This window comes from Flavobacterium sp. LMO8, from assembly GCF_009495755.1.
In the GTDB taxonomy this organism is placed as follows: domain Bacteria; phylum Bacteroidota; class Bacteroidia; order Flavobacteriales; family Flavobacteriaceae; genus Flavobacterium.
Genome location: NZ_WIBJ01000028.1, coordinates 194,601 through 294,226, shown reverse-complemented (window position 1 = coordinate 294,226; position 99,626 = coordinate 194,601). Strand labels below are relative to the sequence as shown.

The 99,626-nt window shown below is 32.6% G+C and carries 83 protein-coding genes and 1 riboswitch (1 of these 84 only partly in view); of the genes, 32 read left to right on the top strand and 51 right to left on the bottom strand.

Features of this window, described 5'->3' with window-relative positions; all coding sequences use genetic code 11:
* On the bottom strand, positions 1-1,825 hold a 1,825-nt coding region (locus GFJ94_RS06175; protein WP_203228650.1), incomplete at its 3' end, for a LamG-like jellyroll fold domain-containing protein.
* A gap of 184 nt (positions 1,826-2,009) precedes the next feature.
* On the opposite strand from GFJ94_RS06175, the gene GFJ94_RS06170 reads away from it, so the two are divergent.
* Both GFJ94_RS06170 and GFJ94_RS06165 read left to right on the top strand, forming a co-directional pair.
* Entirely contained in the window at positions 2,010-4,889 is a 2,880-nt protein-coding gene (locus GFJ94_RS06170) for a histidine kinase (protein WP_153200694.1), read from the top strand.
* 1 nt (position 4,890) lies between these two features.
* A complete protein-coding gene (locus GFJ94_RS06165) occupies positions 4,891-5,637 on the top strand; it encodes a LytTR family DNA-binding domain-containing protein (protein ID WP_153200693.1) in 747 nt (248 codons plus the stop codon).
* A gap of 1 nt (position 5,638) precedes the next feature.
* Here the strand turns inward: GFJ94_RS06165 and aroA (GFJ94_RS06160) are convergent, their stop codons facing one another.
* The 7 genes from aroA (GFJ94_RS06160) to GFJ94_RS06130 all read right to left on the bottom strand — a co-directional run bounded on the left by aroA (GFJ94_RS06160) (position 5,639) and on the right by GFJ94_RS06130 (position 11,133).
* Complete coding sequence (gene aroA, locus GFJ94_RS06160) at positions 5,639-6,889, bottom strand: 3-phosphoshikimate 1-carboxyvinyltransferase (protein WP_153200692.1); 1,251 nt, start codon at positions 6,887-6,889, stop codon at positions 5,639-5,641.
* Positions 6,889-7,215 (bottom strand): multidrug efflux SMR transporter, encoded by a 327-nt coding sequence (locus GFJ94_RS06155; RefSeq protein ID WP_153200691.1) that lies wholly within the window; start codon positions 7,213-7,215, stop codon positions 6,889-6,891. Before GFJ94_RS06155 ends, aroA (GFJ94_RS06160) begins: the two co-directional genes overlap by 1 nt.
* Positions 7,216-7,310: 95 nt before the next feature.
* Positions 7,311-7,637: a nucleotide pyrophosphohydrolase gene (locus GFJ94_RS06150; protein ID WP_133610418.1), complete on the bottom strand. Its 327-nt coding sequence runs from the start codon at positions 7,635-7,637 to the stop codon at positions 7,311-7,313.
* A complete protein-coding gene (dtd, locus tag GFJ94_RS06145) occupies positions 7,638-8,090 on the bottom strand; it encodes a D-aminoacyl-tRNA deacylase (RefSeq protein ID WP_162523805.1) in 453 nt (150 codons plus the stop codon).
* 24 nt (positions 8,091-8,114) lie between these two features.
* The gene (gene rsgA, locus GFJ94_RS06140; protein ID WP_153200690.1) at positions 8,115-9,092 is read right to left on the bottom strand and encodes a ribosome small subunit-dependent GTPase A; all 978 of its coding nucleotides are present in this window, start codon (positions 9,090-9,092) and stop codon (positions 8,115-8,117) included.
* Between the two features lie 88 nt (positions 9,093-9,180).
* Positions 9,181-10,263, bottom strand: a complete 1,083-nt coding sequence (locus GFJ94_RS06135) for a bifunctional 3-deoxy-7-phosphoheptulonate synthase/chorismate mutase type II (RefSeq protein ID WP_153200689.1) — start codon at positions 10,261-10,263, stop codon at positions 9,181-9,183.
* A gap of 42 nt (positions 10,264-10,305) precedes the next feature.
* Positions 10,306-11,133 (bottom strand): prephenate dehydratase, encoded by an 828-nt coding sequence (locus tag GFJ94_RS06130; protein ID WP_153200688.1) that lies wholly within the window; start codon positions 11,131-11,133, stop codon positions 10,306-10,308.
* A gap of 265 nt (positions 11,134-11,398) precedes the next feature.
* On the opposite strand from GFJ94_RS06130, the gene gldA (GFJ94_RS06125) reads away from it, so the two are divergent.
* The gene (gldA, locus tag GFJ94_RS06125) at positions 11,399-12,304 is read left to right on the top strand and encodes a gliding motility-associated ABC transporter ATP-binding subunit GldA (protein WP_153200687.1); all 906 of its coding nucleotides are present in this window, start codon (positions 11,399-11,401) and stop codon (positions 12,302-12,304) included.
* Between the two features lie 60 nt (positions 12,305-12,364).
* Here the strand turns inward: gldA (GFJ94_RS06125) and GFJ94_RS06120 are convergent, their stop codons facing one another.
* The 6 genes from GFJ94_RS06120 to rsgA (GFJ94_RS06095) all read right to left on the bottom strand — a co-directional run bounded on the left by GFJ94_RS06120 (position 12,365) and on the right by rsgA (GFJ94_RS06095) (position 19,749).
* Positions 12,365-12,754: a hypothetical protein gene (locus tag GFJ94_RS06120; RefSeq protein ID WP_153200686.1), complete on the bottom strand. Its 390-nt coding sequence runs from the start codon at positions 12,752-12,754 to the stop codon at positions 12,365-12,367.
* Between the two features lie 283 nt (positions 12,755-13,037).
* Entirely contained in the window at positions 13,038-16,508 is a 3,471-nt protein-coding gene (locus tag GFJ94_RS06115) for a hypothetical protein (RefSeq protein WP_153200685.1), read from the bottom strand.
* Positions 16,509-16,715: 207 nt separating this feature from the next.
* Positions 16,716-17,984 carry a 3-phosphoshikimate 1-carboxyvinyltransferase gene (gene aroA / locus GFJ94_RS06110; RefSeq protein ID WP_162523804.1) on the bottom strand — a complete coding sequence of 423 codons (1,269 nt, stop codon included), beginning with the start codon at positions 17,982-17,984 and terminating at the stop codon, positions 16,716-16,718.
* Position 17,985: 1 nt separating this feature from the next.
* Positions 17,986-18,312, bottom strand: coding sequence for a nucleotide pyrophosphohydrolase (locus GFJ94_RS06105; protein WP_153200684.1), 327 nt, complete (start codon positions 18,310-18,312; stop codon positions 17,986-17,988).
* Positions 18,313-18,765, bottom strand: a complete 453-nt coding sequence (gene dtd, locus GFJ94_RS06100; RefSeq protein ID WP_153200683.1) for a D-aminoacyl-tRNA deacylase — start codon at positions 18,763-18,765, stop codon at positions 18,313-18,315.
* Between the two features lie 3 nt (positions 18,766-18,768).
* Entirely contained in the window at positions 18,769-19,749 is a 981-nt protein-coding gene (rsgA, locus tag GFJ94_RS06095; protein WP_153200682.1) for a ribosome small subunit-dependent GTPase A, read from the bottom strand.
* Positions 19,750-19,814: 65 nt separating this feature from the next.
* On the opposite strand from rsgA (GFJ94_RS06095), the gene GFJ94_RS06090 reads away from it, so the two are divergent.
* Positions 19,815-20,261: a hypothetical protein gene (locus GFJ94_RS06090; RefSeq protein WP_153200681.1), complete on the top strand. Its 447-nt coding sequence runs from the start codon at positions 19,815-19,817 to the stop codon at positions 20,259-20,261.
* 54 nt (positions 20,262-20,315) lie between these two features.
* Here the strand turns inward: GFJ94_RS06090 and GFJ94_RS06085 are convergent, their stop codons facing one another.
* Entirely contained in the window at positions 20,316-21,395 is a 1,080-nt protein-coding gene (locus GFJ94_RS06085) for a bifunctional 3-deoxy-7-phosphoheptulonate synthase/chorismate mutase type II (protein ID WP_153200680.1), read from the bottom strand.
* Positions 21,396-21,423: 28 nt separating this feature from the next.
* Positions 21,424-22,251 carry a prephenate dehydratase gene (locus GFJ94_RS06080; RefSeq protein ID WP_153200679.1) on the bottom strand — a complete coding sequence of 276 codons (828 nt, stop codon included), beginning with the start codon at positions 22,249-22,251 and terminating at the stop codon, positions 21,424-21,426.
* 267 nt (positions 22,252-22,518) lie between these two features.
* On the opposite strand from GFJ94_RS06080, the gene gldA (GFJ94_RS06075) reads away from it, so the two are divergent.
* On the top strand, positions 22,519-23,418 hold the full coding sequence (gldA, locus tag GFJ94_RS06075; RefSeq protein WP_153200678.1) for a gliding motility-associated ABC transporter ATP-binding subunit GldA: 900 nt from the start codon (positions 22,519-22,521) through the stop codon (positions 23,416-23,418).
* 53 nt (positions 23,419-23,471) lie between these two features.
* On the opposite strand, the gene GFJ94_RS06070 is transcribed toward gldA (GFJ94_RS06075), so the two are convergent.
* From GFJ94_RS06070 to GFJ94_RS05985, 18 genes are all read right to left on the bottom strand, one after another.
* Positions 23,472-23,861: a hypothetical protein gene (locus GFJ94_RS06070; RefSeq protein ID WP_153200677.1), complete on the bottom strand. Its 390-nt coding sequence runs from the start codon at positions 23,859-23,861 to the stop codon at positions 23,472-23,474.
* Positions 23,862-24,076: 215 nt separating this feature from the next.
* Positions 24,077-25,033 carry a methylenetetrahydrofolate reductase [NAD(P)H] gene (metF, locus tag GFJ94_RS06065; protein ID WP_153200676.1) on the bottom strand — a complete coding sequence of 319 codons (957 nt, stop codon included), beginning with the start codon at positions 25,031-25,033 and terminating at the stop codon, positions 24,077-24,079.
* A 57-nt stretch (positions 25,034-25,090) separates the two neighbouring features.
* Entirely contained in the window at positions 25,091-27,766 is a 2,676-nt protein-coding gene (gene metH, locus GFJ94_RS06060; protein WP_153200675.1) for a methionine synthase, read from the bottom strand.
* The gene (locus GFJ94_RS06055) at positions 27,766-28,755 is read right to left on the bottom strand and encodes a homocysteine S-methyltransferase family protein (RefSeq protein WP_153200674.1); all 990 of its coding nucleotides are present in this window, start codon (positions 28,753-28,755) and stop codon (positions 27,766-27,768) included. Before GFJ94_RS06055 ends, metH begins: the two co-directional genes overlap by 1 nt.
* A 95-nt stretch (positions 28,756-28,850) precedes the next feature.
* Positions 28,851-28,955: riboswitch (SAM riboswitch) on the bottom strand.
* Between the two features lie 152 nt (positions 28,956-29,107).
* Positions 29,108-30,280, bottom strand: a complete 1,173-nt coding sequence (locus GFJ94_RS06050) for a PLP-dependent aspartate aminotransferase family protein (RefSeq protein WP_153200673.1) — start codon at positions 30,278-30,280, stop codon at positions 29,108-29,110.
* A gap of 89 nt (positions 30,281-30,369) precedes the next feature.
* Positions 30,370-32,784, bottom strand: a complete 2,415-nt coding sequence (gene thrA / locus GFJ94_RS06045) for a bifunctional aspartate kinase/homoserine dehydrogenase I (RefSeq protein ID WP_153200672.1) — start codon at positions 32,782-32,784, stop codon at positions 30,370-30,372.
* A 7-nt stretch (positions 32,785-32,791) separates the two neighbouring features.
* Positions 32,792-33,757, bottom strand: coding sequence for an alpha/beta fold hydrolase (locus tag GFJ94_RS06040; RefSeq protein ID WP_153200671.1), 966 nt, complete (start codon positions 33,755-33,757; stop codon positions 32,792-32,794).
* A 64-nt stretch (positions 33,758-33,821) separates the two neighbouring features.
* Positions 33,822-35,114: an O-acetylhomoserine aminocarboxypropyltransferase/cysteine synthase family protein gene (locus GFJ94_RS06035; protein ID WP_153200670.1), complete on the bottom strand. Its 1,293-nt coding sequence runs from the start codon at positions 35,112-35,114 to the stop codon at positions 33,822-33,824.
* Positions 35,115-35,537: 423 nt separating this feature from the next.
* Complete coding sequence (locus tag GFJ94_RS06030) at positions 35,538-36,980, bottom strand: TSUP family transporter (protein WP_153200669.1); 1,443 nt, start codon at positions 36,978-36,980, stop codon at positions 35,538-35,540.
* 12 nt (positions 36,981-36,992) lie between these two features.
* Positions 36,993-37,769 carry a DUF2490 domain-containing protein gene (locus GFJ94_RS06025; protein ID WP_153200668.1) on the bottom strand — a complete coding sequence of 259 codons (777 nt, stop codon included), beginning with the start codon at positions 37,767-37,769 and terminating at the stop codon, positions 36,993-36,995.
* Positions 37,723-39,369: an NADPH-dependent assimilatory sulfite reductase hemoprotein subunit gene (locus GFJ94_RS06020; protein ID WP_153200667.1), complete on the bottom strand. Its 1,647-nt coding sequence runs from the start codon at positions 39,367-39,369 to the stop codon at positions 37,723-37,725. Before GFJ94_RS06020 ends, GFJ94_RS06025 begins: the two co-directional genes overlap by 47 nt.
* 27 nt (positions 39,370-39,396) lie before the next feature.
* On the bottom strand, positions 39,397-41,058 hold the full coding sequence (locus GFJ94_RS06015) for a sulfite reductase flavoprotein subunit alpha (RefSeq protein WP_162523803.1): 1,662 nt from the start codon (positions 41,056-41,058) through the stop codon (positions 39,397-39,399).
* The gene (cobA, locus tag GFJ94_RS06010) at positions 41,048-41,866 is read right to left on the bottom strand and encodes a uroporphyrinogen-III C-methyltransferase (protein ID WP_153200665.1); all 819 of its coding nucleotides are present in this window, start codon (positions 41,864-41,866) and stop codon (positions 41,048-41,050) included. The genes GFJ94_RS06015 and cobA overlap by 11 nt, the downstream gene beginning before the upstream one ends.
* An 82-nt stretch (positions 41,867-41,948) precedes the next feature.
* Entirely contained in the window at positions 41,949-42,860 is a 912-nt protein-coding gene (cysK, locus tag GFJ94_RS06005) for a cysteine synthase A (RefSeq protein ID WP_153200664.1), read from the bottom strand.
* 19 nt (positions 42,861-42,879) lie between these two features.
* Positions 42,880-43,707 carry a serine O-acetyltransferase EpsC gene (epsC, locus tag GFJ94_RS06000; RefSeq protein ID WP_153200663.1) on the bottom strand — a complete coding sequence of 276 codons (828 nt, stop codon included), beginning with the start codon at positions 43,705-43,707 and terminating at the stop codon, positions 42,880-42,882.
* A gap of 6 nt (positions 43,708-43,713) precedes the next feature.
* Positions 43,714-44,952, bottom strand: coding sequence for a sulfate adenylyltransferase subunit 1 (locus tag GFJ94_RS05995; protein WP_153200662.1), 1,239 nt, complete (start codon positions 44,950-44,952; stop codon positions 43,714-43,716).
* A gap of 18 nt (positions 44,953-44,970) precedes the next feature.
* Complete coding sequence (gene cysD / locus GFJ94_RS05990; protein ID WP_153200661.1) at positions 44,971-45,876, bottom strand: sulfate adenylyltransferase subunit CysD; 906 nt, start codon at positions 45,874-45,876, stop codon at positions 44,971-44,973.
* Positions 45,877-45,899: 23 nt separating this feature from the next.
* Positions 45,900-46,595, bottom strand: coding sequence for a phosphoadenylyl-sulfate reductase (locus tag GFJ94_RS05985; protein WP_153200660.1), 696 nt, complete (start codon positions 46,593-46,595; stop codon positions 45,900-45,902).
* A gap of 514 nt (positions 46,596-47,109) precedes the next feature.
* Between GFJ94_RS05985 and metK the strand changes: the two genes are divergently transcribed.
* Positions 47,110-48,360, top strand: coding sequence for a methionine adenosyltransferase (gene metK / locus GFJ94_RS05980; RefSeq protein WP_153200659.1), 1,251 nt, complete (start codon positions 47,110-47,112; stop codon positions 48,358-48,360).
* A gap of 68 nt (positions 48,361-48,428) precedes the next feature.
* Here metK and GFJ94_RS05975 read toward each other — a convergent pair whose 3' ends face one another.
* Both GFJ94_RS05975 and GFJ94_RS05970 read right to left on the bottom strand, forming a co-directional pair.
* Positions 48,429-51,197, bottom strand: coding sequence for a carboxypeptidase-like regulatory domain-containing protein (locus GFJ94_RS05975; protein WP_162523802.1), 2,769 nt, complete (start codon positions 51,195-51,197; stop codon positions 48,429-48,431).
* Positions 51,198-51,213: 16 nt separating this feature from the next.
* The gene (locus GFJ94_RS05970) at positions 51,214-52,122 is read right to left on the bottom strand and encodes a GLPGLI family protein (RefSeq protein ID WP_153200658.1); all 909 of its coding nucleotides are present in this window, start codon (positions 52,120-52,122) and stop codon (positions 51,214-51,216) included.
* Between the two features lie 123 nt (positions 52,123-52,245).
* Between GFJ94_RS05970 and GFJ94_RS05965 the strand changes: the two genes are divergently transcribed.
* The 3 genes from GFJ94_RS05965 to GFJ94_RS05955 are packed head-to-tail and all read left to right on the top strand — an operon-like array spanning position 52,246 to position 54,254.
* A complete protein-coding gene (locus GFJ94_RS05965; RefSeq protein WP_153200657.1) occupies positions 52,246-53,043 on the top strand; it encodes a hypothetical protein in 798 nt (265 codons plus the stop codon).
* On the top strand, positions 53,043-53,657 hold the full coding sequence (locus tag GFJ94_RS05960) for a deoxynucleoside kinase (protein WP_153200656.1): 615 nt from the start codon (positions 53,043-53,045) through the stop codon (positions 53,655-53,657). The genes GFJ94_RS05965 and GFJ94_RS05960 overlap by 1 nt, the downstream gene beginning before the upstream one ends.
* A 6-nt stretch (positions 53,658-53,663) precedes the next feature.
* Complete coding sequence (locus tag GFJ94_RS05955) at positions 53,664-54,254, top strand: carboxymuconolactone decarboxylase family protein (RefSeq protein ID WP_153200655.1); 591 nt, start codon at positions 53,664-53,666, stop codon at positions 54,252-54,254.
* A gap of 43 nt (positions 54,255-54,297) precedes the next feature.
* On the opposite strand, the gene GFJ94_RS05950 is transcribed toward GFJ94_RS05955, so the two are convergent.
* From GFJ94_RS05950 to GFJ94_RS05910, 9 genes are all read right to left on the bottom strand, one after another.
* Positions 54,298-56,772 carry a glycoside hydrolase family 2 protein gene (locus GFJ94_RS05950; RefSeq protein WP_238989443.1) on the bottom strand — a complete coding sequence of 825 codons (2,475 nt, stop codon included), beginning with the start codon at positions 56,770-56,772 and terminating at the stop codon, positions 54,298-54,300.
* A gap of 139 nt (positions 56,773-56,911) precedes the next feature.
* Positions 56,912-57,589: a copper homeostasis protein CutC gene (locus GFJ94_RS05945; RefSeq protein ID WP_153200654.1), complete on the bottom strand. Its 678-nt coding sequence runs from the start codon at positions 57,587-57,589 to the stop codon at positions 56,912-56,914.
* 143 nt (positions 57,590-57,732) lie between these two features.
* Positions 57,733-58,734: an isoaspartyl peptidase/L-asparaginase gene (locus tag GFJ94_RS05940; protein WP_153200653.1), complete on the bottom strand. Its 1,002-nt coding sequence runs from the start codon at positions 58,732-58,734 to the stop codon at positions 57,733-57,735.
* Positions 58,734-61,031: a glycoside hydrolase family 20 protein gene (locus GFJ94_RS05935; RefSeq protein WP_153200652.1), complete on the bottom strand. Its 2,298-nt coding sequence runs from the start codon at positions 61,029-61,031 to the stop codon at positions 58,734-58,736. Before GFJ94_RS05935 ends, GFJ94_RS05940 begins: the two co-directional genes overlap by 1 nt.
* Before the next feature lie 81 nt (positions 61,032-61,112).
* Entirely contained in the window at positions 61,113-63,692 is a 2,580-nt protein-coding gene (locus GFJ94_RS05930) for a sodium-translocating pyrophosphatase (RefSeq protein WP_153200651.1), read from the bottom strand.
* Between the two features lie 112 nt (positions 63,693-63,804).
* Positions 63,805-64,335, bottom strand: a complete 531-nt coding sequence (locus tag GFJ94_RS05925; RefSeq protein WP_153200650.1) for an inorganic diphosphatase — start codon at positions 64,333-64,335, stop codon at positions 63,805-63,807.
* Positions 64,336-64,429: 94 nt separating this feature from the next.
* Entirely contained in the window at positions 64,430-65,032 is a 603-nt protein-coding gene (locus tag GFJ94_RS05920; RefSeq protein WP_153200649.1) for a DNA-3-methyladenine glycosylase, read from the bottom strand.
* Positions 65,032-67,515, bottom strand: coding sequence for a DUF5686 and carboxypeptidase-like regulatory domain-containing protein (locus GFJ94_RS05915; RefSeq protein ID WP_153200648.1), 2,484 nt, complete (start codon positions 67,513-67,515; stop codon positions 65,032-65,034). The genes GFJ94_RS05920 and GFJ94_RS05915 overlap by 1 nt, the downstream gene beginning before the upstream one ends.
* A gap of 60 nt (positions 67,516-67,575) precedes the next feature.
* Positions 67,576-68,553 carry a pyruvate dehydrogenase complex E1 component subunit beta gene (locus tag GFJ94_RS05910; protein ID WP_153200647.1) on the bottom strand — a complete coding sequence of 326 codons (978 nt, stop codon included), beginning with the start codon at positions 68,551-68,553 and terminating at the stop codon, positions 67,576-67,578.
* Positions 68,554-68,827: 274 nt separating this feature from the next.
* On the opposite strand from GFJ94_RS05910, the gene GFJ94_RS05905 reads away from it, so the two are divergent.
* The 10 genes from GFJ94_RS05905 (at position 68,828) to GFJ94_RS05860 (ending at position 76,974) form a co-directional block, all read left to right on the top strand.
* Positions 68,828-69,574: an electron transfer flavoprotein subunit beta/FixA family protein gene (locus tag GFJ94_RS05905; protein WP_153200646.1), complete on the top strand. Its 747-nt coding sequence runs from the start codon at positions 68,828-68,830 to the stop codon at positions 69,572-69,574.
* Between the two features lie 25 nt (positions 69,575-69,599).
* Entirely contained in the window at positions 69,600-70,568 is a 969-nt protein-coding gene (locus GFJ94_RS05900) for an electron transfer flavoprotein subunit alpha/FixB family protein (RefSeq protein WP_153200645.1), read from the top strand.
* Positions 70,569-70,772: 204 nt separating this feature from the next.
* On the top strand, positions 70,773-71,396 hold the full coding sequence (locus GFJ94_RS05895; protein ID WP_153200644.1) for a bifunctional nuclease family protein: 624 nt from the start codon (positions 70,773-70,775) through the stop codon (positions 71,394-71,396).
* A gap of 12 nt (positions 71,397-71,408) precedes the next feature.
* The gene (locus GFJ94_RS05890) at positions 71,409-72,725 is read left to right on the top strand and encodes a nucleoside permease (protein ID WP_153200643.1); all 1,317 of its coding nucleotides are present in this window, start codon (positions 71,409-71,411) and stop codon (positions 72,723-72,725) included.
* Positions 72,726-72,776: 51 nt separating this feature from the next.
* The gene (locus GFJ94_RS05885; RefSeq protein WP_153200642.1) at positions 72,777-73,601 is read left to right on the top strand and encodes a thymidylate synthase; all 825 of its coding nucleotides are present in this window, start codon (positions 72,777-72,779) and stop codon (positions 73,599-73,601) included.
* Positions 73,602-73,724: 123 nt separating this feature from the next.
* Complete coding sequence (locus GFJ94_RS05880; RefSeq protein ID WP_162523801.1) at positions 73,725-74,402, top strand: EndoU domain-containing protein; 678 nt, start codon at positions 73,725-73,727, stop codon at positions 74,400-74,402.
* A gap of 95 nt (positions 74,403-74,497) precedes the next feature.
* Positions 74,498-74,893, top strand: a complete 396-nt coding sequence (locus tag GFJ94_RS05875) for a hypothetical protein (protein WP_153200640.1) — start codon at positions 74,498-74,500, stop codon at positions 74,891-74,893.
* A gap of 1 nt (position 74,894) precedes the next feature.
* Positions 74,895-75,380 carry a dihydrofolate reductase gene (locus GFJ94_RS05870; RefSeq protein WP_153200639.1) on the top strand — a complete coding sequence of 162 codons (486 nt, stop codon included), beginning with the start codon at positions 74,895-74,897 and terminating at the stop codon, positions 75,378-75,380.
* Positions 75,381-75,548: 168 nt separating this feature from the next.
* Complete coding sequence (gene ubiE, locus GFJ94_RS05865) at positions 75,549-76,280, top strand: bifunctional demethylmenaquinone methyltransferase/2-methoxy-6-polyprenyl-1,4-benzoquinol methylase UbiE (RefSeq protein WP_153200638.1); 732 nt, start codon at positions 75,549-75,551, stop codon at positions 76,278-76,280.
* Position 76,281: 1 nt separating this feature from the next.
* Positions 76,282-76,974 carry a porin family protein gene (locus GFJ94_RS05860; RefSeq protein WP_153200637.1) on the top strand — a complete coding sequence of 231 codons (693 nt, stop codon included), beginning with the start codon at positions 76,282-76,284 and terminating at the stop codon, positions 76,972-76,974.
* Positions 76,975-76,977: 3 nt separating this feature from the next.
* On the opposite strand, the gene GFJ94_RS05855 is transcribed toward GFJ94_RS05860, so the two are convergent.
* The gene (locus GFJ94_RS05855; protein WP_153200636.1) at positions 76,978-77,703 is read right to left on the bottom strand and encodes an RNA methyltransferase; all 726 of its coding nucleotides are present in this window, start codon (positions 77,701-77,703) and stop codon (positions 76,978-76,980) included.
* Positions 77,704-77,739: 36 nt separating this feature from the next.
* Between GFJ94_RS05855 and GFJ94_RS05850 the strand changes: the two genes are divergently transcribed.
* The 3 genes from GFJ94_RS05850 (at position 77,740) to accD (ending at position 82,332) form a co-directional block, all read left to right on the top strand.
* A complete protein-coding gene (locus GFJ94_RS05850) occupies positions 77,740-80,289 on the top strand; it encodes a BamA/TamA family outer membrane protein (RefSeq protein WP_153200635.1) in 2,550 nt (849 codons plus the stop codon).
* Positions 80,290-80,336: 47 nt separating this feature from the next.
* Positions 80,337-81,404: a class II fructose-bisphosphate aldolase gene (fbaA, locus tag GFJ94_RS05845; protein ID WP_153200634.1), complete on the top strand. Its 1,068-nt coding sequence runs from the start codon at positions 80,337-80,339 to the stop codon at positions 81,402-81,404.
* Between the two features lie 73 nt (positions 81,405-81,477).
* Entirely contained in the window at positions 81,478-82,332 is an 855-nt protein-coding gene (gene accD / locus GFJ94_RS05840) for an acetyl-CoA carboxylase, carboxyltransferase subunit beta (RefSeq protein WP_153200633.1), read from the top strand.
* 39 nt (positions 82,333-82,371) lie between these two features.
* On the opposite strand, the gene GFJ94_RS05835 is transcribed toward accD, so the two are convergent.
* Genes GFJ94_RS05835 through GFJ94_RS05825 form a run of 3 tightly spaced genes read right to left on the bottom strand, consistent with a single transcriptional unit; the run spans position 82,372 to position 86,652 of the window.
* Positions 82,372-84,780, bottom strand: a complete 2,409-nt coding sequence (locus tag GFJ94_RS05835) for a TonB-dependent receptor (protein WP_153200632.1) — start codon at positions 84,778-84,780, stop codon at positions 82,372-82,374.
* A gap of 39 nt (positions 84,781-84,819) precedes the next feature.
* Positions 84,820-85,359, bottom strand: coding sequence for a hypothetical protein (locus tag GFJ94_RS05830; RefSeq protein ID WP_153200631.1), 540 nt, complete (start codon positions 85,357-85,359; stop codon positions 84,820-84,822).
* Positions 85,360-85,401: 42 nt separating this feature from the next.
* The gene (locus GFJ94_RS05825) at positions 85,402-86,652 is read right to left on the bottom strand and encodes an ABC transporter permease (RefSeq protein ID WP_153200630.1); all 1,251 of its coding nucleotides are present in this window, start codon (positions 86,650-86,652) and stop codon (positions 85,402-85,404) included.
* A 170-nt stretch (positions 86,653-86,822) separates the two neighbouring features.
* On the opposite strand from GFJ94_RS05825, the gene GFJ94_RS05820 reads away from it, so the two are divergent.
* The 8 genes from GFJ94_RS05820 to rodA all read left to right on the top strand — a co-directional run bounded on the left by GFJ94_RS05820 (position 86,823) and on the right by rodA (position 95,185).
* On the top strand, positions 86,823-87,092 hold the full coding sequence (locus GFJ94_RS05820; RefSeq protein WP_153200629.1) for a hypothetical protein: 270 nt from the start codon (positions 86,823-86,825) through the stop codon (positions 87,090-87,092).
* A 61-nt stretch (positions 87,093-87,153) separates the two neighbouring features.
* Positions 87,154-87,702, top strand: a complete 549-nt coding sequence (locus tag GFJ94_RS05815) for a transposase (RefSeq protein WP_153200628.1) — start codon at positions 87,154-87,156, stop codon at positions 87,700-87,702.
* A gap of 242 nt (positions 87,703-87,944) precedes the next feature.
* Positions 87,945-89,477 (top strand): bifunctional phosphoribosylaminoimidazolecarboxamide formyltransferase/IMP cyclohydrolase, encoded by a 1,533-nt coding sequence (gene purH / locus GFJ94_RS05810; RefSeq protein WP_153200627.1) that lies wholly within the window; start codon positions 87,945-87,947, stop codon positions 89,475-89,477.
* Between the two features lie 144 nt (positions 89,478-89,621).
* Entirely contained in the window at positions 89,622-90,650 is a 1,029-nt protein-coding gene (locus GFJ94_RS05805; protein WP_026725280.1) for a rod shape-determining protein, read from the top strand.
* A gap of 10 nt (positions 90,651-90,660) precedes the next feature.
* Positions 90,661-91,491: a rod shape-determining protein MreC gene (mreC, locus tag GFJ94_RS05800; protein WP_153200626.1), complete on the top strand. Its 831-nt coding sequence runs from the start codon at positions 90,661-90,663 to the stop codon at positions 91,489-91,491.
* 173 nt (positions 91,492-91,664) lie between these two features.
* Complete coding sequence (locus tag GFJ94_RS05795) at positions 91,665-91,997, top strand: rod shape-determining protein MreD (RefSeq protein ID WP_370513799.1); 333 nt, start codon at positions 91,665-91,667, stop codon at positions 91,995-91,997.
* On the top strand, positions 91,994-93,928 hold the full coding sequence (gene mrdA / locus GFJ94_RS05790; RefSeq protein WP_153200625.1) for a penicillin-binding protein 2: 1,935 nt from the start codon (positions 91,994-91,996) through the stop codon (positions 93,926-93,928). Before GFJ94_RS05795 ends, mrdA begins: the two co-directional genes overlap by 4 nt.
* Entirely contained in the window at positions 93,929-95,185 is a 1,257-nt protein-coding gene (gene rodA, locus GFJ94_RS05785; protein WP_153200624.1) for a rod shape-determining protein RodA, read from the top strand. It abuts the gene before it with no gap.
* A gap of 2 nt (positions 95,186-95,187) precedes the next feature.
* Here the strand turns inward: rodA and GFJ94_RS05780 are convergent, their stop codons facing one another.
* Both GFJ94_RS05780 and GFJ94_RS05775 read right to left on the bottom strand, forming a co-directional pair.
* On the bottom strand, positions 95,188-95,967 hold the full coding sequence (locus GFJ94_RS05780) for a DNA/RNA non-specific endonuclease (protein ID WP_153200623.1): 780 nt from the start codon (positions 95,965-95,967) through the stop codon (positions 95,188-95,190).
* A 61-nt stretch (positions 95,968-96,028) separates the two neighbouring features.
* Positions 96,029-98,182, bottom strand: coding sequence for a carboxy terminal-processing peptidase (locus GFJ94_RS05775; RefSeq protein WP_153200622.1), 2,154 nt, complete (start codon positions 98,180-98,182; stop codon positions 96,029-96,031).
* A 143-nt stretch (positions 98,183-98,325) separates the two neighbouring features.
* Here GFJ94_RS05775 and surE point away from each other — a divergent pair, with 143 nt between their 5' ends.
* A complete protein-coding gene (gene surE / locus GFJ94_RS05770; RefSeq protein ID WP_153200621.1) occupies positions 98,326-99,093 on the top strand; it encodes a 5'/3'-nucleotidase SurE in 768 nt (255 codons plus the stop codon).
* A 105-nt stretch (positions 99,094-99,198) separates the two neighbouring features.
* Positions 99,199-99,626 carry the 5' portion of a lipid-A-disaccharide synthase gene (lpxB, locus tag GFJ94_RS05765; RefSeq protein ID WP_153200620.1) on the top strand. It continues 688 nt past the right edge of the window, so 428 of the gene's 1,116 nt are visible here — the first part of the coding sequence; its start codon is at positions 99,199-99,201; its stop codon lies off the right edge, out of view.

Here is a 99,626-nt window from a genome sequence, read left to right as displayed (position 1 = left end):
TTACACCTGAACTAAATAAAACACCATTTTTATATACTTTCGCTGTTGTTCCATCATAAGTACAAACATAATGTATCCAAGTATTGTTTGTATTTGTATCTGCTGTTTCTAAATTAGCTCCTGCATTAGCAAAGTAAAGTGTTGTTGTTGGTCTAAAAGCTAGTCCGTTGCCATTTGCTGAATTTCCATAATGAAACACATAATTAATTGTAGCATTCAATACATTTGTTTTTGCCCAAACAGAAATTGTTCTACTTGTAGAGTTGTAAGGTAGTCCTAGAATAGTTGCAAATGTTCCTTGATTATTTATATTAAGTGCTCCTGATATATTTCCATGTCTGTCTGTTGTAAATGAAGTTCCTGCATTTGCTTGAAATGGATTAGTCCCTAAAATATTATTATATGTATTATCAAAATTATATTCTGCAATCACCACTGATGCCGTTGTTGTAAAACTACCTATTGCACTTGTCGTTGTACCAGCAGAATTTGAAGCTTCTATTTGATAGTAGTAAGTTGTACTTGATGATAATCCTTGAATTTGTGCAGAGCCAGACGTTGCCAATGAACCATTTGCAGAAAAACCAGTTACTTGACTTGATAAATTTCCACTTGTTAAACCGTACTTTACAATTGAAGTTGTAGCGCCATTATTAGCATTTAAACTATAATTTACAGTTGCTTCATTTGTTAAAATTGTAGGGACTGAAATTAAAGAAATTGTTGGCGCCGTTATTGTCAATGAATTGTTTGTATATAAACTAGTTACATCTGCTTGACTTAATGCATAATTATAAATTTTCAGATCATCTATGGCACCATTAAAATAATTTACCCCACCCGATTCGGTCAATCCAAGTCTAAAGGTATTTGAATTATTTATTATGTTCCATGCTAGAGCACTGTCAGAAAGCAAAACTCCGTCTTTGTAAACTTTCGCTGTAGTGCCGTCATATGTACAAACATAATGTGCCCAAGGTGCACTTATGCTTGAAGCTGCCGTTAAATTTCCTCCTGAACCAGCAAAAAAAAGTGTTTCAGCCGTTCTGAAAGCAAGTCCATTACCACCAGCGGTATTACCATAATGAAAAACATAGTTAATAGTAGGGTTTATAACATTAGCTTTTGCCCAAACAGATATTGATTTACTGCTTGCACCATAAGGAAGTCCTGGAAAATTAGCCGTAGTTCCTGTATTATTTATATTAATAGCACCATTTGCATTTCCAAATCGATCTGTAGCGAAAGAAGTTCCTGCATTTGATAAAAATGGATTGCGACCTATAGTATTGTTGTAAGTACTATCAAAATTATACTCGGCAATAGCGTGAGGTAAACTTTCTTGTACTGAAAAATTATCCATAAAAAAAGTAAATGTGCCGCTTGTGCAATACAAATTTACTTTAAAAACTACATTAGTTCCTGCTGGGATAGTTCCTGCTGGAATTATAGCTGCAAGTCCAAAACAAGTTGGTGACATTACATTACTTGTAAGATCAATCCAGCTATTGGTAGCGAAATTATAATATTGAAGGTGTATAACTGCATCCCCAACATGATTACTTTTCTTGTAGTCACAAGAAAATGTTATTGTTCCTCCAGTTGAAACATAGGTTGGAGTGGAAATTGAGGCACCTGAACCGAGTCCAGAAGTGTTGAAAAAAGAAGAATAAGAACCTGAACAGGAAGATGTATTGGAAACATTGAAACCATTGTTGCCCCAACCAGCAGGAATAGTTCCAGATTCAAATCCTTCAGTTACGTTAACTTGCGCATTTCCAAACGAGAAAGCAAATAATAAAAATAAAAGTAATCTTGTTTTCATGATAATATAGTTTTTTAAAGTTTGATTCAAAAGTACTTGAGTAAAATCATCTTTATAATAATGGGTTTACCAAACCCTATTTTCAGTTTACGAAATAAAATTTCGTTAATCCATAACTAGGTTTGGTAAACTCGTTTGTAATATTAAACGTGTATTTCATACATTTGTTTAAAATCATTTCCATTTGCGAATTTTATTACTTTCACTATTTTTGTTATTGTCGAATTTAGGCTTTTGCCAAAATCCGTATCACATAACTATTGACAAAACTTCTGGATTGCCTTCTAATAGTGTGTTTGATATTTTTCAAGACAGCAAAGGCTTTATGTGGTTTGCGACAGGGAAAGGATTGTGCCGTTATGATGGAAATGATTTCAAAATATTTACTGCCGATTTTCAAACTTCTAAATCGGGTTCTTGTATTGCAGAAGATAAATACGGACGCATTTGGTATGAAAATTTTGATGGCTTTTTATATTATGTAGAAAAAGGTTGTTTAAAAGCATTGCCACAAGAAACTTCTCTTGGTTATTTTAGATTTGGAGTTGTTAATAACGAATTATTTTTAATCCAGCCAGATGCTATTTTGGTCTATGATTTAAAATCTTTAAAAGTAAAAGCAAAACATGCTCTTGGAGACAAAGAAATTCGTTTTTGTTATGCAACTAAAGATAAATTCTATGTTTTAGGTAATAACTTATATGAATTAGACCATAAAAATGAAATTAAAAAACATAGTCTACCTGAGAATTTTTATGCAGAAATTATTACTCCAATTATTAATACTTGGGAAGAAAAATTAATTATTAATTCAAAATCATCCGCTAACTATTATAGTTTTGAAAAAGGAAAATTTCATAAATATAAACTTAATAATCCGGCTGAATTTACTCAAAACACGGCAATAACAGATGATGCCATATGGATTTGCACTCCAAATGGTGTTTATAAAAATGATTTAGAATCAAACCAAAATAAAACCTATTTTACGGATCAAAACATATCTTTTGTATTCAAAGACAAACATAAAAATTATTGGGTTTCCACGCTAAATAAAGGGGTTTTATATATTCAAGATTTTTCAAACAATTATATCGATTTAAACCCGAGACCCAACTCTTTAGCAATGGGTAAAAACAAAATTTTTATAGGCGCCGAAAAAGATTTAGTCTACAAACTCGATTGCAACTCTTTACAAGTAGAAAAAATTTTTGAAACAGAAAGCAATCATTCCATCAGTCAAATATTTGCCGATACTATTAACGAAAATGTATTTTTTAATTCATTTAAATTTCACATTTTAGACAAAAATAACAACATCAAAAAAGAATATTCTATTGCTGTTAAAGATATTAAAAAAGTAGACGACAAATATTTTTCGTTTGCTGCAAGTGGCATTGTTGGGATTTTCTATATTGACAAAAATTTAAAAAGTAGTTGGGATGTAATCTTCGATAAAAACAAAGACAAAGGTGTTTCTGGATTCAATCAAGTTGCATTATTAATAAATACAAACGGAAAATCGACAGAGTACAACGAAATAAACAACACTATTTATTACGCTACCAATAATGGTTTAATTGCCATTACTAACGACGGGAAAAACAAAGAAATAAAATACAAAAATGAAACTTTATTTTTAATTCGTATTCAAAAATATAAGGATAACATAATTGGATTATCAACTGCAGAAAAATTATATACTATAAATTCAAAAAATGAGGTTTCTCTTTTTAAACTTCCCAATTTTATTGCAAAAGAAAAGTTTAATCGATTTTTTATTAGAAATAACTATTGCTATTTATTTACGGCAAACAGCATTTATGAGTATGATTTTAAAACGCATAACGCACAAAAAGTAATGTCTTTAAGCAATGATATCGAAGTTACTGATGTAGTGTTAAAAAATAATCAGCTTTTATTTGCTACTTCAAAAGGAATTGTAATTAAAAAAAGACAAGAAATTGCTTGTTTTCCAAAGCCTAAACTTATCATTAATGAAATTTTAGTGAACGGGAAACGTAAAGAAATAGACCAATTAAACGAACTAAATCCGGATGAAAATGATATAGCAATTCAATTTTCTACTTTATCTTTTGTTCCTAATGAAAATTACAGCGTTTCCTATAAAATAAATGATTCCAAATGGAAAACCTTAGATTATAAAGATAAAAACTTAAAGCTTTCTTCTTTATCTTCAGGAAATTACAAAATTCAGTTAATTATAAATTACAATACTACTAAAATTGATTTACAAACGATTCAATTTGAAATCAAAAAACCATTTTGGCTAAACACCTTCTTTTTAATTGGAATTGGAATACTGTTTTTAGTCTTAATTAATAGTTTTTACAAATGGCAAATTCGTAAAATAGAATACAAAAATAAGTTGCAATTAGAAAAAATAAATCTGGAAAAAAACTTAAATCAGTCAAAATTAAAAGCCATAAAATCACAGATGAATCCGCATTTTTTCTATAATGCATTAAATACAATTCAGTCTTTTATTTTATCAAACGACAAAAAACAAGCCGTAAATTATTTATCTAAATTTTCAAATTTAACGCGTACCATTTTAGAAATGACGGAAAAAGAAACAATTTCTATTGCCGAGGAAATAAAAACACTGAGTTTATATTTAGATATTGAAAAAGCACGTTTTGAAGAAGATTTTAGTTATCAAATTTTAATTGATAAACATATTGATTCAGAAAACATTAAAATCCCAACCATGCTTTTACAGCCTTATGTAGAAAATGCAGTTAAGCACGGTCTTTTACATAAACAAGGAGAAAAATTAGTTACCATTCAATTTGAAAAAGAAGCGGAACACATAAAAGTGTCTATAGATGATAATGGTATTGGACGTCAAAAAAGTACTGAATTAAATGCTATAAAAAACAAAAATCATAATTCGTTTGCTACAGAAGCTATGCAAAACAGAGTAGATTTACTTAATCAATACAATCAAAAAAATATTTCCATTTACTATATTGACAAAACAAACTTGAGCAACCAATCTATTGGTACAAAAGTTGTTTTTGAAATACCAATTACGTATTAAAATGAAGGCAATTATTATAGATGACGAAAAAAGAGCTCGAGTTTCATTAAACCTACTCATTCAGGAATATTGTCCCAATGTGAAAATAGTAGCCGAATGTGAAAATTTACCCGAAGGCGTAAAAGCCATTAGAAAACACAATCCAGATTTAGTGTTATTAGACATAGAAATGCCAGGTCATAGTGGTTTAGAATTATTAGATTTTTTTGATGAAAACGATGTGAATTTTTCTATAATCTTCACAACCGCTTATAACGAATATGCTTTGCAAGCTTTTAAGTTTTCTGCCATTGATTATTTATTAAAACCGATTAATCCTGAACAATTAGCTGATGCAATTACTCGATTAGAAAAACAAAAACAAAAGTTCGAAAATTTCAAAATATTAAAAGAAAATATTCAGCAAGATAATTTAACAAAAATTGCAGTGCCTTCTGGCAATACATTAATTTTTATTGATACAACAAAAATCTCATACATTAAAGGCGAAGGTGCCTATTCTGAAGTTTTTTGCACAACTGGCGCAAAAAATTTAGTAAGCAGAAACTTAAAAAATTTTGAAGACATTTTATGTTTAGACAAGCGTTTCATGCGTGTTCACAAATCGTACATTATTAATTTTGAACAAGTTATAGCTTACAACAAATCGGATGGTGGTAGTTTAGAATTAAGCACAGGAGTTCATGTACCGGTTTCACCCGATAGAGTACAACTTATTTTAGAACAAATTCAAATGGTAAAACGCTAATTTATTTCTGATTTAACCTAAAACCAACTTTTTCTAAATCTTCCCAAAAACTCGGATACGATTTTGAAACCACTTCTGCATCTTCAATTATAATAGGAATTTTTAGTGCCAGTGGAGCAAAAGCCATAGCCATTCTGTGGTCTTGATAAGTTGAGATTAAAATGTTTTCCTTAATTTTAGTAGAGGATTTTAAATGTAAAGAATCATTAGTTACTGAAACTGTCGCTCCTAATTTTGTTAGTTCCGTTTTTAAAGCTTCAAGTCTATCGGTTTCTTTGATTTTTAAAGTATGTAATCCCGATAAATCACAACCCATTCCCAATCCGAAACAAGTTACGGCAATGGTTTGAGCAATGTCTGGTGAAGATTGAAGATTAACGATTAACGATTTTTGATTTTTGAAGTTAACTTTTGAAATTGTTATTGAATTATGAGTATTAAAAGTAGTTTCAACACCAAAATCTTGATATATGTTTACCAAAGCACTATCGCCTTGCAAACTATCTTCTTTATAACTTGAAAGTGTAATTTGTGTACCAATTTCAGATAAAGCAACAATAGAAAACCAGTATGAAGCAGATGACCAATCGGATTCAACTGTAATTGATTTAAAAACCATCTCGACTTCGCTCGACTTGACAACAATTAAGTTATTTTCAAATGAAGTCTTTACTCCTATTTCATTCAATAAAGCCAAAGTCATTTTGATGTATGGAATTGAGGTTATTTCGCCTTCAAGTGTTAATTCTAAACCATTTTCTAATTTTGGAGCAATTAGTAACAATGCCGAAATATATTGACTACTTACATCTGCAGGAAGTGAAACTTTACTTTGAGTTAATTTTTTTCCTTTGATTTTTATTGGTGGAAAACCTTCATTTTCTTCATAACTAATTTCGGCTCCTAATTGATTTAAAGCGTCAACCAAAATTTTAATTGGGCGCTCTTTCATTCGAGTTGAACCTGTTAAAACGACTTCTTTTCCTTCTTGAATGGCAAAAAAAGCGGTAAGAAAACGCATAGCTGTTCCAGCGTGGTGAACGTCTATTGTTTTGGTGATGGGTGATGGGTGATGGGTGTTAGTTAATGCTTTTTGCATCACTTCAGAATCATCGGAATTGGAAGTGTTTTCCAAAACTAAATTTGGATATAATGCTTGCAACAGTAACAATCTATTAGTTTCTGATTTACTACCCGTGATTTTGATAGATGCTGGATGCTGGATGCTGGATGATTTAAGTAATAAATTCATTATTTGGTTACCATTTTTAATCCTACAATGGATAAAATTAATGTAGTGATGAAAAACACACGCCAAAAAGTAGCGGGTTCTTTAAAAACAATGATTCCTACTAAAACACTTCCTACGGCTCCAATCCCTGTCCAAACAGCATAAGCGGTTCCAATAGGTAATTCTTTAGTTGCTTTTACTAATAATAACATACTAATTGATAAACACACCAAAAAACAGCCGTACCAAAGTAAAGAAGTATTTCCAGAAGTTTCTTTTGCTTTTCCGAGGCAAGTGGCAAAACCTACTTCGAATAAACCTGCTATTATGAGTAAAATCCAGTTCATGTTTTAGAGTAAAAGGTTAAGGGCAAAAGGTAAAGGGTAAAAGAAAATTTAACATCAACAAGTAACCTTTTACCATTAACCCTTCACCTTTAACCTTATTTAAGTTTATCGTTATTATGATGACGGTCGTGGTCGCGTTTGGTTTTTAAATCCATTTTTTTGTCAAAAGCCGCTTGTAAATCTACACCTGTTTGGTTGGCTAAACATAAAACTACAAAAACCACATCGGCAAGCTCTTCGCCTAAATCTTTGTTTTTATCCGATTCTTTTTCTGATTGTTCGCCATAACGACGGGCGATAATTCGGGCCACTTCACCTACTTCTTCGGTAAGTTGGGCCATATTAGTTAGTTCATTGAAATAACGAACTCCGTGTTCCTTAATCCAATTATCAACTTCTTGTTGGGAGTTTTTTAGGTTCATTTACTCTTTATTTTTCGTATCAATTATAATTGTAACCGGCCCATCATTAACTAAAGCTACTTTCATATCAGCTCCAAATTGTCCGGTTTGTACTTTTTTGCCCAGTTCTATTTCCATCTGTTTTACAAAAGATTCATAAAGTGGAATGGCTATTTCGGGTTTTGAGGCTTTAATATAACTTGGTCTATTTCCTTTTTTGGTATGAGCATGTAATGTGAACTGACTGACAACAATCATTTCGCCATCAATATCTTTTAACGACAAATTCATTACTTGGTTTTCGCCTTCAAAAATTCTTAAATTGGCTATTTTAGAGGTTAACCAATTGATATCTTCTTGATTATCGGCATCTTCAATTCCAACTAAAACTAATAATCCTTTTTGAATTTGTGCAACAACTTCATTATCAATTGTAACTGATGATTGAGAAACTCTTTGAATTACTGCTTTCACTTCTTACTTGATTCTTTTTATTTTTTACTTCCTCGTTTCGTCACTTGCTCTTCTTTCGGCATCATAAATATCGGCACGATATTGTTCCTCATCTCCTTCTAAAATTTGGGTATAACTTTTATAACGCGACCATGAAATTTCGTCATTTTCTAATGCTTTTTTGATAGCGCAATGTGGTTCATCTTTATGCAAACAGTTATTGAATTTACATTGGTCTTTCAAAGCAAAAAATTCAGGAAAATAATCCCCAATTTCTTGTTTTTCCATATCAACAATTCCAAAACCACGAATTCCTGGCGTATCAATAATTTTGGCTCCAAAAGATAAATCAAACATTTCGGCAAACGTTGTGGTGTGTTTTCCTTGTGCGTGCGATGCTGAAATTTGCTTGGTTTTTAAATTTAACGAAGGTTCTAATGTGTTTACCAAAGTTGATTTCCCAACACCAGAATGTCCTGAAAACATAGAAACTTTATCTTTCATTAAAGCTTTTAGCTCGTCAATTCCTTTTCCGTCTTTAGCAGAAACGCGTAAACATTTATAGCCAATCTCGGTGTAAACGTGTTGTAAATATAATTGTTCGTCTAATGTTTGGTCATCAAACGTGTCTATTTTATTGAAGACAATTACAGCTTCAATTCCGTAAGCTTCTGCCGTGACTAAAAATCGGTCGATAAAACTTGTGGTTGTTGGCGGATTATTAATGGTTACCAATAAAAAAACCACATCAATATTAGAAGCAATAATATGCATTTGATGCGATAAGTTTACTGATTTTCTAACTATGTAATTTTTTCTATCATGAATTGAAGTGATTACTCCGGTGGTTTCATCTGTGGTATTTTCGATATCATAATCTACGATATCTCCAACGGCAATTGGATTGGTACTTTTAATACCTTTCATTCTAAATTTACCTTTTATACGGCACTCCAAAAAGTCACCATTTTCAGTTTTAACGGTGTACCAACTTCCAGTAGATTTATAAACGATTCCTGTCATGCAAAGTTTGAAGTTTGAAGTCAGCCTTTCGAAAAGTTTAGGATAACTTAAGTAATTATTCAACAAAGATAGTTTTTCTAGTTAAAATTTATTTATTAATCACTTTTTCTTGATGCGTTATACTTTCTTGATGAATCGCTTTAAACAACAACATCACAAATTCATTACTTAATCCTTTTTCTTCGCCTTCTAAAATCATTTTTCCTAAAATTTCATTCCATCTTTGATTTTGAAGAATTGCAACGTTTTTTTCTTTCTTCAATAAACCAATTTTATCGGCTACTTTCATTCGGTTACCCAAAATTTCTAACAGTTTTCCATCAAATTCATCAATTTGCATGCGGAGTTTTGCCATTTTCTGATTGTATTCGCTTTCATCATCTGAGACTTTTCTAACGCGTAAATTGATGAACATTTGTTTCAAAGTTGCTGGCGTTACTTGTTGGGCGGCATCGCTCCAAGCATTATCTGGGTCAATGTGGGTTTCAATAATTAATCCGTCGTAATTCAAATCTAAAGCTTGTTGCGACACTTCTTGAATCATATCTCGCTTTCCTGTAATGTGCGAAGGATCGCAAATCAGAGGCAAATCTGGGAAACGATTTTGTAAGTCAATCGCAATTTGCCACTCAGGATTATTGCGGTATTTTGTTTTTTCGTAAGTAGAAAATCCTCTATGAATTACACCTAATTTCTTAATATTCGCATTATATAATCGTTCTAAACCGCCAATCCATAAAGACAAATCGGGATTTACTGGGTTTTTTAATAAAACGATTTTATCAGTTCCTTGCAAAGCATCGGCAATTTCTTGAACAGCGAAAGGATTTACGGTAGTTCTTGCACCAATCCACAATACATCAATATCATGTTCAATGGCTAATTTTACGTGAGCTGCCGTAGCGACTTCCGTTGCCATTAACAAACCCGTTTCAGCTTTGGCTTTTTGCAACCATTTCAATCCGATTTCGCCCACGCCTTCAAATCCACCCGGACGCGTACGAGGTTTCCAAATTCCCGCACGGAAAATAGAAACATCAGAATTCTTTAATTCGTGTGCTATTTTTAAAACTTGATCTTCGGTTTCTGCACTACATGGCCCAGCAATAACTAATGGATGATTCAATTGAAAATCATCTAACCAAGTGCGTAATTCTTTTTTATTTTCCATAACCATATTTTCACTGTAAAATTACTATTTATTCTTAAATTATTATTGTTTACTTCTTTCATATTCACCCAAAACCTTGAAATGCGTTGTCATAATTTCCATTACTTTTTTCGCTCTTTCAAAATGTTTATATTTTTCAAAAACCACATCTACAAAAAAAGCATAGGTAAATGGTGTTTCGATAATAGGTAACGATTGAATTTTGGTTAGATTCAATTTGCAATTATTCATCACATTTAAAACCGTTGCCAACGAACCTGGCGTGTCATCCAACTCAAATTTCACTGAAGCTTTATTGATGAGTTCTTTCGGAATTTCCTTATTACTTGCTTTTAAAACCACAAAGCGTGTTTTATTACTTTTTACGGTATGAATTCCATCAGCGATAATTTCCAAATCATAAATATTAGCCGCAACTGGTCCAGCCAAAGCACCAATTCCTTTTAATTGATTTTCCTGAATTCGTTTTGCTGTTATTGCGGTATCCGAGCTTTCGACCAATTTAATATGCGGATATTGACTGAAGAAATTGGCACATTGCAACAAAGCAATTGGATGTGAATGTACTTCCTTAATATCTTCGATTGTTTGTCCTGGTAACACCATTAAATTCATATGAATATCTAAAAAGTGTTCTCCAATTATATGTAAATCGTATGAATCGATTAAAGCATAATTAGGTAGAATCGCTCCTGCAATTGAATTTTCAATCGCCATGATAGCTTTATCCGACTGCTTGTTTTTCAAACTATTGGCAACATCTCTAAATGTAACACATTCATCCAACCCAATCGCCTCACCAAAATAATGATGTGCCACTTGGTGATGAAACGACCCTTGAATTCCCTGAATTGCGACTTTAATTTCCATAGTTATGAGCAAAAAAAAATCCCGATTTGCATCGGGATTGTATGTTTATAAAAATAAATTTCTTTGATTTATATAATAGCACAACAATCCCTCATCTGTCTCCAGAAGAAATAAAAAGAATTGTTATAAAAAAATGTGCTATTGGTAAGCATTGTAACTTTGTTGTTATATTTGGCTAAAGTAATAAAAAAATGAAAACAAAATACTTTTTTAAATAAATTTGAGTTCTTTTAAAAAAAGTTACTTTTGCTAAAATTTACAAGGTATGTCGATAGAAGTTCAAAATATTTCAAAAAATTACGGAGACCAAAAAGCGTTAAACAACATTAGTTTTTCTGTAAAAAAAGGAGAAATCGTGGGTTTTTTAGGTCCAAATGGTGCCGGAAAATCAACTTTGATGAAAATTTTGACCACTTATTTATCAGCAGATAGCGGAACTGCAGTTGTGAACGAACACGATGTAACTTCGGAACAAAAAGAAGTGCAAAAATCGGTTGGTTATTTACCAGAACATAATCCGTTGTATTTAGATTTATATGTGAGAGAATATTTGGCTTTTAATGCCGATTTACATAAAGTTGCGAAATCGAGAATTGATGAAGTAATTGCTTTAACAGGATTAACCCCAGAAAGTCATAAAAAAATTGGAGAATTATCAAAAGGATACCGTCAACGTGTAGGATTAGCAACGGCTTTATTACACAATCCTGATGTAATGATTTTAGATGAACCCACTACAGGTTTAGACCCAAATCAGTTGGTTGAAATTCGTGATTTGATTAAAAACATTGGAAAAAATAAAACAGTTTTTCTTTCTACTCACATTATGCAAGAAGTAGAAGCTATTTGCGATAGAATTATCATCATTGATAAAGGAAAAATCGTTACCGATAAAAAACTAAATAATTTAGTTGCCGAAGAAGCCGAACAAATTATTGAAGTAGAATTTGATAAAAAAGTAGCTGAATCAGACTTTGTTGCATTACCAAATTTAAAATCGGCTAAAAATACACATGATTTAGTTTGGGAACTTACTTTTACTACAACATCAGATATGCGACCAGAGTTATTTGATTTTGCACAAGCCAATAATTTAAGAACACTACAAATTGTATTGAAAAGTAAAAACTTAGAGCAAATTTTCAGAGAAAAAACAGCGAAGAAGAAATAAAAAAATCTCCTTACAAATAAACCTGTAAGGAGATTTCAAAAAAGCTTTGACGATAATAAACTAATTCAACGTTGCCAAATACTTTTTTCTTAACTTGAAATAATCGTCATAAACTACAGAAAGCGCGTACGATGACAATTTTTCATCCAAAATAGAACTGTAAATAAAATCCTCTTCTGTGAAGCCATACTTTGAAATGGCATCTTTTATGTATTTTACAGCAGTTTCCTTTTTATTTTGATAGAAATAACAATTGGCTACTTCTATATAAACGTCTTTTAAATTTTCACCTTTTGACAATTTAATGTAATTTTCATACTCTTTAATTGCCTCAGTATAATTCTTCTTCTTTCCAAATTCTCTAGCGTTTGAAATTATTGAGTCTAATTCATTTGCAAAGTTTAACTGAGAAATGAATAAAATTACGAAAGTGTAGATAATTTTTTTCATATTGATTTGGATTTGGATTCATTATAAATTTACAATAAATATTTCAAACAAAAAAACATTATTTAAATCAAATCATAAATTTAACCAAATTATTCAATAGAGTTTTAACAAAATTAAAATATATTATTTACATAAAAATAGAATTTATAACATATTATGAAATTTAAATAGCCTTAATTTTCGATTTATTGAAATATTCGAAAAAATACACTTTTAAAAACTTCTTTTCATCTACCAATAAAAAAGCAGCCAATTGGCTGCTTTTTTATTGGTAGATGAATGATTAATAAATAGCTTTCAAATTATAAACCATTCCATTATCAAGTGTGACTTTTACTATTTTTAAATCTTTACTTTTTTGCAAATCATCTAAAATCATTTCTTGCGAATTAATATTATTATAATTTTTAATTTCTCTTCCTAAAACATCAAAAATAGTAACAGATTTTATTAGTTGATTTTGTGCTCTAATAATTAAATTATCATTATTAATTATAATTACTTGATTATTAATAAAATCATTATCAACATTACTTAATGTATTAGTGTATTTCAACAAAAATCTATTCTCATAAACACCTGCATTCGCAGTAAAGTAATACGGATTAGCTTTTAAATCATGCACTTGATTTAAGTCTTTATCTTCTAAATAAATTCCTTGGGTTGGATTTGTAAAAATACCATCTAATTGACCAATACCAATATGATAATCTCCAGTTACTGGAACAGTTATGCCGATTGGTACTATATCATTTTGATTTAATGGCGTTGCTCTTCCTTGTATTTTAAAGATATCAGTTCCAATTAAAGAAAATATATTTAATATTGGTTTTCTATCAGTAGTAGCATCATAATCTCTGTCTACACCATCAGTTGCACCATCTTTATAGGCAACTAGTGTTCGTAAATGTGTATTATTATCTTGTTCTACAATATCTAACCAAACACGCCCTTCATCTGCTGGAATTCTAAAGAAATGATCGTTGTCATATGAAGTGCTTCGCATTGCATTGGTGAAGGTTACCGTTTCTGTCGTAGAAGCAGTGTTAGACTTCATTAACACAAAGAACCCTTGTCCAGAGGCAATATTGCCATTAAATGAACCTGGACCAGTTGACTGACCCGATTTATTATAGGTGATATAATCTGTTGGTGAATAATTATACACAAAACTTCCGTAAAATGGGCTGGTAACAGCGCTACTTGGAAGTGTTCCGTGTGACCAAATATTTACAAATCCTTCAATATTTGAATTTGCATTTAAAAATGCATCTGCACTAATTGCTGACGGATATGGGTTACCAATTAAGTTAAAATTATCATCATTTTTAGTAGCATTTGCTGTAGCTGGATTAGCATCATTATCGTAATCTGGCCCATCATAAGTTCCTCTTGAAATTGGTGTTGTTATAGTTCCATTATTTGGAATACCCGTAAATGATGTATTAAATAACGCTGGTGTTGATGTAAAACCATCTGGAGATCTTACCGCATATCCTTTACCTACAACCATATTTTCCGAAGTAGGTTCCCAATTACCATAACCATTCATATTAGCTCCAATAGTTGCATCCCATTTTAACTCAGCGGCAATTGTAGTTAATGGAGAAATGTTATTTACATTAAAGTTAGTAACAGGAGATGACCAATACACATAATCTACATTTCGCAAAGATGATGTTCTTTTTAAAATCATTGTACCTGTTGTTGCCGTATTAGCCACATTATTTATCTGTATTAAACTTGCGTGATCTTCTAAAATTATATCACCTGCTAAATCTACTACATCAGTAGCTGTTAAAAAACCATCATTATTTATAGTTAAGTTAGCACCTGATTGTATTGTAATTTTATTAACAACAGCATTCACTCCGCCATTAATTACAGGATTATTAGGAGTAACAGGAATAATAACATCATCTAAAGCTGTTGGTATTTGATTTGCGCTCCAGTTTGTTAGAACTGTCCAATCTGAATTAGTAACACCAATCCAAGAATTGCCTCCTAAAACAGCTCCAGTTACAATGGTAATATAATTGCCATTTGGTAAAGTAACCCCATTAAAATTAACTTTTGTTCCAGTTAAACTTGTTGCATTTACCTCTGTAGCTCCAGAACTAAAATCTCCATCTGCATCAATTAGTAATTTAAAATCAGTTGCTGTAGTACCCGATACTGTAAGTCCATTAGTATCAAAACTTAAATCTACCGCACCAGGATCTCCTGTACGCTTCACGAACCATTCGCGGGTTATTCTACTTTGGCCAGCTGAGGGTACTTCGGTGGTTTGCTCTGTTAATGCTGCATTGTCATTCCCGATTATCAAATAGTCCCCATCATCCAGAGAAGAAGGATTACTTAGCACAATATTCCCTTTTCCACTTTGCCCAGTACCATCGCCACTGCCGGTATTCATACTGTTGGATTGCGGTTGGTTTAGTCCGCTGACATCGTCCCTGCCGATACCAAAAACATCAAATTTATAAGTAGCGTTGGAGTATATTGGTGTGCCGGCTGAGTTAACGAATAAAGCCGAATTCTGGTTATTTCCCAGTGATAATCCATATTTAAGAGCCAGGTAACTGTGTACTTTATTTCTATCACCCGGACTGAGGGAAGTTGGGTAAATTACCAACTCTGCAATAATGGCATGACCAAAATTATTTATAAAACGCCCAAACCTCAACGGATGATCTAAATTATCAGCATTATAGGCATTGGTGGCAGGATTCTGACTTTGAAAACCGTTTTTATTTAAGTCAAAAGATTCATTTGCGGGATTTGAACTAGTAGTGGCTACCATATCAAACAGCACCGTTTCGTTTTCGACTATGGCTGTTGGATAATCTACCCGACGACTTGAGTGTAAAAGTTGACCATCAGATTTTGCACCGAGTAAAACTACTCCTCCGCTATTTGATGGCAAAAGACCATTATCGATATTCCAGACAAACGTGTTGTTGGTACCGAGTTTTTTATAAACAATAAATTGAGAAACTTCTTTATCAGTAGCAGTAGGCAAAAAGGTTGGAAGTAAACCCGTTTGAATAAAATCGTTAACACCATCAAATTTGACTGATGGATTAAAATTAAGCATATCAGCACCTGAAGTAATGTGGGCTGGATGACTATCACCTGCTTGTGTTCCTAGGAGTTGAGCATCTGCGGTAGTACCCATTGAGCCCTTGTTCTCCCATTTTGACATAAACCCACCAGAAGCCGTTACACCTTCATCTGCTTTGTACCACAGGTTGGCACCTGATACACCACCAGGAGCGGGCGGCAGCGCCAAAGGTTCCGTTGAGCTGTTCACTGTGAAGGAATAATTTCCAGAAGTACCATTGAGCGCAGTAATCTCAAACGAGAAATAACTCACTGGACTGCCTATTCCTTCTGTATTGTAGGTCGCCGAACTGGAGGTGATTGAATGAGTTGATGATCCCCAATAGTCATTAGGATTACATAAGTCATTTACGATATCCTTTACAACCACCTGATACTGTGCTCCAGTTGGGTCATAATTATAGGTGATATTTATATTGATGCTTGCAGCATTGGGGTCGCTCACCTGAACGTACCACCAGTCCTTATCACTTGAACTGCTCAATGAACCTGTATAGGTAGTTACGGAATTCAAAACATTGGCGTTCGTACACAGGTCATTGGGCTCTAGTTCTGCCTGAGCGAAAAGAGGGGTTGTAAAAAGGAATGTAATCAAGCACAATACCCAACTTAGCTTGTAAAATTTTTTCATAATCGTATTTTTAAGCGTGTTATCTTTTTAAGTAGATACTTTCTATTATTATTTTTAAAAAATGAATAAACATAAATTACACTTACAAAAGTACGATTTTATAAGTAGTAAGATTTTATTTTTTCTTTTAGTGTACAAAGTTATTAAAAAAAAAAAAAAACTGCATTAAATTAATGTAAACAAGGCTATTTAAACACTATGTAATTTTTATTGTATCGTTTTTAAACAAAAAGCAACCTTTTGCAAATCTTCCCAAAAATGTGGATACGATTTTGAGACCACCTCCGCTTCTTCAATAGTAATTGGAACACGAAGTACAAGTGGCGCAAAAGCCATTGCCATTCTGTGGTCTTGATAGGTTGCGATTGACATATTTTCTTTAATTTGAGAAGAAGGTTTCAAATGTAATGATTCGCTAGTTACTGAAATTTCAGCACCTAATTTGGCCAACTCTGTTTTTAGAGCTTCAAGTCTATCCGTCTCTTTTATTTTTAAGGTATGCAAACCGTATAAATCACAAGCTAGTCCTAACCCAAAACAAGTTACAGCAATGGTTTGCGCAATGTCTGGCGAGTTGTTTAGTTGATAATTAACAGTTGGCACTTCGACAAGCTCAGTCTGACTTTTTACTTTTGAAATTGTAATAGTATTATTTTCGTTGAAAATAGTTTCAACACCAAAACCCTTGTAAACTTCCACCAAAACACTGTCGCCTTGTAAACTATTTTGTTTGTAACTGGAAAGAGCAATTTGGGTTCCAATTTCTGAAAGAGCGACAATAGAATACCAATACGACGCCGAACTCCAATCACTTTCAATGGTTATTGGGCTTTGGTTTATGGGTAATTTATGGTTGTTTACTTTAATTACATTATTTTCAAAAGAGGTTGTAACTCCTATTTCATTTAACAATGCCAATGTCATTTTGATGTAAGGAATGGAAGTGATTTCTCCTTCTAAATTAAGTTCTAATCCTTTTTCTAGTTTTGGTGCAATTAATAATAATGCCGAAATATATTGACTGCTAACATTTGCCAGGAGTGTAACTTTATGCTGTGTTAATTTTTTTCCTTTTATTTTAATGGGCGGAAAACCTTCTTTTTCTTCATACGAAATTTCTGCACCCAACTGAATTAAAGCATCAACCAAAATTTTAATAGGCCGCTCCTTCATTCTTGAGGAACCCGTTAATATGATTTCTCTATTTTCTTGAGTTGCGAAAAATGCAGTTAAAAAACGCATTGCTGTTCCGGCATGATGAACGTCTACGATTTGGGAATTGGGAATTGGGAATTGCGAGCTTTGTAATGCGTTCAACATCACTTCAGAATCATCGGAATTAGAGGTGTTTTCCAATATTAAATTGGGATACAGAGCCTGTAACAATAGTAATCTATTGGTTTCAGATTTTGAACCGGTTATTTTAATTTCAGAATTCTGATTTTTTATTTTTGATTTTTGAAGCGCTACGTTCACTTTATTTTAATTTTTCGTTGTTGTGGTGGCGGTCGTGATCGCGTTTGGTTTTTAGCTCCATTTTTTTATCGAAAGCCGATTGTAAATCGACCCCTGTTTGATTGGCTAAACATAAAACCACAAAAACAACATCAGCAAGTTCTTCGCCCAAGTCTTTGTTTTTATCGCTTTCCTTTTCACTTTGCTCGCCATAACGACGCGCAATAATTCGAGCCACTTCACCTACTTCTTCGGTAAGTTGGGCCATATTTGTTAGTTCATTGAAATAACGAACACCGTGTTCCTTAATCCAATTATCTACTTCTTGTTGGGAATTTTTCAGGTTCATTTATTCTTTATTTTTTGTATCAATTATAATAGTTACTGGTCCGTCATTAACTAAAGCTACTTTCATATCAGCTCCAAATTGACCGGTTTGTACTTTTTTACCTAATTCTATTTCCATTTGTTGCACGAAAGATTCGTAAAGCGGAATTGCAATTTCAGGTTTTGAAGCTTTGATATAACTTGGACGATTTCCTTTTTTGGTTAGCGCGTGTAATGTGAACTGACTTACCACAATTATCTCTCCATCCGCCTCTTTAATTGACAGGTTCATTATTTCATTTTCATCTGCAAAAATTCTCATGTTGACAATTTTAGAAGCCAACCAATTGATATCTTCTTGATTATCTGCACTTTCAACACCTACTAACACTAGAAGACCTTTTCCAATTGAAGCCACAACATCCGTTGCTATTGTTACACTTGCTTCGCTAACTCTTTGAATTACGACTTTCATTATTTAGGACTTTCGCGTTTCGTCACTTGCTTTTCTGTCTGCATCGTATAAATCAGCTCTGTATTGCTCTTCATCACCCTCTAGAATTTGAGTATAACTCTTATAACGCGACCATGCTATTTCATCTTTTTCTAACGCCTCTTTTACTGCGCATTTTGGTTCTTCTTTATGCAAACAATTATTGAATTTACATTTATCTTTCAAAGCAAAAAATTCAGGAAAATAGTCTCCAATTTCTTGTTTTTCCATATCTACTACGCCAAATCCACGTATCCCCGGTGTATCAATAATTTGTGCATCAAACGACAAATCGAACATCTCAGCAAAAGTAGTAGTGTGCTGTCCTTGTGAATGGGATTCTGAAATTTGTTTTGTTTTTAAATTTAAAGTAGGCTCCAATGCATTAACTAAGGTTGATTTGCCAACGCCCGAATGTCCTGAAAACATAGAAGTTTTACCCATCATCATTGCCTTCAGCTCATCTAAACCTTTTTTCTCTTGTGCCGAAACACGTAAACATTTATACCCAATTTCAGAGTAAACGTATTGTAAAAACAATTGTTCATCTACTGTTTCTTCCGAATAAGTATCAATTTTATTAAAAACCAAAACAGCTTCAATACCGTAAGCTTCTGCAGTTACCAAAAATCGATCAATAAAGCTAGTGGTTGTTGGCGGGTTGTTAATAGTGACCAACAAGAAAACGACATCAATATTCGATGCTATAATATGGGTTTGCTTTGACAAGTTTACCGATTTACGAACAATATAATTTTTTCGTTCGTGAATATTGGTGATAACCCCTGTGGTTTCATCTGTTGTATTTTCAATATCATAATCTACTACATCTCCTACAGCAATTGGATTAGTGCTTTTTATTCCTTTCATACGGAATTTTCCTTTTATTCTGCACTCTAAAAAACTACCATCTTGAGTTTTTACAGTATACCAACTTCCTGTAGATTTATAAACTATTCCTGTCATGTAGCAAAGATAACTTTTTTTAATTTTTTTCTTATATTTGTGAAGAACAATTAAGTTATTTTATTATGAAAAAAGTACTCTTTTTATTATCCTTTCTTTTTTTAGGTTTTTCAAGTTTAATGGCACAACAAGTAGAATATAAAGTTGTTACAAGTGTAGAATCTATTGTACCGAATGGAATAGGTAGGTCGCGAATGATTTCAGTTGAAGACGAACGCAATTACAAAGATTTTACTTCAGAACATGATGAAGGAAGAAACAAAAGTAACAGAGGTGACATTAGGGTTGATAAATTTGAAGAAACAAAACTTCTTAACTTTTACAACATAGGTGGAATACGATTTGAGAATATTGCCGCAAATGACGCATTAGTATCTTCTAAACTTTCAACCATGTCTGAAGAAGGCTGGGAGTTGGCTTTTGTAACAAGTGCAGTTGAAAGTGATGGTGGAAAAGACGACGGTAACGGAATTTTTATTACTCGTTATGTCTTTAAGAGAGTAAAAAAATAAAAAACTCGAAATGATCATGCCCCAAAAGTTTACACTATTGGGGCATTTTTTTTATTACTTAAACACCTTTTCTTGATGTTGTATGCTTTCTTGATGAATGGATTTGAATAATTGCAAAACAAATTCTTCACTTAATCCTTTTTCTTTCCCATCTATAATCATTTTACCTAAAATTTCGTTCCAACGTTTATTTTGTAAAATGGCTACATTTTTTTCCTTTTTCAATAACCCTATTTCATCGGCAATTTTCATTCTGCTTCCTATCAAATCTAAAATTTTTTCGTCGAAAACATCTATCTGCGCACGCAAGTTTGAAAGTTTTTTATTATAATCATCTGCTTCGTCTGTAATTTTTCTAACGCGTAAATCAACAAACATTTTCTTTAGCACATTTGGTGTAATTTGTTGTGCGGCATCGCTCCATGCGTTATCCGGATCAAAATGTGTCTCCACAATTAAACCATCAAAATTTAAATCTAAAGCGTGTTGCGAGACATCTTGAATCATATCTCTTCGTCCTGTAATATGAGAAGGGTCGCAAATAAGAGGCAAATTAGGGAAACGATTTTGTAAATCGATTGCAATTTGCCATTCAGGATTATTACGATATTTCGTTTTTTCATACGTTGAAAACCCCCTATGTATAACACCTAGTTTTTTAATATTGGCATTGTACAAGCGTTCTAATCCTCCAAGCCAAAGTGACAAATCGGGGTTAATAGGATTTTTTAATAATACAATTTTATCCGTTCCTTGTAATGCATCTGCAATTTCTTGAACAGCAAATGGATTTACCGCAGTTCTTGCACCTATCCATAAGACGTCGATATCATGCTCTAATGCTGATTTAACATGAGCTGCTGTAGCTACTTCTGTAGCCATTAACAAACCGGTTTCGGCTTTTGCTTTTTGCAACCACTTAAGTCCTATTGCTCCAACACCTTCAAAACCTCCAGGACGTGTTCTTGGCTTCCAAATTCCCGCCCTAAATATAGAAACATCAGAATCCTTTAATTCGTGTGCTATTTTTAAAACTTGTTCTTCTGTTTCTGCACTGCAAGGACCTGCTATTACTAGCGGATGATTTAAGTTAAATGCTGTTAACCAATTTCCTAAATTTATATTATTTTCCATAACTATATATACTCTACAAAATTACTATTTATTGTTTAAATTGTTGATATTCTCCCAAAACCTTAAAATGCGTTGTCATTATTTCTAATATTCTTTTTGCCTTTTCAAAATGTTTGTATTTTTCGAAAACCACATCCACAAAAAAGGCATAAGTAAAAGGCGTTTCTATAATAGGTAACGATTGAATTTTCGTTAGATTCAATTTGCAATTATTCAATACATTTAAAACTGTTGCTAAAGAACCTGGTGTATCGTCTAATTCAAATTTTATCGAAGCTTTATTAATCAGTTCTTTCGGAATTTCTTTATTAGATGCTTTTAAAACTACAAAACGCGTTTTATTGTTTTTTGCTGTGTGAATTCCATCTGCAATAATTTCTAAATTGTAAATTTCGGAAGCAACTGGTCCGGCAAGAGCTCCAATTCCTTTCAATTGATTTTCCTGAATTCGTTTAGCCGTAATAGCTGTATCAGAACTTTCCACCAATTTAATATTTGGATATTGACTAAAGAAATTCGCACATTGCAACAAGGCTATTGGATGCGAATGCACTTCTTTAATATCTTCAATTTTTTGACCTGGAAACGCTATCAAATTCATATGAATATCCAAAAAATACTCCCCAATAATATGTAAATCATTCGAATCGATTAAGGCATAATTGGGTAAAATAGTGCCTGCAATAGAATTTTCAATCGCCATGATGGCTTTATCTGACTGGTTATTTTTTAAACTATTAACTACATCTCTAAATGTAACACATTCAACCAAACCAATTGCTTCACTAAAATAACGACGTGCTACTTGGTGATGAAACGACCCTTGAATTCCCTGAATTGCGACTTTAATTTCCATAATATATGAGCAAAAAAAAATCCCGATTTTGCATCGGGATTGTATGTTTATAAAATAATTTTTTTTATTTATATAATAGCACAACAATCCCTCAACTGTCTCCAGAAGAAATAAAAAGAATTGTTAAAGAAAAATGTACTATTGTTAAGCATTTCGCTCTTTGTTATTTGATTCTGCTAAAGTAATAAAAAAAATGAAAACGAAATACTTTTTTAAATAAATTTGAGTTCTTTTAAAAAAAGTTACTTTTGCTAAAATTTACATCATATGTCGATAGAAGTTAAAAATATTTCCAAAAATTATGGTGCGCAAAAAGCATTAAATTCAATTTCTTTTTCTATAAAAAAAGGTGAAATTGTTGGTTTCCTTGGTCCAAATGGTGCAGGTAAATCCACTTTAATGAAAATTTTAACTACTTACATTACCGCCGATGAAGGTGAAGCTTTTGTAAATGAATACAATGTTGCAACAGCACAAAAAAAAGTACAAAAATCAGTTGGCTACTTAGCAGAGCACAATCCTTTATACTTAGATCTTTATGTACGGGAATACCTTAGTTTTAATGCTGATGTTTACAAAGTAGTTAAAAATAGAATTGAAGAAGTTATAGAATTAACAGGTTTATCACCAGAAGCCAACAAAAAAATAACCGAACTTTCTAAAGGATACCGACAAAGAGTAGGACTTGCAGCCGCCTTGCTACATGATCCGGAAGTCTTAATTTTAGATGAACCAACAACTGGTTTAGACCCTAACCAATTGGTTGAAATTAGAGATTTGATAAAAAATATAGGAAAAAACAAAACGGTGTTTCTTTCTACTCATATTATGCAAGAAGTTGAAGCTATTTGCGATAGAGTTATAATAATCAATAAAGGAGAAATAGTTGAAGACAAGAACTTAAAGAGCTTAGTTCAAGAACAAGTAGAACAAGTAATTGAAGTGGAGTTTGACGTAGAATTGGATGCCAATTTAATTAAATTTGAAAATTTAATTTTAGCCAATAAAACATCACCTACGACATTTACATTAACTTTTGAAACTACAGAAGATATGCGCTCTAGAGTTTTTGATTTTGCTCAAAATAATAATTTAAAAATTCTACAATTAAACTTAAAAAATAAAAATTTAGAAGAGATATTCAGAGAAAAAACGGCAAAAAAATAATCTAAGACATTTCCTTTAGATTATTTTTCCCAGTTGAAATATTATTGCTGCTTTCACTCTAAAGTTGCCAAATATTTCTTCTGTAATTTTTCTAAATCATTATACACTTTTGCTAATGCATAATCGGATAATTTAGCGTCAATGTTTTGATTGTATATAAAATCTTCTTCGGTTAAACCGTAAGATTCTATCGCTTTTACTATCGTTTTAACTGCACTATCTTTGTCTTCGTTTTTAAAATAACAATTAGCTAATTCGATATAAACATTTTTAAGCGCTATAACTTCTGTTACTTTTACATACTCTTTGTACATCTTAATAGCCATAGTATAATTATGTTTTAAACTATAGTTACGTGCAGCAATTAATAACGAATCATTTTCGTTTGCGAAGTTAAACTGGGCAACGAATATAATAATTAATGTAAATATTACTTTTTTCATATTCGATTGTTGATTGGTTTATACCTCCAATTTACAATTTTAAAATGAGTTAGAAAAAAAATAATTCAATCAAAAAATAATTTCAATTGAATTATTGATATATTTTCTACTTTATGCACTATTAAATTTTCATTAAAAACAGCATACTTAAAAAAAAGAAACATTTTTCCTTTATTTAAGATTCATTTTTTAAGAATAAAATAAAAATACCAGTATTAAAAAATTTCTTTAGCTATTGCTTTCACATTTTCGGCTTTTCCCATCGAATAATAATGCAATACTGGAATACCGGCTGCAACTAACTCTTTACTCTGATTAATACACCATTCTACACCAATTTGCTTTACTACTTCATTGTCTTTAGCTTTCACAACTTCCATAATTAAATCATCAGGCAATTCTAAACTAAAACGGTGCGGAATTAAATTCAATTGCTTTTTGGTAGAGATTGGTTTTAATCCTGGTATAATCGGAACGGTAATTCCGGCAGCTCTGCATTTGCCTACAAAATCGAAGAATTTTTTATTATCAAAAAACATTTGGGTGATGATATAATCGGCTCCGTTTTTTATTTTTTGTTTTACGAAATGGATATCACTGTCTAAACTTGGCGCTTCCATGTGTTTTTCTGGATAACCTGCCACTCCGATACAAAAATCGGTTTTAGTGGAATTTTGCAAATCTTCATCCAAATAAATTCCGTTATTTAAATTACTTATTTGTGTTACCAATTCACTAGCAAAAGCATTTCCTTCTTTTTCTGGCTTAAAATAAATTTCGCTTTTAACAGCATCTCCTCTAAGTGCTACGACATTATCAATACCTAAAAAATCTAAATCGATAAGTAAGTTTTCAGTATCTTCCTTAGTAAAACCACCACATAAAATATGCGGTATTGCATCTACATTGTATTTATTTTGTATTCCGGCACATATACCAACTGTACCTGGGCGCTTTTTTACTACTTTCTTTTGTAAAAGTCCATTTTCCAGTTCTTTAAATTCGTATTCTTCCCTGTGATATGTTACATCTATAAATGGTGGATTGAATTCCATTAAAGGATCTATTCCATCAAAAATGGATTGAATATTCTGTCCTTTTAAAGGAGGTAAAATCTCGAATGAAAACAAAGGCTTTCCGTTCGCGTTATCTATATGTTCAGTTACTTTCATATTTTTTTAGTTTCAGGTTTCAAGTTTCAGGTTAGTTGTAAAACTTGAAACAAATATTTAATCTGCTAAATTTGGTGTTAACCATTTTGTTGCTTCATCTACACTTATATCTCTTCTTTTGGCATAATCAACTACTTGGTCTGGTTTTATCTTACCTAATCCGAAATACTTACTGTTTGGATTCGCAAAATAATATCCTGACACTGATGCAGCTGGCCACATAGCCATACTCTCTGTTAAGGTTACTCCAATTTCATCTTCAACATTTAACACTTTCCAAATAGTTGGTTTTTCTAAATGATCCGGACAAGCAGGATAACCAGGAGCGGGACGAATTCCTTTATAATTTTCTTTAATTAATTCTTCATTCGACAAAACTTCATCTGAAGCATAACCCCAAATTTCTTTACGCACTTTTAAATGTAAATATTCAGCGAAAGCTTCCGCTAAACGATCGCCTAATGCCTGAATTAAAATGGCGTTATAATCGTCTAACTGATCCTTGTACTCTTTCGCTTTTTCTTCGACTCCAAAACCAGTCGAGACGCAGAAACATCCAACATAATCTTGTTTACCTGTTTCTTTTGGCGCTATAAAATCAGACAATGCAATATTTGGTGCTCCAGTAGTTTTTTGAGATTGTTGTCTTAAGGTTAAGAAAAACTCTTTACCATTAGCTGTAACAAACTCTATATCGTCGTGATTAACTGTATTTGCTGGGAAAATTCCGAGTACTCCTTTTGCTTTGAACCATTTTTGTGTTACAATTTGATACAACATACTTTTAGCATCTTCAAATAATGCAGTCGCTTGTTCTCCAACAACGGCATCGTTTAAAATTGCAGGGTATTTTCCATGTAATTCCCAAGATTGGAAAAATGGCGTCCAATCGATGAAATCGGTTAAATCCGCTAAATCTACATCTATTTTTTTTGTTCCAATAAAATTAGGCTTTATAGGCTCAAAGCTATCCCAATCTAACTGAAACTTATTGTTTCTGGCATCATTTATTGACAAGAAATTCTTTTCACGACTTCTACTTAAGTAACCTTCACGAAGCGCATCATACTCCTCACGAACTTTTTTAGCATAATCTAACTTTGTTTCGGGTTGCAATAAGTTACTCGCTACGGTTACTGCACGAGAAGCATCGTTTACATGAACAACAGTTTCGCTGTATGAAGGTGCAATTTTTACTGCAGTATGTGCTCTTGATGTTGTTGCACCACCAATCATTACTGGAATTTTGATGTTTAATTTGTCCATTTCTTTGGCCAAATAGACCATTTCGTCTAATGAAGGAGTAATCAAACCGCTTAATCCGATAATATCAACATTTTCTTTTATAGCTGCTTCAATAATTTTTTCAGGCGGAACCATAACACCTAAATCGATGATTTCGAAATTATTGCAGGCTAAAACTACTGAAACAATATTTTTTCCAATATCGTGTACATCGCCTTTAACAGTTGCCATTAACACTTTTCCAGCAGATGATGATTTACCGTCTTTTTCTGCTTCGATAAAGGGTAACAAATAGGCTACTGCCTTTTTCATTACACGTGCCGATTTTACCACTTGCGGTAAAAACATTTTACCCGAACCAAAAAGATCTCCAACTACATTCATTCCGGCCATTAAGTTAATTTCGATTACCTCAATAGGTCTTTTTACTTGTAGACGGGCTTCTTCTACATCTATTTCTATAAATTCATCTAATCCTTTTACTAAAGCGTGTGTTAAACGTTCCTGGATTGTACCACTTCTCCATTCTGCAATTGCCTTTTCATTTGAACGTACATCGCTTTTAAAACTTTCTGCTAGATCTAAAAGACGTTCGGTTGCATCTTCTCTTCTGTTTAACAAAACGTCTTCTACATGTTCTAAAAGCACTGAATCAATTTCATCGTAAATCTCTAACATTTCTGGATTTACAATTCCCATTGTCATGCCGTTTTTAATTGCATGATATAGAAAAGCAGAATGCATTGCTTCTCGCACTTTGTCATTCCCTCTAAATGAAAAGGAGACATTACTTACCCCTCCAGATACATTGGCATAAGGTAAATTTTCTCGAATCCATTTTGTAGCTCTAAAAAAATCTAATGCATTTAATTTATGTTCATCCATTCCTGTTGCAACAGGAAAAATATTAGGATCGAATATAATATCTTCCGCAGGGAAACCGACTTTATCAACTAGTATATCGTAGCTTCTTTTACAAATTTCAATTCTTCGGTCATAATTATCTGCCTGTCCTACTTCGTCAAAAGCCATTACAATTACGGCAGCTCCATATCGCTTAATTAATTTAGCATGATGAATAAAAGCAGCTTCTCCTTCTTTTAGAGAAATAGAGTTTACGACGCCTTTACCTTGAATTACTTTTAGACCTGCTTCTATAATTTCCCATTTTGAACTATCAATCATAACAGGAACTCTTGCAATGTCAGGTTCGGCTGCGATTAAATTCAGGAATTTAGTCATGGCATATACACCATCTAACATTCCTTCGTCCATATTTACATCGATAATTTGCGCTCCACCTTCTACTTGTTGCCTTGCTATATCGAGAGCTTCGTCGTACTTTTCTTCTTTAATTAATCGAAGAAATTTTCTAGAACCGGTAACATTTGTTCGTTCACCAACGTTAACAAAATTTGTCTCAGTAGTAACGATTAAGGGTTCTAAACCTGATAGTTTTAAATATTTATTGCTTTTAATCTCTGCCATTATATCGTTGCTTCAACTTGTTTAGGTTTAAACTCACTTGCTACCTCAGCAATTAATTTTATATGATCTGGCGTTGTACCGCAACAACCACCAATAATATTAACCAAATTTTCTTCTAAATATTCACGAATTAAGGCTTGCATTTCTTCTGGCGTTTGGTCATATTGTCCAAAAGCGTTTGGTAAGCCAGCATTCGGATGCGCTGAAATATTCAACTGTGTATTGTGACTCAAAGTTTTCAAATAAGGTTTTAATTGATCTGCTCCAAGCGCACAATTAAATCCAACACTCAACAATGGAATATGTGAAATAGAAATTAAAAATGCTTCAACTGTTTGTCCTGATAATGTTCTTCCTGAAGCATCGGTAATTGTACCTGAAACCATTACTGGAATGTCTATATTGCGCTCTTCTTTTACTTCTTCAATTGCAAATAAAGCTGCTTTTGCATTTAAAGTATCAAAAATTGTTTCTACCAAAAGTAAATCACATCCACCATCAATTAACGCTTCTACTTGTTGCTTATAGGTAATTTTTAAATCATCAAAATTAACCGCACGGAATCCTGGGTCATTTACATCGGGCGACATTGAAGCTGTTCGGTTAGTTGGTCCAATAGAACCCGCAACAAAACGAGGTTTATCTGTAAATTCATCAGCTACTTCACGTGCAATTTTAGCCGACTGAAAATTCAGTTCATAAACTAAATCTTCCATGTGGTAATCTGCCATTCCAATAGTAGTACTTGAAAAGGTGTTAGTCTCAACAATATCAGCACCCGCTTTAAAATACAGCCTATGCACCTCTTTTACCGCTAAAGGCTGTGTAAGTGACAATAAATCATTATTCCCTTTAAGTGGATGTGGAAAATCTTTAAAGCGTTCGCCTCTAAAATCTTCTTCTTCGAATTTATAACGTTGCAACATCGTTCCCATAGCTCCATCGAGCACGAGAATTCGTTTTTTGATTTCTTCTTGAATTTTTGACATATTTTTTTGTTACACAGAGTTACGCTAAGTTTTCACAGAGTTTCACAAAGTTTGTATTATTAATATGTTATCAAGAAATTGGAAAGAATTTCCTAACGTTATCTGCTTCCGATAAATCGGAATAGAATGTAGCACCTTCTACAAGTGTAGGGTTGCTAAGCTTTCGCAGGGTCTATTCCCTCCAGCTTTCGTGATAACAAACATTATGATTATGAACACTGCAAATGTAGTGACAAAATTGAAATAATGAAATATTTTCTTAAATTTAATTACAAATATATTTTTTTTAGATTTTTATCCTACCTTTAAACCAAAACACAGAATATCAATCTGTAAAATAAATTAAAACATTTTATTCTAACGCTTGCTTTAAGTCGTTAATTACATCTTGGACGGTCTCCAAACCAACAGAAACGCGCACCAAACCATCAGTAATGCTTACTGCCAAACGTTCCTCTTCTGTCAATTTACTATGCGTGGTAGAAGCTGGATGTGTTACAATCGAACGGGTATCACCTAGATTTGCAGACAAGGAACACAATTTGATTTTATCCAAGAATTTTCTTCCCGATTCAATTCCGCCTTTGATTTCGAAAGCTACGATGTTTCCTCCTAATTTCATTTGCTTTTTAGCGACTTCATATTGCGGATGCGATTTCAAAAATGGATATTTCACAGAAGCTACATTAGGATGATTTTCTAAAAATTCAGCCACTTTTAAAGCGTTTTCGCAATGTTTTTCAATACGAACCGGCAATGTTTCTAAACTTTTTGACAATACCCAAGCATTGAAAGGCGACAAAGCAGGTCCGGTATTTCGGGAAAATAAATAAATCTCACGAATTAAATCGGAACGACCAACGGTTACTCCGCCCAAAACACGACCTTGACCATCAATTAATTTAGTTGCCGAATGAATCACTAAATCGGCACCAAATTGAATTGGATTTTGAATATAAGGTGTTGCAAAACAGTTATCGATAATTAAAATCAAATTGTGCTTTTTGGCGATTTTTCCCAATAATTCTAAATCTAAAATATCAACCGCTGGATTCGTTGGTGATTCAGCGTAAAGGATTTTGGTATTTGGGTTTATGTAATTTTCAATCGTTTCTGGTTTGTTGACATCGAAATAGGAAGTCGTGATGTTCCATTTTGGAAAATATTTGATAAACAACGTATGTGTCGAACCAAAAACACTACTTGCAGAAACGATATGATCGCCGGAATTCAATAAAGCCGCAAAAGTAGAATACACCGCCGCCATTCCTGTTGCGAAAGCGTAGCCGTCTTCTGCTCCTTCCATTTGACAAATTTTCTCCACAAATTCGGATGTATTGGGATTGGAAAATCGGCTGTAAATATTGCGCTCTTTCTCCTCAGCAAAGGAAGCGCGCATATCCTCGGCATCTTCAAAAATAAAACTGGAAGTTAAATATAGTGGAACGGAATGTTCTAAATATTGCGTGCGTTCTAATTGCGTTCTGATAGCTTGGGTTTCTAATCCTAATTTTTGATTGCTCATTGTTTTGTATGTTGATTGTTTAATCCTTGAACTGATAAAGTGTAAAACCCACAAGACAAAAAATTTTGCAGGTTTTGAAGTTTGGGTGGTTATAATTTTTTTTCTGACAAGCGTAAAATGTCGCCAAAAACACCTCTTGCGGTTACCGAAGCTCCTGCTCCTGCTCCTTGAATTACGATAGGTTGTTCGCTATAAGATTCGGTATAAATTTCGAAAATAGAATCCGAACCTTTTAAAGAACCTAAAGCAGAATTGGCTGGAACCGAAATTAATTTTACTTCTAATTTTCCTTTGTCTTGTTGCAAATCGCCTGATAATTCACCAATATAACGCAGAACTTCATTTGGACCTTGAGCGTCTTTGATGTTTTGGTAAATTCCGTCTAATTCTGATAAACGTTTTAAGAAATCGGTTGCACTTCCTTCGCGTAAAGCTTCTGGAATTAAGTTTTGAATTTGAATTTCTTCGAATTCGTTTTGTAAGTCTAATTCACGTGCTAAGATTAGTAGTTTTCGACCAACATCGTTTCCGTTTAAATCTTCTCTTGGATCAGGTTCGGTGAAACCTTTGTCGATAGCTTCTTTTAAAACTTCGCTGAATTTCTTGTCTTCAACTGAAAAATTATTAAACAAATAACTCAATGTTCCAGAGAAAACACCTTTAATCTTAGTAATATTTTCACCTGATAAATGCAATAATTTTATTGTATCAATTAACGGCAAACCTGCACCAACATTGGTCTCGTATAAATATTCTTTTTGATTGTCTTTTAATACTTTTCGAAGTTTTTTATAGAAATCAAAACTTACAGTATTAGCCACTTTATTTGACGAAATTAAATCGAAACTATTTTCCGCTAATGAAATATAGTTTTCAATAAAAGTCGAACTTGCGGTGTTATCAATTGCGATTAAATTTTCTAAATGATGTTCTTTAGCATAAGCGATAATATCTTCAATATTGTATTCTTGACCTTTATCTTCTAGAGTAGCTTTCCAATTTTCGCTAATTCCGAATTTATTCAACAACACTTTCTTTGAATTCGCGATAGCAAATACATTTAACTTGATTCCTTTTCGTTTTTCGATGTTTTTACCCGATTCTAAAATTTGGGAAATCAAAGTTCCTCCAACCGTTCCGTGACCAAAAATAGCAATGTTGATTTTTTTTGCTACTCCAAAAACTTCACCATGAATTACATTCAATGCACGTTTAAACTCATCTTTACTTATAACCAAACTGATATTTCTTCCTGTAACGGTATTATTCAACAAAATTGGCGTGATTTTATTTCGGATTAAAGCCGTGTATGGTTTGTGGAAATTCGTTAAATCTTGCCCAATAATCGAAATCACCGCAATGTTATCATTTACCGAAATTTTATTGACATCTTTCGTGTAGAAATCGGTTTCAAATTCTTTTTCCAAACCAACTAATGCTTTCGAAGCCTTATCAGAACTCACCACTAAACCAATTCCTCTTTCCGAAGAACCTTGTGAAATAATACTCACACTAATATCGTTTTCAGCCATCACACGGAAAATTCTTGCATCAACACCTGTTTTTCCTAACAAACCTCTTCCTTCTAAATTAATCAGCGAAACATTCGTTAAAACCGAAAGTGATTTGATACCTTCATTGGTTTGCTCAGCAGTGATTAACGTTCCTTCATTTTCAGGATTGAAAGTGTTTAAAATTCGCAATGGGATATTTTTTTCTACCAAAGGAATAATGGTTTTGGCATGTAAAATTTGCGCTCCAAAATTTGCCAACTCATTCGCTTCATTGAAAGACAATCGCTCAATTTTTTTTGCATCAACTACTAAATCGGGATTAGCAGTGAAAATTCCGTCAACGTGAGTATAATTTTGAAATTCTTCTGCGTTTAGATAATTTGCTAATAAAGAAGCTGTGTAATTACTTCCGTTTCTTCCTAAAGTGGTTGTTTCGTTGTGTAATGTCGAACCAATAAATCCCGTTACAATATTAACTTTATCCGTATTTTTTTCGAAATAATCCAAGACATTTCGCTTTGAAACAGCATCAATTGGTTGCGCATTTCCAAAATTAATATCGGTTTTTATCAATTGGCGTGCATCTGTAAATTGCGCTTTGATGCTGTTTTCGTTTAAAACATTAGCCACGTATTTGGCTGATAAAATTTCGCCATATGCAATGACTTGGTCTTTGATTTTTTCGCTGTAATCTCCTAAAAGCGAAACGCCTTCTAGTAATTTCTGTAAAACCGAAAATTCTTCTTCGAAGATGTTTTCTTTCAAGCCTTCCAATTGGTATTTTTTGAATTGCTCAAAATCCGCTTGAAAATTGATGTTGGCTTGTGCTTTTTTTAATAAAATAACCAATTCGTCTGTAGCATTTCCTCTTGCCGAAACGACTACTGCGATAGGCTCGTTATTGAAATATTTTAGAGCAATCGTTTGAATTACTTTTTGCAATCCTTCTCCGTTTGCTAATGATTTTCCTCCAAATTTTAATATTTTCATTTGATTTCTAATTAAATATAGGTTTAAGTATGTTGTTTAATTGTTCAAATTCTATCAAGAAAGCATCGTGTCCATGAATGGATTTGATTTCGTGATAAAATGCATTGTTTTTGTAAATTTTAATTTCCTGAAAAGCCGTTTTGATTTCGTTTGCCGTAAAAAAATAATCAGTATCCACACTTATTAAATGAATGTTCGATGTGATATTTTTAATGACTTCCGATTTGCTGTTGTTCTTAAAAATATCCGTAGTTTTTAATAAATGATTCATGAGTTTGTAAGCCGAAAGCTGAAATCGATTTTGCAATTTTTCTCCGTGATGCAACAACCAACTTTCTACCTGAAACAACCCTTCCGAATTTTGCAATTTGGTGTGGAATTTTTCTTGTAGTGATTCAGGTGTTCGATACAATAACATGGCATGAATTCTAGCATCGTGAATTGGATTGTTGGAATTATTCAGAATCAAATCTTGAATTAACACATTTCCAATCAACCAATCAGAAGCTTTCCAATTTGTTGCAACCGGAATTAAATTTGCAATTGCTTTTGGTCGAATAGATGCCATTTCCCAAGCAATTGCTCCGCCTAAACTTCCACCAATCACTGCAAAAAGTTGATTGACTTTAAATGAATCGATTCCTTTCCAAAATAAATTAGCGACATCGTAAGTAGTGAAATCTTGATAATTTTCAATCAAATTTTCTGCATCTTGATAACCATTTCCAGGAATATTGAAAGCTAAAACCGCATATTTTTTGGTATCGATAATTTTATCATAACCAATTAACGATTGCCACCAACCGTTTTCACCAATAACTTGCGAATTTCCAGTTAAAGCATGATTAACTACCACCAAAGGAGCCGAACCAACCGGTTGCCCGAACAATTGATAGGACAAAATTACCTTCGATTGAACTACTCCATTTTGCAATGAAACGTTTTGGAAAACTATTTTTTGAATTTTACTCATCTTTCTTTTTAAAAAAAGACTGCCATTAGATTATTCTATCGGCAGTCTTCAAACAAACAAAAACCTAAACTAAATTTTGAACTGGCAATTTTTCGAAAACACTTTGTAAATCGGCTTTCAAGTCTTCAATATCTTCTAATCCAACTGATAAACGAATTAAATCTTTCGTTACTCCGGTTGTGATTTGTTGTACTTCTGACAATTGTTGGTGCGTTGTACTTGCTGGATGAATGATTAATGATTTCGTGTCACCAATATTCGCTAACAATGAGAAAAATTGAGTCTCATCAGCTACTTTTTTAGCCGCTTCATAACCTCCTTTTAATCCAAAAGTCACGATACCACTTTGTCCTTCTGGTAAATATTGTTGCGCTAAATCGTAATATTTTGAAGAAATTAATCCTGGATAATTTACCCAAGCTACTTCTGAACGTTTTTGCAACCATTTAGCTAATTCCAAAGCATTTTCACTGTGCTTTTTGATTCGGATAGCCAATGTTTCTAATCCTTGAATAATTTGAAATGCATTGAATGGACTCAAAGAAGCGCCTAGATCGCGTAAACCTTCGATTCTAACTTTCGCAATGAATGATGCAGCACCTAACACTTCATAGTATTTTAATCCGTGATAACCTGCAGAAGGTTCTGTGAATTCTGGAAATTTCCCGTTACTCCAATCGAAATTTCCTGCATCGATGATGACACCTCCAAGCGAAGTTCCGTTTCCACCGATGTATTTTGTTAACGAATGAATTACAATGTTTGCTCCGTGTTCGATTGGGTTCAGCAAAAAGGGTGTTGCCACTGTGTTATCTACAATAAAAGGCACTTTGTAGGTTTGTGCAGCTTTTGAAATGGCTTTTAAATCGAGTACATCTAATTTTGGATTTCCTAAACTTTCAGCGAAGAACACTCGGGTATTTTCTTGTGCTGCATTTAAGAAATTTTCAGGATTTGATGGATCTACGAAGGTTGTTGTGATGCCTAATCTTGGCAAAGTCACGTTTAATAAATTATAAGTTCCACCGTATAAACTGTTAGAAGCTACGATGTGGTCGCCAGCTTTTAATAAAGTTAACAAAGCGGTTGAGATAGCTGCTGTTCCTGAAGCGGTTACGACAGCACCGATTCCGCCTTCTAATTTGGCTAATCGTTGTTCTAAGATGTCGTTTGTTGGATTATTTAATCTTGTATAAATAAAACCAGCTTCGGCTAAACCAAAAAGATTGGCTGCGTGGTCTGAGTTATTAAAAACGTATGATGTGGTTTGGTAAATTGGAACAGCTCTTGTTCCTCCATTTTTAGTTACATCGTGTCCTGCGTGTAATGCGTTTGTTGCAAATTTATTTGTGCTCATGCTATTTTAAGTATTAAGATATTTGTATTAAGTATTAAGATTTTTTTTTTCGAAGTTTGCTTTTCAGCAACACATTCGACAACATCGTCTTGGATTGTAAATGGCTATTTTCATATATTATTTGTATTATTAGAAATAAAAAAACCTCTGCTTTCGACAGAGGTTATATTGAATTAATTTACTTTTAAAATTATGCAATAGGTTTCCTCTGCGGATTGTTCCACATCATCATACACATATTGCACATTGTAAAGTTCATTTTCTATTTCTTTTAGTTTGACAAGGCAAAATTAGATTTATTTTCTACAATAAAAAAATAAATAGATTATTTTTCTAAATTTTGCTATTTAAATCTATTATTATAGAAAAAATATCTTATTGAGAAGAAAATAAAAGTTTATAAATCTAAATTATTTCAAAATCTCAAACAATTTTTAAAAATACCCTAACACTAAACACTATAACTAAGAAAGATACAAATAACAAAGCTGCTTTCAGAGGCAATTTTCCTGCTAATTTTACCGCAATTGGCGAGGCAATAACCCCACCTAGAATAAGCCCTAAAACAATATACCAATGACTCACTCCTAAAGAGGTAAAAAACACTATTGAAGCAGCAAGTGTTACAAAAAACTCAGCCAAACTAACTGTTCCTACCACATATTTAGACTTTCTTCCTTTTGCCAATAATGTTGATGTGACTATTGGTCCCCAACCTCCTCCTCCAAAAGCATCCATAAATCCTCCGGTGAATCCTAACGCACCTAAAAATTTAATTTTCTTTTTGAACTGAAACTTTTTAAAAGCAATCACGATTAATCGTATACCAATAACGAAAGTATATGCAGATAAAATCAAATAGGCTAATTTTTCATATTCATTTCCTAAATACACTAAAAATAAAGCTCCTAAAACCGCACCAATTACTCCAAAAGAAGCCAACCAAAAAAGTAATTTCTTGTTTACATTTCCAAACTTGTAATGAGAGAAACCACTTATAGCACTAGAAAACATTTCTGCAGTATGAATACCTCCACTTATGGCGGGCAATTTAACGCCTAAAATCATCATACTCGTAGCACAAGTAACCCCATAACCTAAACCCACTGCTCCATCGATTAATTGGGCAACAAAACCAATCAAAAGCATATAATAAAACTCATTTGGTACCTGACTTAGTCCATTTTGAATATCAGAAAGTGAAACTAAAGTAGAACAACCATACCCAATAAAAAACATTAGAAAAGAAGTCGCCAATGTAAAGGCCAAACGTTTATACTTCTTGGTTTCTGTGCTTTTTTGAAAACCTTCTGTCAACTTATTTAAATCGGCTAATTTTTGACTAAAATTGCCTTTATGCTTGCTTCTAAAATCGTTTAAAATCGTTAAACTATCCTCAATATTATCGGGAATTACTTCTGTAAAATATTCTCGCATTCGCTTGGCAAGAACTGGCGATTTTCCGTTGGTTGAAATAGCTATTTTTAAACTTCCTTTATTTACAATCGAGCCCAAATAAAAATCACATAAAGCTGGTTGGTCGGCCGCATTTACTTTTATCCCTTTAGATTTGGCTAATTCACGCACTGCTAAATTCACCTCTGGTTTATCTGTGGTTATGATAACAAAATCTTTATTTAACAAATCGATTTCTTCAAACGGTCTTTCGTAAAAAGTAATATTTTGATGCTTGTTACCAATTTCAACTAATTTTGGATGAAAATAGGTAGCAACAACTGTAATTCTAATTTCAGGATTTTGCCTGAGTAACGTTTCGGTTTTTTCCAAACCAACATTTCCACCACCAACAATTAGAAAATGAGCGGTTTCGGTTTTTAGAAAAACTGGAAAAAGTGTATTCGTCATAATTAGTTCTGTTTAAGAAATGAAGTGAAAAATTGAAAATCGAATTATGTTTCTATCATAATAATCCGTTCCGCTTTTTTGTTGCTGAAACCAATTCATATAACCCACTTCAAAAGCTAAATTTGGAGTAACTACATAATTCAAACCCAAATAAATCCGGTTTTGATCAAAGGTGTTTTTTACTATTTGATTCCCAATGTTTAACATTACTTCATCTTTTATTTTTAGTATAATTTTATCTGATTCATCAACTCTTAGCAATGGATAATCGAAACCCAATTGATATCGGAAACGAAAATTTGAAAAAGCATATCCCGAAGTCAATTCTCCATTTACTTGATTGTGAAAAAAGCGGACTTCCAACTGATATTTGTGGTTCATTTTTAATAAACCAAAACTTTCAAAATTTACAAAACCAACACTTGGCCGAAGTTCTGGAACCATTAAATTTGATTTAGAATTTGGATTTTGTGGACTTTGTAAAAACAAAGTCATTCCTATTAATGTCGACCAATTATTTACTAGTCTCCTTTCGATATTAGCTCTAAAAACCAATTGATGTTGTGCCACTGGATTAATAAAATGACGCTCTTGGATTTCTGAATGGAGCTTCCAATTTGGACTCAATTGCAGCGTATTATAATAGCCGTACCAAATCAATTTTTGATGTTGTATCTTTTTCTGACCATAACTATTTTGAAAAAGCAGCACCGATAAAACCAATGCTACTTTTAAATGGTTTTTAATCTTTAAAAAAGATTCTAAAAGCAAAATCTCCAAATGTTTCATCAATTAATTTGTTAGCTACATAATTTGAAAACAAGCTATCAACTTCTTCTAAAATTTGACTTTCTGTTTGTTTTTCTTTGTATAAAAAGTTCAATCTTTCTCCATATCTATCGCCTCCCAACATAAAATTATATTGTCCTGGTCCCGTTCCTATAAATCCAAGCTCTGCTACATAAGGACGACCACAACCGTTTGGACAACCTGTCATTCGTATTGAAATTTCATCCTCAGTTAAACCATGTTTTTCTAATAAAGGTTCAATTTTAGTCACTAATTCTGGCAAATAGCGTTGCGCTTCTGCCAAGGCTAACGGACATGTTGGTAGAGCCACACAAGCCATCGAACTTTTTCGAAGTGCGCTTACTTGTTTTTCAATATCGTGAGCAACCAATAAAGCTTCAACTTTTGACTTATCGTCATTACTGATTTCTCCTAAAATTAGGTTTTGATTACCCGAAAAAATAAAGTTTGAAATTTTTAATTGTGCTAATTCATATAAAAATTGCTTTTGATAAGACTTCACTACTCCATGCTCTACAAACAATGTATAAAACCATTTACCTTGATGATTTTGTTCCCAACCGAAACGATCATTTCTTTCGGAAAATTTAAATGGTTGCGCTGGCAACAAATCAAATCCGATTCTACTTTCTAATTCTTTTTTAAATCCTTCTACCGTTAATTTATCAACTGTATATTTTAGTCGAGACAATTTTCTATCCACGCGATTTCCAAAATCTCGTTGTACTGTTAAAATCTCGTAAACCGCTTTCAATGTTTTTTCTTCCGTATCGGCAAACCCAATAATACTTCCCAAGCGCGCATATGTATTCGGATTTCCATGTGTTGTAGCTAATCCACCACCGATTGCAATATTGAATCCTTTTAATACATCATTTTCAATTACAGCAATTAATCCAATATCATTTGCAAAAACATCTACATCATTGCTAGGCGGAATAGCAATAGCAATTTTAAATTTTCTTGGTAAATATCTATCTTCATACAACGGATCGGCTTCTGCAGAACGTTCATAAATTTTTTCACCATCGATAAAAACCTCATAATATGATTGCGTTTTTGGCAATAATAACGTCGAGATTTTATCTGCATATTCGTAAATCTGTTGATGTATTGGAGAAATTTGCGGATGCGAACTCACAATTACATTTCTGTTGACATCGCCACAAGCAGCAATTGAATCCAATTTTGCGGTATTGAAAGCTTGAATCGTTGGTCTTAATTGATGTTTTAACAAACCGTGTAATTGTACCGTTTGCCTTGTCGTAATTTTCAACGTTCCCGTTCCGAATTGTTCCGAAATTTCATGAGTGGCTAACCATTGTTCTGCAGAAATTACGCCGCCTGAAATTCTTAAACGAATCATAAATGAATACAATTTATCTAGTTTTTTGGCCGCTCTTTCTGCTCTTCGGTCACGGTCGTCTTGCACGTACATACCGTGAAACTTCACTAAAGTTTCGTCGTCTGGTCGTACATTTCCTGTATGATTGTCTAAATCGATACTTTCTTTTAAAGTTCCTCTAAGACCATCACTTTTGGTCTTGATATATTCTACTGCTGATAATTTTTCGCTCATTTTATTTTGCTTTAGGCATATTGCTATTTAATACACGTCTTTTTGATATTTTCCTTGATTTTCTAAGTCTTCTAAAATTTGTTTGGCTTGTTCTTCTGAGATATTTCTCTCTTGAGCAATTACGGCAACAATAGCTTGTTCCACATCTTGACTCATTGGATTTTTTTGACCGCAGATGTAAATGCTTGCTCCGTTTTCTAACCAAGAATTAAATTCTGTTGCTTTTTCACGAATTCTGTCTTGTACATAAATTTTGCGTTCTTGGTCGCGAGAAAAAGCTGTATCTAATTTGGTCAGCACACCTGTGGTTAGCCATTCTTGAATTTCGGTTTGATAATAAAAATCGTAAACAAAATGTTGTTCACCGAAAAATAACCAGTTTTTTCCTTCTGCACCAACAACATCTCTTTCTGCTAAAAAACTTCTAAAGGGTGCAATTCCAGTTCCTGGACCAATCATAATAATATCCGTTTCTTCACTTGGCAGTCGGAAATTTTGATTTTTATGAATGTAGAATTCTAGTGATTCATCTATAGGGAAATCGGCTAAAAACTCTGATGCTAAACCCGATTTTATTTCCTCATCTACTTTAAATTTATTCAGATTTACAGTTAAATGTACTTGTCCGTCATGCGCTTCCGAAGACGAAGAAATGGAATACAATCTTGGTGCAATTGGCAAAAGCAAAGCAGTCACCTCATCTAATTTTACTTTTTTAGGTTGGTATTTATGAATCACATCTAACAAATTAGCTTTCTCTTCATTGATTTCAATTTCAAACAACTTTGAAAAAGCTTCTAGTGATTTTTTAGACAAACCTCGAATATTTTTATCCGCAAGAATTGAATAATTTTCTTCATTAAAATACGTTGCAATTGCTTTGATTTCTTCTTCTTTATTTTTCGGAACAATTCCCAAAGCATCGCCAGGTTCATAACTAATTTCGTCATCCGATTCAATTTCGATATGATAGGTTTCTTTGTTTGAACCTGTATCATTCAACACCACCTTGTGACTAATTTTTCCTGAATAATTTTTCTTTCCAGAAGAAACTATTGAACTTGTTGGTTTGACTTCATTCGTAACATTTGAACCAAAATTTTGAAGCACTTTTTGTAAATCTGATTCCCAAATTGAAACCGTTTCAGCAAAATCAACATCCGCTTTTACCAAGGGTAATAAACGATTTGCTCCTTTATCTGTTAAAACTTCATCTAACAAAACCCCTGCATTACAAAATAGCGGATAAGAAGAATCTCCAAGTCCTAAAACAGCGAAAGAAACTTTGCTTAAATTCGCATTTGTAGCTTTTAAATTCTCATAAAACGCAACGGCATTCTGAGGAAATTCGCCTTCACCTTGCGTACTCATGACAAACAACACTAGAGTTTCTTTCTCAAGTTTGTTAATATCAAATTGGAACACATCAATCGCTTTAGCTTGAATTTTATTCTTTTTGAAATTCGCTAATAAACTAGAAGCTACTTTTTTAGAATTTCCTGTTTCAGTTCCGTAAATAATTAACGGTTTTACAGTAACTGCAATTGGGTTTTCAATAGTTGGAACCGCATTTTTAATCAGATTTTTATCTAAAAACCCAGCTAAATAGCCTTTTGTCCAAATAATTTCTTCTGTTGATGCACTTTGCACCAATTGTTGTAATAGTGATAGTTTAGTTTCAGATAGCATTTTGGTAAATATTTTTATGATTATCGAAATAGGATTCAGATGAATTTTTCTCGGCAAACCAAGCAAAATCATGATGCAAATTCACTACTTTACCGATGATTAATAAAGTGGGAACATACTCGAATTCTGGTAAAGATTTACTTTGTATTTCTTCAAAAGAAAACACACTTGTTTTTTGATTTGGAGTTGTTGCTTGTTGCACTACAGCAATTCCTTTGGATGTATCAATTCCGAAATTTAAAAGCTGTTTTGTCAGCACATCTAATCGTTGACCGCTCATATAAAAAACCAAAGTATCTTCTGTTGTTGCCCAATCTTGCCATTGATTTTGCTTCACGGTGCTTAAATCATACAAGGTTAAAAAACGCACTCCTCTTGAATATTCTCTAGCTGTTAAAGGAATTCCTGTGTAAGAAGCCGCACCAAAAGCAGCTGAAATTCCCGGGATAATTTCATACGGAATATTATTGCTTTTCACTGCATGTAATTCATCTAATACATTAGAAAAGAGAGTAGCATCACCTCCTTTTAACCTTAACACTAGTTTATCTTGCAATGCAAACTCAACAATAAGTTCGTTAATATCTTTTTGAGGTGTCCAAATTCCTTTAGAGCATTGTTTGCCAACATAAATTACTTCCGCATCTTTGCGCGCATACTCTTCAATTAATTCAGGCGAAACCAATCTATCGGTTAAAACTACATCTGCTGTTTGCAAATATTTTAGTGCTTTCAGACTTATTAAATCGGGATCCCCTGGACCTGCTCCTGCTAAAATCACCTTTCCTTTTTTTGCTATTTGTATCATTGTATTTTTTTTGAAATTAGGCATAGAAATGGCTCCTCCGTGTTTAAATCGGAGTGAAATCTCTACAATAAATTACTGATTTTTAGAACAATCCTTCTATGGAAAGATATCGTTCTCCGGTATCGTAATTAAAGGTTAACACTACAGCATCATCAGGTAATGAGGCTACTTTTTTTGCTACTGCTGCCAGAGATGCTCCTGTGGAAATTCCTACTAAAATCCCTTCTTGTTTGGCAATATTTCTGGTGTATTCGAAGGATTCTTCTTTTGAAACTTGAATCACCTCATCGATTAAATTTCCGTGATAATTTTCGGGAATAAATCCAGCACCAATTCCTTGAAGCGGATGTGGTGAAGGACTTCCTCCACTCAAAACCGGTGATAATTCTGGTTCCACTGCAATTACTTTTACATTTGGAAATTTAGCCTTAACAACTGCAGCTACTCCAGAAATATGCCCACCAGTTCCTACACCAGTAATAATATAATCTAATCCATTTGGAAAATCGGCTAAAATTTCTTGAGCAGTTGTTTTTTGATGCACTTCAACATTTGCTGGATTTTTAAACTGTGAAGGCGACCATGCATTTGGTGTTTGAGAAACTAATTCCGCAGCTCTTTCAATGGCACCTTTCATACCTTTTTCACGAGGTGTTAAATCGAATTCGGCACCGTAAATCTCCATTAATTTTCTACGTTCTACACTCATCGATTCGGGCATTACTAAAATTACTTTATAGCCTTTCACAGCTGCTACTAATGCCAATCCAATTCCGGTGTTTCCAGAAGTTGGTTCAATAATCACGCTGTTTGAATTTAGTAATCCTTTTGCTTCAGCATCTTCAATCATTGCTAAGGCAATTCTGTCCTTTATACTGTTTCCTGGATTCGTGCGTTCTAATTTTATAAATACATTTTTATTAGCTCCGAAAAGCTTATTTATTTTTACAACTGGTGTATTTCCAATGGTTTCTAAGATATTATTTACTTTCATCTTACTAAGTTTTATTTTTTTAAATACTAAAATCGATAATGTTGTTGTACTCTATTTTTGTTTTCACGATGATTTCACTTTTATGATACACTAGCGACTGTGCAGGAATGGATTCGGTTATCCATACATTTCCGCCAATTATGGCTCCTTTTCCAATAGTTGTATTTCCTCCTAAAATTGTGGCATTGGCATAAATTATTACATCATCTTCAATCGTAGGATGTCTTTTTTCTTTTGCTTTCTCTTTACTAACACTTAATGCTCCAAGTGTTACACCTTGATAAATTTTAACATTGCTTCCTATTTTTGCTGTCTCACCAATTACAATTCCAGTTCCATGATCGATAAAGAAACACTTTCCAATATTGGCTCCAGGATGAATATCAATACCTGTTTTACTGTGTGCCAATTCTGAAAGTACTCTTGGCAAAATATTCACTTTATGCACCCATAAATTATTTGCAATTCGATAAACGAAAATGGCAAAAAAACCAGGATAAGCTAGAAGCACTTCGGCTCTTGATTTTGCAGCTGGATCAAAATCTAAAATTGCTTCTAAATCGGACAACAAATCGGAATGAATTGCAACTAAACTCTCGTAAAATCTATTTGTAAAATCTATTTCCGAAACAACTTCTGATTGCTTTAACAATGTTTGTAACTCATTTCTTAAAATCAATTCCTTTTCTTGAAACGTGTCATAGTCCAAACATTCTTCTTGTGTGCAAAACAACCATGCAAATAGATTTTCCAACCAATTTTCTGCTTTGGTTTTATCAAGAAAGTTTCGCTTTTCTTTTAAATTTCTTTGGAATAACAGTTCGCAATTGAAATTGGATTGATTCATATTCTTTTAATTTTCTAAAAACATTAAAGCGCCCACCGTATTAAATGTGGTTTCATCAATTAGAATAGCATTTCCAGATTTTGCATTTTTATCAAAAGCATCAAAAAACAAGGGTTGATTAGTTTTTAAAGTTATCTGAGCAATATCGTTTAATTTGATTTCTTCTGTTGGTGTGAATTGCCATTCATTAATATTCCATTTTTGATTTATCGATTGAATTTTTACTCTTACATTTTTAAATCGATGCTGTAGCAAATAGGTTTTCCCTAATTGAAGTTGGGCATTATCTAACCAAGAAATCCAAGTATTAATTTGATTGGATTCAGGTGGTAATTGATTTGATAATACAATTGTATCTCCTCGGCTGACATCAATATTATTATCAAAATGCAACACCACGTTATCTCCTGCTTTTGCTACATTGATTGTTTCTAAATTGTTTTCGATTTTTACAATTTTAGTTGTTATTCTTGCGGGTAAAATGGTTATCTCATCACCTACTTTGTAACTTCCGCTTAAAACTAAACCAGCATAACCTCGATAATCGTGATTTACTTCATCTTTTGGACGAATGACCCATTGCACCTGAAAACGAGATTCTAGATTTAATGTTGTTTCAATTTCTATATCTTCTAATGTTTCTAACAATGCTTTTCCTTGGTACCAAGACGTATTTTCAGATTTTGTTACGATATTATCTCCAACCAAAGCACTCACTGGTATGTAACTAATTTCGTTATAATTTAATTCTGATTTAATAGCCTCAAAATCAGCTTTAATTTGATTGAAAACCGCTTCAGAGTAGTTTAGTAAATCAATTTTATTCACTGCAATAATTACTTTCTTAAGTCCCATTAACGAGCCAATACTTGCATGTCGCTTGGTTTGTTCTGTAATCCCTTTTCTAGCATCGACAAGAATAATAATCAAATCAGAATTGGAAGCTCCCGTAATCATATTTCTCGTGTATTGTTCATGTCCTGGAGCATCCGCTATAATGAATTTTCTCTTTTTAGTAGAAAAGTATTTGTAAGCCACGTCAATTGTAATCCCTTGTTCACGTTCGGCACGAAGTCCATCGGTGATTAATGACAAATCGATATCAACACCTTCTTGTTTCGTTTGTTTTTGTAAAACCCCTAATTGATCCGTATGAATACTATCAGAATCATATAAAAGACGTCCGATTAAAGTACTTTTGCCATCGTCTACATTTCCTGCTGTTATAAATCTTAATGTGTTCATGTGTTTTTTGTTTCAAGTTTAAAAATATCCTTGTTTTTTTCTGTCTTCCATGGCTGCTTCTGAGAGTTGATCATCTAAACGAGTTTGTCCTCTTTCACTTATTCTAGTTTGAATAATATCATCAATAATGTCTTGAATAGTTGCTGCTTCGGAAGGAACTGCTGCCGTACATGTCATATCACCAACCGTTCTGTATCGTACTTTTTCAATTACCACTTCATCATCTTCTAAAGGTTGAATAAATTTGGATGTTGCTACCAATTTATCTTGATGAACAATACATTCTCTATCATGTGCAAAGTATAAACTTGGTAATTCAATGTTATATTTTTGAATGTAATTCCAAACATCTAATTCAGTCCAATTACTTATTGGAAAAACCCGAACATTATGTCCTTTTTGCACTTTTCCGTTTAAAATATCCCATAATTCGGGGCGCTGTAATTTTGGATCCCATTGTCCAAAATCATCCCTAACCGAAAAAATGCGTTCTTTGGCTCTTGCTTTTTCTTCATCTCTTCTTGCTCCACCTATACAAGCATCAAATTGATTTTCTTCAATCGCATCCAAAAGAGCATAGGTTTGTAATGCATTTCTAGATGGAAAACGACCTACCGTTTCTTGTAAATTGTATTTTTTAATACTATCTTCTACCGAAGCAACAATTAGTTTTTCACCAATTTTATTAGCTAAGTAATCTCTAAATTCAATTGCTTCAGGAAAATTATGTCCGGTATCAATATGCACTAAAGGAAACGGAAATTTTCCTGGTCGAAATGCTTTTAATGCTAAGTGCACCAAAACAATGGAATCTTTACCTCCGGAAAATAGTAATGCTGGTTTTTCAAATTGCGCCGCAGTTTCTCTAAGGATATAAATCGCTTCGTTTTCTAATTGTTCTAAATATTGATTTGTTATTGCCATTTTATTATTTTTCGGTTAGTAATTTATCTGTGTAAGCCACATTCTTTTTTTGTTTTATCTTCCCACCACCAACGTCCTGATCTAAAATCTTCCCCTGGTTTTAACGCTCTGGTACATGGAGCACAACCAATACTTACAAAGTTTTCATCGTGAAGCGTGTTGTATGGAACTCCAAATTTTTTTAAATACGTTACCACATCTTCTGTTGACCAATTGAGTAATGGATTGTATTTGTACAACTGCCTTTCTTCATCCCATTCTATTTTTTTTAAAGTATTTCTATTTTCCGATTGTTCTGCTCGTAAACCTGTAATCCAAATCTTAGCGCCTTTTAAAGCTCTTCCCAACGGCGCTACTTTTCTAATAAAACAACACTCTTTTCTTAATTCTATAGTATTATAAAAGGCATTAATTCCATTTTCATTTACGTAGTTTTCTACTTTTTCAGTATTGGGATAATAAGCTTTTATTTTTTTATTGTATTGAAGTAATGTTTTATCCCAAACCGCATAGGTTTCCGCAAAAAATCGTCCCGTGTCTAATGTAAATACTTCTATATTGTTTAAATTTTGAGAAAAAATTTCATGCGATATTACTTGATCTTCTATCCCAAAACTGGTCGAAAAAACTATCTTTTCATTAAAATTGTTAGCTAAAAAATCAAGTTCAAGCTCTAGATTATTAGTGGTTTCTAAAAACTTTATAAGCTTTGTATTCATAAATTTATTTTGAGATTAGACATAAAAAAACCTCTGCTTTCGACAGAGGTTATATTGAATTAATTTACTTTTAAAATTATGCAACAGGTTTCCTCTGCGGATTATTCCACATCATCATACACATATTGCACATTGTAAAGTTCATTTTCTTTTCTTTTAATTTGACAGGGCAAAATTAGATTTATTTTCTACAATAAAAAAATAAATAGATTATTTTTCTAAATTTTGTTGTTTAAATTAAATAAAATAGATTTATTTTAATTAAAAATGAATTATTAATGGAAAAATAATCTATAAAAAAGACGGTTTCATAATTCTTCAATTAATAAACTATAAAAAAAAGTGAACAACTATTTGGAATTCAATTTCATTTCATACATTTGCAAACGAAAACAAAGAGGAAAAATTTGAACTGATTGCAACCTCATTAAAAAAATGCTAAAGCAGTATTACTACTCCTTTACGCAATCTCTGCAATTATTTTTCCTCGCTAAATTTTAAAAAATAATTTATTATGGCTTATTTATTTACGTCAGAATCAGTGAGTGAAGGACATCCTGACAAAGTTGCGGATCAAATTTCAGACGCATTAATTGATAACTTTTTAGCATTTGACCCTGAGTCAAAAGTAGCTTGTGAAACATTAGTTACAACAGGTCAGGTAATTTTAGCTGGAGAAGTAAAATCAAACACTTATTTAGATGTACAAACTATCGCAAGAGATGTAATCAAGAAAATTGGTTACACGAAAAGCGAATATATGTTCGAAGCTAATTCTTGCGGAGTTTTATCTGCTATTCACGAACAATCTGCCGATATTAATCAAGGAGTTGACAGAGCAAGTAAAGAAGAGCAAGGCGCTGGTGACCAAGGAATGATGTTTGGTTATGCTACAAACGAAACTGCTGAGTTCATGCCGTTAGCATTGAAATTGTCTCATCAACTATTACAAGATTTAGCGGATTTAAGAAGAGAAAACAACGAAATCACTTACTTACGTCCAGACGCTAAATCTCAAGTTACTTTAGAATATTCTGATGATAACAAACCGGTTCGTATTGATGCTATTGTAGTTTCAACTCAACACGATGATTTTGCTGATGAACCAACGATGTTAGCAAAAATCAAAAAAGACATTATTGAAATTTTGATTCCAAGAGTAATTGCTAAAAATCCTCAATATGCTCATTTATTCAATGATGCAATTAAATACCACATTAACCCAACAGGAAAATTCGTAATTGGAGGACCTCACGGCGACACTGGTTTAACAGGTAGAAAAATTATCGTTGATACTTACGGTGGAAAAGGAGCTCACGGTGGTGGTGCATTCTCTGGAAAAGACCCATCAAAAGTAGACCGTTCTGCCGCTTATGCGACACGTCATATTGCTAAAAACATAGTGGCTGCTGGTGTAGCCGATGAAATCTTAGTACAAGTTTCTTATGCGATTGGAGTTGCTGAGCCAACATCAATCAACGTAAATACTTACGGAACTGCAAAAGTGAACTTAACAGACGGAGAAATCAGCAAAGTAGTGGAAAGCATTTTTGATATGCGTCCTTACTTTATTGAACAACGTTTAAAATTAAGAAATCCAATCTACAGCGAAACGGCTGCTTACGGACATATGGGAAGAACTCCTGAAACTGTAACTAAAACGTTTACAGCTCCAGGTGGTGAATCTAAAACATTAACAGTAGAATTGTTTACTTGGGAAAAATTAGATTTTGTTGACAAAGTAAAAGATGCATTTAAGATTTAATCATCTATAATTAATAAAAAAAGCCTGATTTTAATAAAAATCAGGCTTTTTTGTTACAAATCAAGTCTTTATAAGTTATATTTTAAACTCAGAATTACAAACCTTGGCTGCACTCTATAGCTTGAAAAACTACTCGTTCCTCCTAATTGACTAAAACTATTGGTATCTAACGATTTAGTATCTAATAAATTGGTTCCTGAAAGTTTCCATTCCCATTTGCTATTTTTCTTTTGATACATTAAACTTGCTGTTAAAAAATCATATTCACTATCAATTGTTTTGGCTTTATTTCTGTTGTGAAAATAAGAATATTCCGAAACGAAAGAAAATGCATCTAAGAAATAATATTCTAATGTTAAAGTAGGACTGTCTACATAAATCACATCTGAAAAGTTATCGTTAATTGTAAAATTATATCCTAAAGTTAAATTAGGTAATGTTTTATAATTCGTTGAAAAACTTAAGCTATAATTTTGAGCAATTGATTCAGTTGTTTGAATTTCAGAAGGATTGTTATCTGGATTAGTATCAGTATCTGGAAAAACAAGAATGTTGTTAAATTTAGACCAATTTGCTCCTACTCTTAAATTTGCTTTGTAATATTTTGCAAAGGAACGACCATAATTACCAATAGCAGAAAAAGTTTCTTCTGGAAAAGAAGAATTGATATTAACTGATGACGAAACTTGATTTACATCAAACAATAACGCTCTGTTTTTAATAGCTTCTAATTGTCTGGTATAAGTAATATTAGCAAAAATATTCTCAAAATTAAACATGTTGTATTTAAAATAACGCAATGAATGTACTTGAGATGTTGAATTTTGTAAAAATCTATTTCCGCTAAATAAACTGTTGTAATTTGAAAACACATAACCTTGTGCCAACTTATTAATATCGGTAAAATTGTTGGTTAACGAATAATTATAAGTTAATGTTTCCGATTTTTTAATTTGCCACAAAGCGTAAACATCAGGCAAAAATCTAGTGAATGATTGCTTGTTTGATGTTCCAAGTTGCTCATCATTCATATTGTATTGATGCACACTAAAACCAGGATTAAATGTAAATTTTCCTAACATGAATTTATAATGAACACCTAAAAACACATCGTTAAAAGCATAATTCACATCATTAATTTCTGAGCTATCCGTTAAATTATTTTGCGTTCTATTTTCCAAAATTTGGAATATAGAAGAATCAAAATTTTGATACGAATAGGTATTACCTAAAGTTAAATTGATATTACTTTTTGGAGTCAACATATAATAATAATCAAACTTTGAATCAAGTTTATTCGTTTGCACAAATCTTTTTTGAGAAACATCGTCTCTAATATTTGCCTGATCAATTGGATCTAATGGATTTCCTTCTGTTATATATGAAGGCAATAAAGCTCCAAATGGCAATACACTTAAATTAGCATTATAAAACGGATCTTCTTTTTGATACAAGTGTTGCATTTCAAAAGCAAATACATGTTTTTCATTTAAAGTGTAATAATAATTTAGATTTTGATTGATTGAAAATGGATTTTGATCTTTTCCTGTATAAATATCAGAAAGCCTGTCAGAAAACAGACTTGTATTTTCTTTTTGATCTGAAAGTTTAATTAACGCATCGTAATCGAAATGTGCTTTTGCTGATGGCACATAACTCGAGCTTAATTTAAATAATAATTGTTTGCTGTCTTGACGGGTAAATTCTTCTCGGTTTTCTGTTATGGTTTGAGAAGAACCATCTGGTAAATTATCTGTACGATTTGAAATAGTTGTAGTTTCAATTTCGGTTTTATTTCCTAATAAAATTCCAAAACCACTCAAAGTCCATGCTTTTGAAGGATTAAAACTAAAGTTAGCCGCTCCAAAAGTAGATTCAATATTAGCTGCTTGATTGTTACGAAGTCCCATAATTCCCAAGTCATTAGAAGCTACATTAAAAGAAGAACCACCTTTACGCATCATGTTTTTGAAACCACCCGTAAACTTGAAATAATCTTGAGCTGTTAATGGTAATTCACCAATATTATTCACATTAGCAATTACATTTAAACTGTATTTCGGACTATAGAAAAACAACTTCGGATTTACAATAAATCGGGTATCTTCCATTCCAACACCAATTCCTGCCATCATATCTCCGAACCAAAAATTCTTTTTCCCTTCTTTAAGTTTGATATTAATAGCTATACTTTCTTCATTATTTTCTAATCCTTTTAAATTAGAAACCTCGTTATAATTACGTAAAACTTGAATTTTATCTAAAGCGTCCGCTGGAATATTTTTGGTAGCTAACTTCGTGTCACCATCAAAGAAATCTTTTCCTTCCACCATTACTTTTTGAACCTTCTTACCTTCTACCTCAATTTCACCATCTTTATTTACTTCAACTCCTGGAAGCTTTTTCAATACATCTTCCAACTTTCGTTCTGTGCCATTAGTGAACGAATCTGAATTATAAATAATGGTATCGCCCGAAACACTCACTGGCATTTCATGTACGATTTCCACCTCGTTTAACTGAGTTCCTTCTTTTAAAACCACTGGATAATTCATTGTAGTTGTTCCAGTTGTAACCGATTTTTCAAACGTTTGAAAACCAATATAACTTACTTTAAGTGTATAAGCTGTGCTCGCTTTTAAATTTAAGATAAATTTTCCAGTTTCGTTTGTAATAGCATAAGCATCCATGGCTTTTGTTTGTTGGTTAATCGCCATAATATTAGCCATTTCCAAACCTATTCCTGTAGTATCTTTAACAGTTCCTTCAAAACGTATATTTTGAGAAAAGGCACTTGTAGTAAGTGCCATTATAAGGATAAAAAATATTTTTTTCATGTGATTTTTTTGAAAATTAACGTCCGCCACCCATTCTAAATCCACCTCGTTGACCGCCTGGACCTGAATTCATTTCACGCATTTCTTCCATTTTCTTTTTCACGGTTTCGTCGTATTCTTTTTGAGTTACTACTTTCCCTTTTGAAGCTGGTTTTATTTCAACTTTTTCTTTAGAATTTAAAACTATTTTAGAACATAAAAGTACTGTTTTACCATCGTTAACTTCTAAGATTAAACCAGGTAAACCCCAATAATTTTCTGGTCCTTGATTCACAGGAATTTCAGGACAATACCAAGCGGTAATCGTATTTTCTTTTGGCATTTCCCAATCATCTGTAAAATTTGTTTTTTTAGCTTTTGTAGTATCTTTTACCGTTTCAGCTTTTTTATCTCCTTCTTTTTCGTTGTTTCTATTTCTGAATCTAAAATTTCTAAAATCAGACTCGCTAACTTTTACAACAGCTGTTGCTTTAAAACAAGTATAATTACCAATTTGTTTTGATTCGCCTTCTAATTTCCAATCGTATTTAGGTAACGAATCTTTAATCAAAAACTCTTTCCCAAAAAACTCTTTATCTACAATAAATTGTTTGTCTTTTGCATTTTTATAATGAATTCCACCGCCGCCCATCATAGACATCATCATTCTTCCACCGCCTTGTTGTCCTGGTGCATCTAATTTTTCCTCTTCTTTGTAAATAGAAGCCGTTTTATCGAAATTTAAAATAAACGTTTTCTCAAACATTTTTTTCATACGCTCTTCTATTTGTTTTTGCATTTCGGGAGTGATCTCTCTGTTTCCAGCCATTCCTTTCATAAAATCGGCTGTACTGGTTTTAGATTCGTAAACCGCCATTCCTTGGAAATTCTGAGCATTTAGTAACCCAGAAATCATAAAAATCGAAGCAATAATAATTTTTTTCATTCTTTTCAGATGTTTTAGCTATATATATATAGACTACAAATAGTGCATTTTGTTACACAATTTAACTGCTATTTTTGTGTTAAAGTAGTATATTAGACCCTTATTTTCAGAAATAGTTTAACAATGCTGGTAAAAAAAACACTTTTTATATTAATTTTAAATTTGTTCTGCTTTTCATTGAAAGGTCAAGGAGTAATTGCTTTCACAAAACAAAATAGTATAAAAATAGAATGTGATGTTTTTTTAGGTTTTGATAATCAACAGAATAATTACAGTATTAAAAACAATATTTTAACTAAAAATAGCGAAACAATAACCTATCAATACAATAATTTAGGTTTAGGAAAAATTACTAGAGTTGACTTTCAAAACCCACTACAGATTGTCGTTTTTTATAAAAATTTCAACACGGTAGTGCTTTTAGACAATCAATTAAACGAAATCAAGAAAATCGATTTCAATTTAAAACCAACTCCCGTTTCACTTGAAGCTGTTGCTTTGTCTTCTCAAAATCAAATTTGGATTTACGATAGTATTTCATCTAAAATTGGATTGTACAATATAAACACTGACACTTTTAAATGGATTTCAACTATGCTTGAAAATCCAATTTCATTTTACGAATCCGATTATACTCATTTTTATTGGACCGATGTTAATTTGAATTTAAATCGGATTTCAATTTATGGCACGATTGAAAATTTAGGAATCCAACCGAAATCTGATGCATTTCAATTGACAAAAAACAACAATAGTATTTATCAATTAGAGAACAAAATATATTATTACGACATAACTTCTAAGAGTAGCAGTAAAATAGCAATTGATGAAAAAATCATTTCAAAATTTTTCTTTAGAGATGGAATTTTAGCTATTTTTACCCAAAATGAAATCACTAATTATAAAATAATTTTACCATAATGCACATAGCAGTCGCAGGAAACATCGGAGCAGGAAAAACAACACTTACTAAGTTATTGGCGAAACATTTTAAATGGGAACCGCACTTTGAAGATGTTGTAGATAATCCGTATTTAGATGATTTTTATCACCAAATGGAACGTTGGAGTTTTAACCTTCAAATTTACTTCTTGAATAGTCGTTTCCGCCAAGTGTTACAAATCCGTGAAAGTGGTAAAAACATTATTCAGGACCGAACCATTTATGAAGATGCATATATTTTCGCACCCAATCTTCATGCAATGGGATTGATGTCAAATAGAGATTACAACAATTACACTTCTCTTTTCGAATTGATGGAAAGTTTAGTAGGTTCGCCAGACTTATTGATTTATTTAAGAAGTTCAATTCCTAATTTAGTAAGTCAAATTCACAAAAGAGGAAGAGATTACGAAAACTCAATTTCTATTGATTACTTAAGTCGATTGAATGAAAGGTACGAAGCTTGGATTCAAACATACAACAAAGGAAAATTAGTAATTATTGATGTAGATAATTTTGATTTTGTAAACAATCCAGAAGATTTAGGAACCATTATCAATAAAATTGATGCAGAAATTAACGGATTATTTTAAAAACCTATGCCACTAGTAAATCCACTTCCGTCTAATCATGATGAAGAAACAAAAAAATTAGCTGAGTTTTTTAATGAAACCTTAGGCTTTTGTCCAAATTCTGTTTTAACGATGCAACATCGTCCTGCCATTTCTAAAGCCTTTATTCAATTGAATATGGCAGTAATGGAAAACAACGGAAATGTAACTTCTGCATTAAAAAGAATGATTGGTTGGGTAACAAGTAACGCTGCTGGGTGTAGATATTGTCAAGCACACACTATTAGAGCAGCGGAACGATATGGTGCAGAACAAGAAAAATTAGATAATATTTGGGAATTTAAAACACATTCTTCATTTTCAGATGCTGAAAGAGCTGCTTTAAATTTTGCTTTGGCTGCATCTGTTATTCCTAATGCTGTTGATGAAGTCATTAAAACAGAACTTTATAAGTATTGGACAGAAGGCGATATAGTAGAAATGCTTGGCGTAATTTCATTATTTGGATATCTTAACCGTTGGAATGATTCAATGGGAACTGTTGTAGAAGATGGAGCAATTGAAAGCGCAGAAAAATATTTAGGTAAAACTGGATGGGAAATCGGAAAACACCAATAAAAACAAAAATAATCCTCAACTGAAATTCATTTGAGGATTATTTTTATTCTAAAGTATCAAACAACGATTTCACTTTTATGTTTTGCACTGGTTTCGACAATATGATAATTCGCTTTTCATTTGGCAATAAATCAAAATAATTATCTTCAAAAAAAGTATCGTTTTCCGAAGACAAAAAAACATCCTTCGCTAAAACATCTGAAGAAATTTCAATCGTAACCTCGTCAATATATTTAATTTGAATATTTGGTTTTGATAATTTCAAATCTTTAGGTTTTTCGAAAAAGAAATTAGATTCCCAATGATTTTCATTTGAAATAAATTCCATTTTTAAATAAGAATTTTGCGTATCAAATTCCTTTAAAGAAGGAAAAGGCAATAATAGAGCTGACACATTTGAACTAGCATCTGATTTACAATACGAACTTCTTTGCCATAAAAGTTGCCCCTTAAAATTTCTAATTTCAGCTTTTAATTTACCTGCATAATTTTGAATCCCATCATTAATAACAAAAAACTTATAAATTCCACTATCCGTTATCTCGGCTGACAAAAGCAGGTTCTCAAAACTTCGCTTCGCCTGATAATGAAAGGCTTTCCAATTTCCGTAATAATCCAACGAACTCCAAGACGTAACTTGCCAACAATCATTGAATTGCCAATATAACGTTCCCATACAATATGATTTGGCTCTTCGATGGGCTTCAATGGCGGTTTTCATTCCACGAGCTTGCAATAATTGGGAAACATAAACATAATCTTCAATATCTTTTGGCACTATATAATCGCGCTCCATATATTCGTTTATGGTTTCGTAGCCTGTTGGATGTTTTTGATGATTTTTGAAGGCTTCGGAAGTAAAATTCAAATCTTCTTTACGCATTACTTTTCTCAACGTTTCTAAATTTGGCATGCCTTGAAAACCATATTCGCTCATAAATCTGCCTACTTTTTTCTCATAAATTTCAAACGGTTCTTTTCCCCACCAAACACCCCAATAGTGCGAATCGCCTTGCAGTAAACTTTCCTTTCTTCCCCAACCAATCGATGGCGAAGATGACCAATAAATGTTCTTTTCTTTCGAAAGTAAACTGTCTAAAGTCTGCGGAATCATTTCATGAAATACTTTTTTGTAGTCGTTCCAAATTTGAGTCGAATCGGCTTTGGAATAGTTGAATTGTTTTTGCCAACCCCAATTGTGCCAACCTTCGTCATTTTCGTTATTACCACACCAAATCGCAATACTTGGATGATTTTGTAAACGATTTACGTTATCAATTACTTCTTGTTTTACATTTTCAACAAATTTTTCATTGCCCGGATACATCGAACACGCAAACATAAAATCTTGCCAAACTAAAATTCCGCTGGCATCGCAAGCTTCATAAAACGCATCATCAAAATAAACGCCTCCGCCCCAAACACGAAGCATATTCATGTTCGCTTTTTTGGCATTTTCCACTAAAGAAAAATAAGTAGAATCCGAAACTCGTGGTAAAAAACTATCGGGCGGAACCACATTAGCACCTTTCATGAAAACCGATTTTCCATTTAACTTAAAGTAAAAACTTTTTCCAGATTGGTCTTTTTCCTGAATTAATTCGATAGTTCGCAAGCCAATATTTAGTTTTTTTGAATCCAAAAACTGCTTTTTCTGACTGATTTCGACAGTAAAAGGATATAAATTCGCATCACCTAAACCATTACACCACCACAATTTTGGATTCGTAATTTCATATTGCATTTTGATTGTATTCTTTCCTTTTTTAAGATTGAACGTTTCGATTTTTTCATTGATTTTTAACTGAATTGTTTTGACTTTGGAAACGTAAATTTCGGTTGTGAATTCTAAGATTGCTTTTTTGTCATTCAATTCAACTTGGCTGAATTTTATGTTTTCGATTTTAGCCGAATTCCAAAATTTCAATTGGACTTTTTTCCAAATTCCTGCCGTTACAAATCGTGGTCCCCAATCCCAACCGAATTGATATTGCGCTTTTCTAACAAAAACACGTTCTTTTTCTGGTAATGTATAAGATAATTTTGCTGCTGCTTCTTTCCCTTTTTGAACTGCGGAATGAAAAACAACTTTTAAATGATTGGCTCCAATTTTCAGACGTGATTTAGCAGAAATGGTCCATTTTCGGAACATATTATTAGCCTCTAAAATAACGTTCCCGTTTAAATAAACAGTAGCGTAGGTATCCAAACCTTCAAATTCTAAATCGATGTTTTGATTTTTTAATTCAGATTTTGATAAAGTAAAATATGTTTCGTATTCCCAATTTTCATTTTCAATCCATTGCAATTGCTTTTCATTGGTACCAAAAAAAGGATCAGGAATTAATTGATTTTGAAACAAATCGGTGTGAACGGTTCCGGGGATAGTTGCTTTGTGTTTTTTTACTTCGTTTTGCTTGTTGAATATCCAGTTTTCGGTTGACAAATTGCGGTAGGAAGTTTGTGCCGAAATGGAACAGCATAAGAAAATTAGAAGTAATGATATTTTTTTAAACATATAAGTCATATAAGTTGGAAAGTGAAAGCTTCAAATTAAAGAAGTTCATAAAAGTTTTTTTACACAAACTTGTCATTCCGTTAGGAATCTCTTTTAATAAACGATTTTTGAATTTAATTTTTTAATGATATAAGTTCATTTAAGATTGGAGTTTATTCTTTAGTTGTATTATTTCCTCTGGATTTGCAATTTCACTTCCATCGGTAATTGCAGATGAATGATACCAATTGGCTTTTACCGTTTCATTTAATTCTGAAATATTAGTCGAACGTAATCCACCACCAGGCATGATTTCGATGCGATTATTGGCTTGATTGACCAATTGTTTCAAAACTTCTTTTCCTTCTATGACATTTGGAAAAGTTCCAGAAGTTAGAATGGTTGAAAATCCACAAGAAATAACATCTTCTAAAACTTGTTTATAATCTGAAACTTCATCAAAAGCACGATGAAACGTACAAGAAAATGGTTTTGATAATTCCACTAAGACTTTATTTTGTTCGATATTTATCGTTTTATCATTCTTCAAAATCCCAAAAACAAATCCGTTAACCCCAAGTTTTTTGATGGTTTCGATTTCCAATTTCATTTGTTCAAATTCAACATCCGAGTAAACGAAACTTCCTCCTCTTGGACGAATCATTACATATAAATCGATATTCAAATGTTCGCGAGCTTGTTGAATGATTTCAATAGAAGGTGTTGTTCCACCAACTGACATGTCTGCGCACAATTCTACTCTATTAGCTCCAGCCTTTTGTGCTATTAGAGCAGATTCAATGTTAAAACAAGCTATTTCGATTCTTTTTAAATTCATAAATATGTTTTTAACCACATAGAAACATAGTTTCTTTTGGAATGTAATAAGTCGTTTCACTAACATAGGAAACATATACTTTGTGAATCCATAAATGGACTCTGTAAAACTTTTCTATCTATGTTTCTATGTGGTTAATAAAACTAAGTTTTTAAATAATAATTCGCATCTATTAATTTATTTCCTGTTGCGTCGTGAACGGCATAATTGAAACCACCTTGCACGCAATACGAACCATATTCACCTTTTTTATTCAAAGCGATGAATCCAACTTGAATGTCTTTTAGATTTTTTCCTCGGTTTTGAGTCAGTTTTACAATTCGCATCACGGCTTCTTCACAAGCCTTTTGTGGCGATTTCCCTTGACGCATCAATTCTACCACCAAATGACAACCTGTAATTCGGATGACTTCTTCTCCATGACCTGTTGCGGTTGCGGCACCAATTTCGTTATCCACATACAAACCTGCACCGATAATTGGAGAATCGCCTACTCTTCCATGCATTTTGAACGCCATACCGCTTGTAGTACACGCACCCGATAAATTGCCATGCGCATCTAACGCAATCATTCCAATGGTGTCGTGGTTTTCTATATTTGCTTTTGGTAAATATTCGCTGGTTTTTAGCCATTCTTTCCATTCTTTTTCGGAAGCTTCAACTAATAAATTCTCTTTTTTGAATCCTTGTGCAATGGCAAACTGCAATGCTCCTTCACCAACCAACATTACATGAGGCGTTTTTTCCATCACCATTCTTGCTACGGAAATGGGATGTTTGATGTGTTCCAAACAAGCCACCGAACCTATATTCGAAAATTCGTCCATGATACAAGCATCTAAGGTTACGCGACCATCTCTATCTGGACGACCGCCGTAACCCACACTTCTTTCATTTACATCGCCTTCTGGAATTTTTACTCCTGCTTCAACAGCATCTAAAGCGCGACCTTTATTTTTAAGTACTTCCCAAGCGGCTTCGTTAGCTTGCAAACCGAAATTCCATGTAGAAAGCACGATAGGTTTGTTAGTTTTTCCTGAATTGATATCCATTTCAGTTTCCTCAGATTTTCCATTGAAAGCCTGAAACGCTACGCCAGCAGTTGCCAATGCTGTTGTTTTTAAAAAATTTCTTCTGTTTGTCATTATTCTACACCTATTTCGTCTACAAATAACCAACTGTTAGAACCAGCTCCCGGTTTTCCATCTGCTATGATTCCATTGTTTTCTGCGATGACTTTTATAAATTGAACATTTTGTTTGTCAAATTCAATCACAATTTTTCCTTTGCTTTCTTTAATTTCTTTGGATGAAACAATCGTAATAGCATAGTAGTTTTCACCATCTTTTGAAACTGAAATTCCGATGCTTTTGGGATAATAAATCCAACTTCCTTTGGATGAAAGAGTATTGATACTGATTTTTGAAATCATTTCTGTTTTACCTAAATCGATGGTAGCGTTCATATCTTTTCCCCAGAAGCCTAACCAATCTCTTCCGAATTTAGAAGTGTTTCCTTTCATTCCATCTACCAAAGTAAAACTTCCACCGATGCCATAGTTTTCATGTGGTTGATGTACAAATTCAATCTTTTTTCCAGTTGATTTTGTGATGAAAAACGGTTGCTCGATGGTGGCACTTTTAGCTTTACCGTTTTCAAAATAAGCCGCTTTTATAGTTTGGTTCTTTGTAACTAGAATTGGTTTTTCATACGAAAACGAATTTGAATTTGGTTCCGAACCGTCAGTTGTGTATTTGATTCCGTTTGGATTTGCTGATTTTAATTCGAAAGCCACTCCGTTTTCAGCAGGTTGTACTTTAGAAGTTACTTCAAAAATGGCTTTGCTGTAATTGATTCCTTTTTTATCATAGATTTCAAAATGTGAAATCAATCTTTTTTCGAATTCTTTGTATTCTTTCGGATTTGATGTTCCCCAAACGACTTCTGAAAGCGCTGCTATTCTTGGGAAAAGCATATATTCAACATGTTCTGGTGTATTGATATATTCTGTCCAAAGATTGGCTTGTGCACCTAAAATATAGTTCGATTCTTCTGCAGAAAGTTCTTTTGGAATTGGATTGAAAGAATACACTTTTTCCACGTTTGTATAACCTCCAAAAGCGATCGGTTCGTTTTTAGGTTCGCCTTGATAATGATCAAAATAACAATGTGAACCTGGTGACATGACTACAAAATGTTTTTGTTTGGCTGCTGCAATTCCGCCTTCGGTGCCGCGCCAACTCATTACAGCTGCATTTGGTGCTAATCCACCTTCTAAAATTTCATCCCAACCGATGATTTTTCGACCTTTACTGTTGACAAATTTTTCGATTCTTTGAATGAAATAACTTTGTAATTCGTGTTCGTCTTTTAGATGTTCCTCTTTGATTCTTTTTTGACAATGCGGACAACTTTTCCAACGGACTTTTGGAGATTCATCACCACCAATGTGAATATATTCAGAAGGAAATAACGATATAACTTCTGTCAAAATATTTTCTAAAAAAGTAAACGTTTCGTCTTTCGGGCAAAAAACATCTTCTAAAACACCCCAAGTTTTTCCCACTTCAAAAGGTCCACCTGTACATGAAAATTCAGGATAAGAAGCTAAGGCTGCTAAAGCATGACCTGGCATTTCGATTTCGGGAACAATGGTGATGTGTCGCTCTTTTGCGTAAGCTACAATTTCTTTGATTTCTTCTTGCGTGTAAAATCCGCCATAGCGAATATTGTCGAAAGTTTGATCGGTGTAATGTCCAACCATGGAACCATTTCGCCATGCGCCGACTTCGGTTAATTTTGGATATTTTTTGATTTCGATGCGCCAACCTTGATCATCGGTTAAATGCCAATGAAAGGTATTCATTTTATACATTGCTAAATAATCAATGTATTTTTTGATAAATTCCTTAGGAAAGAAATGACGAGAAACATCTAAGTGCATACCGCGCCATTGGAATTTTGGTTGGTCAGAAATAGATAAATATGGAATTTTAATTTCACTCTTTTTTTCAAATGGAATTAATTGTAATAAGGTTTGGATTCCATAAAAATCACCAACATTATCAGCTTGAGCAATTGTTATATCATTTTTTTCTACTCTAAGAAAATATTGTCCTTTATTTCTATTAGTTGAACGATTACCTAATGAATCCGTTTTAATAATAACTCCTGGCAATAGTAAATAATAAAATCCAATTTTGCTTATTGAATTTGAGTTTAAAGAAATTTTTAACTGTAACCCAGTTCTATTTTTAATCTCTTTTTGAAGAAATTTTGCTTCAAAAGAATTTTCATCAGCCAAAATGACCGTTTCTTTATTTAAAACAAAATGTCCATTTTTGATTTCTACTGAATTCGGTTTCGGAATTATATTAAGAGTTTGTTGTGCAACGCAAATTACAGAAAAGAGCAACAACAAAGTCAGTATTTTATATTTCATTGGAGTTGTGTTTGTTTGGCTAAAATTAAATAAAAAAACCGCACATTGCTGTGCGGTTTTCATTATTTGTATAGAAAAAGATTATTTTCCTAGTTCAGCAATTTTTGCATCTACTTCTAAATCGTCTCCTTCAAAAACTTTTTCTTCGGTAGTTTCTTTACCATCAACCATTGTAGTTAAAATAACCGTCGCTTTTACTTTTCCGTCAGCATCTTTTACTTTAGTAACTTTAATGTCTTTGATTTCTGCTTTGTCATGATTGCAATTTGGTCCGTGAACATGAGCTGTTTCTCCAATATATTTTCCGTTTTCATCATACATTGACATACATTTTTCTTTGCATTCTTCTGAACATCCGTTTGCTTCACACATTTTTGCACATTCATCTTTTGTCATGGTTGCACATTTAGATAAATCGCATTTTCCTTCCGTACAAACCATTTCTTTTTTGTCTCCAGAACAACAAGCCCCTTTTTCAGTTGTAGCGCCGTGACCTCCTATGATTGGAGCGATTACAAGACCAATTAAACATGTTAATTTGATTAAGATATTCATTGATGGTCCAGAAGTATCTTTGAATGGATCTCCAACAGTATCTCCAGTTACAGCTGCTTTGTGTGCATCAGAACCTTTGTATGTCATTTCACCATTAATCATAACTCCAGCTTCGAAAGATTTTTTAGCGTTATCCCAAGCTCCACCAGCATTATTTTGGAACACTGCCCAAAGCACACCTGAAACCGTAACTCCAGCCATATAACCACCTAACATTTCAGCGATTAATTGGTTGTTATCTGCATAAACTAATTTACCTAATAAAACAATTGCAATTGGGAAACCAATCGTTAAAATTCCTGGCAACATCATTTCGCGTAAAGCGGCTTTTGTAGAAATTTCAACACATTTTCCGTATTCTGGCTTACCCGTTCCTTCCATGATACCTGGAATTTCTTTGAACTGACGACGTACTTCGTACACCATATCCATTGCTGCTTTTCCTACTGAATTCATAGCTAATGCAGAGAATACTACTGGAATCATACCTCCAACGAATAACATTGCTAATACTGGCGCTTTGAAAATATTGATTCCATCAATTCCTGTGAACGTTACATACGCAGCGAATAAAGCTAACGAAGTTAAAGCTGCTGAAGCGATTGCGAAACCTTTTCCAGTTGCAGCAGTTGTGTTACCAACTGAATCTAAAATATCTGTACGAGTACGAACTTCTTTTGGTAATTCACTCATTTCAGCGATTCCACCAGCGTTGTCAGAAATTGGTCCGAAAGCGTCGATTGCTAATTGCATAGCTGTTGTTGCCATCATAGCAGAAGCGGCTAAAGCTACTCCGTAAAAACCTGCTAAAGCATAAGTTGACCAAATTGCCGCAGCAAATAAAATTACTGTTGGGAAAGTTGAAATCATACCCGTTGCTAAACCAGCGATTACGTTAGTTCCAGCTCCAGTTGATGATTTTTGTACGATTGCTAATACTGGTTTTGTACCTAATCCTGTATAATATTCCGTTACTGATGAAATTGCTCCACCAACAAATAATCCAATTAAAGATGCATAGAAAACTCTCATTGAAGAAATCTCTTGAATTCCTTCACCAAAGAATGACATTTGCATCGTTTCTGGTAACATCATATCAATTAAGAAAAAACAAGCAATTGCCGTTAAAGCAATAGAAACCCAGTTTCCAACATTTAATGCTTTTTGAACTTGTGCTTCTTTAGCATCGTCGCTTGAAATTTTAACTAACATTGTTCCAATGATAGAAAATAAAATTCCAAAACCTGCGATTGCCATTGGTAATAAAATTGGTCCAATTCCGCCAAATGCGTCATCGATTTTACCACCCATATCTTTAATTACATAATTTCCTAAAACCATTGCCGCTAAAACGGTTGCTACATACGAACCAAATAAATCGGCACCCATACCAGCAACGTCACCAACGTTATCTCCAACGTTATCTGCAATTGTAGCAGGATTACGCGGGTCGTCTTCTGGAATTCCTGCTTCTACTTTCCCTACTAAGTCAGCACCTACATCGGCAGCTTTGGTGTAAATTCCTCCACCTACACGAGCAAACAAAGCGATAGATTCAGCACCTAATGAAAAACCAGCTAATGTTTCTAAAACGATAGTCATGTCATCTGTTGATGTCCATTCACCGTTCATGAAAAATCTAAAGAATATGATGAAGAATCCTGTCAATCCTAAAACAGCTAAACCAGCAACACCTAACCCCATTACTGTTCCACCACCAAAAGATACTTTTAATGCTTGTGGTAAACTTGTACGAGCCGCTTGCGTAGTTCTAACATTAGTTTTAGTAGCGATTTTCATTCCAATATTACCTGCATAAGCTGAAAATATTGCTCCGAAAATAAATGCAATTACGATTAACCAATGTGTTGTTGGAACAATAATTGAAATTCCGGCAAGAACCACACTTGCTCCAAGAACGAAAAACGTTAATAATTTGTATTCTGCTTTTAAAAAAGCTAATGCTCCTTCGTAGATGTAATCTGAAATTTCTTTCATTTTCCCATCTCCAGCGTCTTGTTTAAGAACCCAAGCGCGTTTGGCCGCCATAAATGCTAATCCTAATAGTGCCATGACTATTGGTACATAAATCATAATTGATTCCATAAAATATTAATTAGTTTGTTTTGATTGTTTATTTTATGGTAATATTAAGAAAATAAAACAAAAAAGGCAATATTTTTAAAAAAATACTGCCTTTTATTTATTTCAAAAAAAATTATTTAATGCCAAATAATCCTTCAGGTTTATTTTCGATTTCGTTGAAACGATTGGTACATTTCATCAAAATTTCTTTTGCTTCGTTTACATCTCCCCAACCTTCGACATCTACTTTTTTATTTTCTAAGTCTTTATATACTTGGAAAAAGTGCTCAATTTCTTTGATTAAGTGAGGATTTACATCACTTAAATCGTTTAATTTATTCCAAATTGGATCTGAAACTGGTACGCAAATCACTTTCTCATCTGGACCTTTATCATCTGCCATATGGAAAACACCAATTGGTTTTACTTCCATTACACAACCTGGGAAAGTTGGCTCGTTTACTAAAACTAAAACATCTAATGGATCACCATCTAATGCTAACGTTTCTGGAATAAATCCGTAATCAGCTGGATACATCATTGACGAAAATAACATTCTGTCAAAACGCATTCTTTTTAATTCAAAATCGTATTCGTATTTGTTTCTACTTCCTCTTGGAATCTCAATCAATACATCAAATGTAGTAATTTTATCTGCTGTCATTTTATCTTATGTTTTTAAAACGGGTGCAAAGTTACCACTATAAAACATGAGAAACAAAAGAGTTTTGCAAAAAAAGTATAGATTTTACAAAGATTTAATATGTGATTTTTCTGCCTCTTTTTTCAAGGTAATAGTGCCAAAGAAAATAAGTTGCTACTGAGCGATAGGGTTTCCATTTTTGAGCATAGATTTCCATTTCTTCTTTAGTATGAATATCAAAAAGTTCTTTCATAGTATTTACTACTGCAATATCACCAAGCGGAATAATATCAAGCGAATTTAAGCAAAACATCAAATAAATATCAATGGTCCAATTACCGATGCCTTTTATTTTAATGAGTTCTTCCCTAACTAATTCAGGAGTCTTATAGGCTAGACAATCTAAGTCTAATTCTTTTGACAAAATAGCTTGTGAAAGCGCTTTTATGTATTTTGTTTTTTGCCGACTTACCCCACAAGCACGAAAATTTTCTTCAGAAAAATGAATTACAACTTCAGGAAAAAAATTTGGGATTGCAGTAATTAATTTATTAAAAGTAGCCTTTGCAGAATCTATTGACACTTGTTGCTCTAAAATTAAAAGCACTAAAGTTCTAAAACCTTGTGGCCTTTTAGGTTGAACAGGAACTCCATATTGCTGACTTATTTGCTCAAAAACAGGGTCTTTTTTATATAAATATGCAATTGCTTCTTCCATTAGAAATAGAATCCAAACGAAGCTCTTATAGCAAATTTTCTAGCATCTGGCATCTCTAAATAGCTACCTCTCCATGCGAAATCGACGCGTAATACTTTGAAGATATTTCCAACACCTGCGTGATATTCCCAATAAACATCTTCTGGCGCAACATAATTTAACCCTGAAGCATTTAGCGTTTTGTTATTTTCTGAAACCCTACCATAAACCCCTTTGATTCCGACAATTTCACGCAAATTTAATTTTCTTAAATATGGAATTCTTGAAAATAACCTTCCATTAAAATGGTGCTCTAAATGCAATGAAGCGTATTCATCTGCAACAAAATCATAATAATCTAATAAATTATAAGTGCTTTCAATTACAAACCAAGATTGATTTCCGGGAATTACTCCCATTAAACCAAGCGGCACTTCGCCGAAGATTTTTCCTGTTTCAAATGTGGTAAACAACCTACCAAATCCACCAATTAATACTGGCTGTCGATAGAAAAACTGAAGTTTCTGATAATCAAAATCACTATCTAAAACTCCTTTTAAACCATTGCTATAACTTAAGAAAAATCTGGCATAGTTAAAATCAACATCTAAACGATCTACACCATATCCTACAGTTTTTCTTTTTGGAGTAAACTCGGCAACAAAGTTGATTTCAGATTGTTTTACTTGGCTTTTAATTTCAGTTTGAGTTAAATCTGTATAATAATCCAAACTAAACTCATTAGAAGCTGATTTTAAAGTTCGGTAAGTAAAATTCGTTTGAAAAGTGAAATTTTTAAAAGGCTCTATCTCAAAACCTAAAGTTGTTAAATTTACTGAGGTTAACTGATTATTTACCCCACTTGCAAACAATGCTGATGAAGCAAAACTTCTTCCTAAAACATCATTTGAAGTAGTTAAACTTACTCCCATTTGCTCTACATCACGACGATTTCCAATAGATAAAATTAATCTGTTATTTGGATTCACCATCCATCTACCAGAAATTCCGTACTTAAACTGATTGTCTGTAAAACCATAAGCGGTATATCCTTGAATTCTCCATTTATCATTAGAGCCAAAATAAGTTCTTCCGCCAACCCTTAATCGCTGTCCTTCAACATCATTATATCCATAAGTTGAAAATATTGGACCATAATCTAACTTAAGTTTTGGAATTTCAATGTAACCGCTTCCTAAGATTGAGGCTACATTGTATATTCTTTTAAAACGGGGCACTTCTTTTAAAGTATCAAGCATTTTATATATACCCGCTTCATTCTTATTTAATTCTTCAAAACGATTAGCTTGCCAAAATTCGTCTGATTTATCATAAATAGTATTATCATAAAAATTCACTTCCTTTTTATAAAATTTACCATCCTTTTTTACATTGAACTTGTGATTTTTAGCAAGCGTTGTTCTTTTCCCATACACTCCTCTAGATTCTTCTTTTTTAGAAATACTAAAATCAGACATCATGTAATCTCTTTTTAATAAAAAAACAGAATCGTTAACAACATCATATTCTTGTTCTATGTAAATTTCTTTTACCCAGTTTATATTAGCGCTTTTGCTAGCCTCTAAATTAATTTTCTTAATAGCAAAAGTGGTATCATTTACCCAAAAATCGCCTTTAAATGTTAGTTCGTTTTTACGTCTTGGATAGTAAACAATATTATAACACCATTTGTTATCAATAAACATACTATCGTTTAAAACATAATTATAAACATTGATTCCTGTTCTTGAAAGTGGACTCACGAAATCTTTGTCGAAAAATTTTAAATAGTTATCATAAATATCAAAATCAGCATATAAATCTTTAATAAAAGTATTTACACCATCTCCTGTACCAAATCCTGAATTTTTATTAGCTTTTGTAATTTCTTTAAATCTTTTATCTTCGTTATCGCCGTAAACTTCACTTAAGGTTTCGTTTATAAAAATTGGCAAATATGTTTTTCCAGAAATACTTGAAGTATCTATTTGGTCAAAAACAAATTCCATTCCTCTAAACATTTTATTACTCATAAAAGCAGAATCGATTGTATTTAAGTCAAATTCAACTTTTTCATACTTATCGTATTCGTATTGTTTAAACATTTTGAGTCCGTTCTTTCTTCTACGTTCCCAAATTTTTCGCAATATATCGATAGCTGGATTGTTCTTTTTTGACGTTTTACCTGTATAAATTACAACTTCCTTAAGCTCTGTACCCGACTTCAACTCTATTTTTAACCCCGAATTCAAACCAGGCATTAATGAAATTTCTTTCTTTTCGAATCCCACATAAGAAACTACTAAAGTGGAATAATTCTCTTTAGATTCAAAATAGAAATTCCCATTTTCATCAGTAATTACTCCTTCTTTCGAGTTTTTAAATATAACATTTGCAAAAGCTACAGGATCACCAAATTCGTCAGTTACTTTTCCACCAACCTTGGTTTGCCCAATAACTATTGAGCTTAGAAATAAAAAGAATAATACAATTTTTGTCTTCATAGAAAAAAAAAACTTCATCAGAAAGTTACTGATGAAGCTTCAAATATAATAAGTTAATTGTTATTTATACAAAACTTTTTTAACAGCTTTAATAACATCTTGCGCATTAGGCAACCATTCTTTTAATAAAGTTGGCGAATAAGGAGCCGGAGTATCAGCAGTTGTAATTCTTTGAACTGGAGCGTCTAAGTAATCAAATGCTTTTTCTTGTACCATATAAGTAATCTCAGAAGCAACTGAAGCAAATGGCCAAGCTTCTTCTAAAACTACTAATCTGTTGGTTTTTTTAACCGAATTTAAAATCGCATCGTAATCCATAGGACGAACCGTTCTTAAATCGATGATTTCACAAGAAATATTTTCTTTTGCTAATTCATCAGCAGCTAAGAAAGCTTCTTTAATAATTTTACCAAAAGAAACAATTGTTACATCTGTACCTTCTCTTTTAATATCTGCAACACCTAATGGAATTGTATATTCTCCTTCAGGAACTTCTCCTTTATCTCCATACATTTGTTCCGATTCCATGAAAATAACTGGATCGTTATCACGAATAGCTGATTTCAATAAACCTTTTGCGTCATATACTGTAGAAGGAACAACTACTTTTAAACCTGGAGTGTTAGCAAACCAGTTTTCAAAAGCTTGCGAGTGCGTTGCCCCTAATTGACCTGCAGAAGCTGTTGGACCTCTAAATACCATTGGCATTGGAAATTGTCCGGCAGACATTTGACGCATTTTTGCTGCGTTATTGATAATTTGGTCAATTCCTACTAAAGAGAAGTTGAACGTCATGAACTCTACAATAGGACGATTCCCATTCATAGCCGAACCTACAGCAATTCCTGCAAATCCTAACTCTGCGATTGGTGTATCAATTACACGTTTTGGTCCAAATTCATCTAGCATTCCTTTTGAAGCTTTGTAAGCTCCATTATATTCTGCTACCTCTTCACCCATTAAATATATTGATTCGTCGCGACGCATTTCTTCGCTCATCGCTTCACAAATAGCTTCTCTAAATTGTATCGTTCTCATGAAAATAGTAATTTCGTTGAATTATGATTTGCAAAAATAGTAAAAATATAATTATTCTAAATAGATATTAAAAAAAATGAAATCACTTTCTACTCAAACCTTTTAGTTGATAATATTTTCAATATAGAGTTAAAATAAACACATAATTTTATGTTATTCTTATAAAAATATTAATTTTTCCGAAAAATACATATTTATTATGCGTGCATAGTTTTTATTTGAAAATTATTTTGTATTTTTGGACTGAAAATAAACACTAACAAAATACATAAAAATGAAAATATTAGTTTGCATCAGTCACGTACCTGATACTACTTCAAAGATTAATTTTGTCAATGGTGACAGCGAGTTTGATACTAATGGCGTTCAATTTGTAATTAATCCTAATGATGAATTTGGTTTAACAAGAGCCATTTGGTTTAAAGAGCAACAAGGCGCAAATGTTACTGTTGTAAATGTTGGTGGAGCTGACGCTGAAGCAACTTTAAGAAAAGCATTAGCAATTGGCGCAGACGAAGCTATTCGTATTAATGCAAACCCAACAGACGGAATGTTTGTTGCAAAACAATTAGCTGAAGTTGTTAAAAACGGAGGTTATGATTTAGTAATTGCTGGAAAAGAATCGTTAGACTATAATGGTGGAATGGTTCCAGGAATGGTTGCTGGATTATTAGGTTTCAATTTCGTAAACGCTTGTGTTGGTATCGACGTAAATGGAAACGAAGCAAAAGTAACTAGAGAAATTGACGGTGGAAAAGAAACAATTTCTGCAGGTTTACCATTAATTATTGGTGGTCAAAAAGGTTTAGTAGAAGAAAAAGATTTACGTATTCCAAATATGAGAGGTATCATGATGGCTAGAACTAAAGCATTGACTTTAGTAGAACCAACAGGAGATGCAACTTCAACTAAAGCGGTTAAATTTGAAAAACCAGCTGCTAAATCAGCAGTTAAATTAGTAAATGCTGACAACTTAGATGAGTTAATTAACTTATTACATAACGAAGCGAAAGTTATCTAATTTCAAACCTAAAAATTAAAGAATCATGTCGATATTAATATATGCTGAATCAGCAGAAGGAAAAATTAAAAAAGTAGCATTCGAATTAGCTTCTTACGCAAAAAAAGTAGCTGCTTCAATGGGAACAACAGTTACTGCTGTAACTATTAACAACTCTGACAATAGCGCTTTAGCGGCTTACGGAGTAGACAAAGTATTAAACGTTTCTAACGATAAATTAAATAACTTTAGCGCAAAAGCGTATGCTGATGTAATTGCTCAAGCAGCTAAAAAAGAAGGAACTCAAATTGTATTGGTTTCTTCAACTACAGATAGTTTGTATTTAGCTCCTCTTGTAGCGGTAGCTTTAGAAGCAGGTTATGCTTCAAATGTTGTAGCGTTACCAGAAAGCACTTCGCCTTTCCAAGTAAAAAGAACTGCTTTTTCAAACAAAGCTTTCAATATTACTGAAATTTCAACTCCTGTAAAAGTATTGGGAATTGCTAAAAACTCTTTCGGATTATTAGAAAATGCAGCTGCTATGACTGAAGAAAGCTTCGCACCATCATTAAACGATGCTGATTTCGGAATCAAAGTAGAAAACGTAGAAAAGGTAACTGGAAAAGTAACTATCGCTGATGCTGAAATCGTAGTATCTGCTGGTCGCGGAATGAAAGGTCCAGAAAACTGGGGAATGATTGAAGAATTAGCTTCTGTTTTAGGTGCAGCAACAGCCTGTTCTAAACCAGTTTCTGACATTGGATGGAGACCTCACAGTGAGCACGTTGGACAAACTGGAAAACCAGTAGCTTCAAACTTATATATTGCAGTTGGAATCTCTGGAGCAATCCAACACATTGCAGGTATCAACTCTTCAAAAGTAAAAGTAGTTATCAATACAGATCCTGAAGCACCTTTCTTTAAAGTAGCTGATTATGGAGTTGTAGGTGATGCTTTCACTGTTGTGCCTCAATTAATTGAAAAATTAAAAGCATTTAAAGCTAGCAACTCATAACAAAATAGTTGTTCAAAAAAATATTATATTAAAATTAGAGTTATCTTTGTTTAGATAGCTCTTTTTTTTATTTTTGGGCAGCCCGATTGATAACGAATTAACGAAGTTATGGCTAACCGTTTTCTATTAGCCATTTTCTGACTTTGTGATGCTATTTGAAAATCCAAATCAAGGCATCAAAGAAATGATAATTTACAATTTGAAATGAGTTTAGTAAAATTAACTATAAAAGGTATTTCCTATAGCCAAACGCAAAACGGAGCTTATGCCTTAATCTTAAATGAAGTGGATGGTGATCGAAAACTACCCATTGTTATTGGTGCTTTTGAAGCGCAATCAATTGCTATTGCTTTAGAAAAAGAAATCAAGCCACCTCGCCCACTTACACACGATTTATTTAAAAGCTTTGCCGACCGATTTGATATCGTAGTAAAACAAGTGATTATTCACAAATTAGTTGACGGTGTTTTCTATTCGAGTATTATTTGCGAAAGAGACAAAATCGAAGAAATCATCGATGCCAGAACTTCTGATGCGATTGCGTTAGCGTTACGTTTTAATGCTCCTATTTTTACTTACAAAAACATCTTAGATAAAGCGGGGATTTACCTAAGCATCAACCCAGCTGAAAATGCAGAAAATCAGGAAAACGATGACATTCTTTCTACTCCAGAAACTTTTGGACAAGAAGATGCAATTGTTCCAGCTGACAGTTATTCAGGATATTCGCTAAAAGAATTATACGAAAAATTAGACGAAGCTGTGCAAAACGAAGACTACGAAAAAGCAGCAAAAATTAGAGATGAAATCTCAAAAAAAGAATCTTAAAACTATTTCAAAATGAATATAAAATTAAAATTAACAATTGTAAGTTTCTTACAATTATTTGTTTGGGGTGCATGGCTAACAACACTTGCAAGTTATGGATTCGGATTTAAACAATGGTCTGGAGCTGAGTTTGGAATAGTTTTTTCAACTTTAGGAATAGGTTCAATTATTATGCCTCCGATTTCCGGAATCATCGCAGATAAATATTTAAATCTTGAAAAATTATATGGAATTCATCATATTCTTTATGGAATAATTTTACTTTTTTTACCAGCTATTGATAGTCCTTCCACTTTCTTTTGGGTATTACTTATTGGAATGATGTTTTATATGCCAACCTTATCGTTGTCAAATTCGCTATCATACGCAGTTCTAAAAAAATTCAATTTTAATGTAGTAAAAGATTACCCTCCTATTCGCGTATGGGGAACTATTGGTTTCATTGTTGCGATGTGGTGTACTAACTTATTCAGTAATGTAAATCCGCCTTTTTCATTTGGAATTGCAATTGGAAAAGCAATTGCATCAATTACAAATATGCCAGTAGAATGTAATCAGTTTTATATTGCTTCATTTTTTGCATTTGTATTAGGAATTTTCTCTTTCACCTTACCAAAAATTGAACCAACAAAAGATGAAAGCACTAACAAAACATTCTCGCAAATTTTTGGTTTAGATGCTTTTAAATTATTCAAACAATCTAAAATGGCGATGTTTTTTGTGTTTAGTATGTTCTTGGGCGCTGCTTTACAATTAACAAACATGTATGGTGAAACTTATATTCACGATTTCAAAAACGTTCCAGAATATGCTAATACATTTGTTGTAAAATCAGCAAATATTGTCTTATCCATTTCTCAAATTTCTGAAACCATATTCATATTAGCTATACCTTTTTTCTTGAGACGATATGGAATCAAAAGAGTGATGCTTTTTAGTTTGATTGCTTGGGTTTTCCGTTTCGGATTCTTCGCTTTTGGCGATCCGATTGGAAGTTTATGGATGATTATTATGTCGAATATCGTTTATGGATTGGCATTCGACTTCTTTAATATTTCTGGTTCATTATTCGTAGAAACAACAACAGATTCTAAAATTCGTTCATCAGCACAAGGTCTATTTATGATGATGACAAACGGATTTGGGGCTATTTTAGGAAGTTTAGGAAGTGGGTTTTTAATAGATACTTATTTCACAACGCCAGCAGGAAAAGATTGGCATAACATTTGGCTAACTTTTGCTATATATGCGTTGATTATAACTATTGCATTCGCAATTTTATTCAAACATAAACACGACCCAAAAGACGTAGAAGCTTTTAATCATTAAATTAAAAACCCGACAGGTTTTAGAAACCTGTCGGGTTTAAACTGACTATATATGCAACAATATCACGATTTAGTAAAACACGTATTAGCAAACGGCAACCAAAAAGGCGACCGTACAGGAACTGGAACCTTAAGTGTTTTTGGTTACCAAATGCGTTTTGATTTAAGCGAAGGTTTCCCAATGGTAACCACTAAAAAATTACACTTAAAATCGATTATTTACGAATTGTTGTGGTTTTTAAATGGTGACACGAACATCAAATATTTACAAGAAAACGGTGTGAAAATTTGGGACGAATGGGCGGATGAAAATGGCGATTTAGGTCCGGTTTACGGACACCAATGGCGTAATTGGAACAGCGAAGAAATCGACCAAATTACCGAATTAATCGAAACGCTAAAAACCAATCCAAACAGCAGAAGAATGTTAGTTTCGGCTTGGAATCCAAGTGTTTTGCCTGATACTTCGGTTTCGTTTGCTGAAAATGTTGCCAATGGAAAAGCCGCTTTGCCTCCATGTCATGCTTTTTTTCAGTTTTATGTGGCGGATGGAAAATTAAGTTGCCAGTTGTACCAACGCAGTGCTGATATTTTCTTAGGCGTTCCGTTTAATATTGCGTCTTATGCTTTGTTTACGATGATGATTGCACAAGTTTGCGATTTACAAGTAGGCGAATTCATCCATACTTTTGGAGATGCGCACATTTACAACAACCACATGGAGCAGTTAGAGTTACAACTATCTCGCGAGTGCCGACCTTTACCAACGATGAAATTAAACCCAGAAATCAAAAATATTTTCGATTTCAAATTTGAAGATTTTACATTGGAAGGTTATGACCCGCACCCGCATATTAAAGGTGTTGTGGCGGTTTAAAAAAAATCAACAAACGCAACTAAGTAGCGCCAATCTACCCATATTTGGGTATGTATGCGAAACTTTATAGCCCATATATACAAGTTGTATGCAATTTTAGACAAAAACCCGATAATAAAAATTATGAACTATTGCTATTATATTGCTAAAAACTTAGCAAAAATCAAAAGGACTAAAGTTTCTGAGGTTGGAGATTTAGTTGCAGGAGAAAGAATAATAGCTTTTCCAACTAACTTACCTGTAATAATTGGTAAAGATTTGGAAGGACCATATTTAGAAATAAAGCACTTAATCAAATATTCAAAATTTTATAATTTTTTAAAAGTTAAAAATTCCAAACGTGCTGCTAAAATTATTAAACCAGAATATATCATAAAAACTGCGGATTTAGTTTCATCTCCAAAAGGTCAAACATATAGTTCTGATTTTATGCAAAGTTTTGTTCATTCTGTCTCTGGTACTTTCACAAATGAAAATGTAACAGGCATTCACTTTTATGATGAGTTAAAAGTAAGAGTAATTGAAGTTTTAGAAACTAATGAAAATGGAGTTTGGAAAGCTAAAATTGAAGCCTTCGATTATCGAACAAAAAAATGGAAAGAAAAAATTAAGCCAACTGATTTTTTTCCAAAAGATTGGGATAAAACTAAACTGCTTGAAGAAATAAACTTTGCAAATCAATATAAGAAATTAAAAGAAGGCACAAAAAAAATATTTGAAAGTATTACAAAGTCTGGCGTTAATGTTATCTTTATTGTGGATAATGAAAAAATAAAAACAGTTTATCCAATAATAAAATAAAAACTGCATAAAACAGGCGTTTGGCAAGATTGCGAATTTTGCAGTAAATTCAAGGTTACAATTTATAAAAAATTTTATCTTTAATAGAAAATAACATGAAAAAAATACCTATTTTTCTTTTTTTACTGTTTCAACTCTCATCATTTGGACAAGATAAAAATTACGAAAAACTATTTGATGACTGTAAAAAAACTTCCTCTCCTAATTCTTGCATTATGGAAGTAATTAGAACTGAAGTTCAATCAGAATATGAAAAATACAGAGAAGAAGCATCGATTTTATATGATTTACAACTTTTGAGAATAAAGTATACAGTTACCAAAGAAGGCAATATGGTAATTGAATCTATTGATGGTAAAATTGAAAATTTCAAACATAAAATTATTGAACTATTCAAAAAATTTCCAAAAGTTGAACCCATAACTGAAAACGGAAAACCTCGAGATGCTTTAATGACAACTTCATTTTATTTACACCCAAAAGAAAAATAACATGCTCACTATAATCGCAGCCGCATCTGAAAACAATGCTTTAGGGAAAGACAACCAATTGGTTTGGCATTTGCCAGATGATTTTAAGCGTTTTAAAACCATCACTTCTGGTCATTATATTGTGATGGGAAGAAAAACCTTTGAAAGTTTTCCAAAACCATTACCAAATCGTACACATATTATCATTACTAGACAAAAGGACTACGAAGCGCCAGAAGGTTGTTTGGTAGCAAGTAGTTTAAAAAAAGCGATTGATTTGTGTCCAAAAGAGGAAGAAGTTTTCATCATTGGCGGAGGCGAAATCTACAAACAATCTATCGATATCGCTCAAAAAATTGAATTAACAAGAGTGCATACAACCGCAGAAGCAGATACTTTTTTTCCAGAAATCGATACGGATAAATGGGAATTAGTTTTCGAAGAATTTCATTCAAAAGACGAAAAACACAATTACGATTTTACTTTTTTAACGTATGAAAAAAGGTAAAAGGTGAAGGGTTTGGGGTTAAAGGTTTTAAATTCGGTTTCAGATTAAAACTTAATTTTCAATTGACAAATTGCAATTGATTTTTGAAGTTGATTTTTGAAGTTGAAATTGAATTTTGCAATTGAATTTGATTTTTTATCAGTACTTTTGTATTCCTAAATTAAGAAAATGTCAAAAAATATAACACCATATAAAGATTCAGAATTAGGCAAAAAAGAACAAGTTGCTCAAATGTTTGACAACATTTCTGGTAACTATGATGGTCTTAATAAAGTAATTTCTTTTGGCACCGATGCAAAGTGGAAGCAAAAAATCCTAAAAATGGTGGCGGCAAAAAATCCAAAATCTATTTTAGATATTGCAACTGGAACAGGTGATTTAGCTATTTTATTTGCTGCAACTTCTGCAACTGAAATCATTGGTTTAGACATTTCACAAGGGATGTTAGACATTGGAAAGAAAAAAATTGAAGCGCAAAAGTTAGACTCAAAAATTCAAATGGTTTTAGGTGATGGAGAAAATATTCCATATCCTGATAATTATTTTGATGTAATTACCGTGGCTTATGGTGTTCGTAATTTTGAAAATCTTGAAAAAGGATTATCTGAAATCTTAAGAACATTAAAACCTAACGGACAATTTATCATTTTAGAAACTTCGGTTCCTACTAAATTTCCTTTCAAACAAGGTTATGCTTTTCATTCAAAATTTATTCTTCCATTAGTAGGTAAATTGTTTTCAAAAGATAAAGCAGCTTATTCTTATTTGTCAGATTCTGCTAACGAATTCCCTTTTGGAGAAGTATTGAACAATATTTTAAGAAAAATTGGGTTTATAGATGTAAAGCATCTACCTCAAACATTTGGAGTAGCTACCATTTATCAAGCATCTAAAAAATAATATGAAGAAGTTTTTATTTTTATTACTTTTTTCCCCAATCCTTTTTGCTCAGGAAGGCATGTTTAGCAAAGATCCAATTATCAACAAAGAAAATTGGAACAAACAGCGCGTTCACTGGGGTTATTATCTTGGGTTTAATAGTTTGGATTTTAAATTTGATTATTTATCGGTTACTCAAGACATAGAAGTTCAAAACTCAACAGGATTTAATGTTGGCTTAATTGGGAACTTAAGATTATCTGAATATTTAGATTTTCGTTTTGAACCTGGTTTATACATAACCCAAAGAAATCTTATATATCCAAATATAACAGACCCTGTAGAACGATTACGAGAGGTTAAATCGACTTATATTTTCTTTCCATTTTTACTAAAATACTCGGCTCTTCGCACAGGAAATATTAGACTCTATCTAGTAGGTGGATTATCGACTGCTCTTAATTTAGGCAGTAATGCTGAATCTCCTGATGATAATTTTAGAAATAGATTTAGAATGACAAAATGGTCTAATTTCTATGAAGTTGGTTTTGGAATAGATTTGTATTTTGAATATTTTGTGTTTTCTCCTTCCATACGAGGCGTTTTTAGTATGAAAGACGAATTAATTAGAGATAATGACCCAAATAGTCCATGGACGGGCAATGTTCAAGAAATGAAAACCCGTGGTTTCTTCATCAATTTTTCTTTCCACTAAGAATTAATTTCGTTTAAATTCGCTTAGAATAATAGCGGTTGCTGTTGCTACGTTTAAACTTTCTGTAATTTGAAGATTTCCAAAGCGAGGAATTGCAATTCGTTCAGAAACAAGCTTTTCAATAGATGGGGAAATTCCGTTTGCTTCATTTCCCATGATGATGATCCCTTTTTTAGGCAATTTTTCTTGATAAATATTCTTTCCATCCATAAAAGTGCCAAAAACAGGTAATTTAGTTTTCGTTAAAAACGTTTCTAAATTTCCATAAACAACATTCACTCTGCTAATAGAACCCATTGTAGCTTGAACCACTTTTGGATTATAAATATCGACCGATTCTTCAGAACAAAACAAGGTTTCAATTCCAAACCAATCGCACAAACGAATAATTGTTCCTAAATTTCCTGGATCGCGAACATCATCTAAAGCAACGATTAGTCCTTTTTCAACGAAATCTTTTGATTTTGAAATTTTGAAAACTGCTAAACAAGTATTTGGATTTGTTAAAGCACTAATTTTCTTCAAGTCGGCTTCAGAAATGGCATGAACTTTGATTTTTGAAACCGTAAGAAAATCTTGCTTTGTAGTAAACAATTCTTGCAATTCAAAGTTAGAATTTAACAATTCTTGAACTACCTTTACACCTTCGGCAATGAAAAGTTGTTCTTGTTTTCTATATTTTTTTTGTTGTAAACTTGTAATTAGTTTAATTTGGTTTTTACTAACCATAAAAATTGTATTTTTGACTAACTTTTAAAAAAGACCTTGAGAAATAATTTATCAAAAATAACATTATTATTTGTAATCGGAACAATAATTTATTCGTGTTCTATAGTTAAACGAGTGCCTGCAAACGAAAAATTATTAATTAAAAATGAAATTTACCTTAATGATAAAATTAACAAGGAAGATAGGGTAAATAATTTAGTGATTCAACAACCAAATACTAAATTTTTAAATTACCCTTTTGGACTTTTAATTTTTAACTTAGCCAAGAAAAATCCAGATTCTTCATACCAAGCTTGGCTAAATAAAAAACCCAACAGAATAAAAAACTTAAATCGTTTTTTATCTCCAAAACAAGTAAAAAGATTAGGTGAATCTTTTTTTGTAAGTGGTTTACCAAAATTTATGAAGAAAAATGGTGAAATACCTGTTTTAATTGATAAAAAAAGAACTCAAAAATCAACTGAGCGATTAAGCGGTTATTATTATAATAATGGATTTATAAGAAATAAAGTTACTAGCACTATTGATTCTGTTGGAGACAAAAAAGGAAAAGTAATTTATAAAATAGAAACTGGAAAACCCTATTTTTTAGATACTATTTCCAAATTCATAGAAACACCTGTTGTAGATAGTTTATATACTTTAGAAGAAAAAAACTCTTTTATAAAGAAAGGTGATCAATACAATTTTATTAATTTTGATAATGAACGAAAACGCATTACTCAACATTTAAGGAATAACGGAGTTTATCATTTTCAAGAAAGCAACATTAAATATGATGCCATTATAGACGACTCTATCCAAAAAATGAAAATCAATTTAAAAATTGAGGATCGTTTTGTAAAAAATGGCGATTCATTAGTTAAAAAGCCTTTCTCTGTATACAAAATTAGCCAAGTAAACATCTTTACAAATAATACATCTAAAAAAGCACAAAATCAGTTTAACGATAGTGCAACCTATAAAAATTTCAATATATATAGTCATGGAAAGTTGAAATATAAACCTAAAGCAATTACTAACGCTATTTTTATAGAAAAAGGAAAACTTTTTAATGATACCGACAGAGCACTTACTTCTAAATCTTTGAGTAATTTAAAAGTATTTAACTACCCAAATATTGAATATATAGAAGACCCTAGTGATAGCACTAATTCTTCATTAATTGCAAATATTTATTTAATAAGTAAAGAGAAATATGTGTGGCAACCTTCGGTCGATTTAACCACTTCAGACATACAAGAATTTGGAATAAGCGGAAGAATGTCTTTTATATGGAGAAATTTATTTAAAAGAGCTGAAATTTTTGAATTGTCAACTAAAGGCAATATTGGCTCATCAAAAGATTTAGCAAACCCTAACGATGTTTTTTTTAACATTTTAGAATATGGTGTTGAAGGTAAATTGAGTTTTCCGCGCATAATTTTTCCTCTTAACACTCACAAAATAATTAAAAAGGAAATGCTGCCTACAACTACAGCATCTATTGGCTTTACCAGTCAAAAAAACATTGGTTTAGACAAAGAAAACCTTACCGGAGTATTTAATTATAATTGGATTCCAAAAACAGGAAATACAATTCGTTTTGACCTAATTAACATTCAATTTATTAAAAATTTAAACCCCGAAAATTACTTTAATGTATATAGTTCTTCATATAATACACTTAATGATTTAGCACAAACTTACAATGTAGATCCAAACAATTTATTAGACGGAAATCTAACAAATCAAGGAGCTGTGAATTTTATTGAAGATGTTCAAAATAATGCAACAAGTTTAACTTCTAACGATGAAGAATATAAAATTATTAGAAGTATTGGAGAAAGACGCTTACGATTAATTGAAAACAACTTAATTGTATCATCAAGCCTAACGTTTTCAAGAAACACAAAAGCTAGCTTACTTGACAATAATTTTTACTCCATAAAATCTAAAATTGAAACTGCAGGAAATTTATTATCATTATTAGCTGGTACTAAAAATGAAGACTTAAATACAAATGGTAATAAAACCATGTTTGGAATTGAATATTCTCAATATATAAAAGGAGAAATTGATTTCATAAAACATTGGGATTTTGGAAAGAAAAACACATTAGCCATGAGAGCTTTTGCAGGATTAGCAATACCTTACGGCAATGCACAAACCATCCCTTTCCTAAGAAGTTATTTTTCTGGAGGCTCAAATGACAATAGGGGCTGGCAAGCTTATAGCTTAGGGCCAGGAAAAAGCGGTGGAATAAATGATTTTAATGAAGCTAATTTTAAATTGTCTTATAGCTTAGAATACCGATTTAGAGTTGGAGGCAATTTCCATAGTGCTTTTTTTGCTGACATTGGAAATATTTGGAATTTATTTGACAATATAACAGATAAAGATTACACTTTCAATGGATTTAGCTCTTTTGAAGATTTAGCAGTTGGCTCTGGCTTAGGTTTAAGGTACGATTTTAATTTCTTTGTTTTCCGCTTTGATTTAGGTTACAAAGCATATGATCCGGGGAGAGAAGTGGGCGACCGATGGATGAAAGGAGTTAACTTTAGTAAAACAGTACTAAATTTTGGAATTAATTATCCATTCTAATTTTTTAAATTATTATTTTTGCAAATTAAAATTAAAAACACACAACTATGAATCACAATATCAAACCAGGAGTTGCAACAGGCGACCAAGTACAAGAAATTTTCAACTATGCAAAACAAAAAGGCTTTGCTTTACCTGCTGTAAATGTTGTTGGATCAAGTACTATTAATGGAGTTATGGAAACTGCTGCAAAATTAAACGCACCAGTAATCATTCAATTTTCAAATGGTGGCGGACAATATAACGCAGGAAAAGGATTATCTAATGCTGGTGAAAAAGCAGCTATATTAGGTTCTATTGCAGGAGCTAAACATGTTCATACATTAGCTGAAGCATACGGAGCTACAGTTATTTTACATACAGACCATTGTGCAAAAAAATTATTACCTTGGATTGATGGTTTATTAGATGCTTCTGAAAAATTCTTTGCTGAAACTGGAAAACCACTTTTTAGTTCTCACATGATTGATTTATCTGAAGAACCAATTGAAGAAAACTTAGAAATTTCTAAAAAATATTTAGAAAGAATGAGTAAAATGGGAATGACATTAGAAATTGAACTTGGAATAACTGGTGGTGAAGAAGACGGTGTAGATAATTCTGACGTTGATAGTTCAAAATTATACACGCAGCCTGAAGAAGTTGCTTACGCATACGAAGAATTAATGAAAGTAAGTCCTAGATTTACAATTGCTGCTTCTTTTGGAAATGTTCATGGGGTATACAAACCAGGAAATGTAAAATTAACTCCAAAAATTCTTAAAAATTCGCAAGAATACGTTCAAAATAAATTCAATACAGGAAATAATCCAGTTGATTTTGTTTTCCACGGAGGTTCTGGCTCTACTTTAGAAGAAATTAGAGAAGCTATTGGATATGGAGTTATCAAAATGAATATTGACACCGATTTACAATTTGCTTTCACGGAAGGAATTCGTGATTATATGGTAAACAAAGTGGATTATTTAAGAACTCAAATTGGAAGCCCAGATGGAGCTGACAGTCCAAATAAAAAACACTACGATCCAAGAAAATGGACTCGTGAAGGAGAAGTTACGTTCAACACAAGATTAGAACAAGCTTTTGCCGATTTGAATAACGTAAACACTTTATAAAAGTTGTTTCAAGTTTCAGGTTTCAAGTTCTTAACCTGAAACTTGAAACATTATAACCTTAAACTAATAAAGAATGGCTTGGTTTAAAAGAAAAGAAAAAGGAATTACAACCGCAACTGAGGACAAAAAAGATGTTCCTAAAGGTTTATGGTATAAATCACCAACTGGAAAAATCATTGACCAAGATGAATTGGCAAGAAACCTATGGGTAAGTCCAGAAGACGATTATCACGTAAGAATTGGTAGTAAAGAATATTTTGAAATTTTATTCGACAACAACGAATTCAAAGAATTAGATGCAAATTTAACTTCAAAAGATCCATTAAAATTTGAAGACACTAAAAAATATAGTGATCGTTTGAAAGATGTAATGGATAAAACCAAACTAAAAGATGCTATCCGCACTGGTGTTGGTAAATCGAAAGGAAAAGACTTAGTCGTTTCTTGTATGGATTTCGCTTTCATTGGTGGTTCTATGGGAGCAGTTGTTGGTGAAAAAATTGCTAGAGCTATCGATTATTCTATCAAAAATAAAATCCCATTTGTACTGATTTCAAAATCTGGTGGAGCTCGTATGATGGAAGCCGCTTTCTCTTTAATGCAGTTAGCCAAAACATCTGCAAAACTAGCACAGTTAGCAGAAGAAAAAATTCCTTACATTTCGTTATGTACTGATCCTACAACAGGAGGAACTACTGCTTCATATGCCATGTTAGGAGATATCAATATCGGAGAACCAGGCGCTTTAATTGGCTTCGCAGGACCACGTATTGTAAGAGATACAACAGGTAAAGATTTACCAGAAGGTTTTCAAACTTCAGAATTCTTATTAGAGCATGGATTCTTAGATTTCATAGCTCACAGAAAAGAATTGAAAAATAAAATTAACTTGTATTTGGATTTAATTCAAAATCAAGAAATCAGATAAAAACAAAAATCCCGATATCACTATCGGGATTTTTTATGCTTAAAACTTAGCTCGTAAAGCCAAAACAAAATTCTTTCCTGGCGCTACAATTCCAGAACTATACGGACGATAACTTTGATCGGTTATGTTTTCTAAACCTGCGGTTACGGTAAAGTTTTCGGTAAGCTTATACATCGATTTTAAGTTTAAGGTATACCAACTCGGAGAATATGGATTTCCATTTTCATCAATGGCATAAATCTCTGGTTTCCCTTTTTCTTCTTCGGCTAAATTATCATATGAAACTTCATCGCTAAATTGCGCATTCAATTGTAAATCTAACTTAGAATTGGCATAACCCAAACGACCAATTCCAAAAAATGGCGCAGCATGACGAGACGGACTTTTCTCTCCGTTATCCAATTCTTCCTCTCCTTTTTGGAAATTCAAATCGCCATGAAAATAAAACCCAGCTGCTGATTTCACTTCAATTCCAGCTTGAATTCCGTATACTTTTGCATTCGCTGCATTTTGAATAGCTTGTACATTACTCAATTCGCCATCATAAATAATTTCGGTAGCGCCATTCAAAGTATAATCTCTTCTTACCATGGCATTTTCTAACAAAGTATAATAAGCAGAAACATCTACTTTTACATTTTTACCAAATAATTTCGCCACATTCAAATCTACATTATAAGCATATTCAGCTTTTAAATCAGGATTAGGAACTACTACCGAGCCCGGTTCTGAATCAAACACTTTTCCTAAATCATCTACATTTGGAGAACGGAAAGCCGTTGCTACATTAGAACTAATCACCCATTTTGCTGTTGGACGATACACTAAACCTAAACTACCAGTTAATGCACCGTCATTAATTTTTGCTTCAGTAAAAGGAAACGGATAAAAAGTAGTATCAAAATCGGCATCCAACACAAACTGATTGTATCGAAATCCCGCTTGAAGCAACATTTTTTCAGAAAATTTATATTGATCGTTGATGTAAATTCCATATGAATTCCATTTTGATTGTGGATATCTCGCTGGTCCTGTTTGACTTGTTCCTGTAACGATATTTTCATCAATTCCTTCGGATTTCACATCATTTGTTACGAATTCTACTCCATAAAAAAGAGCGTTTTTAGCACTCGTTTTCTTAGTAAAATCAGCATTCACAGAAACCGCATTTACTTTTTCGGTACGAATGGCACGATTTGGATTATTGAAATTGCGACTGATTCTACTTTCCTCAAAAAACTGATGCGCCACACGAATAGAAAGTTCATCATACGCTTTCGTAGGTTGTGTATTTGAAATTGACAAATTGTTCATAATCCATTTTTGTGGACCATAATCAAATTCGCCATAGCGTGGCATTCCTGAATTGGTATAACGAATATGTCTGTCGTAGCGAGAATAACTAGATGTTTCCGAAAAATGAAAACCATATTGAAAATCCCATTTTTCATTAGGTTGAAAACGCACTTTTTGCATCAAATTAATTTGAGAATACGCTGTTGGTTTTTGTACCAATGGATCATCATTCGTTACCACTATATCTACTCCATTTTGTCTTTGAACATAAAAAGGTCGTAAATATTCATCTGGTCCGTGACTTCCCATTTTTAAATCACCAAAGTCATTAGAGCTAATACTCGTAACCGAAGCCCATTTTTTCCAACCTACATTAGCATCAAAATGTCCGGTTTTCTCGTTGTTTACTGAAGAATATCGTGTGAAAGCGCTTCCTGAAACAAATGGTTTTTCTTCCGTTGTAAATTGCGGAGTTAATGTTTGAAAACTCATTACACCACCAATAGCATCACTTCCGTAAATAACAGAACTTGGCCCAAACAACACCTCTGATTTTTCAATAGCAAATGGATCTAACGAAATGACATTTTGAATATTTCCACCTCTAAAAATAGCGGTATTCATTCGAACACCATCAATAGCATATAGCAAACGATTAGTAGCAAAACCACGAATCATAGGACTTCCTCCACCCTGCTGACTTTTTTGCATGAACACTTTACCAGAAACCGTTAATAAATCGGCTGTCGTTTGCGGATTTTGCAATTGAATATCTTTTTTAGAAATAGAAGTGATTTTTGCCGGAATATCACGCGTGTGCTGTTTCCAACGATTAGCAGAAACAATTATTTCATCCATTGCTAATAACGAAGGTTGTAAACTCAATTGAAAAGAAGCTAATTCCAATTGATTATAACTCACAATTTGAGTTTCGTACCCTAAAGATTGGATGATAATTTTATTAAAACCTACAAAATCAGAAACATCAGCCTGCCCTTTGTTATTGGTAACAACGTAAACTTTCTTATCCTCAGAAGCAAGCGTAACCGATTCTAACGGCTCACCTGACTCTTTTTCTTTTATGGTTATTGTTTGAGAAAAACCAATAGCGGAAAATCCCAAAAGCAACCACAAAATATATTTTTTATACATTATGATTATTTTAGTTAAACAAATTTAATTTAATATCTATTAAACCAAATCCGATTTTGGAGGTGGCAAATCCATTTGAATAAACTTCGGTTTATGTAAATTACAAAAAGTGAAAATTTCGTTTTTTTGAAGTGATTGAATTAAGGGCTCCCAAGAAAATAAAGGTTGCAAATAAATCGATTTATAAAACTTATATACTAAATCTTGTTTTTCCTTAGACTTTGAATCATGCTGAAAAACACCAACTAACAGGTTATCTAATTGTTTATTTAATTTTGTTTCTTCAAAATCCCACCAACACCAATATTTGATAGAATCTTTTGAAACAATTTTATCCACAATATCATACATTTGATTATTGAATTCAAACTCTTTAGAATGTTTCCAATGTAGCTTAGTTGTGGTTTCTACTTTGGAAAATTTTAAAAGAACTAATTCACTTTTATCAATACCCGCAATCATTTTCCATTTTATTTCTTTTTTAACAGCACGCTTTCTTTGCTCCAACCATGAATAGGTTACAACAGCGGGTGCTATTAACATAAACAGCAAAACAATACTAATGATTTGTTTTTTCATTGGGAATACTAAACTCCCAAAGATAGAAAAAAAACAAAAGATTTACATCCCGCTTCTAATTGCCTCAACAGGATCTAACTTAGAAGCTGAAATAGCAGGAATAATTCCAGAAATTAATCCGATAAAAGCTGCTAATCCTGAACCCAATAACATATTGGCTGTACTTAAAACAAATTCGAAATCTAACGCCGAAGACAAGATTAAAGCAATAATCCAAACCAAAAACATTCCTACGATTCCTCCAATTAATGACAAAATAATAGCTTCAAACAAGAATTGAAATAAAATGAATTTATTTTTTGCACCTAATGCTTTTTGAATTCCAATTAAATTCGTTCTCTCTTTTACCGATACAAACATAATATTGGCAATACCAAAACCTCCTACTAAAAGAGAAAACGCACTGATAATCCAACCAATCATGTTCATTTGACCAATGATATTATCAATAAAATCGGTAAATCCGGAAAGCACATTCATGAAAAAATTATCAATTTCACCCGTTTTTACACCTCTAAAACTTCTTAATTTCTGACTTAATTCGGCTTTAAATTCTTCAATATCAATCCCTTTTTCAGGCTTAATCAACATAGCTGGAGTTAACATATCGCTATTATCGCCATACATTTTTCTTAGAAAATTTACAGGAAAAAATACAGCAATATCAGAACTATCTCCAAACATGCCTTGGCCTTGTTTCTTTAAAACGCCAATAACGGTAAATTTTTGACCATACAAACGAATTTTTTTACCAATTGGATCGCTATTTTCAAACAAACCTGTTGCTACTTCACTTCCAATAACAATTACTGGACTTCCAGAATTAGATTCTGATTCGTTGAATAATCGCCCTTTCTCAATTTTCACAGGTTCGATATCAAAAAATTCATGAGTTGATGGTTTTACGCGAATAGAATTCACCGTTTTAGAATCGTATTTTATGTTTTCGTTTCGTGTAAAAAGATTAAACGACATTTTATCAATTCCGTTTACGTTTCTTCTCAAATGTTCGTATTCTTCATAGGTTACATCTGGAAACTGTTGTCTTTTCCAACGAGGGACTTCAGAAGGACCAAATGAAAAACGCATTAAATAAATCGTATTCATATCCATATCACTCAAATCTTCCTTGATTTTTTTATCCATAGAATCTACCGCAGCTAACACCGCAATAATGGAAAAAATACCAATAGTAACACCTAACAACGACAAAAGGGTACGCAATTTATTGTTGCGCAACGCGTTGATGGCAAAACTGAAACTTTCTGAAAGTAATCGTATATATAAAAGCATAATACTGAGCTATAACTATAAGTAGAGCATTGAGCGAAAATGTTACAATTGGAGGGAATTTATTTATATTTGGGGAATCATTAATATTTCAATTCACAGTAAACATCTCTATGAAATTAAGAAATTTATTACAAAAAAGCCTTTTTAAATTATTTAATAAAATACTTCTATTGATTTACTTATCAATTTCTTTAATTTCATGCAATTATGAAATCGATATTGAATACATAAAAGAAAGAGAATGGATTGATGATAGGGGAAGAATGATTGGGTTTCACAATAAAATTTATTTTATTTCTAATGATACAATCTACAATTTTAAGAAAGAACCAAGATATATTATCAAATCCGTTAACAAATATTTTAATTTCTTAAAACTAAAAGATATAGAAACAAATAAAGTTTATGAATTTACTTCGACAGAAGAATATTCAAAATAAAATCTCCAAACGCTAGCGCGAGCGTCACGCTCGTGCCCACAAAGAAATTAAAAACAACCCTATGAGCAGAAAATACAAATTTGCAGAAAAAAACGGAGCTTATTTCGTTTCATTTGCTACTGTATATTGGATAGATGTTTTTACAAGAGTCGATTATTTTGACACTATAATTGAATCCTTAGATTATTGTAGAAAAAACAAAGGAATGGAAATTTATGGGTATTGTATTATGCCAAGTCACATTCATTTAATTTTTCGTTCTTCTTTAGGTGACCCATCAGGTTTAATGAGAGACTTCAAAGGTTTTACATCCAGAAAAATGCTGAAAACAATTGCAGAAAATCCTCAAGAAAGCAGAAAAGAATGGTTACTTTGTATGTTTGAAAAAGCTGGAAAGAAAAATAGTAATGTTGAAAAAAGTCAATTTTGGCAACAAAATAATCAACCTATTGAAATTTGGTCTTTAAAAGTATTTGAACAAAAATTGAATTATATTCACAACAATCCAGTAGAAACTGGATTTGTTACCGACCCAATTGATTGGAAATACAGTAGCGCTAGAAATTACGGAAATAATGATCAAACCGTTTTAGAAATTGACTTGAATTAGATTGTGGGCACGAGCGTGACGCTCGCGCTAGCAAAAGAATTATTTGAAAATTGATGTAACGCTAGCGACATTGAGTTTAAACTTAAACCTCAATAAAAATATAAAACAATAAAGTTTGACTATTTTAAGAAGTATAACTACTTTTGCACCACGAACCCGAGGCGAACCGAACTGTATGGAGCGAAGCGGAATAAAACAACAACATTTATCTGAGACTTATTCAGATACAACAACACAACACCATGAACACAACAAAAAAAATTGCTTCGGCATTGATTTCTGTATTTGACAAAAACGGTTTAGAACCTATTGTTAAAGCCCTTCACCAAAACAATGTAACCATTTATTCTACCGGCGGAACTGAAACTTTTATTAAAGATTTAGGTATTCCTGTTGTTGCTGTAGAAGATATTACGGCTTTCCCTGAAATTTTAGGAGGAAGAGTAAAAACCTTACATCCAAAAATCTTCGGTGGTATTTTAAACCGTCAAGACCATGCAGGTGATGTGGAACAAATGAAAGAATTCAATATTCCGCAAATCGATTTAGTGATTGTGGATTTGTATCCGTTTGAAAAAACAGTTGCTTCTGGTGCTAGCGAACAAGATATTATTGAAAAAATCGACATCGGTGGCATTTCTTTAATTAGAGCTGCTGCAAAAAATTTCAAAGACACGGTAATTGTTCCTTCAGTTGAGCAATATGCTCCATTTTTGAATTTCTACACCGAAAATAACGGCGCTACTACTTTAGAAAACAGAAAATTATTAGCTTCAAGAGCTTTTAATGTTTCTTCACATTATGATTCGGCTATTTTTAATTACTTCAATCAAGTTTTTGAAGAACCTGTTTTAAAAATTAGCGAGCAAAACGGAAATGTATTGCGTTATGGCGAAAATCCACATCAAAAAGGATTTTTCTATGGCGATTTCGATAAAATGTTCAGCAAAGTTCACGGAAAAGAATTGTCTTACAACAATTTATTAGACGTTGATGCTGCTGTGAATTTAATGAACGAATTCAAAAACGACAATCCAACTTTCGCGATATTAAAACACAATAACGCTTGTGGTTTAGCTACAAGAAATACGATGAAAGATGCGTATTTAGATGCTTTAGCAGGTGACCCAACTTCAGCTTTCGGTGGAGTTTTAATCGCAAATGGAAAAATTGATGTGGCTACAGCTAACGAAATCAACCAATTGTTTTGCGAAGTGGTAATTGCTCCAGCGTATGACCAAGAAGCGATTGACATTTTAGAAGAAAAGAAAAACAGAATTATCTTAATCCAAAACGAAGTGGAATTACCACAAACAACCGTTCGTACTTGTTTAAACGGAGTTTTAGTACAAGATAAAGACAATGTTACCGATTCAAAAGACCATTTAAAAACAGTTACAACAGCAGTTCCTACAGCAGAAGAAATCGAAGATTTATTGTTTGCTTCTAAAATTTGCAAACACACAAAATCGAACACGATTGTATTTGCAAAAAACAAACAATTGTGTGCTTCAGGAACCGGACAAACTTCAAGAGTAGACGCTTTACGTCATGCAATTGAAAAAGCAACTTCATTTGAATTTGATTTAACTGGAGCAGTTATGGCAAGTGATGCGTTCTTCCCTTTCCCAGACTGTGTAGAAATCGCAAACAAAGCCGGAATTACAGCAGTGATTCAACCAGGTGGCTCAATAAAAGACGAATTAAGTATTAATTACTGCAACGATAATAATATGGCTATGGTATTTACAGGAATACGCCATTTCAAACACTAGTTTTTTCAATAAAACAAAATAATTCAAACGCATTAAAATAATATTATTTTTAATGCGTTTTTATTTTAAATTATATCAGATAATTTTCATAATTTTGCTAGTTGAATACTATTATACAAAAAACGCTAAACCCTTCTCTTACTTATGGGATTTTTTGATTTCATGACCGAGGATATCGCAATCGACCTTGGTACCGCAAATACGCTAATCATTCACAACGATAAAGTTGTGATTGACAGTCCATCTATTGTTGCCAGAGACCGAATTACGGGCAAAATTATTGCCGTTGGTAAGGAAGCCAATATGATGCAAGGTAAAACGCATGAAAACATTAAAACCATTCGCCCATTGAAAGACGGAGTTATTGCTGATTTCGATGCTTCAGAGCAGATGATAAAAATGTTTATCAAAAGTATTCCTGCATTAAAGAAAAAATTATTTACACCAGCACTTCGTATGGTTATTTGTATTCCTTCTGGAATTACAGAAGTGGAAATGCGTGCGGTAAAAGAATCTGCTGAGCGTGTAAATGGTAAAGAAGTTTATTTGATTCATGAACCTATGGCGGCTGCAATTGGTATCGGTTTAGATATTATGCAACCAAAAGGAAACATGATTGTGGATATAGGTGGAGGAACAACAGAAATTGCAGTTATCGCATTAGGCGGAATTGTTTGCGATAAATCGGTTAAAATTGCTGGAGACGTTTTCACAAATGATATCATTTACTACATGAGAACGCAACACAATTTATTTGTTGGAGAAACTACCGCAGAAAAAGTAAAAATTCAAATTGGTGCCGCTACTGAAGATTTAGATAGTCCACCAGAAGATATGGCAGTAGATGGTAGAGATTTATTAACAGGAAAACCAAAACGTGTTGATGTATCATACCGAGAAATTGCAAAAGCATTAGACAAATCTATTCAACGTATTGAAGATGCGGTTATGGAAACCTTATCACAAACACCACCCGAATTATCTGCCGATATTTATAACACCGGTATTTACCTAGCAGGTGGAGGTTCGATGTTAAGAGGTTTAGACAAACGAATTTCAATGAAAACAGATTTACCTGTTTACATCGCAGAAGATCCTTTAAGAGCCGTTGTAAGAGGAACGGGAATGACCTTAAAGAATATCAACAAATACAAAGGAATCCTGATTAAATAAAAAATAATCCATGCAGCAAATAATTAATTTTATCATAAAAAACAGCTATCGATTGCTGTTTTTGCTGCTTTTGGGCATCTCATTTTCTTTGATTATAAAATCGCATTCCTACCACAGAAGTGAGTATGTAAATTCGGCTAACGCTGTTACAGGTGCTTACTATGAAAAAGTGAATGAAGTCAACGAATATTTAAGTCTAAAAGAAAAAAACAAAGACTTAGCATCTGAAAATGCTTTATTAAAAGAATTGCTTTTCAACAAAAAAGATACCATTTTAACTTCTAAAACGTTATTTAGAAACGACCTTAACAATTACAATGTTGTGGTAGCAAAAGTGGTGAAAAATTCATTTAACTCACGCGAGAACTACATTACTATCAATTCTGGAAAGAATTCCGGAATTGAAGTCGACATGGGAGTAGTAAACGACAAAGGAATTGTAGGTTTGATAGAGAAAACATCTACAAATTACGCTACTATTCAAAGTGTTTTGAACACCAAATCGAAGATTAATGCGAAGATTAAAAACTCGAATCACTTTGGTTCTCTTATTTGGGATGGACGCAATGTTGGCTTTGCTCAACTTATTGATGTACCTAGATTGGCTTCCTTAAAACATGGAGATTCTATCGTAACAGGTGGAAATTCAGACATTTTCCCAGAGAATATTCCAATTGGAAAAATTGATAAGATTTTTATTGATAAGAAAACAAATTATTATACTATCAATATTCGATTGTTCAACGACATGACATCGCTTGGCTATGTGTATGTAATTGAAAACAAAAGAAAAAAAGAAAAAAAACAATTAGAATTAGAAACCACAGCACCTAAAAAATAGTGAATAATAACATTTTAAATAGCATACGTTTTGTTGTTTTTTTACTTCTACAGATTTTAATATTCAATAATATTAATCTGTTTGGGTATTTAAACGCATATCCTTATGTGTTGTTTATTTTACTATATCCTGTTAATAGCAATAAAAGTGTTTTGTTATTGAGCAGTTTTACTATGGGAATACTTTTAGATATGTTTTGTAATTCAGGAGGAATTCACACAATGGCATCTTTGGTTTTAGCCTACATAAGACCATCACTTTTTAAATTTGCTTTTGGATTGAGTTATGAATATCAAACGGTAAAAATTGCTGATAAAATTTCGCCTGAGCGAATTACATTGTTGCTATTAGCTATTTTTATTCATCATTTCATCTTATTCTTTTTTGAATATTTCAGATTTGATTTGATATTTACTGTTTTATTACGAACACTATTTAGCACCCTATTTACGTTTATTACATGTTTGTTAACCATCTATTTAATCAAGCCAAGCAATAGACGATGAGAAAAGCTGTTTTACCTGCCGTAATCATTATTACTTCCATTCTTCTGATTGTACGAATTTTTTATCTTCAAGTAATTGATGAAAATCTAAAACTACAATCGGAAAATAATGCTATTAAAAAAGTATTTGATTTTCCAGAAAGAGGTTATATTTATGATCGTAATGGTAAACTATTAGTTGCCAATCAGCCTTCATATGATATCATGGTGGTTCCGAGAGAAATCAAAAATATTGATACCACCGAATTTTGCAATTTACTTCACATTACCAAAGATTATTTTATCAAAAAAATTGAAAAGGCAAATATTTATAGCCCAAGACTTCCTTCGGTTTTCTTGTCGCAATTAAACAAGGCAGAATATGCTGCTTTTCAGGAAAAAGAAAGAAAGTTTGAAGGGTTTTATACGCAAAAACGTGCATTAAGAGATTATCAAGTTAAAGAAGGTGCTAATATTTTCGGTTTTATTACTCAGGTTAATGAGGCTATTCTTAACAAAAACAAATACTACAATAGTGGTGATTTGATAGGAAAACAAGGTGTTGAACAAGAATATGAAGAAATTTTACGAGGAATTAAAGGGGTTAAATACTTACTTCGTGACAAACACAACAAAATTATTGGTCCTTACAAAAAAGGGCAATTTGACACCATTGCTCAACAAGGAAAGGATTTAACCTTAACAATTGATCATGAACTTCAAAAATACGGCACCGATTTAATGATTAATAAAAGAGGTGGAATTGTAGCTATCGAACCTAAAACTGGTGAGATTTTGGCTTTAGTTTCAGCTCCAACGTTCGATCCTGCTTTATTAGTTGGAAGACAACGTTCAAAAAACTATACCGCTTTATACAACGATTCGATTTCAAAACCATTGTACGATAGAGGTCTTCAAGCAACGTATCCTCCTGGTTCACCATTTAAAATCGTTACGGGATTAATTGGACTGCAAGAAGAGGTAATTGATGAACAAACTACTTTTTATTGTAATCATGGAGCTAATTTTGGACGTTTTATGAAATGTCACTGTGGTCTCCACAGCTTACAATTAAACAATGGAACTTATAAATCATGTAACAGTTATTTTGGAAACACCTACAAAAGAACCATTGAAAAATATAAAGATTCGTATTACAGCGTTGATAATTGGGCCAACCATGTGAAAAGTTTTGGATTAGGTCAATTTTTAGGAACCGATATGCCAATTGGTGCGAAAGGTTTGGTTCCAACGTCAAAAATGTATAAAAAAATGTACAATGGGGCTCCGATAAGAAGCTCATACATTATTTCTAATTCAATCGGACAAGGTGAAGTTTTAACTTCACCAATTCAATTAGCCAATATGATGGCAGTTGTTGCCAATCAAGGATATTATTATACACCACATATCGTTAAAAAGATAAAAGGACAACCTTTAGATAAAAAATTTACAACAAAGCATTATTCTACTATTGATAAGCAATATTTCCCTCCTATAATTCAAGGCTTGGCAGATGTTTACAATAACCCGATAGGAACTGCAGCAGGCTTAAGAGTACAAGGTCTTAATATTTGTGGGAAAACGGGAACTGCTGAAAACAAAATTAGAGTAGCTGGAAAAACCTATCAATTAAAAGATCACTCTATTTTTGTAGCCTTTGCACCGCAAGAAAACCCTAAGATAGCAATTGCGGTATTTATTGAAAATGGTTATTGGGGAAGTCGATGGGCTGGACCAATTGCTACTTTAATGGTTGAAAAATATGTAAATGGCAAAATCACTCGTAAAGATTTAGAAGATAGAATGCTAAATGGAAGTTTACTTTCAGAATATGAAAAAATTGAAAACATTATTTTTCAAAGAAAAGTAGATCCAACAAGAGTTAAAGATTCTTTGAACAAAGTCAATGTAGAAATTAGTGAAGCCAAAAAAGAAGAAGAGGAAAACTAGATGAAAAATCAAAGCGTAGGAAATAGAATCGATTATATCTCCATATTACTTTATATAGTATTAGTAATCATGGGCTGGATGACTATTTATTCCGCTTCTTTACCTTTAGAAGAAACTTCAATTTTTGATATTTCTCAAATTTATGGTAGACAAATGCTCTTCATTGGTTTGACCATTCCTCTTATTTTTATCATCTTATTCACCGATGCTAAAATTTTCGAACGTCTTTCCTTTGTGTTCTATGGTTTAGGAATTATATTATTACTTGGTTTATTTGTATTTGGAGTCACCAAAAAAGGACAAACCAACTGGTACCAATTTGGAGGCTTTGGTTTTCAACCTTCCGAATTCGTTAAAACGGCAACCGCTTTATTATTAGCAAAATACCTAAGTTATTCCCAAATTAATTTAAAGTATACCAAACATCAAATAATAGGTTTAGCAATTGTCTTTATACCTGTTTTGCTAATTCTAATGCAGCCCGATGCAGGTAGTGCCATGATTTTCATTTCGCTAATCTTTGTTTTAAACCGTGAAGGATTACCAAGTTGGTACTTTTTTTCGGGCATAATTGCTATTGCATTGTTCTTTCTATCATTAGTAATTCAACCTACTTATTTAATCGGGATTGTATTTATAATAATGGTAATTCATTACATATTTAATCGAAAAATTTCTAGAAATCCTATTGTTTACGGATTGCTATACTTAGTTATGGCTGGATTTGCGTTCTCGGTAAGTTATGTTTATGAAAGTGTTTTAGAACCACACCAAAAAGATCGTATCAATGTATTAATTGGTGATGATGTTGACATGAAACGTGAAGGTTATAACTTAAATCAATCGATGATTGCCATTGGTTCTGGTGGTTTAATGGGAAAAGGTTATCTAGAAGGCACACAAACTAAAGGAGGATTTGTACCCGAACAACATACTGACTACATTTTTACCACCGTAGGTGAAGAATGGGGGTTCATTGGAAGTATAACTGTAATCTTATTATTTGTTGCCTTATTTTTAAGAATTATCTACTTAGCCGAAAATCAAAAAACAAAATTCAGTAGGGTTTATGGTTATTGTGTTGCCACTTATTTATTTACGCACTTTTTTGTAAATATTGCTATGCTAATTAAATTATTTCCAACAATTGGAGTACCTCTACCCTTTTTCTCCTACGGAGGTTCCAGTTTATGGGCGTTTACGATATTACTTTTTATCTTTATTAAGCTAGATGCCAACAAAGTTAATGAGTGGTAATTTTAAAAACTCCACCCTTTATAATCTGACTTAGATTCTAATTGATTTTCGATTGTATCTTCTAAATTAGGATAAAAGTCAATCCCAGTCATTTTTTCAATTACGTCTACAGAAACTACAAACTCATATAAGGCTTGAACAGAATTTTCATGTGGTACTAAAAAACCAATCATTTTAGATCCATCTTTAGACAACAATATTTTATAAAAATAATTAGGAACTGAAACATCTTCTTTACCAATAGTTTTTAAATTATCACTCAAAACACCACCTGTTACAACAAAAAGCCCGTCATTTTTTACTGCCCAATATCTTACTTTCTCCTCTAAACGATTCCAAACACCCGAATTAAACTCATGTTCTTGCGGACTAATATTAGAAGTAAAAAAAGTTTCTGAATACTCATCAAATGATCCTTTTCTATCGCCTGCCGGACACAAATGACCTTTATCGTAACCTGATTTTTTATAATTTCTCCAATCAGCAGATTGTGTTTCCACCAATGGATCTTGTTCAAAAAAAGGTCTCTCAAAATAGGCATTAGTAATATCATCATTATCTAAATAATATGCTACCCATTCACTTTGTTCGTGTTCTTCAGAATAAGAAAAAGTATATGTTTGGTGTTTGTAAACCTGATTTGTAGTTGATGTGGGTAAAAAATCGAAATTTTCTGGTAATTCATTCTTAGAAATTTCATTTAAGGGCTTTTCTTTATAATCATTTTCTCTACAAGAAAAAAAATAAGAGATCAAAACGAAAAAAATAATTTTTCTAAACATATTGAGTACTTAAAAATTGAATCAAATATTTAACACAAATGCCCCAGAAGGGGCATTTGTGTTAATTCATACTTAATTTTTGATTAAAACTTTTTCCCTTAAAAAGTAATTTCATTTCAGAAATAATGTTTAACGTTTCATCAACATACACATCTTTTTGCAAATCTTCATGCCAACGCTCACGTTTTTGTTTTAACAAGGTATCTTTTTCAAATAATGCAACTTCATTTGGTAATGATTGAAATTGTAGCTTATTATTAAAATCAGATATTGCTTTAAATTTTTTAATTTTAGTATCGGCAATATCCATTTGTTTTTTAAACTCGTTTAAATTTAAACTAAATACATTTTCATCTTTACGTTCAAAAATCCATTTTGCATTTTCGTCTATTAACTTGAAATTTGGATTTGATTCAATTCTACGCTTTGAATTTGCAATGATATTTTCATAACTAACATTCATTGGATTGTATTTTGCAGCTTCAATTTTATCCCATGGCATAGCGCTTTCTTCATCGCGTTCTCCCATATCTAAGTATGAAAATCTATCTGGAAAAACAATATCGCTTTTTACTCCTTCCAATTGTGTAGAACCACCGTTAATTCTGTAAAATTTTTGAATTGTAGTTTTTAAAGCACCTAAATCGCCATACGAACTTCCTCTTACAAACTGATTCAAATCGATTACATTTTGAACGGTTCCTTTACCATAAGAATGCTTGCTACCTACAACAATTCCCCGCTTATAATCTTGAATTGCAGCTGCGAAAATTTCTGAAGCCGAAGCCGAGAAGTTATTGATCATTACCACAAGTGGTCCGTCATATTGTACTTTTTTATCTGGATCTGGTAAAATTTCAGGATTTCTTCCTGGTGCTTTTACTTGAACTACTGGTCCTTCTGGAATAAATAATCCAACCATTTTAACTACAGTTTCTAACGAACCTCCACCGTTATCGCGTAAATCCATTACAATTCCGTCTACATTTTGTTCTTTTAAACGCTCAATTTCGATAGCTACATCTTTAAATGCGTCTCTATTTTGTTTATTTTCAAAACTAATATAGAATTTTGGTAAATATATAATTCCGAATTTTTTTCCATCTTTTTCAACTACTGATGATTTTGCAAACGTTTCTTCGGTTTCAACTTCATCTCTAATAATAGAAATTACTTTTAAAGAACCATCTACTTTTTTAACCGTTAATCTAACTTCGGTTCCTTTAGGTCCTTTAATTTTCTTTACTACATCATCTAAACGCATTCCTGCAACATCAATTGGCTCTTCTTTTCCTTGTCCAACTTTTAAAATTAAATCACCTGCTTCTAACTCTTTACCTCTCCAAGCTGGTCCACCCGAAATTAGTTCAGAAATTTCAACTCCAGATTCTTTTTTTTGTAAACGAGCGCCAATTCCTTCAAAAGTTCCACTCATACTAATATCGAATTTTTCTTTGTCATCAGGAGAAAAATAGAAAGTATGCGGATCAAATCGTTCTACAATTGCGTTTAAAAATATTGAAAACCAATCATTTCTATCCAATTCTTTTTCAATAAAATCAAAATATTCATTTAATGATTTTAAAGAATTTTCACGAACTTCTTCTTCAATTTTATCAAAAGACTTTACTTCGTAAGCAGCATCTTTTTCTTTTTTGTCCTCTTCCAGTTTTTGTTTATCAGTAATAGAAGAAAGTGCTTGTAACTTTAATTGTTTTCTCCATCTATCATTTAGCTCTTTTTTGTTTTTTACGTAAGGAAGCTTCTCATAATCAACATTAATACTTTCATTCGCGTTAAAATCAAAAGGTTTATCTAATATATCCTTGTAAATAGCACGAGATTCTTTCATTCTTTGTAACAAACGCGAATTGGTAAGATTAAAGAAAGTCAAGTCTTTATTCTTAATCATATCATCAATTTGAGTTTCATATTTTTTAAACTCATCAATATCACTCTGCAAAAAGAAACGTTTAGTAGGATCAATCCCATCTAAATATTTCGCATAAACTTTCTTAGAAAAATCATCATTAATATCCACAGGACTATAATGACCTTTGCCTAATACAAAAGTTAATAATTCTAAAAGCAACTTATCTTTTTCGGGATCTTCTTCTTTTTCTTTTGGAATAAAACTCCATAAAACTGCAGATAAAGCAGTTACTATCAAAATAACCTTATAATTTCTTTTCATAAATTCCACAATTCTTTTCATTAAAAAATTTTCAACTAAATTACACAAAAAATCATGCCATAAGCTCGCAATTTACTATAAATTTTTGTTAAACCAATAAAAATAACAAATCAGAAAAAGGGTTTCGGTTTAAATTATTTAATTTAGCAAAAAATGTACAAAGAATGTCAAAACCACTTATACTTGTAACAAACGACGACAGCATTGTTGCGCCCGGAATTAGAGCTTTGATTGAAGTAATGAAAGAAATTGGCGAAGTTGTTGTTGTTGCTCCAGATAGTCCACAAAGCGCCATGGGACACGCAATTACCATTAACAATACTCTTAAACTCGAAAAAGTACATTTAGACAAAGAGCTTTCTCAAGAATACAGTTGTAGCGGAACTCCCGTAGATTGTGTAAAAATTGCCGTAAACGAAATCCTAAAAAGAAAACCCGATTTATGTGTTTCTGGAATTAATCATGGTTCCAATTCTTCCATCAATGTGATTTATTCAGGTACGATGAGCGCAGCTGTGGAAGCTGGAATTGAAGGCATTCCTGCTATCGGATTTTCGTTGTTAGATTATAGTTGGGATGCCGATTTTGAACAAATAAAAGCTCATGTTAGGCAAATTGCATCAGAAGTTTTGAAAAATGGTTTACCTGAAGGCGTAATTTTAAACGTTAATTTTCCGAAATTAAGCAAAGAAGAAATCAAAGGAGTAAAAATTTGTCGTCAAGCGAAAGCCATGTGGCAAGAGGAATTTGACAAAAGAACCAATCCGCAAGGAAAAGAATATTATTGGTTAACTGGCAAATTTGTTAATTTAGATAAAGGAACTGATACAGACGAATGGGCTTTAGAAAACGGTTACATTTCGATTGTACCAGTACAATTTGATTTAACAGCACATCATGCCATGCAACAATTGAATTCTTGGGAATTATAAAGAAAAAATAAATGAAATCACCACTAATAAAAATTTTGCGCAAGCAAATACCCATGATAAAAAAGGTGATAACATATGTTACCAATAAAAATATGATTTAAACATATGAAATATTACATCATAGCAGGAGAAGCTTCGGGCGATTTACATGGTTCAAATTTGATGAAAGCTTTGTATGAAAAAGATCCGTCAGCCGAAATTCGTTTTTGGGGTGGCGATTTGATGCAAAATGTTGGCGGAACTTTAGTAAAACACTATCGCGAATTGGCTTTTATGGGATTTATTGAAGTTATCATGAACCTAAAAACGATTTTGAACAACATCAAAATTTGCAAAAAAGACATTGAAGCCTTTCAACCTGATGCGATTATTTTTATCGATTATCCAGGATTTAATATGCGCATTGCAACTTGGGCAAAAGAACGAAATATTCCAACACATTATTACATTTCGCCTCAAATTTGGGCTTGGAAAGAAAATCGTATCAAAGCTATCAAGCGCGATGTGGATTTTATGTACGTGATTCTTCCATT

Coding starts and splice junctions, on each gene's coding strand:
- GFJ94_RS05920 (WP_153200649.1), bottom strand. CDS start 65,032: ATGGAAGAAGCAATTGCATATTTATATAAAAAAGACCCTGTTTTTGAG.
- GFJ94_RS06025 (WP_153200668.1), bottom strand. CDS start 37,769: ATGAAACATTTGGAGATTTTGCTTTTAGAATCTTTTTTAAAGATTAAA.
- GFJ94_RS05960 (WP_153200656.1), top strand. CDS start 53,043: ATGCACATAGCAGTCGCAGGAAACATCGGAGCAGGAAAAACAACACTT.
- cobA (WP_153200665.1), bottom strand. CDS start 41,866: ATGATACAAATAGCAAAAAAAGGAAAGGTGATTTTAGCAGGAGCAGGT.
- GFJ94_RS06090 (WP_153200681.1), top strand. CDS start 19,815: ATGAAAAAAGTACTCTTTTTATTATCCTTTCTTTTTTTAGGTTTTTCA.
- GFJ94_RS05950 (WP_238989443.1), bottom strand. CDS start 56,772: ATGTTTAAAAAAATATCATTACTTCTAATTTTCTTATGCTGTTCCATT.
- GFJ94_RS05870 (WP_153200639.1), top strand. CDS start 74,895: ATGCTCACTATAATCGCAGCCGCATCTGAAAACAATGCTTTAGGGAAA.
- GFJ94_RS05885 (WP_153200642.1), top strand. CDS start 72,777: ATGCAACAATATCACGATTTAGTAAAACACGTATTAGCAAACGGCAAC.
- GFJ94_RS06050 (WP_153200673.1), bottom strand. CDS start 30,280: ATGAGCAATCAAAAATTAGGATTAGAAACCCAAGCTATCAGAACGCAA.
- GFJ94_RS05995 (WP_153200662.1), bottom strand. CDS start 44,952: ATGAACACATTAAGATTTATAACAGCAGGAAATGTAGACGATGGCAAA.
- rodA (WP_153200624.1), top strand. CDS start 93,929: ATGAAAAATCAAAGCGTAGGAAATAGAATCGATTATATCTCCATATTA.
- rsgA (WP_153200690.1), bottom strand. CDS start 9,092: ATGACAGGAATCGTTTATAAATCTACTGGAAGTTGGTACACCGTTAAA.
- GFJ94_RS05955 (WP_153200655.1), top strand. CDS start 53,664: ATGCCACTAGTAAATCCACTTCCGTCTAATCATGATGAAGAAACAAAA.
- GFJ94_RS06015 (WP_162523803.1), bottom strand. CDS start 41,058: ATGCTATCTGAAACTAAACTATCACTATTACAACAATTGGTGCAAAGT.
- GFJ94_RS06135 (WP_153200689.1), bottom strand. CDS start 10,263: ATGGAAAATAAAAAAGAATTACGCACTTGGTTAGATGATTTTCAATTG.
- GFJ94_RS06040 (WP_153200671.1), bottom strand. CDS start 33,757: ATGAGTAAAATTCAAAAAATAGTTTTCCAAAACGTTTCATTGCAAAAT.
- GFJ94_RS05825 (WP_153200630.1), bottom strand. CDS start 86,652: ATGCTTTTATATATACGATTACTTTCAGAAAGTTTCAGTTTTGCCATC.
- epsC (WP_153200663.1), bottom strand. CDS start 43,707: ATGAATCAATCCAATTTCAATTGCGAACTGTTATTCCAAAGAAATTTA.
- GFJ94_RS05875 (WP_153200640.1), top strand. CDS start 74,498: ATGAAAAAAATACCTATTTTTCTTTTTTTACTGTTTCAACTCTCATCA.
- GFJ94_RS05775 (WP_153200622.1), bottom strand. CDS start 98,182: ATGAAAAGAATTGTGGAATTTATGAAAAGAAATTATAAGGTTATTTTG.
- cysK (WP_153200664.1), bottom strand. CDS start 42,860: ATGAAAGTAAATAATATCTTAGAAACCATTGGAAATACACCAGTTGTA.
- fbaA (WP_153200634.1), top strand. CDS start 80,337: ATGAATCACAATATCAAACCAGGAGTTGCAACAGGCGACCAAGTACAA.
- GFJ94_RS05915 (WP_153200648.1), bottom strand. CDS start 67,515: ATGAAGACAAAAATTGTATTATTCTTTTTATTTCTAAGCTCAATAGTT.
- dtd (WP_153200683.1), bottom strand. CDS start 18,765: ATGAAAGTCGTAATTCAAAGAGTTAGCGAAGCAAGTGTAACAATAGCA.
- GFJ94_RS05860 (WP_153200637.1), top strand. CDS start 76,282: ATGAAGAAGTTTTTATTTTTATTACTTTTTTCCCCAATCCTTTTTGCT.
- GFJ94_RS05975 (WP_162523802.1), bottom strand. CDS start 51,197: ATGAAAAAAATATTTTTTATCCTTATAATGGCACTTACTACAAGTGCC.
- GFJ94_RS06120 (WP_153200686.1), bottom strand. CDS start 12,754: ATGAAAAAAATTATCTACACTTTCGTAATTTTATTCATTTCTCAGTTA.
- GFJ94_RS05805 (WP_026725280.1), top strand. CDS start 89,622: ATGGGATTTTTTGATTTCATGACCGAGGATATCGCAATCGACCTTGGT.
- GFJ94_RS06165 (WP_153200693.1), top strand. CDS start 4,891: ATGAAGGCAATTATTATAGATGACGAAAAAAGAGCTCGAGTTTCATTA.
- GFJ94_RS05895 (WP_153200644.1), top strand. CDS start 70,773: ATGAGTTTAGTAAAATTAACTATAAAAGGTATTTCCTATAGCCAAACG.
- GFJ94_RS06055 (WP_153200674.1), bottom strand. CDS start 28,755: ATGTCAAAAATTCAAGAAGAAATCAAAAAACGAATTCTCGTGCTCGAT.
- GFJ94_RS05970 (WP_153200658.1), bottom strand. CDS start 52,122: ATGAAAAAAATTATTATTGCTTCGATTTTTATGATTTCTGGGTTACTA.
- accD (WP_153200633.1), top strand. CDS start 81,478: ATGGCTTGGTTTAAAAGAAAAGAAAAAGGAATTACAACCGCAACTGAG.
- GFJ94_RS05830 (WP_153200631.1), bottom strand. CDS start 85,359: ATGAAAAAACAAATCATTAGTATTGTTTTGCTGTTTATGTTAATAGCA.
- GFJ94_RS06070 (WP_153200677.1), bottom strand. CDS start 23,861: ATGAAAAAAGTAATATTTACATTAATTATTATATTCGTTGCCCAGTTT.
- GFJ94_RS05965 (WP_153200657.1), top strand. CDS start 52,246: ATGCTGGTAAAAAAAACACTTTTTATATTAATTTTAAATTTGTTCTGC.
- GFJ94_RS05935 (WP_153200652.1), bottom strand. CDS start 61,031: ATGAAATATAAAATACTGACTTTGTTGTTGCTCTTTTCTGTAATTTGC.
- GFJ94_RS06035 (WP_153200670.1), bottom strand. CDS start 35,114: ATGAGCACAAATAAATTTGCAACAAACGCATTACACGCAGGACACGAT.
- GFJ94_RS05780 (WP_153200623.1), bottom strand. CDS start 95,967: ATGTTTAGAAAAATTATTTTTTTCGTTTTGATCTCTTATTTTTTTTCT.
- metF (WP_153200676.1), bottom strand. CDS start 25,033: ATGAAAGTAACTGAACATATAGATAACGCGAACGGAAAGCCTTTGTTT.
- GFJ94_RS06105 (WP_153200684.1), bottom strand. CDS start 18,312: ATGAACCTGAAAAATTCCCAACAAGAAGTAGATAATTGGATTAAGGAA.
- GFJ94_RS05855 (WP_153200636.1), bottom strand. CDS start 77,703: ATGGTTAGTAAAAACCAAATTAAACTAATTACAAGTTTACAACAAAAA.
- mreC (WP_153200626.1), top strand. CDS start 90,661: ATGCAGCAAATAATTAATTTTATCATAAAAAACAGCTATCGATTGCTG.
- GFJ94_RS05940 (WP_153200653.1), bottom strand. CDS start 58,734: ATGACAAACAGAAGAAATTTTTTAAAAACAACAGCATTGGCAACTGCT.
- GFJ94_RS05900 (WP_153200645.1), top strand. CDS start 69,600: ATGTCGATATTAATATATGCTGAATCAGCAGAAGGAAAAATTAAAAAA.
- GFJ94_RS06080 (WP_153200679.1), bottom strand. CDS start 22,251: ATGGAAATTAAAGTCGCAATTCAGGGAATTCAAGGGTCGTTTCATCAC.
- GFJ94_RS06150 (WP_133610418.1), bottom strand. CDS start 7,637: ATGAACCTAAAAAACTCCCAACAAGAAGTTGATAATTGGATTAAGGAA.
- rsgA (WP_153200682.1), bottom strand. CDS start 19,749: ATGACAGGAATAGTTTATAAATCTACAGGAAGTTGGTATACTGTAAAA.
- cysD (WP_153200661.1), bottom strand. CDS start 45,876: ATGGCAATAACAAATCAATATTTAGAACAATTAGAAAACGAAGCGATT.
- gldA (WP_153200678.1), top strand. CDS start 22,519: ATGTCGATAGAAGTTAAAAATATTTCCAAAAATTATGGTGCGCAAAAA.
- GFJ94_RS05925 (WP_153200650.1), bottom strand. CDS start 64,335: ATGACAGCAGATAAAATTACTACATTTGATGTATTGATTGAGATTCCA.
- GFJ94_RS05985 (WP_153200660.1), bottom strand. CDS start 46,595: ATGAATACAAAGCTTATAAAGTTTTTAGAAACCACTAATAATCTAGAG.
- GFJ94_RS05835 (WP_153200632.1), bottom strand. CDS start 84,780: ATGTATAAAAAATATATTTTGTGGTTGCTTTTGGGATTTTCCGCTATT.
- GFJ94_RS06155 (WP_153200691.1), bottom strand. CDS start 7,215: ATGAACTGGATTTTACTCATAATAGCAGGTTTATTCGAAGTAGGTTTT.
- purH (WP_153200627.1), top strand. CDS start 87,945: ATGAACACAACAAAAAAAATTGCTTCGGCATTGATTTCTGTATTTGAC.
- aroA (WP_153200692.1), bottom strand. CDS start 6,889: ATGAATTTATTACTTAAATCATCCAGCATCCAGCATCCAGCATCTATC.
- GFJ94_RS05795 (WP_370513799.1), top strand. CDS start 91,665: ATGGGAATACTTTTAGATATGTTTTGTAATTCAGGAGGAATTCACACA.
- GFJ94_RS05815 (WP_153200628.1), top strand. CDS start 87,154: ATGAGCAGAAAATACAAATTTGCAGAAAAAAACGGAGCTTATTTCGTT.
- GFJ94_RS05910 (WP_153200647.1), bottom strand. CDS start 68,553: ATGAGAACGATACAATTTAGAGAAGCTATTTGTGAAGCGATGAGCGAA.
- GFJ94_RS06020 (WP_153200667.1), bottom strand. CDS start 39,369: ATGAGCGAAAAATTATCAGCAGTAGAATATATCAAGACCAAAAGTGAT.
- ubiE (WP_153200638.1), top strand. CDS start 75,549: ATGTCAAAAAATATAACACCATATAAAGATTCAGAATTAGGCAAAAAA.
- metK (WP_153200659.1), top strand. CDS start 47,110: ATGGCTTATTTATTTACGTCAGAATCAGTGAGTGAAGGACATCCTGAC.
- GFJ94_RS06085 (WP_153200680.1), bottom strand. CDS start 21,395: ATGGAAAATAATATAAATTTAGGAAATTGGTTAACAGCATTTAACTTA.
- GFJ94_RS05945 (WP_153200654.1), bottom strand. CDS start 57,589: ATGAATTTAAAAAGAATCGAAATAGCTTGTTTTAACATTGAATCTGCT.
- surE (WP_153200621.1), top strand. CDS start 98,326: ATGTCAAAACCACTTATACTTGTAACAAACGACGACAGCATTGTTGCG.
- GFJ94_RS05890 (WP_153200643.1), top strand. CDS start 71,409: ATGAATATAAAATTAAAATTAACAATTGTAAGTTTCTTACAATTATTT.
- mrdA (WP_153200625.1), top strand. CDS start 91,994: ATGAGAAAAGCTGTTTTACCTGCCGTAATCATTATTACTTCCATTCTT.
- GFJ94_RS05905 (WP_153200646.1), top strand. CDS start 68,828: ATGAAAATATTAGTTTGCATCAGTCACGTACCTGATACTACTTCAAAG.
- gldA (WP_153200687.1), top strand. CDS start 11,399: ATGTCGATAGAAGTTCAAAATATTTCAAAAAATTACGGAGACCAAAAA.
- metH (WP_153200675.1), bottom strand. CDS start 27,766: ATGGCAGAGATTAAAAGCAATAAATATTTAAAACTATCAGGTTTAGAA.
- GFJ94_RS06030 (WP_153200669.1), bottom strand. CDS start 36,980: ATGACGAATACACTTTTTCCAGTTTTTCTAAAAACCGAAACCGCTCAT.
- GFJ94_RS05880 (WP_162523801.1), top strand. CDS start 73,725: ATGAACTATTGCTATTATATTGCTAAAAACTTAGCAAAAATCAAAAGG.
- GFJ94_RS06130 (WP_153200688.1), bottom strand. CDS start 11,133: ATGGAAATTAAAGTCGCAATTCAGGGAATTCAAGGGTCGTTTCATCAC.
- GFJ94_RS05930 (WP_153200651.1), bottom strand. CDS start 63,692: ATGGAATCAATTATGATTTATGTACCAATAGTCATGGCACTATTAGGA.
- thrA (WP_153200672.1), bottom strand. CDS start 32,784: ATGAAAATATTAAAATTTGGAGGAAAATCATTAGCAAACGGAGAAGGA.
- GFJ94_RS06115 (WP_153200685.1), bottom strand. CDS start 16,508: ATGAAAAAATTTTACAAGCTAAGTTGGGTATTGTGCTTGATTACATTC.